General features: G+C 39.5%; 97 protein-coding genes and 1 pseudogene (2 of these 98 cut by a window edge). 49 read left to right on the top strand and 49 right to left on the bottom strand.

The genetic code is table 11. The annotated features are described in order from the left end of the window. Positions 1 to 1,397 (bottom strand): annotated as a pseudogene (locus B5G52_RS04260) (DUF885 family protein); it reaches 425 nt to the left of the window's first position. 146 nt (positions 1,398 to 1,543) lie between these two features. On the opposite strand from B5G52_RS04260, the gene B5G52_RS04265 reads away from it, so the two are divergent. Together B5G52_RS04265 and B5G52_RS04270 are read left to right on the top strand one after the other, a co-directional pair. After that, positions 1,544 to 2,809 carry an amidohydrolase family protein gene (locus tag B5G52_RS04265; protein ID WP_087531465.1) on the top strand — a complete coding sequence of 422 codons (1,266 nt, stop codon included), beginning with the start codon at positions 1,544 to 1,546 and terminating at the stop codon, positions 2,807 to 2,809. 206 nt (positions 2,810 to 3,015) lie between these two features. Further along, on the top strand, positions 3,016 to 5,427 hold the full coding sequence (locus tag B5G52_RS04270) for a TonB-dependent siderophore receptor (RefSeq protein WP_087531466.1): 2,412 nt from the start codon (positions 3,016 to 3,018) through the stop codon (positions 5,425 to 5,427). Positions 5,428 to 5,481: 54 nt separating this feature from the next. Here B5G52_RS04270 and adhP read toward each other — a convergent pair whose 3' ends face one another. Continuing rightward, positions 5,482 to 6,492 carry an alcohol dehydrogenase AdhP gene (adhP, locus tag B5G52_RS04275; protein WP_087531467.1) on the bottom strand — a complete coding sequence of 337 codons (1,011 nt, stop codon included), beginning with the start codon at positions 6,490 to 6,492 and terminating at the stop codon, positions 5,482 to 5,484. A gap of 191 nt (positions 6,493 to 6,683) precedes the next feature. Here adhP and B5G52_RS04280 point away from each other — a divergent pair, with 191 nt between their 5' ends. From B5G52_RS04280 to B5G52_RS04305, 4 genes are all read left to right on the top strand, one after another. Then, on the top strand, positions 6,684 to 7,229 hold the full coding sequence (locus B5G52_RS04280) for a GbsR/MarR family transcriptional regulator (RefSeq protein ID WP_087531468.1): 546 nt from the start codon (positions 6,684 to 6,686) through the stop codon (positions 7,227 to 7,229). A 351-nt stretch (positions 7,230 to 7,580) separates the two neighbouring features. Continuing rightward, on the top strand, positions 7,581 to 8,168 hold the full coding sequence (locus B5G52_RS04285; RefSeq protein WP_087531469.1) for an SEC-C metal-binding domain-containing protein: 588 nt from the start codon (positions 7,581 to 7,583) through the stop codon (positions 8,166 to 8,168). A gap of 835 nt (positions 8,169 to 9,003) precedes the next feature. Next, positions 9,004 to 9,603 carry a DUF998 domain-containing protein gene (locus B5G52_RS04300; protein ID WP_087531471.1) on the top strand — a complete coding sequence of 200 codons (600 nt, stop codon included), beginning with the start codon at positions 9,004 to 9,006 and terminating at the stop codon, positions 9,601 to 9,603. Positions 9,604 to 9,963: 360 nt separating this feature from the next. Next, positions 9,964 to 10,506, top strand: coding sequence for a PIN domain-containing protein (locus B5G52_RS04305; protein WP_087531472.1), 543 nt, complete (start codon positions 9,964 to 9,966; stop codon positions 10,504 to 10,506). A gap of 505 nt (positions 10,507 to 11,011) precedes the next feature. On the opposite strand, the gene B5G52_RS04315 is transcribed toward B5G52_RS04305, so the two are convergent. Both B5G52_RS04315 and B5G52_RS04320 read right to left on the bottom strand, forming a co-directional pair. Then, complete coding sequence (locus B5G52_RS04315; protein ID WP_087531607.1) at positions 11,012 to 12,028, bottom strand: lytic transglycosylase domain-containing protein; 1,017 nt, start codon at positions 12,026 to 12,028, stop codon at positions 11,012 to 11,014. A gap of 4 nt (positions 12,029 to 12,032) precedes the next feature. Further along, positions 12,033 to 12,314, bottom strand: coding sequence for a YcgL domain-containing protein (locus B5G52_RS04320; RefSeq protein ID WP_087531474.1), 282 nt, complete (start codon positions 12,312 to 12,314; stop codon positions 12,033 to 12,035). 169 nt (positions 12,315 to 12,483) lie between these two features. Here B5G52_RS04320 and minC point away from each other — a divergent pair, with 169 nt between their 5' ends. The 3 genes from minC to minE are packed head-to-tail and all read left to right on the top strand — an operon-like array spanning position 12,484 to position 14,268. Then, the gene (minC, locus tag B5G52_RS04325; protein WP_087531475.1) at positions 12,484 to 13,188 is read left to right on the top strand and encodes a septum site-determining protein MinC; all 705 of its coding nucleotides are present in this window, start codon (positions 12,484 to 12,486) and stop codon (positions 13,186 to 13,188) included. A gap of 5 nt (positions 13,189 to 13,193) precedes the next feature. Continuing rightward, complete coding sequence (gene minD / locus B5G52_RS04330) at positions 13,194 to 14,003, top strand: septum site-determining protein MinD (protein ID WP_087531476.1); 810 nt, start codon at positions 13,194 to 13,196, stop codon at positions 14,001 to 14,003. A 1-nt stretch (position 14,004) separates the two neighbouring features. Continuing rightward, complete coding sequence (gene minE / locus B5G52_RS04335; RefSeq protein ID WP_087531477.1) at positions 14,005 to 14,268, top strand: cell division topological specificity factor MinE; 264 nt, start codon at positions 14,005 to 14,007, stop codon at positions 14,266 to 14,268. 97 nt (positions 14,269 to 14,365) lie between these two features. Here the strand turns inward: minE and B5G52_RS04340 are convergent, their stop codons facing one another. Next, the gene (locus B5G52_RS04340; protein ID WP_087531478.1) at positions 14,366 to 15,034 is read right to left on the bottom strand and encodes a DUF1826 domain-containing protein; all 669 of its coding nucleotides are present in this window, start codon (positions 15,032 to 15,034) and stop codon (positions 14,366 to 14,368) included. Next, a complete protein-coding gene (gene zigA, locus B5G52_RS04345; protein ID WP_087531479.1) occupies positions 15,031 to 16,233 on the bottom strand; it encodes a zinc metallochaperone GTPase ZigA in 1,203 nt (400 codons plus the stop codon). The genes B5G52_RS04340 and zigA overlap by 4 nt, the downstream gene beginning before the upstream one ends. A gap of 215 nt (positions 16,234 to 16,448) precedes the next feature. Here zigA and B5G52_RS04350 point away from each other — a divergent pair, with 215 nt between their 5' ends. After that, positions 16,449 to 17,108 (top strand): NADPH-dependent FMN reductase, encoded by a 660-nt coding sequence (locus tag B5G52_RS04350; RefSeq protein WP_087531480.1) that lies wholly within the window; start codon positions 16,449 to 16,451, stop codon positions 17,106 to 17,108. 73 nt (positions 17,109 to 17,181) lie between these two features. Here B5G52_RS04350 and B5G52_RS04355 read toward each other — a convergent pair whose 3' ends face one another. The 3 genes from B5G52_RS04355 to B5G52_RS04365 all read right to left on the bottom strand — a co-directional run bounded on the left by B5G52_RS04355 (position 17,182) and on the right by B5G52_RS04365 (position 24,209). Beyond that, positions 17,182 to 18,180, bottom strand: coding sequence for a N(4)-(beta-N-acetylglucosaminyl)-L-asparaginase (locus B5G52_RS04355; RefSeq protein WP_087531481.1), 999 nt, complete (start codon positions 18,178 to 18,180; stop codon positions 17,182 to 17,184). A 65-nt stretch (positions 18,181 to 18,245) separates the two neighbouring features. Further along, positions 18,246 to 21,095, bottom strand: a complete 2,850-nt coding sequence (locus B5G52_RS04360) for a discoidin domain-containing protein (protein WP_087531482.1) — start codon at positions 21,093 to 21,095, stop codon at positions 18,246 to 18,248. A 126-nt stretch (positions 21,096 to 21,221) separates the two neighbouring features. Beyond that, positions 21,222 to 24,209 carry a TonB-dependent receptor gene (locus tag B5G52_RS04365; RefSeq protein WP_087531483.1) on the bottom strand — a complete coding sequence of 996 codons (2,988 nt, stop codon included), beginning with the start codon at positions 24,207 to 24,209 and terminating at the stop codon, positions 21,222 to 21,224. Positions 24,210 to 24,602: 393 nt separating this feature from the next. Here B5G52_RS04365 and B5G52_RS04370 point away from each other — a divergent pair, with 393 nt between their 5' ends. Then, the gene (locus B5G52_RS04370; protein WP_176372499.1) at positions 24,603 to 25,340 is read left to right on the top strand and encodes a copper homeostasis protein CutC; all 738 of its coding nucleotides are present in this window, start codon (positions 24,603 to 24,605) and stop codon (positions 25,338 to 25,340) included. After that, the gene (locus tag B5G52_RS04375; RefSeq protein WP_087531485.1) at positions 25,333 to 26,208 is read left to right on the top strand and encodes a BadF/BadG/BcrA/BcrD ATPase family protein; all 876 of its coding nucleotides are present in this window, start codon (positions 25,333 to 25,335) and stop codon (positions 26,206 to 26,208) included. Before B5G52_RS04370 ends, B5G52_RS04375 begins: the two co-directional genes overlap by 8 nt. Here B5G52_RS04375 and B5G52_RS04380 read toward each other — a convergent pair. Then, entirely contained in the window at positions 26,205 to 26,930 is a 726-nt protein-coding gene (locus tag B5G52_RS04380; RefSeq protein WP_087531608.1) for an AraC family transcriptional regulator, read from the bottom strand. The two genes, B5G52_RS04375 and B5G52_RS04380, sit on opposite strands and share 4 nt — an antisense overlap. A gap of 161 nt (positions 26,931 to 27,091) precedes the next feature. On the opposite strand from B5G52_RS04380, the gene B5G52_RS04385 reads away from it, so the two are divergent. Genes B5G52_RS04385 through B5G52_RS04415 form a run of 7 tightly spaced genes read left to right on the top strand, consistent with a single transcriptional unit; the run spans position 27,092 to position 34,638 of the window. Continuing rightward, entirely contained in the window at positions 27,092 to 28,252 is a 1,161-nt protein-coding gene (locus tag B5G52_RS04385; RefSeq protein ID WP_087531486.1) for a Gfo/Idh/MocA family protein, read from the top strand. A gap of 6 nt (positions 28,253 to 28,258) precedes the next feature. Continuing rightward, entirely contained in the window at positions 28,259 to 29,314 is a 1,056-nt protein-coding gene (locus tag B5G52_RS04390) for a sugar phosphate isomerase/epimerase (protein WP_087531487.1), read from the top strand. Between the two features lie 15 nt (positions 29,315 to 29,329). Continuing rightward, positions 29,330 to 30,547: a sugar MFS transporter gene (locus B5G52_RS04395; RefSeq protein ID WP_087531488.1), complete on the top strand. Its 1,218-nt coding sequence runs from the start codon at positions 29,330 to 29,332 to the stop codon at positions 30,545 to 30,547. Between the two features lie 38 nt (positions 30,548 to 30,585). Then, entirely contained in the window at positions 30,586 to 31,278 is a 693-nt protein-coding gene (locus tag B5G52_RS04400; protein ID WP_087531609.1) for a DUF1080 domain-containing protein, read from the top strand. Between the two features lie 2 nt (positions 31,279 to 31,280). Then, complete coding sequence (locus B5G52_RS04405; RefSeq protein WP_087531489.1) at positions 31,281 to 32,960, top strand: GMC family oxidoreductase; 1,680 nt, start codon at positions 31,281 to 31,283, stop codon at positions 32,958 to 32,960. Position 32,961: 1 nt separating this feature from the next. Then, positions 32,962 to 33,711 (top strand): gluconate 2-dehydrogenase subunit 3 family protein, encoded by a 750-nt coding sequence (locus B5G52_RS04410; RefSeq protein WP_087531490.1) that lies wholly within the window; start codon positions 32,962 to 32,964, stop codon positions 33,709 to 33,711. A 60-nt stretch (positions 33,712 to 33,771) separates the two neighbouring features. After that, complete coding sequence (locus tag B5G52_RS04415; RefSeq protein ID WP_087531491.1) at positions 33,772 to 34,638, top strand: sugar phosphate isomerase/epimerase; 867 nt, start codon at positions 33,772 to 33,774, stop codon at positions 34,636 to 34,638. 60 nt (positions 34,639 to 34,698) lie between these two features. On the opposite strand, the gene rnd is transcribed toward B5G52_RS04415, so the two are convergent. The 3 genes from rnd to B5G52_RS04430 form a co-directional block, all read right to left on the bottom strand. Beyond that, the gene (rnd, locus tag B5G52_RS04420) at positions 34,699 to 35,829 is read right to left on the bottom strand and encodes a ribonuclease D (protein ID WP_087531492.1); all 1,131 of its coding nucleotides are present in this window, start codon (positions 35,827 to 35,829) and stop codon (positions 34,699 to 34,701) included. A 50-nt stretch (positions 35,830 to 35,879) separates the two neighbouring features. Next, complete coding sequence (gene fadD / locus B5G52_RS04425; RefSeq protein ID WP_087531493.1) at positions 35,880 to 37,532, bottom strand: long-chain-fatty-acid--CoA ligase FadD; 1,653 nt, start codon at positions 37,530 to 37,532, stop codon at positions 35,880 to 35,882. 120 nt (positions 37,533 to 37,652) lie between these two features. Continuing rightward, positions 37,653 to 38,504 carry an alpha/beta fold hydrolase gene (locus B5G52_RS04430; RefSeq protein ID WP_087531494.1) on the bottom strand — a complete coding sequence of 284 codons (852 nt, stop codon included), beginning with the start codon at positions 38,502 to 38,504 and terminating at the stop codon, positions 37,653 to 37,655. Between the two features lie 100 nt (positions 38,505 to 38,604). Between B5G52_RS04430 and B5G52_RS04435 the strand changes: the two genes are divergently transcribed. After that, a complete protein-coding gene (locus B5G52_RS04435) occupies positions 38,605 to 39,891 on the top strand; it encodes an alkaline phosphatase (protein ID WP_087531495.1) in 1,287 nt (428 codons plus the stop codon). Positions 39,892 to 40,079: 188 nt separating this feature from the next. Here B5G52_RS04435 and B5G52_RS04440 read toward each other — a convergent pair whose 3' ends face one another. From B5G52_RS04440 to B5G52_RS04450, 3 genes are all read right to left on the bottom strand, one after another. Further along, positions 40,080 to 40,412, bottom strand: coding sequence for a hypothetical protein (locus B5G52_RS04440; protein WP_087531496.1), 333 nt, complete (start codon positions 40,410 to 40,412; stop codon positions 40,080 to 40,082). Between the two features lie 72 nt (positions 40,413 to 40,484). Further along, entirely contained in the window at positions 40,485 to 41,195 is a 711-nt protein-coding gene (tsaB, locus tag B5G52_RS04445) for a tRNA (adenosine(37)-N6)-threonylcarbamoyltransferase complex dimerization subunit type 1 TsaB (protein ID WP_087531497.1), read from the bottom strand. A gap of 11 nt (positions 41,196 to 41,206) precedes the next feature. Next, on the bottom strand, positions 41,207 to 43,123 hold the full coding sequence (locus tag B5G52_RS04450; protein ID WP_087531498.1) for an ATP-dependent DNA helicase: 1,917 nt from the start codon (positions 43,121 to 43,123) through the stop codon (positions 41,207 to 41,209). A gap of 302 nt (positions 43,124 to 43,425) precedes the next feature. Between B5G52_RS04450 and B5G52_RS04455 the strand changes: the two genes are divergently transcribed. After that, on the top strand, positions 43,426 to 44,706 hold the full coding sequence (locus tag B5G52_RS04455) for a sodium:proton antiporter (RefSeq protein ID WP_087531499.1): 1,281 nt from the start codon (positions 43,426 to 43,428) through the stop codon (positions 44,704 to 44,706). 89 nt (positions 44,707 to 44,795) lie between these two features. Here B5G52_RS04455 and B5G52_RS04460 read toward each other — a convergent pair whose 3' ends face one another. Further along, positions 44,796 to 45,029, bottom strand: coding sequence for a hypothetical protein (locus B5G52_RS04460; protein ID WP_087531500.1), 234 nt, complete (start codon positions 45,027 to 45,029; stop codon positions 44,796 to 44,798). Between the two features lie 357 nt (positions 45,030 to 45,386). On the opposite strand from B5G52_RS04460, the gene hisG reads away from it, so the two are divergent. The 11 genes from hisG to B5G52_RS04515 all read left to right on the top strand — a co-directional run bounded on the left by hisG (position 45,387) and on the right by B5G52_RS04515 (position 54,385). Next, a complete protein-coding gene (gene hisG / locus B5G52_RS04465; protein WP_087531501.1) occupies positions 45,387 to 46,286 on the top strand; it encodes an ATP phosphoribosyltransferase in 900 nt (299 codons plus the stop codon). Between the two features lie 4 nt (positions 46,287 to 46,290). Further along, positions 46,291 to 47,598, top strand: coding sequence for a histidinol dehydrogenase (gene hisD, locus B5G52_RS04470; RefSeq protein WP_087531502.1), 1,308 nt, complete (start codon positions 46,291 to 46,293; stop codon positions 47,596 to 47,598). Further along, complete coding sequence (gene hisC / locus B5G52_RS04475; RefSeq protein WP_087531503.1) at positions 47,595 to 48,680, top strand: histidinol-phosphate transaminase; 1,086 nt, start codon at positions 47,595 to 47,597, stop codon at positions 48,678 to 48,680. Before hisD ends, hisC begins: the two co-directional genes overlap by 4 nt. After that, a complete protein-coding gene (hisB, locus tag B5G52_RS04480) occupies positions 48,677 to 49,738 on the top strand; it encodes a bifunctional histidinol-phosphatase/imidazoleglycerol-phosphate dehydratase HisB (protein ID WP_087531504.1) in 1,062 nt (353 codons plus the stop codon). Before hisC ends, hisB begins: the two co-directional genes overlap by 4 nt. Continuing rightward, a complete protein-coding gene (hisH, locus tag B5G52_RS04485; RefSeq protein ID WP_058559339.1) occupies positions 49,735 to 50,325 on the top strand; it encodes an imidazole glycerol phosphate synthase subunit HisH in 591 nt (196 codons plus the stop codon). The genes hisB and hisH overlap by 4 nt, the downstream gene beginning before the upstream one ends. Before the next feature lie 34 nt (positions 50,326 to 50,359). Beyond that, positions 50,360 to 51,094 carry a 1-(5-phosphoribosyl)-5-[(5-phosphoribosylamino)methylideneamino] imidazole-4-carboxamide isomerase gene (locus tag B5G52_RS04490; RefSeq protein WP_087531505.1) on the top strand — a complete coding sequence of 245 codons (735 nt, stop codon included), beginning with the start codon at positions 50,360 to 50,362 and terminating at the stop codon, positions 51,092 to 51,094. Then, positions 51,076 to 51,855 carry an imidazole glycerol phosphate synthase subunit HisF gene (gene hisF / locus B5G52_RS04495; RefSeq protein WP_087531506.1) on the top strand — a complete coding sequence of 260 codons (780 nt, stop codon included), beginning with the start codon at positions 51,076 to 51,078 and terminating at the stop codon, positions 51,853 to 51,855. Before B5G52_RS04490 ends, hisF begins: the two co-directional genes overlap by 19 nt. Further along, positions 51,846 to 52,460, top strand: a complete 615-nt coding sequence (hisIE, locus tag B5G52_RS04500; RefSeq protein WP_087531507.1) for a bifunctional phosphoribosyl-AMP cyclohydrolase/phosphoribosyl-ATP diphosphatase HisIE — start codon at positions 51,846 to 51,848, stop codon at positions 52,458 to 52,460. The genes hisF and hisIE overlap by 10 nt, the downstream gene beginning before the upstream one ends. A gap of 295 nt (positions 52,461 to 52,755) precedes the next feature. Beyond that, positions 52,756 to 53,493: a hypothetical protein gene (locus tag B5G52_RS04505; protein ID WP_087531508.1), complete on the top strand. Its 738-nt coding sequence runs from the start codon at positions 52,756 to 52,758 to the stop codon at positions 53,491 to 53,493. Positions 53,494 to 53,624: 131 nt separating this feature from the next. Continuing rightward, complete coding sequence (locus tag B5G52_RS04510) at positions 53,625 to 54,137, top strand: hypothetical protein (protein WP_087531509.1); 513 nt, start codon at positions 53,625 to 53,627, stop codon at positions 54,135 to 54,137. Between the two features lie 50 nt (positions 54,138 to 54,187). Beyond that, positions 54,188 to 54,385, top strand: a complete 198-nt coding sequence (locus B5G52_RS04515; RefSeq protein ID WP_087531510.1) for a DUF1289 domain-containing protein — start codon at positions 54,188 to 54,190, stop codon at positions 54,383 to 54,385. Positions 54,386 to 54,430: 45 nt separating this feature from the next. Here the strand turns inward: B5G52_RS04515 and B5G52_RS04520 are convergent, their stop codons facing one another. Then, positions 54,431 to 55,702 (bottom strand): O-acetylhomoserine aminocarboxypropyltransferase/cysteine synthase family protein, encoded by a 1,272-nt coding sequence (locus B5G52_RS04520; protein WP_087531511.1) that lies wholly within the window; start codon positions 55,700 to 55,702, stop codon positions 54,431 to 54,433. A gap of 313 nt (positions 55,703 to 56,015) precedes the next feature. Here B5G52_RS04520 and B5G52_RS04525 point away from each other — a divergent pair, with 313 nt between their 5' ends. From B5G52_RS04525 to B5G52_RS04540, 4 genes are all read left to right on the top strand, one after another. Next, the gene (locus B5G52_RS04525; protein ID WP_087531512.1) at positions 56,016 to 56,837 is read left to right on the top strand and encodes a LuxR C-terminal-related transcriptional regulator; all 822 of its coding nucleotides are present in this window, start codon (positions 56,016 to 56,018) and stop codon (positions 56,835 to 56,837) included. 78 nt (positions 56,838 to 56,915) lie between these two features. Then, on the top strand, positions 56,916 to 58,175 hold the full coding sequence (gene tyrS / locus B5G52_RS04530; protein WP_087531513.1) for a tyrosine--tRNA ligase: 1,260 nt from the start codon (positions 56,916 to 56,918) through the stop codon (positions 58,173 to 58,175). 397 nt (positions 58,176 to 58,572) lie between these two features. Beyond that, positions 58,573 to 59,004, top strand: a complete 432-nt coding sequence (locus tag B5G52_RS21875) for a hypothetical protein (protein ID WP_140394300.1) — start codon at positions 58,573 to 58,575, stop codon at positions 59,002 to 59,004. Positions 59,005 to 59,316: 312 nt separating this feature from the next. Then, positions 59,317 to 60,717: a HEPN domain-containing protein gene (locus B5G52_RS04540; RefSeq protein ID WP_087531515.1), complete on the top strand. Its 1,401-nt coding sequence runs from the start codon at positions 59,317 to 59,319 to the stop codon at positions 60,715 to 60,717. A 359-nt stretch (positions 60,718 to 61,076) separates the two neighbouring features. Here B5G52_RS04540 and B5G52_RS04545 read toward each other — a convergent pair whose 3' ends face one another. Further along, a complete protein-coding gene (locus tag B5G52_RS04545) occupies positions 61,077 to 63,236 on the bottom strand; it encodes a S46 family peptidase (protein WP_087531516.1) in 2,160 nt (719 codons plus the stop codon). A gap of 213 nt (positions 63,237 to 63,449) precedes the next feature. Between B5G52_RS04545 and B5G52_RS04550 the strand changes: the two genes are divergently transcribed. Then, positions 63,450 to 64,247 carry a glycosyltransferase family 25 protein gene (locus B5G52_RS04550; RefSeq protein ID WP_087531517.1) on the top strand — a complete coding sequence of 266 codons (798 nt, stop codon included), beginning with the start codon at positions 63,450 to 63,452 and terminating at the stop codon, positions 64,245 to 64,247. Between the two features lie 21 nt (positions 64,248 to 64,268). Here B5G52_RS04550 and B5G52_RS04555 read toward each other — a convergent pair whose 3' ends face one another. After that, the gene (locus B5G52_RS04555) at positions 64,269 to 66,053 is read right to left on the bottom strand and encodes a M61 family metallopeptidase (RefSeq protein WP_087531518.1); all 1,785 of its coding nucleotides are present in this window, start codon (positions 66,051 to 66,053) and stop codon (positions 64,269 to 64,271) included. A gap of 209 nt (positions 66,054 to 66,262) precedes the next feature. Between B5G52_RS04555 and B5G52_RS04560 the strand changes: the two genes are divergently transcribed. The 6 genes from B5G52_RS04560 to B5G52_RS04585 all read left to right on the top strand — a co-directional run bounded on the left by B5G52_RS04560 (position 66,263) and on the right by B5G52_RS04585 (position 73,340). Next, positions 66,263 to 67,798 carry a GGDEF domain-containing protein gene (locus B5G52_RS04560; RefSeq protein WP_087531519.1) on the top strand — a complete coding sequence of 512 codons (1,536 nt, stop codon included), beginning with the start codon at positions 66,263 to 66,265 and terminating at the stop codon, positions 67,796 to 67,798. 38 nt (positions 67,799 to 67,836) lie between these two features. Continuing rightward, positions 67,837 to 69,180 (top strand): nucleotide 5'-monophosphate nucleosidase PpnN, encoded by a 1,344-nt coding sequence (gene ppnN, locus B5G52_RS04565; protein WP_087531520.1) that lies wholly within the window; start codon positions 67,837 to 67,839, stop codon positions 69,178 to 69,180. Between the two features lie 9 nt (positions 69,181 to 69,189). Continuing rightward, a complete protein-coding gene (xni, locus tag B5G52_RS04570; protein WP_087531521.1) occupies positions 69,190 to 69,972 on the top strand; it encodes a flap endonuclease Xni in 783 nt (260 codons plus the stop codon). Positions 69,973 to 70,071: 99 nt separating this feature from the next. Then, positions 70,072 to 70,458 carry a DUF3192 domain-containing protein gene (locus B5G52_RS04575; RefSeq protein WP_087531522.1) on the top strand — a complete coding sequence of 129 codons (387 nt, stop codon included), beginning with the start codon at positions 70,072 to 70,074 and terminating at the stop codon, positions 70,456 to 70,458. Further along, entirely contained in the window at positions 70,430 to 72,151 is a 1,722-nt protein-coding gene (locus B5G52_RS04580; RefSeq protein ID WP_087531523.1) for a hypothetical protein, read from the top strand. Before B5G52_RS04575 ends, B5G52_RS04580 begins: the two co-directional genes overlap by 29 nt. 181 nt (positions 72,152 to 72,332) lie before the next feature. Further along, positions 72,333 to 73,340 carry an isocitrate dehydrogenase gene (locus B5G52_RS04585; protein WP_087531524.1) on the top strand — a complete coding sequence of 336 codons (1,008 nt, stop codon included), beginning with the start codon at positions 72,333 to 72,335 and terminating at the stop codon, positions 73,338 to 73,340. Between the two features lie 65 nt (positions 73,341 to 73,405). Here the strand turns inward: B5G52_RS04585 and B5G52_RS04590 are convergent, their stop codons facing one another. Then, positions 73,406 to 76,393, bottom strand: coding sequence for an immune inhibitor A domain-containing protein (locus B5G52_RS04590; protein WP_254911138.1), 2,988 nt, complete (start codon positions 76,391 to 76,393; stop codon positions 73,406 to 73,408). A 499-nt stretch (positions 76,394 to 76,892) separates the two neighbouring features. Here B5G52_RS04590 and B5G52_RS04595 point away from each other — a divergent pair, with 499 nt between their 5' ends. Further along, positions 76,893 to 78,617: an acetolactate synthase 3 large subunit gene (locus B5G52_RS04595; protein ID WP_087531525.1), complete on the top strand. Its 1,725-nt coding sequence runs from the start codon at positions 76,893 to 76,895 to the stop codon at positions 78,615 to 78,617. Then, a complete protein-coding gene (gene ilvN / locus B5G52_RS04600) occupies positions 78,617 to 79,114 on the top strand; it encodes an acetolactate synthase small subunit (RefSeq protein WP_087531526.1) in 498 nt (165 codons plus the stop codon). Before B5G52_RS04595 ends, ilvN begins: the two co-directional genes overlap by 1 nt. Before the next feature lie 65 nt (positions 79,115 to 79,179). Here the strand turns inward: ilvN and B5G52_RS04605 are convergent, their stop codons facing one another. The 15 genes from B5G52_RS04605 to B5G52_RS04675 all read right to left on the bottom strand — a co-directional run bounded on the left by B5G52_RS04605 (position 79,180) and on the right by B5G52_RS04675 (position 90,423). Continuing rightward, positions 79,180 to 79,455 carry an HU family DNA-binding protein gene (locus B5G52_RS04605; protein ID WP_087531527.1) on the bottom strand — a complete coding sequence of 92 codons (276 nt, stop codon included), beginning with the start codon at positions 79,453 to 79,455 and terminating at the stop codon, positions 79,180 to 79,182. 207 nt (positions 79,456 to 79,662) lie between these two features. After that, the gene (locus B5G52_RS04610) at positions 79,663 to 80,196 is read right to left on the bottom strand and encodes a DUF3833 domain-containing protein (RefSeq protein WP_087531528.1); all 534 of its coding nucleotides are present in this window, start codon (positions 80,194 to 80,196) and stop codon (positions 79,663 to 79,665) included. Next, a complete protein-coding gene (locus B5G52_RS04615) occupies positions 80,193 to 80,690 on the bottom strand; it encodes a chalcone isomerase family protein (RefSeq protein ID WP_087531529.1) in 498 nt (165 codons plus the stop codon). The genes B5G52_RS04610 and B5G52_RS04615 overlap by 4 nt, the downstream gene beginning before the upstream one ends. 32 nt (positions 80,691 to 80,722) lie before the next feature. Beyond that, on the bottom strand, positions 80,723 to 81,241 hold the full coding sequence (locus tag B5G52_RS04620) for a DUF2878 domain-containing protein (RefSeq protein WP_087531530.1): 519 nt from the start codon (positions 81,239 to 81,241) through the stop codon (positions 80,723 to 80,725). Further along, positions 81,219 to 82,484: a cyclopropane-fatty-acyl-phospholipid synthase family protein gene (locus B5G52_RS04625; protein WP_087531531.1), complete on the bottom strand. Its 1,266-nt coding sequence runs from the start codon at positions 82,482 to 82,484 to the stop codon at positions 81,219 to 81,221. The genes B5G52_RS04620 and B5G52_RS04625 overlap by 23 nt, the downstream gene beginning before the upstream one ends. Positions 82,485 to 82,513: 29 nt before the next feature. Beyond that, positions 82,514 to 83,251: a DUF1365 domain-containing protein gene (locus B5G52_RS04630; protein WP_087531532.1), complete on the bottom strand. Its 738-nt coding sequence runs from the start codon at positions 83,249 to 83,251 to the stop codon at positions 82,514 to 82,516. Further along, positions 83,244 to 84,500 carry an NAD(P)/FAD-dependent oxidoreductase gene (locus tag B5G52_RS04635; RefSeq protein ID WP_087531533.1) on the bottom strand — a complete coding sequence of 419 codons (1,257 nt, stop codon included), beginning with the start codon at positions 84,498 to 84,500 and terminating at the stop codon, positions 83,244 to 83,246. Before B5G52_RS04635 ends, B5G52_RS04630 begins: the two co-directional genes overlap by 8 nt. Continuing rightward, a complete protein-coding gene (locus B5G52_RS04640; protein WP_087531534.1) occupies positions 84,497 to 85,207 on the bottom strand; it encodes an SDR family NAD(P)-dependent oxidoreductase in 711 nt (236 codons plus the stop codon). Before B5G52_RS04640 ends, B5G52_RS04635 begins: the two co-directional genes overlap by 4 nt. After that, positions 85,204 to 85,635, bottom strand: coding sequence for a nuclear transport factor 2 family protein (locus tag B5G52_RS04645; RefSeq protein ID WP_087531535.1), 432 nt, complete (start codon positions 85,633 to 85,635; stop codon positions 85,204 to 85,206). Before B5G52_RS04645 ends, B5G52_RS04640 begins: the two co-directional genes overlap by 4 nt. Before the next feature lie 11 nt (positions 85,636 to 85,646). Continuing rightward, a complete protein-coding gene (phrB, locus tag B5G52_RS04650) occupies positions 85,647 to 87,038 on the bottom strand; it encodes a deoxyribodipyrimidine photo-lyase (protein WP_087531536.1) in 1,392 nt (463 codons plus the stop codon). A 2-nt stretch (positions 87,039 to 87,040) separates the two neighbouring features. Continuing rightward, positions 87,041 to 87,994 carry a DUF523 and DUF1722 domain-containing protein gene (locus B5G52_RS04655; protein ID WP_087531537.1) on the bottom strand — a complete coding sequence of 318 codons (954 nt, stop codon included), beginning with the start codon at positions 87,992 to 87,994 and terminating at the stop codon, positions 87,041 to 87,043. A gap of 8 nt (positions 87,995 to 88,002) precedes the next feature. Next, complete coding sequence (locus tag B5G52_RS04660) at positions 88,003 to 88,665, bottom strand: ChrR family anti-sigma-E factor (protein ID WP_087531538.1); 663 nt, start codon at positions 88,663 to 88,665, stop codon at positions 88,003 to 88,005. Further along, positions 88,658 to 89,281: a sigma-70 family RNA polymerase sigma factor gene (locus B5G52_RS04665; RefSeq protein WP_087531539.1), complete on the bottom strand. Its 624-nt coding sequence runs from the start codon at positions 89,279 to 89,281 to the stop codon at positions 88,658 to 88,660. The genes B5G52_RS04660 and B5G52_RS04665 overlap by 8 nt, the downstream gene beginning before the upstream one ends. Before the next feature lie 61 nt (positions 89,282 to 89,342). Beyond that, on the bottom strand, positions 89,343 to 89,924 hold the full coding sequence (locus B5G52_RS04670) for an LON peptidase substrate-binding domain-containing protein (RefSeq protein WP_087531540.1): 582 nt from the start codon (positions 89,922 to 89,924) through the stop codon (positions 89,343 to 89,345). 205 nt (positions 89,925 to 90,129) lie between these two features. Then, positions 90,130 to 90,423 carry a hypothetical protein gene (locus B5G52_RS04675; protein WP_087531541.1) on the bottom strand — a complete coding sequence of 98 codons (294 nt, stop codon included), beginning with the start codon at positions 90,421 to 90,423 and terminating at the stop codon, positions 90,130 to 90,132. Positions 90,424 to 90,675: 252 nt separating this feature from the next. Here B5G52_RS04675 and B5G52_RS04680 point away from each other — a divergent pair, with 252 nt between their 5' ends. Further along, on the top strand, positions 90,676 to 91,305 hold the full coding sequence (locus tag B5G52_RS04680) for a hemolysin III family protein (RefSeq protein WP_087531542.1): 630 nt from the start codon (positions 90,676 to 90,678) through the stop codon (positions 91,303 to 91,305). Positions 91,306 to 91,307: 2 nt separating this feature from the next. Here B5G52_RS04680 and B5G52_RS04685 read toward each other — a convergent pair whose 3' ends face one another. After that, positions 91,308 to 91,622 (bottom strand): MGMT family protein, encoded by a 315-nt coding sequence (locus tag B5G52_RS04685; RefSeq protein ID WP_087531543.1) that lies wholly within the window; start codon positions 91,620 to 91,622, stop codon positions 91,308 to 91,310. Continuing rightward, complete coding sequence (locus B5G52_RS04690; protein WP_087531544.1) at positions 91,615 to 92,508, bottom strand: LysR family transcriptional regulator; 894 nt, start codon at positions 92,506 to 92,508, stop codon at positions 91,615 to 91,617. Before B5G52_RS04690 ends, B5G52_RS04685 begins: the two co-directional genes overlap by 8 nt. A 124-nt stretch (positions 92,509 to 92,632) precedes the next feature. Between B5G52_RS04690 and B5G52_RS04695 the strand changes: the two genes are divergently transcribed. Further along, a complete protein-coding gene (locus B5G52_RS04695; protein ID WP_087531545.1) occupies positions 92,633 to 93,715 on the top strand; it encodes an efflux RND transporter periplasmic adaptor subunit in 1,083 nt (360 codons plus the stop codon). Position 93,716: 1 nt separating this feature from the next. Continuing rightward, positions 93,717 to 96,779, top strand: coding sequence for an efflux RND transporter permease subunit (locus B5G52_RS04700; protein WP_087531546.1), 3,063 nt, complete (start codon positions 93,717 to 93,719; stop codon positions 96,777 to 96,779). Positions 96,780 to 96,846: 67 nt separating this feature from the next. Here the strand turns inward: B5G52_RS04700 and rluF are convergent, their stop codons facing one another. The 11 genes from rluF to B5G52_RS04755 form a co-directional block, all read right to left on the bottom strand. Further along, positions 96,847 to 97,734, bottom strand: a complete 888-nt coding sequence (gene rluF / locus B5G52_RS04705) for a 23S rRNA pseudouridine(2604) synthase RluF (RefSeq protein ID WP_087531547.1) — start codon at positions 97,732 to 97,734, stop codon at positions 96,847 to 96,849. A 61-nt stretch (positions 97,735 to 97,795) separates the two neighbouring features. Continuing rightward, positions 97,796 to 98,869, bottom strand: a complete 1,074-nt coding sequence (locus tag B5G52_RS04710) for an ABC transporter substrate-binding protein (protein ID WP_087531548.1) — start codon at positions 98,867 to 98,869, stop codon at positions 97,796 to 97,798. Positions 98,870 to 98,915: 46 nt separating this feature from the next. Then, positions 98,916 to 99,995 (bottom strand): DUF418 domain-containing protein, encoded by a 1,080-nt coding sequence (locus B5G52_RS04715; RefSeq protein WP_087531549.1) that lies wholly within the window; start codon positions 99,993 to 99,995, stop codon positions 98,916 to 98,918. Positions 99,996 to 100,005: 10 nt separating this feature from the next. Next, entirely contained in the window at positions 100,006 to 101,217 is a 1,212-nt protein-coding gene (locus B5G52_RS04720; RefSeq protein ID WP_087531550.1) for an EAL and HDOD domain-containing protein, read from the bottom strand. A 130-nt stretch (positions 101,218 to 101,347) separates the two neighbouring features. Next, positions 101,348 to 102,886: a glycogen synthase gene (locus tag B5G52_RS04725; RefSeq protein WP_087531551.1), complete on the bottom strand. Its 1,539-nt coding sequence runs from the start codon at positions 102,884 to 102,886 to the stop codon at positions 101,348 to 101,350. Between the two features lie 21 nt (positions 102,887 to 102,907). Then, positions 102,908 to 104,209, bottom strand: coding sequence for a glucose-1-phosphate adenylyltransferase (gene glgC / locus B5G52_RS04730; protein WP_087531552.1), 1,302 nt, complete (start codon positions 104,207 to 104,209; stop codon positions 102,908 to 102,910). 14 nt (positions 104,210 to 104,223) lie between these two features. Beyond that, positions 104,224 to 106,734 carry a glycogen/starch/alpha-glucan phosphorylase gene (locus B5G52_RS04735; protein ID WP_087531553.1) on the bottom strand — a complete coding sequence of 837 codons (2,511 nt, stop codon included), beginning with the start codon at positions 106,732 to 106,734 and terminating at the stop codon, positions 104,224 to 104,226. A 12-nt stretch (positions 106,735 to 106,746) separates the two neighbouring features. Beyond that, positions 106,747 to 108,780: a glycogen debranching protein GlgX gene (gene glgX / locus B5G52_RS04740; RefSeq protein WP_087531554.1), complete on the bottom strand. Its 2,034-nt coding sequence runs from the start codon at positions 108,778 to 108,780 to the stop codon at positions 106,747 to 106,749. Further along, positions 108,764 to 110,986, bottom strand: coding sequence for a 1,4-alpha-glucan branching protein GlgB (gene glgB, locus B5G52_RS04745; RefSeq protein WP_087531555.1), 2,223 nt, complete (start codon positions 110,984 to 110,986; stop codon positions 108,764 to 108,766). The genes glgX and glgB overlap by 17 nt, the downstream gene beginning before the upstream one ends. Beyond that, positions 110,986 to 112,968, bottom strand: coding sequence for a 4-alpha-glucanotransferase (gene malQ, locus B5G52_RS04750; RefSeq protein WP_087531556.1), 1,983 nt, complete (start codon positions 112,966 to 112,968; stop codon positions 110,986 to 110,988). Before malQ ends, glgB begins: the two co-directional genes overlap by 1 nt. Positions 112,969 to 112,977: 9 nt before the next feature. Then, positions 112,978 to 113,277, bottom strand: a complete 300-nt coding sequence (locus B5G52_RS04755; RefSeq protein WP_087531557.1) for an isoamylase early set domain-containing protein — start codon at positions 113,275 to 113,277, stop codon at positions 112,978 to 112,980. 475 nt (positions 113,278 to 113,752) lie between these two features. Here B5G52_RS04755 and B5G52_RS04760 point away from each other — a divergent pair, with 475 nt between their 5' ends. Beyond that, on the top strand, positions 113,753 to 115,343 hold the 5' portion of the coding sequence (locus B5G52_RS04760) for a bifunctional diguanylate cyclase/phosphodiesterase (protein ID WP_087531558.1). Its footprint extends 338 nt past the window's final position; the window shows 1,591 of its 1,929 coding nt (coding positions 1-1,591); the start codon lies at positions 113,753 to 113,755; its stop codon lies beyond the right edge, outside the window.

Here is a 115,343-nt window from a genome sequence, read left to right on the forward strand (position 1 = left end):
ACACGGTGTAGCCCCCAAATTTACGAAAATCAGGTAATGACTGCACTTCTTGCTGTAATGCAATTTGAAAATGGTGTCCCGGTGCCGCTTCATGGATAGACAAAGTCTCAAGTAAAAACTTAGGCTGGGCTTTTAGGTTAAATGTATTAATGTAAAAAATGCCTGGTCGTGAACCATCCGGTGCAGGCGATTGATACGACGCCCCTGCCGCAGACTCAGCTCGAAAATCTTCTACCGCCTTAACGATATAATCAGCTTTAGGAGCAATATTAAATAATTTAGGTACTTGCGCATCAATTTTTAACTTAACGGCTTCATAAGCTGCAATTAATTGCTCAGGAGTGTCAAAATAAAATTCATCCGAATCTCGTAAGTGAGTAAAAAACTCGGCCAGACTCCCTTTAAAGCCAACCGTTTCTTTTACTGCTTTCATTTCATTAAGAATACGTGAGACTTCTTTTAAACCAATTTCATGGATTTCATCAGCTGATAAACTTAAGGTTGTATTTTTCTTAATTTGATATTCATACCAGGCTTTACCATTTGGTAAATCACTGTAACCGACCGTCTCACGGCTATTTGGAATATACGTATCAGCTAAAAAGTTACTCATCTTTGTATAAGCCGGCACTAATTCATTCATTATCAGTGCGCTGTATTGAGCCGTGAGTTGTTGCTTTTGAGCTGTAGTAAAATGTTCTGGTAGTTGTTTAATCGGACTGTAAAATAATGACTGCTCTGCGCCAGAAACTATATGGGCTTGAAATTGTGGCAATAATTTTTCAGCTAATGGTTTTGGTAATACAACCCCGGCACTGATCCCCTGCTCCATCGCAGATTGTACACTGCTTAACCATGTTACAAAACCTTGTGCACGCGCAATAAAATTTTCATAATCTTGATAAGTAACAAATGGCTGCGCACTTTGCCCAGAGCCAAATCCTGCGAAGGTATTATGCGCACCAGACATTTGGTTTATTGGTAATAAATAACTTGGAAAATTAAAGCCCTCAATCGTTAACGCTAAATCCCGTGCTAATATTTCATAGCTCAATAAAGCTTGGCCGGTTAACTGGCTATCATCAATTATAGCTAAACGCTGCTGGAAATCTTTATAAAATGCCAGTTTTTTTACCACGGCTTTGCTCAGTACTCGGTGCTGTAAATTGATTATTATATTGGCTATAACCGATGTAAGTAGCACTTAGTGGGCTAAATTGTAATGAGTCTACAAAATACTCTGCTACGAGTATATTTAATTGTTGTTCGGCAATGTTGACCGTACCTTTTGCTGATACAGATTGCTTGTTTTGTAAATTATTATTCTCAATATTGGCGCACGCCGTTAAAGCACTAAGCACACTAGCTACAAGCAATGTTAACTTAAAATTTTTCATAATTATCCCTGAGTGTAAGTATTAACGACAATTATGCGTCGTATGTTTAACTAAATAAAGAAAATAAGATACTTAACGCGTTTTGTTTACAGCTTAAAAACTGCTTGCTACATTGCTATATAAAATAATCTAAAATTAGAAAATAAATGAATAAATTATCTCTTGCCATTTCACTGAGCTTGTTGTGTGTTAGCGCATTTAATACTCAAGCAACCACTTATATTAGTGCCAAAGCAATGCTTGATGTTAATAATGGTAAATTAATCAAAGCCCCATTGATCCAAATTGATGATGGGATCATTACAAAAATCACGACCGAACAAGCTCCTAAGCTACAACAAGGTGATGAGCATATTGAGCTGCCTGAATTAACAATTCTGCCAGGGTTGATGGATATGCACGTTCATTTAACCAGTGATCCAACCGTGCCAAGAAGTGAGCGTATTGGTCAATCAGTACCACGCCAAGCGATTAAAGCGGCCTACTTTGCTAAAAAAACATTAAAAGCAGGCTTCACCACGCTACGTAATGTTGGCGCAGGTGGCTACAGCGTTATTGCTGTAAGAGATGGCATTAATGCAGGGGATATAGCCGGCCCCCGTATTTGGGCGGCAGGCCCATCACTGGGTGTGACAGGCGGACACTGTGATAACAACCGACTACCACCAGAAATGAAGTATACCGCTGAAGGAGTGGCTGATGGCCCATGGGCCGCGCGTACAAAAGTGCGCGAAAACATAAAGTACGGTGCCAACGTAATTAAATTTTGCGCCACAGGAGGCGTATTCTCTAAAGGCACTAAAGTGGGCATTCAGCAATATAGTCAAGATGAAATGAATGCCATTGTTGCTGAAGCCCATATGCGCGGTGTGACCGTTGCAGCTCACGCTCATGGGACTAGTGGTATTAAAGCCGCCATAGTTGCCGGTGTAGACAGTGTAGAACATGTGAGTTACGTTGATGATGAAGCAATAAAACTGGCAAAAAAACATGGCACTTGGTTTTCTATGGATATTTATAACACGGAATATACCCTAACCTATGGCGAGGAAAATGGTGTTGCTGAAGAAAACTTGGCAAAAGAGCGTCTGGTTTCAAAAAGACAGCGGGAAAGTTTTTCTCGTGCGGTAAAAGCCGGTGTCAAAATGGTGTTTGGTACTGATGCAGCCATTTACCCACATGGCGATAACGCTAAACAATTTTCACGTATGGTTGAATTTGGTATGACACCGTTACAAGCCATTCAGTCAGCTACAATTAATAGCGCAAAATTATTAAAGGTTGATACCCAACTTGGTCAGCTAAAGCCTGGGTTTGCAGCAGATATTATAGCAGTAAAAGGCAACCCTCTTAGTGATATCAGTAAGCTTGAAAATGTTAAATTTGTAATGAAAGCAGGTAAAGCATACTAGCAAATAAATAATGCGGGGCTAAATGTTAGCCCTGTGATCAATTTTTACCCACCACTGATTTTTTTCTTCCAAGCCTATGTTAACCCGATAAATAAACAAAGTTACAATTTTGTTTACACGCTAAATAATTACCGATTCCATATATTAATACTTGTAATACAAATACAACACATTATCATTGCGTAAAATTTCAATGGTAGCTATTTATGACAACACATAAACTTTCTTTAATTACCCTCGCTTGTTTGACATCTTTTAACGCAATATCTGCTGAACAGACAGATCTTGAACACATAACAGTTTACCAAAAGCAAAACCAAGTCGTACTTAACTCAGGACTGGCGACTAAATCTGATATGTCACTAATGGAAACCCCTGCCCCTATCGTAGTTGTAGATCAAGAATTAATAAATTCACAGGGTGTCGATAACCTGCAAGATTTAGCACGTAATATCAGCGGTGTAACTCAAGCAGGTAATAACTATGGTATTGGTGATAACCTAATTATTCGTGGCTTAGGGGCTAATTACACCTATGATGGTATGTACGGTGGTGCAGGTTTAGGTAACACCTTTAACCCAACTCGCTCGCTGACTAATGTTGAAGCAGTTGAGGTACTAAAAGGCCCTGCAACAGGTTTATACGGCATGGGAAGTGCTGGTGGTGTGATAAACCTAATTGAAAAGAAACCGCAGTTTGAAGCGCAGCACACAGTGCAAGCAGAAGTAGGCCAATGGAACACTTATTCACTATCGTTTGATAGCACAGATGCAATCACAGATAACCTTGCATACAGAGTAAATGCCAAAACAGCACGCAGTGATGGCTACCGTGACTTAAAAGATGATAGAGATGAAATTTACACTGCATTAAAATATGTATTCGATGACAAGCAAGATATTATGATATCTGCGGCCTATATCAAAGATTCCATAGCCGTTGACTCTATCGGCCACCCTATCCGTATTTATAATGCAGAGTCGGTTAATGGCAAAACAGCAGGCGAAGTCACTGGCGATGATTTAGTCAATGACCCTACAATGGCTGGTTTACAATTGACCGATGCACAACGTGATCAACTTGCCAACTCACTATCTGCTTCTGATGGTTTAACACCTTATTCGTTTGGTCATAACGGTATCATTTCACCCATGGCCAAAGACAATGAAGGTGAAGAATTACGCTTTAAATTAACGCATAACTATTACCTAACTGATGATTTGTTTTTAAACCAACAATTACAATACCGTAATTACGAATCAAGCTTTGCCCGTCAAACTGGCGCCTATAACTATGTTTATTGGAACCGTAAAGGTGTCATTAATGCAGACCCACGTGCACCACTCGTTGTAGATGACGTACTGTATCCATTTGCCGCACGCAGACAAGAGTTTCGCCAAGTGCAAGCCGATGAAAAGTCATGGCAATACTTTGCAGATTTACGTTATGACTTTAGTTTAGGTGATATTGATAACGAGTTATTAGTAAATGCCAATTACGAAGACCGTGATGTACGTTTCACACAATATTCGATTTGGGATAAAGACTATATTCTCAAAGATAAAAATGGCGATGTAACTTATCAGGGCTCATTACCATATATTTTAGATATACGCACACCAAACTGGGGCGAAGGTCAGTTTAGTGATTACGACCCACTGAAAACCAGTAACTACAATAAAAAAGTACAAGCGTGGGGCGTTGGCATACAACATGTAGCCTATATTCATGACACATTTACCACCCGTGTAGGTTTAGCCTATAACGAAATTACACAAAAATATGAACACTTTGGTGTAGACGCCCGTTATCGTGCAAGTGCAGCAGCCGCCACACCAGAGGCCAGCACCTCGGATAATGGTTTAACCTATAACTTAGGTGCAACTTATAAACCAAGCGATGATATATCAGTATTCATAAATCACTCAAAAGGCCGTACAGCGTACAGTGTTTTAGGCTCTGTTTCAGGTAATGAAGCTGACCGTGAAGACGCTGAGTCCCTTAGTACTGATTTGGGTATCAGAATGAAGGCCTTTGACGACCAATTACTGGCCTCATTAGTGGTGTTTGATACCGCACGTACTAACTTGGAATATGACAACCCAGCATTTGATGATATGAACCCAGATCCCTCAGTTCCTGAGAGCTTCTTCGATGGCGAAGAGAAAACCCGTGGTGTTGAATTTGACTTAAATGCATATTTAAATGAGCAGTGGAAAGTGAATATCAATGGTGTTTATCAAGATGCCCGTGATAAGAAAAACCCCAACTCAAGTACTTTTGATACCCGCCAAAAAGGCGTGCCTTATGTTACGGCCAGCACATGGTTAACCTATAGCGCACAGTGGTTTGAACTTTCACAGCCATTAAAAATAAGTGCCGGTGTTAAATATGTAGATGACCGCAGTACAAACTCAACATCATTCGGTATTCCCGATGGATATGTAGCAAGTTATACAATCTACGATGCAGCACTAAGTTATAACGCAGATAAATGGGGCGTACAGCTAAACTTAAATAATTTATTTAATAAAGTGTATTACTCAAAAGCGATGTTTTTGGGCGGTATGCCAGGTGAAGAGCGCAACGCTAAATTGACCTTGAGCTATAAACTGTAAGCTACTATGAGGCTAGTTTTTAGAGCGCACATTTTGTGCGCTCTACATACTTTTTTATATAGTAACGACTATCCGCCCGTTAATTTCACCCTTTAACATATCGTCAAAAATGTCATTAATATCATCAAGGCGTTTTTCTTCAATAATGGCTTTAACCTTACCCTCTGCTGCAAACTCTAAACATTCTTGTAAATCTTTACGCGTGCCAACAATTGAGCCAACCACTGAAACCCCGTTTAACACAGTATCAAAAATCGGCAGTGGCATTTCCTCTGGCGGCAGGCCAACTAGTACACATTTACCACCGCGTCGTACACTTTTATAGGCTTGCTCAAAACCAGGCTTTGAAACCGCTGTACATACAACTGCATGCGCGCCCCCTACTTTTTCAAAAATAGCTTCACTAGGTACGCACTGTTTAAAATCAAGTGTTATGTCTGCACCAAGCTCAGTAGCTAAATCAAGCTTCTCTTTTCCTGTATCAACCGCAATAACATTTAAGCCCATGGCCTTTGCATACTGCACTGCAAGGTGCCCCAATCCTCCAACACCAACAATAGCAACCCACTGCCCAGGTTTTGCTTCTGATACTTTTAATGCTTTATAAGTGGTCACACCCGCGCAAAATAGTGGGGCTGCTTCGGCAAAGCCTAAACCGTCAGGAATTTTAACCACATAATCACCATGGGCTAAACAATACTCAGCATAACCGCCATCAATTGAATACCCTGTATTATGCTGTGACAAACACAGTGTTTCTTTACCATCTAAACAAAATTCGCAGTGCCCACACGCACTGTAAAGCCAAGGCACACCGACCCTATCACCCACTTTTAAATGATGGATATTACTGCCCAACTGTTCAATAACCCCCACTCCCTCATGCCCCGGCACTAACGGCATTTTAGGTTTAACAGGCCAATCACCATGACAGGCATGTAAATCGGTATGGCAAACACCACATGCGGCAATTTTAACTAACACATCATTTGCACCCACAGTAGGGATTGGCAAATCAGTAATTTCTAAACGTCCTTTATACTCATTATTTACAGCAGCTTTCATAATTTAGTTCCTTGTGAGAGATGTTATTATTTGGTACAGCTTACCTCACTGTATAACAATTTACTTTAATCTAAATCAAACTTTAGTCGAACAAAAAACCAACAAAAACATCACGCATTTACCAGTAAATCTTGCTATCAAGCTTCAGCGTGCTAGCATAGTTTTCATTATTTATTGAAACTTAAAAAGCTATGACATTATCTGAAAAAAACTATGCATTTGTAATGCATTGTGGCGAAATGGGCAGCCGTTGGGGATTTAACCGTACTATTGGTCAAATGTGTGGGTTACTTATTATTACCAAAGAGCCTATGACAGCCAATGAAATCGCGGATGGCTTAAGTATTTCTCGCGGTAATGTCAGTATGGGTATTAAAGAGCTGCAATCATGGCGCTTAATTAAAGTGCAGCATATTCCCGGCGACCGTAAAGAGTATTATGCCCCAGCCGGCACAATTTGGGATATGGCCAACCGCGTATTTGAAGAACGCAAAAAACGCGAGATAGACCCAACACTCAGTTTATTACGTGACAATATCATCGAAGAAGCCCACAACGATGATGAGCGCTTTGCTCAGCAACAAATGCAAGAAATTCACGACTTGCTCGAAACAGTCACCAAATGGTCAGCCGAGTTACAGCGCCTAAGCCCAGAGCAACTGCAAAGCCTAATGAAACTCGGCTCAGGCATAGGTAAAGTACTCGACTTTAAAGATAAGATATTGAAGAAACCGTAGCAGCGATTTTATATCGCGTTATATTTTTAGGTTCTAGGGAATTTTACCACCGAGCACACAGAGTTCACCGAGAAGAGAATAGTTTATTTTCTCTGTGCAGCGCGAAGCGCCTTTGTGTTCTCTGTGGTGAACAGAAGGATAAGTTGTGCAAGGTAGAGCGAAGTAAAATGCTGTGCTCAAACCCATACATATCTATGTTATTTAGCTTTCTTTAAAGATAATAGAAAACTTCGTGATAGTAATATCTTAGTTAATTTGTTAAAACTACATTCGAATACGCATAAGTGTGGTCGGAGCAGAAATATCTACCATTCGTAAACTATAAAATTGTTAGCTTTTAAGGAGAGTCCGATGCCAATTTTACCAGCTTTTTGTGACCAATGCGGAAGTATTTATAGTTCTGGGTTCTCTTTTGAAAATTGCCATGACGTTACTATGAGTAATGTTTCTTGTGGCTCTTGTCCAAAAAAATGCAATGGCACTCTAAGAGTGCCTGATGGTGTTTATGACATTACAGGAAATGTCATAAAATTAGTTAAAGGAACTCTGAAAACTGTTCATCAATTTAAGCAATTAGCAAGCATACTTTCTAAGGCTCAGCGCTTAAACCAATCTAAAGAACAGGTTGATGAAGCTATTAATAAAGAAGTTCCAGAATTAAATTCTTTAGCTTCAGTATTACCTAAAACAAGAATAGAGTTATATGCATTCATCACCGTAATTTTAATGGCTCTTACTTTTATTATTACCAATATGGAGTTGGAGGAAGAATCAGAAATTGATGTTGAAAAACTTATAGAACAATCAATTGAGAGAGCTATTTCTGCCCCTACAGAACAATCGCTTCCAAGTTCAACTGAAAAGAAACAAGGCAGAAATGAAATTTGTAATTGTGGCAGTGGTAAAAAATATAAAAAGTGCTGTTTGCAATTTATTTAAAAGCTAACCTGGTAGTTGGAGATCACCAACCTCCAGCCCCCACACCACCCATCATGCGCTTTTTATTAATAGGAAGTGCAATGGGCGGTTCATCTCCCGTAATGAATATTGATCCAAATATCTCTCAATGACACTAAACCTTGTGAAGCTAAGTAGTTATTGCCTAGCGCAATGTTAATTCCTTTTGTTTTTGAGCTTCTACAAGGGCCTTTACTAGTGATACCACAGGCTATGGCGAGTCGTTCGCTAACACCCAATTTCATTAAACTGCGTACTTTTGTGCGGGCTATTCCTTAATAGAGAGCGCCATTGTCGCCAGTAGCACTCTTATCCTACGGCGGATCCAATGATCTAAATCCACCGTTAGCTATAAAAAATCAAAGTTAAAGTAGACAGCCCAATGGGGCGACGACAGCTTTTTACTTAAGGAATGGTAAACGACTAGGCTGTATAAAGCCTGCTTTCCTTTAAATAAACAGCGGAATATTACAGTCAATAAAGGCATGAATAAATTGACCTTACGCGGTCAAACGAAAGTGAATGCATTCAATTCATTCTGCGGCAACTATATTGCTTAGTTCATAATATAGAAAAGCTGCAAAACAGGCTGCATTAAAAAAGGGAAGCCCTTTTAAGCCAAAATATAGCGACTCAAAGACCTGTCATCCCTTCCAAAACGCCCATTAAAGCAACACCAAATCCTCTTTTTATATTTTATGTAAAACCAAAGTAACCGATTGAATCAAAATAGGAACTCGGCTATGGTTAATGCATCAATAAAAATAAATTAAAAACGAGTAATTCTACAGCCCCATTAGCCGAAAAAGGAAGTACGGTGAAAAATCTAAACTACTGGTTACTGAAACAAGCTCATATCATTTGGATCGCTTCAATAGTGAATATAGGGCTTGGAGTTGTCATTCCTGATTTTGATTTCGTTGCAAAAAGTATTAGTTATGTTGCATTAGAAGATCCAATTTATGCTTATACCCACCGTATAGCTGACATTATCATTGGGTTATCTATGTGTGGTTTCGCATTTGCAATGCAATCACTCTCGCTAAATCGATTTTCTACCGCAATGTTAGCAACATCCTTATTTGGTATAAGCATGATTAGTGCGGGAATTTGGACACTAGAAACTCCGCTTCATCTTCTGTATAACTTATCAATATTCATGATTATTACTCCTATGGCTTTTGCTCTTGAGTTTAAAAATGTAATTAAATCTAGTTTATTTGAAAGTTTATCTGTTGCTGTTACTGTGTTGCATGTTTTTATGTTTTGGCTTATTTACGCAGGGTTTATTCCTCAAGAAATTAATGGTTTAATCCAAAGGTTGTGGGCAATTCCTACAATGGGCTGGTTTGGTATTGCAGCGTATAAACTTGCATGTTGCCAATTTTCGGCAAATCGGGTAGCCGGAGATCTCTAACCTCCCTCCCCCACACCACCCATCATGCGCTTTTTATTAACATGAAGTGTAATGGGCGGTTCACCTCCCGTAATGAATATTGATCCTAAGTTATCTAAATGATGCTAAACCTTGTAAAGCTAAGTAGTCATTGCCTATAGCGCAATGTTAATTCCTTTTTTGAGCCTTACACTGCTCAAATAAGCTTCTAAAAAATCTGTAACAGATTGAAAAATGACAAAACTATCAGTAAATCCTCTATTCATATTTCACATAAAACTCAGTTATGATTGAATCAAAATAACAACTCGGCTATGGTTAATGCACCAATAAAAACAAATTAAGCTACAGGTTCATAAGCATTCAAGGAGCATTAATCACATGAAGTGGGCATTTATAGATTACGAAAATATTGGTTGCCTAAGCAAAGTCAATTTATCCATCTACGAAAAAGTCATTGTTTTTGTTGGTGCTAAGCAGCCAAAACTTGATTTTGGTGATAAAAAATACGAGTCACCGGTCAATATTGTTCTTATTCAAATTAAAGCCATACAATCTAATAACTTAGATTTTCACTTGTCTTATTATTTAGGTAAATATACACAAGAAGCAGCACCTAACGTTAGCTTTGAAGTTATAACCAATGACAATGGTTTTACCCCATTAATTTCTCATATTAATTCGAACGGTCGCTGTTGTAAGCAAATTAAAATGGTTAATACTTCAAGTGAATTAACTAAGTTAGTCCATAGCCTTAAATCCAAACCTAAAGAAAAACGGCCGCAGAAAGTGTCTAGTTTAAAAAATCATATAGCATCTCATATGCGTGTTAAAGGTAACGAAGTGGCAATTCAAAACCATATAAATCATCTTGTTAAGATGAATATACTCCTAATATCTGAAACTGGGGTGCAATACAAATGACAAGGTTAAAAACTTTTATGGGGAAGCTTGGTTTAATATTATTAGTATTAGTAACTGCATTTTACCTTACAGTTATTGTTATATCTAAAAGCCAATTTCCATTAGCTTTATTTTGGTTTTTAATCTTTTTGGGTATTATTTGTTTAGTGATGCTTGGCAACTTTTATTTTTATAATTCAAAGCAAATAAATCACCGTGAATAAATTAAAGCCAAAAAGAGCAATGAAAGACTTGTTAATACAGAGCCGAGATGCAGACTGATAGGGTCTTTTTTCGTTGGGTTTCGTTGCCCTCTACCCAACCTACGTAGCCAACTTGAACAACAAACTGAACACTGAAAGCTTTGCTGTCTTCTCTTAAGCGCAGCGTCCCATAACCTCTTTGTGAATAATTCACTTAAAGCTCTTTCACACTATTGTTTAACAAACAAAAGCGCGAGATATACTCGCGCTTTCTAAAAACACCCTAGCACCTAGTTACCTAGACCCTAGCATCTAATTATTTATTAAATCGCTGGATAACCAATGCGGTCTGATAAGTAACCTACGCTGGTGGCGAAGTAGTATGAACGGTTCCAATGCATAAGTGCTTTGTAGTTGTCATACGCAAGATACATACGCCCGCCCATGTCGTCAGGCATAACTAAAGCGGCAGTTACATCAACATTAGGTAAATCGGTGCCGTCCATTTTGCGCACGCCTAATGCTTGCCAATCAGCTAATGAACGCTCTGACTTAGACCAGTATTCGAGCCATTGTTTGCGGGTTTTGGTGCCACGTTTAAGTACATAGTTTTTATCAAAGCCCTCTGGTAATTTAACTTGGCGACCCCATGTTAAATCATCATTCCAACCTGCTTGTTTTAAATAATTTGCAATTGAGGCGAAAGCATCAGCTTGGGTGGTCCAGATGTCTTTACGGCCGTCTTTATCGTAATCAACGGCGTAGGCATTAAATGAGGTTGGCATAAATTGCGTTTGCCCCATAGCCCCTGCCCAAGAGCCTTTGAATTTATCTAAGGTGATGTGCCCTGCTTTTAAAATATCGAGCGCGGCCCAAAGCTGGTTTTTGTACATAGTTTCACGGCGGCCGTCAAAGGCAAGAGTCACCACTGATGAAATTACGTTATGACCGCCTTGAATTTTGCCAAAGTTACTTTCAAGTCCCCATAGGGCAACAATAAAGCGTGCCTGTACACCAAACTCTTTAGCCACTTGCTCTAAAACGTCTTTATTCTCAGCGTATAATTTACGTGCGCGGTCTATTTTCCATTGTGGAACGCGTTTTGGTAAATACGTTTCAAGCGTTTCGACAACTTCTGGTTGGCTTTTGTCTGCTGAAATGACTTTTTTCTTAAACTTAGCAGTGGCAAATGCATCTTCAATCAACTGACTATCATAACCTTTTTGCGCCGCTTCTTGTTTAAGGTTGGCAACGTATTCATCGAATTTTTCTTGGGTATTGGCTAGTGCCGATGTACTAATACATACACTGCAAATAATAGCAGCCAATTTTGTTGTTATCTTTTTAGTCACTTTCAACTCCATTTTGTTTTTTGAACTCAGCAAGTAAGTTTTCCTTTGGTGGAGGAAGTTGCAAGTAAAAACCATCATCTGTTAACGCTTGCTTAACTGTATTTAAATCGGCTCCACCTAAGTGCTCACGCTTTGCTAAGTTAATAATCATTACATATTGAGGTTGACCAAACATGGTCATTAAAGGTTCCGGTACCTTACTGAAATCATCTCTTTTTTCTACAAAAAGAAAGGTATCCGCTTTTTTCTTACTTTTATATACCGCAGTGAGCATTATGACCCTATAAATTCTTGCGTAACAGTGCCGCACACTATAACATGAGAGTAATAATAAGTTAGAAAAATTAGATTAGAAATTTCACCTTATCCATATAAATTAAGGCCTTATTCAGCCTGTATTTATTTTAATTTTGTTTCTAGTCAAAAAATACAATTGAGTGTATATGTCGGACCAAATTTTTGAACTAAAGGGAAATCTTTTTACGTTATCAGTTTTACACTTGTACAGTACTGATATTAACCTTTTAGCAGAACAACTTTATATAAAAATATCACAAGCTCCTCGGTTCTTTGAAGGCGCACCCATTGTTGTTAATTTAGTTGAAGTTAAAAACGATGAAATAGATTTTGTTCATTTAAAGTCGTTGATTGAGCGCCTGAGCTTCAACCCTGTCGGTGTATGTAATGGTTCGGATGAGCAGCATAAACTTGCCAAGTCGGCAGGTCTTTCTGTATTAAACTATTCACAAGACGTTAAGAGTGAACCTGTTAAACAAGAGCCCAATACATCAATTGTAGAAAAGACAGTTCACTTACCTGCGCAAGTTATAAATGGCACGGTACGTTCTGGCCAGCAAGTTTATGCAAAAGATAGAGATCTTATAGTGCTCGGTGCAGTTAGTCACGGTGCTGAAGTTATTGCTGATGGTAATGTACATATATATGGCACTTTACGTGGGCGAGCTATTGCTGGCGCACAAGGTTTAAAAGAAGCGCATATTTTTTGCCAGAAATTAGAAGCAGAGCTTGTTTCAATTGATGGTAATTACTGGATCAGTGACTCATTACAGGGTGAACACTGGGGACAGGCCGCGCAAATACAACAAAAAAATGAATCATTAGAAATTTCAGCTTTGGTTAAAGGATAAATCTTATGGCAAAAGTAATTGTCGTTACATCTGGTAAAGGTGGTGTAGGTAAAACTACGTCAAGTGCTGCAATTGGCACAGGTTTAGCTCTTAAAGGCTATAAAACAGTTATTATCGATTTTGATATTGGCTTACGTAACCTTGATTTAATCATGGGCTGTGAGCGTCGTGTAGTTTATGACTTTGTTAATGTTATTAACGGCGAAGCAAACCTTAATCAAGCACTTATTAAAGATAAACGCGTTGAGAAGTTATTTTTACTACCGGCATCGCAAACTCGCGATAAAGATGCACTCACCCGTGATGGTGTAGAGCGCGTGTTAAATGAGTTGAAAAAAGATTTTGATTATATTGTTTGTGATTCACCTGCAGGTATTGAAGCAGGTGCAATGATGGCAATGTACTTTGCAGATGAAGCAATTGTGACGACGAACCCTGAAGTTTCATCTGTACGAGATTCAGACCGTATTTTAGGTATTCTGCACAGTAAATCTAAGCGTGCAGAAGAAGGCCTTGAGAATATTAAAGAGCATCTTCTCCTCACGCGCTACAACGCAGAGCGTGTAGAAAAAGGTGAGATGCTCTCTGTTGAAGATGTTAAAGATATTTTATCAATTCCACTATTGGGTGTTATTCCAGAGTCTCAAGCCGTACTAAGTGCATCAAATTCAGGCCAACCGGTTATTCTTGATTCTGAATCTGATGCAGGGCTTGCTTATGCTGACGCAATTGAGCGTTTGTTAGGCGAGACAGTCGATTTTCGCTTCTTAGATGTAGAGAAGAAAGGTTTATTCAAACGGATATTTGGAGGTTAATGTGTCTTTACTTGACTACTTCCGCTCAGAAAAGAAAAACACCGCATCACTGGCAAAAGAGCGATTGCAGATCATTGTTGCGCACGAGCGCTCACAACGTGGTACACCAGATTATTTACCACAGTTAAAACAAGACATACTTGATGTGATACGTAAGTATGTAAATGTGAATACTGATGCAGTGCAAGTACAGTTTGATCAAAATGAAGATGATTTAGCCGTGCTTGAACTCAACGTTACATTACCTGATGAAGAAAAGAAGTAATTGGTAGCCACGTTATATAAAGTACTACTTTCTAATGTGGTTATAATTTACTCTAAAGGGCGCTTGATGCGCCCTTTTACTGTTCTTGCAACTTGAACTAGATAAAATCCAACGTCAATAATACTCGCTGACTATTTTGTGTGACAAGCGGGGAGCGGTGTACCAAGCCTGCACCTTGCGTATCTTGCCAGTTTTCTCCTTTTAATAATGCAACATCGCCTTGATTTAGGCTCTGTATACTTTTTGGGTTTTTAAATAAACCTGAGTCTTCATCTGCTTTGCCGTTATTGCCTGCACCTAACTTACTGCGGTCCACATGTTCATGCTTGAGCCACTGTGTTGCAACTCCTTGATAAGTTGATACTAAGCGGCAAGGTATTTTATCAACATGAAAACGTGGGCACATAGGTTTATCGAGCATCGTTAAACGCAAGCCTGCTCGCTTTAAACCAAACAAACAACAAAACATATCTACAATTAAAGCTATGTCTTCGCTCAATATTGATGCAGCCTCTGAGCTACCTAAAATGTTAGTGAGCTCTGCAAATGTCTTTTCTGGTGCAACGGCTAATTCAAGCGATTTTAGTTGATTAGTATTTATAAGCTCACGTACCGCTTCAGAAAGCGTGTCAGCAAGCTTTCGCTGCCATATAACTATATTGACATCGGGTTGATAAATATCAGTAAATATATTTGGGCTAGTGTCTATTGCGGCACGTCGCATGAGTAACTCTTGGGCTATGCTAGGTGTTGCGAGTAAAGTCATACACCTTCCTCCCAAATTGGAAATGGATCGTGCAAAGATGACCAGTGCTCTTTACCTTTAAGCAAAATATCATCACTGAGTAAACACGCATCAAGTGCACCTTTGATTGCATCTTGATTTAAAGATTGCCCAATAAAAACCAACTCTTGACGCATATCACCATACGGTTCTTGCCACTTATTATTGATTTCTTCCAATGACTCATCATCAGTCGGCCATTCACTTTTAGGCAAGGCTTTATAAAACATTCCTGCAAAACCATAATCGGCAATGCCACCTGCTTGATTCCACTGCCCACAAAAATCAGGCCGTGTGGCTAACCAAAAATAACCTTTTGAACGAAGCATTTTTCCATACTGTTCAGTAGTGTGTAGAAATTGATAAAACTTATTAGGGTCAAAAGGACGATGAGCAACATAATTAAAGCTGCTTATTCCATACTCTTGTGTTTCTGGGATTTGCTCACCTCGCATTTCTTTTAACCAGCCAGGTGCTTGCTGTGCCTTATCGAAATCAAATAAATTGGTATTAAGGATTTCATTTATTGCCACATTACCTGATGTGATAGGTATAATTTTGGCTTCAGTATTTAGCGTATGTAAAATTGCGGTGAGCTGAGATATTTGCTCTTTAGTAACTAGGTCTGTTTTGCTGATCAAAATAACATCAGCAAATTCCACTTGGTCAACCAGCAATTCAGTTATACTGCGCTCGTCATCTTCACCTAATGATTCACCAACATCATGCAAAAATTCAGCTTGTTCGTAATCATTTAAAAAATTAACGCCATCAACAACCGTCACCATTGTATCTAACCTTGCAACATCAGATAATGAACGACTGTTTTCATCGGCAAACGTGAATGTTTCAGCAACTGGCAGAGGCTCTGAAATACCCGTAGATTCAATAACTAAATAGTCAAACCTCCCTTCTTTGGCAAGTTTTGTTACTTCTATTAAAAGGTCTTCTCGTAACGTACAACAAATACAACCGTTACTCATCTCTACAAGTTTTTCATTGCTGTGGTTTAGTGACACTTCATTTTTAATAACAGCAGCGTCGATATTAAGATCACTCATATCATTTACGATGACAGCCACTTTTAAATTTTGCCGATTATTTAAAATATGGCTAAGAACGGTGGTTTTACCAGCACCGAGAAAGCCAGATAAAACTGTGACGGGCAGTTTTTTATTCATTTTTGAGCTCTTTAGTTAAATAATTTAGAGATGTTATATTATATCAATGAAATTTGCTAGTTCACTTATTTTTCAAAGCATAAATTAGTTTAAAACGAAAGCAGCTAAAATGTTTATCCTGTATGAGGTAATTTACCGAATAAACGTTTAGACTGATTATTACTAAGCACTGAAAGCGCTTTAGAGTTTTAAAACAACGAATAGGAGTATAAAGGATGAAATTTCTTATTTTTTTGGGTACTGTTCGCGACAGCACTCCGCCAAGACCTGCAAGATTAGGTTTGCGCGTTGCGAAATCTATTCTTAGTTATTTGCAAAACACTTATTCAGATCATCAATTTGAATTAATTGATCCATTAGATTATCCATTAGAGCCTGTGTTCAAACCGCAATTCGCCTATGCCAAAGGTAAAGCTCCCGAGCCACTGAACACCCTTGCAGAAAAAATAGCCACAGCAGATGGCTATGTCATGGTAAGCCCCGAATACAACCACTCTATGAGCCCTGCTCTTGCTAACTTACTGAATCATTTTGCCAGCTCATCATTTGCATACAAACCAAGCGCTATTGTTACCTATTCAGCAGGGCAATGGGGCGGAATGCGAGCAGCAGTTGGTATGCGTACGTTTTTAGCTGAACTTGGTTGTTTATCTGTCTCTGCAATGATCCATATCCCTAAAGCTCAGGAAGTATTTAACGAAGATGGTTCAGTGCAAGCAACTGAAGACGAAAATGCATGGATGAACTACTACAGTCGTACTTTTAATCAATTAATGTGGTGGGCGTCAGCAACTAATCACTATAAAGATGAAGTAAACCCACGTGAAATAGTGGGTGACTTTAAAACATCACCAACCCAACGAAATGCACCTTAGGCGATATATTCATACACAGTACCTGATTTAAAAGCCGCTCTGCAGCTCACTTTTCAATACTGATTTTAGTGGGCTAAATCAGGCTATTGGCATTGATTAATTTACTTTCATGTTCTGATTTAACTGCATAGTCAAAGCCAGGTTGAATACAATAAGAGCCATATTCACCGGCTTTATTTAGTGCTAAAAACCCGACCTGAAATTGCTTATAATCACCCAATTTACTTGCAATACGTTCAACAGCGGCCTTGCATGCGTCGGTAGGTGACATACCTTGGCGCATCATTTCAACTACAAGGTGGCAGCCTACAGTTTTCATCATTAACTCCCCCATACCTGTTGCAGTTGCAGCACCAATTTCATTGTCTACGTATAAGCCAGCGCCAATAATAGGAGAGTCGCCTACCCGCCCAGCCATTTTAAAAGCGGCACCACTGGTGGTACACGCACCAGATAAATTACCATCATAATCTAATGCTAGCATTCCTATTGTGTCGTGATTTTCAATATTGATCACAGGTGCGTATTTTGATTCCACCAGCCAATCTTGCCAGGCTTTCTCGGCTTTTGCTGTGAGTAAGTTTTCTTCTTCAAAACCATTTGCTTTAGCAAATTGTAGCGCGCCTTCACCAACCAACATAACATGCGGTGTTTTATCCATGACTAATCGGGCAACAGAAATTGGGTGTTTAATATTTTGCAAATAAGCCACTGAGCCACAATTTTGATTCTCATCCATAATGCATGCATCAAGGGTGACGTGACCTTCTCTATCTGGGTAGCCACCGTATCCAACCGTCATTACATTAGGATCAGCTTCAGGTATGCGCACACCCGCCTCTACAGCATCAATCGCTTTCCCTTTTGCATTGAGTATTCGCCAAGCTTCTTGATTTGCAGCAACACCATGTTGCCATGTAGAAACAACAACCGGCTTAGTGCGTATTTTTGATTTACTTAATTTCGTTGAAAGTTGCTGAGGGTCTGCAATACTTTTGCTCGCTAAGGTTGAAGCACCCAGTGCAAGTAAAGTAGTTATGGATTGCTTTAAAAAAGTTCGTTTAGTATTCATTGGTTAACCTAGATTGGCATTAATAAAAAAGGTCAGAAATCATTCTGACCTTTGCTCTGTTAAACCTATTTATTTAGTCCAAGTAACTCAATTTCTGCTATTTGTACAAGGCCATCATTGTTTGCATTTTTACTAATATTTAAACGATAGCTCGAATAGCCAAAGCCATTAGTAAAATCAAAACTGCGGCGTTCAAAGCGTGTATCCCAGCTTTCACCGACCCATGCGGCAACTTCAATCCATGTTTCACCACCATCATTAGAGCCAAGTAGAGTGAAGTTTTCAGGGTCACGCTCTGGTGCATCATTTGCGCTCGTAATAGCAAGGCCACTAACAACTTGTTGTTGAGTAAAATCGACCTGAATCCATGCTGGATCTTCCGCTGTAGGGGCGCCTTGCCAATCATTATGGTCAAGCCATTTTGTATTAGTATCACCATCAAATGCTTTATCAGGACTTTCGCCATCACCAATACTATAACGGGCACTATAAACGGTGCCAGGTAAACGACTTAAATCTATAAACACGTAATCAGGGCCTATAGTTGCGATTTCAGCTATTTGTACCAAACCATCATTATTCGCATTTTTACTGACTGAAAGACGATAGTAGCTATAAGCTAAGGTATTACTAAACGATAGGTTTTTTTGTTCAAAACGTTCTTCAAATGTTTCACCTACCCATGATGCTAAGTTAGTCCAATCCTCTGCGTTATTAGACCCCAGGATGCTGAATGATTCAGGATCACGTTCTGGTGCGTCGCCTGCGCTTGTTATTGACAATGTATTAACGGCTTTTGCCTCTGGTAACTGAACTTGGATCCAAGCAGGGTCGTCAGCGGTTGGCGCCCCTTGCCAGTCATTATGATCAAGCCATTTAGTGTTAATGTCATTATCAAATGCCTGCGCAGCACTTTCACTATCACTTATACTAAAACGTGCACTATAACTAACTCCATCGGCTTTACTATGATCTAATCCTGGTTGCTCTGGACCAATTAAGTCTATGTTAGCGATTTGCAACAAGCCGTCATTATTCTTGTTTTTACTAATTTCTAATCGGTAGCTTGAAAAAGCCAATTGATTTTGTAATGAAAATGCTCTTGTTTGTCCTCGCTCCTCAAAGGTCTCTCCTACCCAACTTGCAAGCTTTTGCCATGTTGTTCCACCATCATTTGATGCGAGTAAAGAAAAGTTTTCAGGATCACGTTCAGGTGCATCATTTGCACTTGTTATAGCTAATGTGTCGACCGCAACAGCAGTGTCAAAGTCCATTTGGATCCAAGATGGTTCAGCTTCTGTCGGAGCTCCGAGCCAATCGTTATGATCGAGCCATTTTGTTGATGGGTCGTTATCAAATGCTTTATCTTGGTTTTCTGCATCACCAATACTATTTCTAGCTGTTGCTACACCGTTGACTATATTTGTATGATCAACACTGTTAAACACCGGTCCAACCATCTGAATATCAGTTAACTGAACCAAGCCATCATTATTTTTGTTTTTTGTAATATTAATACGATAACTTTTATATTTTTGACCGTTACTAAAGCTAAACTCTTGGCGCATAAGCCGCTCGTCAAATGATACACCGACAAAGCTTGCAAGGCTTGCCCATGTTTCTCCGCCATCATTTGAGCCTAAGATTGTGAAGTTTTCCGGATCTCGCTCAGGTGCATCATTAGCACTGGTAATAAAAAGACTATTCACTGCATGAGCATTAGTAAAATCAACCTGTATCCATGAAGGCGACTCTTGTGAAGGTGCCCCCAACCAATCGTTATGGTCTAGCCACTTTGTTTCTATGTTAGAATCAAATGCTTTTGCGGCATCCTCTGCATCACTTATAGCATTTCTTGCTGTATATACAGCACCAACTAAATTCTCCTGTGTTGTTACTTCTTGTAATGGGCCTGTCGATACAGGTGCATCAAATAAAGATAGTTTTAAGTCGACAATAGTATCAGCACTCAACCCTAGCTCTTCAGTTAAAGGGTGCATGGTGATTGCATCAAATGTTACTTGGCGTACAGCTTCCAGAGCAACGGTGTCTTCTAAAAGTGACGCGGTAATGTTCTGCTGCGCATCTTCCATCACCGATTGAAGGGTTTGAGTTTCACTAAACTGGGCAAATGCTGCGTTCAATAATGATAATTTAATTGTCATTTCATCAACATATTGGGTTGCACAAACTTGCTCACCTGACTCATCCTCTTCGCAGGTTTCACCTTGGATAAAGTTTTCAAGTTTATCAGCACCAACCACTGGTGTTGTAAATACATTACTGTTAGTTACCTGCATACCCAGTACCCGAAGTAATAAATCAGATACTTGGCTTTGTGCTAACTCCATTAACTCTGTGGTTGATACATTTTTCCCTTCTATAATTTGTTGCTCTAATAATTGCGTTGCCAATGTTGTCAGTGCATTTGCCTGTAAAGTAACATCTTCAACCCCATTGTTAGCATTGCCATAATCAACAGCTAATTGGCCCAAAGTGGTAAATGTATTACCTGCTAAGGCACCTGCCTGCGTTAACTGGGCAAAGTCTGTATCACCACATTGCAAGGCATCGCAAAGCATTGTTGAATCATCGTTTGTAACAACATTTATTTTTAGCGTTGTATTTATACCAAATCCGGGGGCGGAAGCTAATTCAATAAAAAATTTACCTTCATTATCTGTAAACTGAGCACCACTAATCGTAAGCTCAGTGCCATTTAATGTACTCACCGTAATGTCAGCATTAGCTATAGCACCTTTTATTACTGAGCCAGCGATTTCAGCATAGGTAACATCCGGTGTTACCGGTACATTTTCTTTTTGAGGATCATTACTGCCTCCTCCGCAACCACTTAATACTCCTACAGTAAGCATCCCAGTGCCTACAAGCTTTAATAATTTTAATTTATTCATGATAGTGCCTTAAATGTTCAGGTGTCGATTACACACTAGCCCGCCCAGTCATTATTTTATTTATCAGGGGTAAGTTATTTATTTACTTAATATTAGTGTGTTAAAACGTACTTATTAATATGGATATTAAAAACGATAAGTCATGCCAGCGTAGTATCTTCGCCCGCTATAACTACTACTTCGAAGGCGATTTTCACTATCGTCACCATAATATGTCCGTGACTCTTCTTTTGTTAAGTTAATAACTGAAACAGAAAGAACAAGGTTTTCCATAAGGTTATATGACGCATTTAAATCAACTTGTTGGTAAGGTTCTTGTGAGACAGTTAAGCCATCAGCTAGCCCTAACGCCATCTTTCCTCGACGGTTATAAGAAGCTCGAATACTGTAATCATGATTTTCAAAGTAGGCAGAGAAATTAAATTGATCATCAGCACTTCCAACTAAAGCAGACTCGCCAACTTTTTCTCCGTCGACACTTACATCCGCCTGATTTGTATCATTTAGCGTGTAATTCGCATTGATCCCGAATCCATTTTCAAATGAATGTTGTGCGAAGATTTCAACGCCCTGAGAAGTAGCATTAGTGCCATTAGCCGTAGTCGTAAACGGAGTTACTGTAATATTGCCAGCAGGCACAATTTCTTCATCTGTGAATGGGTTTGTAAAACCTTCGAATGGTCGTTCTGAGGTAATTATCAACGGTACTATAAAGTTATCTACATCCTTTTTAAATAAGGCAACCCCAACCGCTGAGCCAATACCATAGTAATATTCAGCTGATAAATCTAATTGCACAGACTCAAATGGTTCAAGTGCTTTGTTACCACCCGACCCACTCCAGCCTTGGTCAACAGGGTTGCCCCTGAACTCAAGGCGGTCATCAGCCCATTCTTGTGAGATAAATGTTAGTTGCTCAGGTGCACCTAAATCATTAAAAGGAGCACGTGACATTGTTTTGGCAGCCGCAGCTCTAACTACCAATGAGTCGCTTGCTTCCCAAACTAAGTTTAAACTCGGTAAGAATCGGTCATCTTTTACGGTTCGTAATGTCGTTGTTTCAACATCGACCAAACGTTCATCACCTAAAATATCTTCACCAGTAACATCATCAATATCATCTAAGAAGTAATTTATTTTATCTGATGACATAATTTGGGTTTCTGTCTCAACGTACCTCACACCAAAATTACCGCGAAAGTCGCCAAAAGAAAAATCGGCTTGTAGGTATGCTGCAGTGATTTCTTCTTCTATATCAAATACAAAATCAGGCTCACGTCGTGTGTATTTGACATATTCGTTAGTAACAATGTCGCGATATTGCTGCCAGTTAATACTCGGCATGGTATTAACTTCAAAACCTCCGGCAATATTTTTTTCTGACTCCTGATTTAATACATCTTCTAAATTTGGCATACCGCCTATCCATTGATAGGCCACTTCATCAATTGCACCTTGACTAAATGGATCTAAATCACCACTGGCTATACGGTCAGCTCCATCTTGTGTAATGAAGAATGTATTATTTGTTTCACGATGAAGTGTGGCTTTGCGATGCTTAACACCCACTCGAATTGTATCGAGAATGCCATACGCAATATGGTAGTCTAAATCTAATTGACCATAATCTTCTTTTAAATCACTGACAATAAAGCTTGAACCTGTAGAGCCTGGATCTGGATCTCCGGCAATACCTGCATGTAAATTACTCAATAAAGCAGGATCTGCATATAATGAAACACGATCCCCTAAACGCCAACCGGCAAACGAGGCTGCATTTTCATTTACCCCTGAGTCACTTCTACTTGCTGGCTGACCACTTTTGTAAGCTGCGCTAAACGACTCTGACGGCCCACCACTGGCCTCTGTACGCCCAAACTTTCCTCTTAAGTCAAACACATCTCCTGCATATTCAAACGCAAAATCATACGTATCAGAGGTGTCTTTTTCTTTTGTATAACTGCCAATAATCCACGGGAATTCTAAGTTTCCTTCACTACCGCTTGCACCACTGGTAAAATCCATACCCGTGACAATTGTGCCAGTTTCATCAAGTATTACGTCTGTTAAATAATCCGGGCTGTATTTCCACTCAGGTATCATTAATTGTGAAGTCGTTCTGTCTTGCCCTAATTCAAAATGGAAATGATTAAAAGTAAGTTCTAAATTATCTGTAGGACGCCATTGTATCGTTGCTTGGACTCCCACACGTTCACGTTTTTCTTCTGTGATCCCAACACCCGCGACTTGTGGAGCCCACACACCATCATAGCTATTTCCGTAAGCATCTTCTAATGCACTAAAGCGTCTTGTACTGTCAGTAATTTCATTGCCATTAGTATCAGTTGCAGGCAAGTCACTACTTGTAGCCCAACGCCAGCCACCACCTGTTGACATATCACCACTTAATGTTCTATTTGTTCGCTCTTGATTTGTATAACCCAACAGAAAACCAAAGTCTTCATCTTCATTCTTCCAAGAATAAACACCACTAAAATTAGGTTCGTATTCTTTTGTCACATCTGCGTAGGTATACTCAACATTGAATGCGCCTGAATTTGCCTCCATGTCTAATGGGGTTCTACTATTAAGGATGACAGTACCACCCACTCCACCTTCATCTAGACGCGCTTCTGAAGATTTAAAAACTTCAACGGATTTAACCATTGTTGATGGCAGTAAAGAGTAGCTGAACGAACGTGAAGGTGAACCAGGTGACGATGCTATAAAATTACCATTAAGCTGAGTGAGGGTTAAATCTGATGAAAGTCCACGAATACTAACATTTTCACCTTCTCCACCACTACGAGATATCACGACACCAGGCACACGCTGTAATGAGTCAGCAACATTTTTATCTGGAAACTTACCAATATCCTCAGCTGTTATGGCATCTACAATAGAGTTTGATAACCGCTTAATCGCTAAATTTTCTGCCATAGATGAACGAATACCGCGTACTTCTATCACTTCAAATTCATCACTTTGTTCTTTTTCTTGTTCTTCTTGTGCGATAACAATATTAGAGCTTGCAAGTATAGCTAGTAGCAAAGTTGATTTTTTAAATCGCCGTGAGAGACTCGTTAACTGTCGAGTTTCAGTATTATTGCTCATGTCTATCTCCAGTAAATTGTGTGTTCTTATGTTGTGTGAGTTGTAATCTAATTAACTTTTATACATAGCAGTATGGTTAAGGTGTGCTTTAAGTTAATTTGTTGTTAAACAACATACCCAGAATAGGGTTCTACAAAAAAAAGTGCTAATAAAAATTCGGTCACCAATAGGACAAAATCGGCGTTCACTTTATAAAAGGGTCCAATTAAATAAATATTAGTTTATAGTTTTGAGGCTAAAAAATAACTTTTAGCAGTACAAAACAATAAAAAAATCAATGTTCATTTATTTGAAAATACTTAAAATACAGATCGTTAAGTATATATTATTAAATAAGTGATTGTTCTCGATATTTTATTATTAAATTAACGATAGGTTTAGCAAAAAATGGCTATGGGTAAAAAACTAGAAATTTGTTTAAACTCTGATAATGAAACTCATTTGACTGATAATGTAAAAAATGCATTTATTGCAGGAGCAAGTAGGATCGAATTATGTAGCTCCATGCATCAAGATGGACTAACACCGTCAGACTCTGCAATTAGTAACTGTGCAAAAATAATTCCGAACAATGGTGAGTTATTAATAATGATAAGACCAATCGCAAATGATTTTAGTGTTGATGCACCCTTACTCAAGAAAATGCTGAACCAAATAGAAAAAGCAGCTGAATTAGGCGCTAACGGAGTTGTGTTTGGTGCCATAAAAGAGGCTGAGATCGATGTTGCAGCAACGAGGATCCTTGCCTCAACAGCACAAAAAAATAATTTAAAAACCACATTCCATCGTGCGTTTGACTGTATAGCTGAGCCATTAAATGCAATACCAACCCTAATCGATTTGGGGATAGATCGTGTTTTAACAAATGGTGCCCACTACAATGATGAGCAAAACATTTTACATGGTATTGAGTCATTACGACGTATTATAAAACGTGCTAACAATCAAATTGAGGTGGTTATTGGTGGTGGTGTTAACCCGCAAAATGCTGCAGAGTTATGGCCTATCTGTGAAGGAAAGTTAAGCTCACTTCATGCTTACTCTGCTGTTTTAAATGATCAAGGTAGAGTTATGCCACAGTACATAAGCCAACTTTTAAACCCATCTTTTGAGCAACTTACATATGACTAAACTTATCTCTTCACTGTATTTAGGTATCGACGGCGGTGGTACTAAATGTCGAGTGCGCCTTGAAGATGCCCAAGGAAAACTATTAGCAGAGGCTGTGAGTGGAGCCGCAAATATTGCCACGTCGGTAAATGTGGCTCAGCAATCAATTATTGATGCAGCCCAACAAGCATTAGCAGCTGCAAATTTACCACCTAGTTTGATGGCACATATACATGCCTATGCAGGGCTCGCAGGTGCAGGAATTGAAAGTTCAAAAAACGAAATGTCACAGTGGCAACACCCTTTTGCTTCATTTAATTTCTCTACTGATTTACACATAGCGTGCCACGGCGCACATGATGGTAACAATGGCGCTATTATTATTTTAGGCACCGGATTTTGTGCTGGTGCAATTGACAATACTTCTGTTATTGAGCTGGGCGGCCATGGTTTAATGTTAAGTGACGGAGCAAGTGGTAGTTGGATGGGCCTTACGCTTTTTCGCTATGCACTAGAGATTTTAGATGGCTTATCACCACCCACTGAACTAATAACCTTACTCTTAGCCGAATTAAATTGTGAAACCAGCAGCCAGTTAACCCAACTTGCGATTAATGAAAAGCCCGTTTTTTTCGCACGATTTGCACCATTGGTATTCCAGATGCAGTCTGATCCACTCGCAATTTCTATATTAAATCAGGCTACCTCCTTCACCTATCGATATATTAAGCATCTAGTGAATTTAGGCTTTAACAATATTTGTTTAATGGGCGGGATAGCAGATAAAATTAGTGCAAGGCTCCCTCATGATGCCAGGCAATATCTGTGCTCTGCGAAATATCCCCCTGAGCAAGCAGCGGTTGAACTTGCTAAACGATACACTAGTTAGTTATCAATGTTGTCGCGCATATGTGAAGGTATTTCACCAAATAAACGCCTAAATTGTTTACTAAAATAACTTGGCTCAGCAAAGCCACATTGATACGCTATTTGTGAAATAGGTAAGCTTGTTTCAACTAACAACCTACGTGCGTTTTCTAATCGAATTTCGTTGATAAATTGGTTGGGTGTTTTAGCTAAATGCTTCTTAAAGCGGCGCTCTAAAGCACTCACCGATAAATGTGCCATTTCGGCCAGCTCTTCGATGCTGATGTTACGATGGTAATGTTCTCGAATAAAATTAACCGGCTCTTCAATGGCTCTTACGTTTGATAAAGCTTTCGATGTTTTTTGTAAATGGCGTGTAACTCCATACGTCCCCAGTATTTCACCCTGATCTGAAAAAATCGCTTTTTTTGAGGTGGAAAACCAGGCTAATTCACCATTTGATGTTTTATTAAGCTCTAATCTGTCGGTAACAACATAGCCATTCATAACACGCTTATCATCATTTACATATTGAAAAGCTAAGTGTTTTGGCGAGAAGTCAAAATCAGTTTTGAGGGCTATTTGGTCAAATGACTTATATCCTTTATGTTCAATAAAATGTTGATTTGCATATAAAATACGACTTTCATCATCTTTAACCCAAAACAAAATATCATGTAATAAGTCAAATGCAGAGATTAATTGATTTACACCTGCTTTATCTATAATTTGATGTATATCCACAATAATATATTCCAAAACATACGCTAACATGAAATACATAAAACGCCGAATTTGTTGCATTGTCAACCGAATTTTTATTACCCCTACTGGTATTCATTGATTATTATCAATAACAAGATATTAACCAAATTCAATAGACGACTATTGAGATGGAGCGTGTGATGAATAACACAAAAGTCCGTATGGGAATGGTCGGTGGTGCTGAGGGTGCATTTATTGGTGCAATTCACCGAATTGCTGCACGTTTAGATGGCCTCATTGATTTAGTTGCAGGTTCATTCAGTTCAGACCCTATTCGTAGCAGAGCGACTGCAGATATGTTGGGAATTAACCCTTCAAGAAACTATGATAGTTACCAACAAATGTTTATTGAAGAGGCAAAACTTCCTGAAGATAAACGTATCGATTTTGTTGTTATAGTTACACCCAATCATTTGCATTTTTCTATCGCGAAACTCGCTATAGAGTCTGGTTTCCACGTCCTTTCAGACAAACCTGCAACACTCAATTTGCAAGAAGCACTGATTTTAGAGCAAACATTAAACCAAACTGAATGTTTATATGGCTTGACTCATACTTACACCGGCTACCCTATGATAAAGGAGGCTCGGCACAGAATTGCCCAAGGTGAGCTTGGCAACATTCGTAAAGTAGTTGTTGAATATAGTCAAGGTTGGCTTGCCAGCAATGAAGATGAACAAGGAAAACAGGCTAAATGGCGTTTAGATCCTGCAAAAGCAGGTATCAGCTGCTGTATCGCAGATATTGGTGTGCATGCAGCAAACTTAGCAGAATACGTAAGCGGCTTAGAAATATCCGCATTATGTGCTGATTTAAATCATGTCGTGCCAGGCAGAACTCTCGATGATGATGGCACCGTGTTACTACGATTTGATAACCAAGCTAAAGGTGTATTACTTGCCAGCCAAATAGCTCTTGGTGAGGAGAATAATTTAAACCTTCGCATTTATGGTGATAAAGCAAGCATCGAATGGAATCAAATGGAGCCCAATAGCTTATGGCTTAAAAGCCACAGTGCCCCGACCGTATTACTACGCTCTGGTATAGCACTAAAAAGCACAGCGGCAAAAAATGCGCTTAGGGCCCCAGCAGGTCATCCAGAAGGTTACCTAGAAGCTTTCGCCAATATATATGTTAATTTTGCAAAACAGATTAAAGCAAAAAAACTAGCCGAAATAGCGACTAATGAACAATTTGATGTACCTGGTATTAAGCAAGCGATTAGAGGCATGGCATTTATCGAAAATGCAGTAGAAGCATCAAATAAAGACAGTAAATGGCACACATTTAAAATTGGATAATCATCGATGAAACAAATAAAAGGCCCAGCAATATTTTTAGCGCAATTCATAAGTGATGAAGCGCCATTTAACAAATTGGTAGACATTTGCCAATGGGCGTCAAACTTAGGCTACAAGGCAATTCAAATGCCTACGTCTAACCCTGAGATATTCGACTTAGAAAAAGCAGCTCAAAGCCAAGATTACTGCGATGAAGTAACTAGCATAATTGCACAAGCTGGGCTTACAATTTCAGAGCTTTCTACACACTTACAAGGTCAGCTCGTTGCCGTACACCCAGCATATGATGAAATGTTTGATAACTTTGCGCCAGAGCACCTTCGCGGCGACCCAACTAACCGCACGCAGTGGGCTAATGATCAGTTAATGCTCGCTGCTAAAGCAAGTCGTAACCTTGGCCTTAAAACACACGTTACATTTTCAGGTGCGTTGTTATGGCACACCTTTTACCCTTGGCCGCAGCGCCCTCAAGGCTTAGTTGAAGACGGGTTCAAGGAGCTTGCAGCACGTTGGCTGCCTATTCTCGATTATTTTGATGAGATGGGGGTTGATGTGTGCTACGAGCTTCATCCTGGTGAAGATTTACATGACGGCGTGACTTTTGAACGGTTTTTAGCTGCTACTAATAATCACCCACGGGTAAATATTCTCTACGATCCAAGTCACTTTGTGTTACAGCAACTGGATTATCTTGCGTTTATTGATCTTTACCACTCGCGAATTAAAGCATTTCACGTTAAAGATGCTGAATTCAACGCAAACGGTAAAAGCGGTATTTATGGTGGCTATCAAAGCTGGCAGGACCGCCCTGGCCGCTTTCGTTCATTAGGTGATGGCCAAGTCGATTTCAACGGTATATTTAGTAAATTAACTCAGTATGGCTTTGATGGTTGGGCCGTCTTGGAATGGGAGTGTTGTATCAAAGATTCTAGGCAAGGTGCTAAAGAAGGCGCGCCATTTATACAACAACACTTAATAACCCCGACAGCTAAAGCATTTGATGATTTTAGTGCAATGGCGACCGATACCCAGCGAAATAAGCGGATATTAGGTATTAACTAAACAGGATCACACACAATGAATAACAATAAGAATCACAGCCTCATTTTTCGTTTATGTTGTATCGCGTTAATAGTCACATCAATGACATTTGCGATTCGCGCCGGTATTTTAGGCCAATTAGGCGAACAGTTTGGCTTAACTGCTACCCAGCTTGGTTGGGTCAACGCAATGGCATTTTTAGGCTTTCCGATTGCAACTATGCTCGGAGGCATCATTTATAATGCCATCGGTGCTAAAAAATTAGTCGCTCTGGCATTTTTCTGCCATCTAGCGGGGCTTTTATTAACTATCTCTGCTGAAGGTTTTTGGGCCTTACTTATATCTACATTTTTAATTGGGTTTGCTAATGGCTCTGTTGAAGCTGGCTGTAATCCTTTAATTGCACAAATGTACCCTAAAAACACCACCACCATGTTAAATCGATTCCATGTTTGGTTTCCTGGCGGTATTGTTATTGGCGCTTTAGCTTCAAATGCGATGACATCAGCTAGCTTTAATTGGCAATGGCAAGTGGCGATAATTTTAATACCTACGGCTATATATGGCGCAATGATGCTAACAGCTCAATTTCCTAAGTTTGATGCGCAGCAAAACTCCACCAGCAGTAACTTGAAAAACCTTCTGTCACCTTTGTATTTATTCTTGATCATTTGCATGACTTTAACAGCTGTAACAGAATTTGGCACTCAGCAATGGATTGAACAAATTCTTGGGTCATCAGGTGCATCACCTATGGTTATTTTAGCGCTTATTACTGGCCTAATGGCGTTAGGGCGTTTTTTTGCAGGGCCTATAGTTCATCGCGTTAGTCCTTCCGGTGTATTGCTTGGGTCAGCAATATTTTCAACGATTGGAATATATATGATGAGCCAAGCACAAGGCAGCGCTATTTACTTTGCAGCTGCAATGTTTGCAATCGGAGTTACCTATTTTTGGCCAACCATGATCGGGTGTGTTGCTGAATACACGCCTAAAACGGGCGCCTTGGGTATGTCATTAATCGGTGGTGCGGGCATGTTTGCCATGAGTTTATGGAATCCTGTAATTGGTAATTGGATTGATAGCGCAAAAACGCAAGCTCAAACGCAAAACATTACGCCAGAGCAAGTAGAAGTTGTTGCTGGGCAAGCTGTTTTACAAAACCTATTACTCTTCCCGGTTGTACTTATCGTCGTATTTATCGGTCTTCATTTATTTATAAGAAAAAATAAAAGCGTAGAACAGTACGTTTAATGCAACTAACACGTAGCACACAAAATAAGGGGTATTTTATGCTTAAAACAATTTCGGTTTTATCAATTGCACTGGCCTTTACCGGTACCGCATTTGCTAAAAGCATCGATAATCAACTTTCTCAAGAAGAAGAAAAAGCCGGATGGCAGTTACTATTTAACGGTCAAGATATGTCGCAATGGCGTAACTTTAAAAGTGATTCAATCAGCTCAAAATGGGTTATCGATGATGGGGCAATGCTCCTAACAAAAGGTGGTGGTGATATTTTAACTAAAAAATCATACCAAAATTTTGATTTAAAAATTGATTGGAAGATTAGTGAAGTCGGCAATAGTGGTATTTTTGTGCTTGCTGATGAATTAGGGAGCATGATTTATTCCCATGCACCTGAAATACAGATCATTGATAACGAACGCCACTCAGATACTGAAATTGACTCACATTTATCAGGCTCAATTTATGATTTATTAACTGCACCGAGTGCTGCACATAAACCTGCGATGCAATGGAATACTGTACGTATCAAAATGCTGAATAATCATTTACAGGTTTGGCAAAATGGCGTCAGTACCGTCAGCATGGTTGTGGGTAGCAGTTCGTGGAATACCCTAGTTAAAAACAGCAAATTTGCAACCTGGTCTAACTTTGCAACCTCTGAGCAAGGCCATATTGGCTTGCAAGATCATGGTGACAAAGTCTGGTTCAAAAATATAAAAATTAAGGAGCTATAACTATGTCTACTTTTGATCATAAAGTACTTGTTGTTGGGTCAGGTGCTGGCGGTGCAATGGCTGCATATACCTTAACAAAATTAGGGCACAAAGTACTTCTGCTTGAAGCAGGCCGCGTTTACGACCCGAAAAAAGAAAGCCCGATGTTTCGCCGTAACAGTGAAGCCCCATTAATGGGAGCTGGGAATAAAGATAAAAACTTTGGCTTTTACGATGCAACCGTTGATGGTGGTTGGCAAGTTCCTGACGAACCTTATACTAACGCAAAAGGAACCAATTTTTATTGGTGGCGAGCTCGTATGCTTGGTGGACGTACTAACCATTGGGGTCGTTACTCACTTAGGTTTAGTGAACATGATTTTAAAGGTAAAAGCCAAGACGGAAACGGAGCAGATTGGCCATTCGTCTATGAAGATATTGCGCCATGGTATGACATCACTGAAGAATTAGTAGGGATTTGTGGCACAAATACAGGGCTTGACGATATGCCTCCTTCAGCGCCAGGTGTGTTGCAACCACCTCCAACACCAAGAGTCCCCGAGCTACTTATTGCTGCAAGTGCAAAAAAGCTTGGTATTTCTGCCGTGCCAATGCACAGAGCCGTTTTAACACGTAATAAAGATGACAGAATGGCATGCTTTTATGCAACGCCATGTGGCCATGGTTGTTCTATTGGTGCAGCGTTTCAAACAACCACCTCGCTATTACCAATGGCAAAAGCAACAGGTAACCTAGAAATAATAACCGATGCAATGGTTAAATCTGTTGCCGTTGACGACAATGGTAAAGTTACTGGTGTGACGTATGTTGATAAAAAGACAGTTTCTGAACAGTCATTGTCAGCTGATATTGTTATCCTTGCAGCAAGTGCATGCGAGTCAGCGCGTATTCTTCTTAACTCTAAACATAAGAAACACCCTAAGGGATTAGCTAATTCAAGTGGTCAGGTGGGTCGTAATCTTATGGACTCTACCGGTGCTTGGCTTGGTGCTCAAATACCAGCATTAAAAGGTCGACCTCGTTATAACGAAGATGGTCATACCGGAAATCACCTATTTATCCCTTGGTGGGGACATAAAGCCCATGCTAAAGGTGAGCTGGACTTCCCACGTGGCTATCACTTTGAAATAAGCAGTGGCTTTAATCAACCAGGCTCTGGTGTATCGGGTGATAAAAAAGGCTACGGGGCTGAGTTAAAACAACAAGTACGCGATGCCTATGGCTCCTATGTAGGCTTTGCTCTGCGTGGTGAGATGCTTCCAAATGATGACACTTATATGGAAATTGATGAAAATACAAAAGATAAATGGGGTATTCCAGTTTCTAAGTTTCATTTTAAATGGTCTGATCGAGAACTTAAACAAATTGAACACGGTTTAAAAACAGCGAAGCAAATTTTAGAAAACATGGGTGCTAAGGTAGGTAAATTACCTCCAGCAGAGAAAGCAATTTCCAAAGGTGGTGAGATCATTCACGAAGTTGGTACAACGCGAATGGGCAGCGATCCTAAGGATTCTGTTACCAACCAATGGGGGCAAACATGGGATTGCAATAATTTATTTGTTATGGATGCGGGCGTATTCGCGTCTAACCCCCATAAGAACTGCACGCTCACAATAATGACTTTAGCAATGCGCAACTCAACCTGGATTTCAGAACAAATTGAACAAGGAGTGCTTTAACATGCATAACGAAGATCGTGTTGATTCATATAAATACATTTCTGGGATGACTCGACGAGAGTCACTTAAATGGCTCGGTTTACTTGCAGCAGGTTCAGCAGTATCACTTTCTGCAGGTTGCAGCAAAGCACTGGAAGAAAAAATAAGTGATAAAGGCCATTGGCCCGAGTTAGATCTAAAGCCAATTACAGCCAAGGGCTATGGCACTGATCCTAACATGGTTATGCCTCCAGAATCTCCATGGCCGCTCACCTTAACTCAGCATCAATTAAACCTAGTTGCTGTTTTAGCTGATTACATTGTGCCAAAAGAAGGTAATAACCCTAGCGCTACTGATGTCAACGTGCCCAGCGTCATTGATGAATGGGTAAGCTCTCCTTATAACGGACAACAAAAGGATCGGGTCACTATTCTTCATGGCCTTGCTTGGATTGATGACGAGTCTAATTTGCGTTTCAAAAAGCAATTTATCGCATTAAACAGCGATCAACAAACTGCTATTTTAAATGATATTGCCTATTTTGATGATACTACACCGGCTCAATTCCAACGAATTGGTAATGCCTTTTTAAGATTTAAAAATTTAGTATTAGGTGCTTATTTTTGTACTCCCCAAGGCTGTAAAGATATTGGTTATTTAGGCAATGTGCCAATTGCCGGAGATTACCCAGGCCCTACTAGTGAAGCAAAAGCACATCTTGATAGCGTGTTAGCTGAGCTTGGATTAACTGAGTATGCATACCAAGATTAATTTTTAGTTAGCCCAGACCAAAGCAGGGAGCAATCCCTGCTTCTTTATAGGTGTTTTATAATGATTAATAACAAGATTTCGTTTTTTTATTACTGCAAAGCTTTATTGATTATAAGCCTTTTACTGTCGATGCCGTTACAGGCTAAAAAGTCATCGCTACCCATCAGCGTTCAGCTTTGGTCAGTGAAAAATGAATTAAAACAAGATTTTGATGGTACTTTAAACGCACTTGCAAATATGGGGTTTAACGGCGTTGAGTTTGCTGGAGAATTTGGTAATTACAAGGAAAACCCAAGTGCACTTAGAACTCGATTAAGCAATTTAGGGCTTGTTGCAAGTAGCGCACACATTGGGTTTGACTCACTAACAAAAGATAAGTTAGAAAGTACACTATTGTTCTATAAAACACTTGGTGTGAGTCTCCTTTTTGTACCTTGGGATGAACGCGCATGGGATCCAAAAGGAATTAAAGCGTTAAATAAGCAACTAAGTGAAGTGAATGAGTTAGCGCAGAAATATGCTATGTCAATTGGCTTTCATAACCATAACAGGGAATTTGAGCAATTTAAAAATGCGACATATTGGGACAACATAGCCACCAACACCCCTAAAACAATGCCCTTACAGCTTGATATTGGCTGGGTACATTTCGCTAATAAAGACCCTATTTATTACATAAAAAAATACCCAGGCAGAACCTTAGCTACACATTTGAAAGTACGGACTCACAAAGGAGATAATTTAAGCCCAATATTTGGTGAAAATGATTATCCTTGGCAAAAAATAATCAAGTCTTTGCTGATTGATGGAGGGGTTGAGTGGCTCGTGATTGAACAAGAAGAGTACCCTCAAGGACTTACACCTTTGCAAAGTGTTGCAAAATCAAAAGCTAATTTAGATACTATTCTTGCTACTATGAATCAATAAAAAGCTAAGAACTCGCTTTAAACAAGCGAGTTCAAACTAATTAACCTGAACTCTGGTTAATTACACATCCCACTCTTGCAATACTTCTTTTACGTAGTCATACCGCCAAGAATTAAGTAAATCAGGCTTTATGTGTGTTGTGCGTTGCTCAGGTGTCAATTTCCAATTCCAGCTAATGAGTTGATTTATTTGTTTTTTAGATGCAAGAACATCTTCAGGGATCCCCTGCTCTTTGGCCACTTTAGTAATTTTTTGTTTAATTTCTTTAGCTACTTTTTTATAAGCAGGAAAATCAATTAATCGCTTAAGTTGTTCAGGGTACTGAGACACCTCTATTACTTTTGCTTGTTCTATACACTTCAATATTTCTACACCAGAGCGATTCACTTCAATATTTTCAACGTCTGGAATATTACGTAATGCATTTAAACTTGTTGGTTTACGCTTTGCTATCTCAACAAGGTTATGCTCTTTTACGACAAAATTAAGCGCTAAATTTTTACGTATTGCTTTATTTCTTCGCCAAGCAGCGAGTTCTTTTAAAATCACTAACTCTGATGGCTTTAATTGCCATGCATTTTTTATATCTTTATATAATAAATCATCTGGCACTTGATAAGCGCGCTTTTGCGCTACTAAATTAGTTTCATTGATAACTAACTGAAAATAGTCTGCTTCATTAATTTGCTCGATAATGATCTTAAAGCAAGGTAGTAAGTGATATACATCCGCTGCAGCATAATCGAGCTGCTTCTGGGTTAGTGGACGCTGTAACCAATTGGTTCTGGACTCACTTTTATCGATATCAATGTCAAGTAAAGCTTTAACCATGTGTGCAAAGCCCATGCAATTGCCACGGCCAAGTAACTGCAAAGCAAACTGGGTATCAAATAACGGTGTAGGAACAAATCCTGCGTACTTTTGAAATACCTCAATGTCTTCTGACGGTGAATGCAGCACTTTTAATACATTTTCATCACGTAATATCTCCCAGAACTCAAACAATGATAGTTCAGCTAAGGGGTCTATCAGCGCAAGATGCTCTCCATCATATACCTGAACTAACGCAACTTCCGGGTAAAGTGTTCTTCGACGCATGAACTCAGTATCAATTGCCAATAAAGGTTTATTACGAATTTGTTCTACAAACTCATTAAGTTGATTTTGGGTTTGGATCAATTGGTATTGCACTTTTGCTCCTACAATAAAAAAACCGGCAATTGCCGGTTTTTTTATAGTTGCTAATCTTTCAAAGCTCTTCTGAGTATTTTACCAACATTGGTTTTTGGTAACTCATCCCTAAACTCAACGAGTTTAGGCACTTTGTAATTAGTTAAATTATCACGACAGTGTTTTATTATATCTTTTTCAGTTAAAGATGGGTCTTTTTTAACAATAAAAACTTTAACTTGCTCACCACTTACATCGTGAGGAATACCGATAGCCGCACATTCAAGTACACCGTCATGCATTGCAACCACTTCTTCAATCTCATTTGGGAACACATTAAAGCCAGATACAATGATCATGTCTTTTTTACGATCCACAATATAAAAGAAGCCTTCATCATCGTAAGTGGCAATATCACCCGTTGCAAACCAGCCGTCTTTTAAACATTCAGCGGTTGCATCTGGGCGGTTATAATAGCCAAGCATTACTTGAGGACCTTTAACCCACAACTCACCTGGCTCACCCTTTGCGGCCTCTTCGCCATTATCAAGCATAAGCTTAAGTTCTGTACTTGGAGCAGGTAGACCAATTGAACCGTTATATGCTTCTAAATCATACGGACTAATAGTAACAAGTGGTGCACACTCAGTTAAGCCGTAGCCTTCCATTAATTTAGTGTTAGTTACTGACTGCCATTTTTCAGCAACAGGGCGCTGAACAGCCATACCACCACCTAATGACATTTTAAGATGGCTAAAATCAAGCTCAGCAAATCCAGGGGTATTTAATAACCCATTGAACAGCGTATTTACCCCAGTAATAGCAGTAAATTTATGCTGGCCTAGCTCTTTTACAAACCCAGGCATATCACGCGGATTAGTGATTAATAGGTTAAGTCCACCGTACTTCATAAATGCAAGGCAGTTAGCCGTTAAAGCAAATATATGATAAAGCGGTAATGCGGTAACAACAACTTCTTTACCGCGTTCAAGCACTTTATCTAAACAACCAGATACTTGCTCAAGATTACCAACCATATTGCCATGGCTTAACATTGCACCTTTTGATACACCGGTTGTGCCACCTGTGTATTGTAAAAAAGCAAGGTCGTTTAAAGTAATTTCTGGCTTTACGTATCGATTTTCGTCACCGCCAAGTGCCTGCGAAAACTTAATTGGGTTTGGTAAATTATATGTAGGCACCATTTTTTTAATGTGTTTAACGACAAAGTTTACGATGTGTTTTTTAACACCACCTACCATATCGCCAACTTGTGTCACTACAATGTGTTTTACATTCGTTTTAGCCAATGCTTTTTCTAATGTGTCAGCAAAGTTAGCTAAGATAAAGATAGCCTCTGACTCAGAATCATTAAGTTGGTGCTCGAGCTCACGCACTGTATAAAGTGGGTTTACATTAACGACTACACAACCAGCACGTAGAATACCTAAAATTGTCACTGGTGTTTGCAACAGGTTTGGCATCATGACCGCAACCTTTGTACCCTTTTTTAGTCCTAAGTCATTTTGGATATAAGACGCAACACGTTTAGTTGCACTGTCCATCTCATTATAACTTAAGGTTTTGCCCATATTAGTAAAGGCTGGTAAATCTTTGTAATCAGCGAAGCTCTTCTCAAACACTTCTAATAATGAATTATAGTGTTCAGGGTCGATAGTTTCAGGCATACCTTCTGGGTAGCGCTTAAGCCAGATCTTTTCCACTCTTAGCTCCTGTTCTGTTTATAATTTATTTTTATTAAACCTTAAACTATGTAAGGCACTTTAACAATCGAGCAAATACTCTAATCGACAAATAATCCCACATTTGGGGCAATTATACAATTAACATGCACCAGTTTGCAGCATAAATGCATGAACTTGCAATAGGCATTGCTCATTACTTTGCATATGACAATGGTGCCCACCATCCACTTCAACTACATTTAAATCTTTGAAATAACAACTATATTTAGCTAAATTATCTACTACAAACGGATACCCTTCAGAACCTAATATCAGCTGACATGGCACATTTATTTCATTTATAATTGCTATACATTGTGGTTCATCAAATCTAAATCCTGAATGATTTTTGAGCTTAGGGTCTGTTGTCAACTGTATTCCTTGCTCTGTCGACACAAGATTTCTGTCCATTAATAGAGCAATTAATTCCATCGATAAATCGGTGGATAGCGCCCGCGCCTTGTAAACTTGCTCTTTCGAGTCATAAAATCGCGGTTTTCTATTGCGTATTTGGTGACGTTTTAGTATCGCTAAACGTAATTGTTTTACCACCTCATCACTAGGTGTAGTCATCACACCAAAACCTTCAATCATAGTGACAGAGAGAACCTTTTGGGGAAAACAACTGGCGAAAAGACCTGCGGCCATTGCCCCCATAGAATGGCCTACGAGGTGTACTTTATCTACTCCTAGTTCAAGTATTAAGTTATAAACATCATCAATATAATCAGCAAAGTAATAATGTGCATCGGCGCTGCGCCAATCTGACTTGCCATGTCCTGGAAAGTCAATACAGTACCAAGTCGCATAAAGTTGAGCACCATCAAGCATCGGAATAAAACTATGACAGTTATCTAACCAACCATGTAACGCAATCACGACTTCTTTGCCTGAGCCAAAGGTTAGGCCATGAAGTGTTAATTCGCCACTTTGAATTGAAAATGATTGCACCTAGTTACTCCTCTATATTTTAGGGCTGTTCAACGAAAAATACATTTATTTATAATACATTGCATATACAATAACACCATACAATACACAGGGTACAAAAATGAAAAAACAATTAAGCCTATTGGCACTGCTATGTTCAAGCAGTCTCTATGCAGAGCAAGCACCAAAAAACATTATTTACATGATTGGCGATGGTATGGGCCCTGCGTATACCACTGCTTATCGTTATTATAAAGATGACGCTAAAACTAAGCAGATTGAAAATACCGTATTCGATACAATTTTAATGGGCATGGCACATACTTATCCTGACGATCATACTTATGTCACTGATAGCGCAGCCAGCGCAACAGCACTGAGCTCTGGCCATAAAAGTTATAATGGTGCAATTGCCGTTGATACCGATAAAAAGCCAGTTAAAACAATGCTTGAAATTGCCAAAGAAAAAGGCATGATCACTGCTTTAGTTGCTACATCGCAAATCAATCATGCAACACCCGCCAGTTTTGCCTCTCACAATGAATCTCGCCGTAACTATGACGAAATTGCCAATGATTATATAGATAACAAAATTGCGGGAAAACTGCCTGTTGATCTCATGTTAGGCGGTGGTACTAAGTACTTTATTCGCGAAGATCGTAATCTCGTCGAAGAATTTAAAGACGCGGGTTACCATTACAGCGATGAGTTTAGTTCATTAAGCGATATAAAACAGTTACCAGCACTAGGACTTTATGCCCCTGTGGGTATGCCATATGCGTTAGATGAAAATCCAACGCGATTAGCTAAAATGACTAATAAAGCCCTTACTCTACTCGATAAAAACAAAAAAGATGGCTTTTTTGTAATGATTGAAGGCAGCCAGATTGATTGGTGCGGGCATGCTAACGATATTGCATGTGCGATGGCTGAGATGGACGACTTTGCAAAATCTATTGAGCTTGCTAAAGCTTATATAGATCAAAACCCAGACACACTGCTAGTCGTCACGGCCGATCACTCAACTGGTGGTTTATCTATTGGTGCCCATGGCCAGTATAAATGGGAAACTGATGTCATTAAAGGCGTAAAAGCAACCGCTACAACCCTTACTGCACTGCTGCTTCAGAGCAGTGATATAAAAACAGTATGGCAAGAAAATACAAATATTGAATTTAGCCCGCAAAATAAAGTGAAATTAGAGCAAGCTAAAAAACTGGGTGAAAAAGCACTCAATTTAGTTGTTAAGGATATCATTAATAAAGCAAGCTTTACCGGATGGACAACGGGCGGTCACACAGCGGTAGACGTACAAGTTTTTGCCTACGGTACTGGTGCATCTGAGTTTACAGGTTCGATAGATAATGTTGAAATTGCAGATAAATTAATAAACTTTATAAATAATTAAGCTTTATTTTTTAACAGGTTCAACACCACGTTAAACGCTAATGCTTTATTATATAAAAAGCCCTGTATTGAATGTATTTGGGCTTTTTTTACTACTGATTCATGCAATTCATTTCTACCCTTTGAGCAACATTTGCGTTGCATTTACCAGCTAATCTAATTAGTGCTAGCGTCATTGTGAGGATTAATTTAAGCGTAAATATCCACACCAATTAAATTTTGTACTTCAGCCCGACGCTCAAGGTTGGCAAATTCAGTATAAGTGGAAATAGCTTTGCTTACTTTGGCTGAGGGTTGATCATAGATAGTTTGTTGATATTGTGTATTTGTTTTATTGCTGTTTAATTGAAGTTTCTGAGCAAGATCAAAGCCTTCTTGACTCGATTTAACATATTCGGGCTTTTTTTCATGGCCATTAGATTGCTCTAATAAACGTTGCGGTTTATTAGCTACATTCTGTTTAGAGGTAATCTTACCGGGAATATCACCCGTGTAAAAACCTGAGCCAATGGGTAAAGTCACATGCAGTTCTCATCAAAAAGGTCAATTGAATTATGTGCCATAATCAGTGAACTTGCAAGTTTGTGATTTATTCTATTCGCGACCAGGAAGTTTTTTCCAGGTTACGGTGTCACGTACATATTTAGGCTGTGCTTGAGCCGCTTCTACAGTTTGGTTATGGGTAAAGCCTTTAATAACTGATGCCGACATATACAAAGCATTTGGCAGCGTAATGTCATTATTAAGCGTCAAACCGGCAATACCTTGTAATGCTTCTGGGTAAGTTTGCCAGCCGGTGCCAACAGCCATCCCCTGCTTATTATTTAAATCAAGATTATCTGGCTTAAGTACTTGTTCTTCAGCCACTAATTCCATGGTGCTATCTGCTGCAAGCGTATATTGAGCGTAATAAATTTCCCCCATACGGGCATCAATGGCACTAAATACCTCTGTTGCACCGGTTTCTTGATATGCTTGCTGCGCCATCATTTGTAGTGTGGATACACCAACTAACGGTAAATTACAGGCATAAGCAAGACCCTGAGCTATGGCAACACTAATTCTTACACCAGTAAAACTACCCGGACCTTGTCCAAAGCCAATTACGTCTAAATCTTGCAAACGGCAATTTGCTTTTTCTAAAAGAGCATCAACTAAAGGAAGAATTTTTTGACTGTGTTGCTGAGGGCACTCTTCAAAATGCGAATATGTCTGACCATTTATAGTTAACACCAAAGAAAGTGCTTCTGTTGATGCATCAAGTGCTAAAAAATTTACGGCATGATTAGTTGCTGTATTACTCATGTTTGGTTTCTCTAATTTATCTGTTCTAAAAATTCACTCGCCACTTCAATGCTTCTGGTACGGCGCATTGGCGGTAAACTTTTCAAAAAAACTTGGCCATATTGGCGGGTAACTAAGCGATTGTCACAAATGACTAATACACCTTTATCTTTATTATCACGTATTAATCGCCCCACTCCTTGTTTTAATGCGATGACCGCTTGAGGCAATTGAATATAGGCAAATGGGTCGTGACCTTGCATTTGTGCATCTTGCATTTTAGCTTGTAGTAACGGGTCATCGGGGGCTGCAAATGGTAACTTATCTATAATAACACAACTTAACGTACTGCCTCTGACATCAACCCCTTCCCAGAACGAAGCTGTGCCTAATAATACAGCATTGCCGTGGCGGGTAAACTTTTCTAGAATGATGCGTTTAGACATTTGGCCTTGCATATAAATAGGATAGTCTATTTGTGTACTCAACCCTTCGGCAACTAAATGCATCATGCGATAGCTAGTAAATAAGACAAAACAGCGTCCCTTTGCAGCCTTTATCAATGCCAAAGTATGCTTAATAATCGCATGTGGCATATTAGCGGCATGTGTTTCAGGCAGATAGCGAGGTAAACATAACAATGCTTGCTCATAATAATCAAACGGACTATCTACCATCATGCTTTTTGCAGGCTTAAGACCCAGGCTTGCATTAAAATGTTCAAGGCCATTATCAACCGATAAAGTAGCCGAGGTAAATACAAAACCGGCGCCAGTCTCTTGCATCATTTGTGCAAACTTAACGGATACGTTCAATGGTGTAACATGTACGGTTAAGTAGCGACGTGTCGTTTCATACCAGTAACTGTAACCCGTTTGGCTAATATCAAATACTCGTTCTAATTGCCCTTTGAATGCAAGGGTTCGCTCAAAAGGGTGCTCTATTTTATCGCTTCTATCTAAACAATGCTTCAGCACTTGATATAGGAAATCTAAATCACTAATCACTCGGTGCAAGGCTGCACATACATCTTTATTGGCAAGTTTTTCTCGCCAATCCCCGCGGCTACTGTCTAATCCAAACTGTAAACGTAAATCAGCTACACTGGTCTCTAACTTATTAAGTGTTTTACCTAATTGCAGCATATCTGGAATTTCAGCACGATAAATAGCACGTAAATCATTAATTAAATCAATTAACTTTTTGCTACTAACACTCTCTCCAAAATAATCACTAGCAATTTCGCTAAGTTGATGAGCTTCATCAAAAATATACGCATCTGCAGTTGGGATAAGTTCAGCAAAACCTGTATCTTTCACAGCCATATCGGCAAAAAACAAATGATGATTGACGACTACAACGTCGGCTTCCATGGCAGTTAAGCGTGCTTTTCGGATATAACATTCTTGAAAATCAGGACATTCTTTGCCTAAGCAATTATCAGCCGTAGAGCTAACATAAGGAAGCACTTTGGCGTCTTCTTCAATGCCAATACAATCGGCTAAATCACCAGTATGAGTTTCACTGGCAAATTTAGCCACCATTGCGAGTTGATGCATAACATCAGAGTCATCTGTTGGCACATGAGCAACATGCTGATTCAATCGGTATGTACATAAGTAGTTGCTGCGCCCTTTTAATAAGGCCGTTTTTTTACTGGCACTAAGCGCTTTGACTAATTGCGGTAGATCACGGTGATAAAGCTGCTCTTGAAGAGCTTTTGTACCCGTAGAAATGATTGTTTTACCTTTAGATTTAAGCGCAGGCGCTAAATAAGCATAGGTTTTCCCCGTCCCGGTACCCGCCTCAACCACAAGTTGAGAACGGTTTTTCAGTGCTTCGCTTACCGCAACAGCCATATCAATTTGTGGTTGCCTAGGTGTGTATCCATCAAGGGAAAGCGCTAATGGGCCTGTTGCACTGAATAGCTGTTTGATAATAACGATCACTTTACTAAATATAATAGCGTGATTTTACGTAAGGTATCCCCCTAGAGCAAGTGAATGCAACATTCTAAAACTTTTTAGAGGTTAAGTTTCAAAAGTATATAAGAATAAACGGAATCGTATTATAAAAAATGTGTATTCACTGTGACTTATGAAAAGACAGGAGTACCATAGAGTTATGGTGAATCTCACCAGCTATAGTAAAAGCCGAATAACATCGCTTAAAACTGACAAATACGTTACAACACATAACTATTTTAATGGACTATGTGTAAGTACCGGTTCACATTATTGAAGGTTAATCTATGAATGCTTGGTATCTGATCTGTTTTTTATCTGCAATTGCAATTTTTATTGCTTTTGCCAACCAATATATACTGAAAATGCAAACCACCATTGCCATAACGACAGGCTCAGTTGTGATTTCATTATTGTTAATTTTAGCAGTAAAACTACAAGGCGATTCTACTGCACTTGAGATCACCCAAGTTGTTTCAAGTATTAATTTTAACCAATTATTACTCAAAGGGATGTTAGGGTTTCTACTATTTGCTGGTGCGTTAGAAATCAACCTAGCGGCGTTAAAAAAGCAACGCTGGGAAATCACTGCTTTGGTGCTATTTTCAACTTTAGCTTCAACATTCATCATTGGTTATTTAAGCTTTTACGCATTTGAGCTACTCGGTTGGCCTGTGCCCTTTATTTACTGTTTATTGTTTGGTGCACTGATCAGCCCAACCGACCCTATCGCTGTACTTGCTATTATCAAACAAATGCGTGCTCCAGAAGGAATATCTGTACAGGTTGAAGGCGAGTCACTGTTTAACGATGGTATTGGTTTAGTGATCTTCACCACCATTTTTGCAGTGGCGTTTTATGGCACTGAAGCAACGGTAGTTGATGTAGGCGAGTTATTCTTAGTTGATGCCATTGGTGGTATTGCGTTTGGTTTAGTTATTGCGCTAGTGGGACATTTTTTAATAATTAACAGCCGCGATGTCAACATTCGTTTATTACTTACTTTAACTATCCCAACAGCAGGATTTGCCGCTGCCAATATTTGGGAAATATCAGGTGCATTGGCCATGGTCACCAGCGGAATATTGCTTGGTAATATCACCCGTAGCAAGGCCACTGAGCGCACAGGGCCTGAAGACACTCGATACGTAAAAGATTTTTGGCACGCCACTGATAGTTTTCTAAATGCATTATTGTTTTTGATTATTGGTATGCTAATTGTCACTATGCCCATCAGCTTAGCTGAAATTGGCTTGGGTTTACTTATGGTACCCATGGTACTTTTTGCCCGTTTTATCAGTGTTGGCGCACCGTTTATCTTCTTTAAGAAATTTCGACACTATGACAAACACACAGTGAAAATTTTAACTTGGGGTGGCTTGCGTGGTGGTTTGGCACTGGCAATGGCCGCGGCAATCCCACGTGATGAGGTGTTTATTGGGCAATCAGATTTACACAACCTTATTGTTATAATCACTTATGTGGTCGTGATATTCTCTATTATTGTTCAGGGTCTAACTATTTCTCCTCTCATTCAAAGTAGTATCAGTGCCAACAAAGAAAAGTAAAATTGAACAGTCCTCGCCGCGATAAGCTTATCGCGGCTAAGTTAAAACTAATTAATTATCCTCTTGGGGTGAATAAACTACCACACCTTTTACGCCCATGTATCTAAGTGCTTGTCTTCTTCGCTGTTGTTTTCTTGCTGTTTTTTTCTTTCTTGCACAGTTTTTTCTGCCATTTTAGTTTGTCGAGACAACTCCCTTTTTTGCCGCTTTTCCCGTTCAATTCGCTGCGCGTTCGAGTCTTTTAGACCCGCAATATGAAAAGCACCTTTAGACTCAACCTGCAATCGAGTTATTTGCCCTATGTAAGGGATCATAATATCCATACGTTCCTCCTTTGGTCACTCTTATCATCGGCCGTTATAGCTTATTCTTTAATTTATGCAAAAAAAACTTGCCATCTGTAACAAAAATATGTTTTTCTATATGTGAAATTTACTTAAACAGATTAAACTCTTTTGTTTCGACACTGTAATACAAAACAAAAGTTATTTAGGAAATATTATAATGCGCTTGAACCTGACAACAGTACATCATCACCACCATTCACCGGAATAACCTGTCAGGTCTTTCGCTGAGAGGTTATTCCTAAAAGGAACCTCTGGCGAATCAACATACTAGATTCATTTTCGCCCTGAGGTTCCCTCGGGGTTTTTAGTTTTTAAATTAAAGGAAAATGAATAATGAGTAACAGCAACCGTCTACGTATCGCCATTCAAAAAGGTGGCCGCCTTTCTAAAGATTGCCAAGACTTACTTAAACAATTAGGTGTTAAACTTAATTTACGTGAGCAGCGCTTAATTGCACACTCTACCAATATGCCAATTGACGTACTGCGCGTACGCGATGACGATATCCCGGGCCTTGTGATGGACGGCGTGTGTGACTTAGGCATCGTAGGCGAAAATGTACTTGTAGAAGTACAAGCAGAACGCGAACGTCAAGGTGTGCCAAGTGAGATAAATAAACTAGCAAAACTTGATTTTGGCTTTTGCCGCCTAGCGCTTGCATGGCCACAAGAGCTTGGTTCACAAGATAAAAGCTGGTTTGAAGGTAAGCGTATTGCCACCACTTACCCTGAAATTCTAACGCAATACTTAAAACGTGAAGGTATTAACGCCAGCACCGTTATGCTTACAGGCTCTGTTGAAGTAGCGCCTCGTGCTGGTCTTGCTGATGCCATTTGTGACTTAGTATCTACCGGTGCAACACTTGAAGCAAACGGCTTAATGCAAGGCGATACTATTTTAGAATCAAACGCCTGTTTAATTCAAAATAAAGACTTACAAGATGCTGATAAGCTAGCTCTAATCAATAAGCTAATGCCACGCTTACGTGGTGTTAAACAAGCTAAAGAAAGCAAGTACATCATGCTACACGCACCAAAAGATAAGCTTGATGAGATTTGTGACCTACTCCCTGGCACTGGCCAACCTACACTTCTTGCTTTAGCTGGCTCTGATGATTATGTTGCACTACACATGGTGAGCAGCGAAACACTATTTTGGGAAACGATGGAGCAACTTAAAGCGCTGGGCGCGAACTCTATCTTAGTTATGCCAATTGAAAAAATGATGGAGTAACTAGATGCTGCGCTGGAATGAGGTATCCGCAGACGCACAAGCAGCGGCGCTAATGCGCCCTGCTGTCAGTGCGAGTGCAAAGGTAGAAGAGATTTGTCAAAGCATTATGACAAATGTAAAAGAGCAAGGTGATGATGCCCTACTCGCCATGGCAAAAGAATTTGATAATCGCCCAACACCACGATTATTAGTGCCTATTGAAGAAATAAATAATGCAGTACAACAGCTAAGCCCTGAGCTTAAATATGCTATTGATACAGCATATGCAAATGTTAAACGCTTTCATCAAGCCCAATTGCCAAAAGATATTCAATTAATCACCCAACCGGGTGTGTTATGTGAATTAAAATATCAAGCAATTGAAGCAGTAGGTATCTATGTACCTGGTGGCAGCGCGCCATTGCCTTCTTCTGTGATCATGCAAGGTGTACTAGCCCAGTTAAGCGGCGCTAAGACTGTCGTTCTAGCAACACCAGTGCAAGGGGATGCGCAAATCAATCCAGCAATTTTATATGCAGCTAAATTATGCGGAATAAATACAATCGTAGAAAGTGGCGGCGCAGGTGCAATCGCCGCCATGGCTTATGGTACTGGCTCAGTACCAAAAGTGAATAAAATTTTCGGCCCAGGTAATAGCTTTGTCACTATGGCTAAGCAACTAGTAGCACAAACAATACCCGGTATGGCGATTGATATGCCAGCAGGTCCTTCAGAGGTTTTAGTTATTGCTGATGAACGTGCTAACCCTGAGTTTATTGCCGCTGATTTGTTATCTCAGGCTGAACACGGTGCTGATTCTCAAGTTATTCTACTCAGTAATAGTGAATTAATCATTGCGCGCACTCAGCAAGCAATAGAGCGCCAACTTGCTAAACTATCGCGTCAAGATATCGCCGCGCAAGCGCTGGCCAATTCATCATTAATATTGGTTGATTCAATTGACCAAGCATTTGATGTGTCTGCGCAATATGGCCCTGAACATTTAATCTTGCAATTAGCCGATGCTAACCCTTATTTAGCAAAAGTTAAAAATGCGGGCTCTGTGTTTGTTGGTGATTATACCCCTGAGTCAGCGGGTGATTATGCCTCTGGTACTAATCACGTATTGCCTACTTACGGATACAGTGCAACCTATTCAAGCTTAAATTTGCTCGACTTTTTTCGCACATATACAGTACAAACAATTACCGAAAATGGCTTAAAAACCTTATCAAAAGCAATTTTACCGCTGGCTGATGCTGAAGGACTCGACGCCCACGCAAATGCAGTAAAAGTACGTTTAGAAGCTATTAATAAAGGGACTGAATTATGAGTAATAATACTTTATTACCCGCTAATATTGATGCGTTAGCAGCGTACAGCTCAGCTAAAAGTGAAAAACTCACAGGCACCACCTGGCTTAATGCTAACGAAAGTCCGTATGTAAAAAACATTGATATTAATATTAGTGATTTAAATCGCTACCCTGATCCGCAACCGGCTAGCGTGATTAATCGCTATGCAGAGTATGCGCAGTTAAGCACCGAGCAAGTATTAATGACTCGTGGTGCAGATGAAGGCATCGAGCTACTTGTACGCACATACTGCGCACCAGCCAAAGACAGCATCGCGTTATTTTTACCCACTTACGGTATGTATAAAGTCATCGCTGATACCCATAATGTTGCTATTAACGGCTTAAACCAAACCCTGCTACTAGAAGGATCAGTGGATGATATCGTCAGCGCTGTGGGGAATTCTAAGTTAGTGTTTATTTGTAACCCAAATAACCCAACTGGCAGCCTAACCTCGCTTGATAAAATCAAAGCGATTGCAACGGCCCTTGAAGGTAAAGCACTGGTGATTGTTGATGAAGCCTATATTGAATTTTGCCCAGAGCAAAGCGCCAGTAGCCTTATTAATGAATTTGCTAACATAGTTGTACTGCGCACGCTTTCAAAAGCCTTTGCGCTGGCTGGTCTACGTACAGGCTTTACTCTGGCACAAGAGTCAGTTCTTGCGCCAATTCGTAAAGTGATTGCGCCGTATCCAGTATCAACCGTCGTCGCAAGCATTGCTGCTAATGCTCTAAGCCCTGATGCAATTACCTCAATGCGCCGCCAAGTCAGTATTTTAAATGCTTTAAAAGAAAAACTAAAACAGTGGCTTCAAACCTCACCTGCGGTATTAAACGTGCTAAGCGGTGAAGGTAACTTTGTTACCTTAAAACTAGCTAATAAAAACAGCTTTAATATTGCCCTTAAACAAGGCTTAGTGATGCGAGCATTTACCTTGTATGGTGAAAACGATTGGCTGCGTATTTCTATCGGCAGCGAGCAAGAATTAGAACAAGTAAAAGTCTGGTTAGATGGCCTAAGCCAATCAACCGCACAAAAAGAGCAGGAAGTATCATGAGTAACCCCTATTTATTTATCGACCGTGACGGCACTATCATTTCAGAGCCTGTTACCGACAAACAAGTCGATAGCCTTGAAAAACTAGAATTCTTACCGAATGTGATCCCTGCCCTGCTGCAATTGCAAGCTGCGGGCTACCGTTTGGTTATGGTGTCAAACCAAGATGGTCTGGGAACTGACAGTTTTCCTACGGCTGATTTTGATATCGCACAAGATAAAATGATGGATATTTTATCTAGCCAAGGTATTAAATTTGACGACGTATTAATTTGCCCACACTTTGATGAGCAAAACTGCGATTGCCGCAAGCCTAAAACAGGTTTGCTGACCGAGCTTATGCGCTCTGGTAAAGTAGATTTAGGTCGTTCATTCGTTATTGGTGACCGCCAAACTGATATTGGCCTGGCGCAAAACTTATGCTGCGAAGGTATTTTATACGACGGTGATTGGAACGCGATTGTTACCAAACTCACTACAGCCGACCGCAAAGGCCGTGTTACTCGCAACACCAAAGAAACACAAATTGATGTCAAACTCAATTTAGATCAAAGCAAAAATGGTGAGATAAGCACCGGCCTTGGTTTTTTTGATCACATGCTGGATCAAATTCGCACTCACGCTAACATCGGTCTCGACGTTCAAGCTAAAGGTGATTTACACATCGACGAGCACCACTTGGTTGAAGACATTGGTATTGCCCTTGGTCTTGCATTAAAAGAAGCGCTAGGCACAAAATCGCAAATTGCCCGCTATGGTTTTGCGCTGCCAATGGATGAATGCAAAGCAGAAGCACAAATTGACTTATCAGGGCGTGCATCATTTGTATTAAATGCCAACTTTAGCCGTGAAAAAGCGGGGGATTTAGACGTACAAATGGTTGAGCACTTCTTTAAAAGCTTAAGTGATAACGCTGCGATTAGCTTAATCTTATCGGTAAGCGATGGTAATTGCCATCACCAAGTTGAAGGCTTATTTAAAGCATTCTCACGTGCATTACGTATGGCCATTGCCGCTGATGCTAGCCAACAAACAGCCAGTTCGAAGGGGTGTTTATGATTGCCATAATTAATACTGGTTGTGCCAATATAAACTCTGTACGTTTTGCCTTTGAACGCCTTGGCGAAACGCCAGAAGTTATCACCTCACCTGAGCAGCTTAAAAACTTTGAACGCGCTATTTTACCCGGTGTTGGTCATGCATCCGTTGCTATGAAGCGCTTAGTTGAAGGTGGTTGGCAACAAGCGATAAATGAATACCAACGCCCGCTTATGGGTATTTGTTTAGGTATGCAGCTTTTATGCGACAGCACTGAAGAAGGTAACGTTCAGTGTTTAGGTAAAATTCCTGGTCAAGTTAAAGCGCTGGACGTTGGCAATTTAACATCGCCCCATATGGGTTGGAACAACTTAACCCTTAACCGTGAACACGCACTGACCAAAGGCCTTGATGTAAACGACCAAGTGTATTTTGTGCACAGTTTTGCCCACACCGTTAACGATGCAACACTAGTTAGCGGCGAATACGGGCAAACATTTTCAGCCATTGTAGCCAACGACAATTACGCGGGCATGCAATTTCACCCTGAGCGAAGCGCAAAAGTCGGCACGCGGTTATTACAAAACTTTTTAGACTGGCAGCTTTAAGCTGCTGGCAAACAAAATTAAAAGAGAATTTAACGTGATTATTCCAGCATTAGATGTATTACAAAATCAAATCGTGCGTTTATATCAAGGTAAATACGATACTGCACAATTTTACCCGTTTGAGCTTGGCGCACGATTACAAGAGTATGCACAAAGCGGCGCAGGTAAATTGCATTTGGTTGATTTAGAAGGCGCACGGGATCCAAGTAAAAAGCAATGGCAGCACATTCAAGCCGCTACCAAAGCACTGAACGTACCGTACCAAGTAGGCGGCGGTATTCGCACTGAGCAAGATGTTAAAGATTGGCTAAACGCTGGTGCAAATCAGGTTGTTATTGGTTCAATGGCAGTTGAAAAGCGTGATGAAGTGAAAAGCTGGATTGAAAAATTTGGTGCTAAACACTTTGTAATTGCCCTTGATGTCAATAAAACTGACAGCGGCTGGGCACCAGCGACGCACGGCTGGTTAAGTGAATCAGAATTTGGCTTGTTTGAACTAGTCGATTTTTATGTTGCATTGGGTGTAATTGACTTTCTATGTACGGACATCAGTAAGGATGGCACCATGACCGGCCCTTCATTTTCACTGTACCAAGATTTAGCTAACCACAACAGCGACATTAAAGTGCAAGCGTCTGGTGGTGTAAGCTCACTTGATGACATTAAAAAGCTCAAAGAGCTGGGTGTGGGCGGCGTTATTTTAGGCAAGTCACTACTTGATGGTGCGTTTAATGTTGAGGAGGCGTTAGCATGTTATCAAAACGCATAATCCCATGCTTAGACGTAAAAGATGGCCAAGTAGTCAAAGGTGTTAAATTTAAAGGCCACGAAATTGTTGGCGATATTCTCACTCTTGCCCAAGCTTACAGTGAAGCAGGCGCTGACGAACTAGTGTTTTATGAAATTAGCGCAAGCGTTGAAAAACGTCTACTCGATGTAAATTGGGTTGAAAGCATTGCCCGCCACATTGATATTCCATTTTGTGTAGCCGGCGGTATTAAATCTGTCGCTGATGCAGCGCGTGTACTTGAACGTGGCGCCGATAAAATCAGTATCAACAGCCCGGCTATAGCCCGCCCAGAGCTTATTAAAGAGTTACATGATGAATTTGGTAAGCAATGCGTTGTCGTTGGCATTGATAGTTTTTATGATGAAGCAACGGACGAATACCTCGTTTATCAATTAACTGGCGATCCTAATGCATCAAGCCGCACACGCTACAAAACTGAGGAATGGGTTAAACGCGTACAAGACTTAGGCGCAGGTGAAATTGTACTAAATTGCATGAACCAAGACGGTGTACGTAACGGCTACGATAACCAACAGTTATCTAAAATGCGCGCTTTATGTGATATACCACTGATTGCTTCAGGTGGCGCAGGCACCATGCAAGATTTTGTTGATGTATTTCAACAAAGCCAAGTTGATGGCGCATTAGCAGCTAGTGTTTTTCACAAAAACGTGATCAACATCGGCGAATTGAAACAATATTTAACAGATAACCAAGTGGCGGCGCGACTATGCAACTAACCAAACAAAACCTTACCCAAGTCGATTTTGCTAAAAGCGAATTGATCCCTGCTATCGTGCAAGATGCCCGTACTGGGGTTATTTTGATGCAAGGTTTTATGAACCAAGAATCCCTTGAAGTCACCTTTGATAAGCAAAAAGTGACGTTCTATTCGCGTTCAAAAAATCGTTTATGGACCAAAGGTGAAACCTCTGAAAATTACTTAGAAGTGGTATCGGTGTATACAGATTGCGATTACGATTCAATCTTAGTACTTGCAAACCCACTGGGTCCAACCTGTCACTTAGGCACGCAAAGCTGTTTTGGTGATGATGCAAAGCCAGGCCTCAGCTTTTTAGCCCAGCTAGAACAAGTAATTGTTGAGCGTAAAAACGATGATCCAGAAAAAAGCTACACCGCCTCACTTTTTGCTAAAGACTTAAGCCGTAGCTGCCAAAAAGTCGGCGAAGAAGGCGTTGAAGTGGCCCTTGCCGCAATGAAGCACGATAACGACGAGTTAACTAACGAATCAGCCGATTTGTTGTATCACTTAATCGTGTTACTACAACGCCAAGGCCTTGAGCTGAAAGATGTGGTTGCGTGCCTACAGGGTCGCCATAAGTAATTATCTACACGCGCTGGGCTTTGCTCAGCGCCTTGTTTGAAAGATCCTCGACTATATTAAAATTCACAAATAGACTAAGAGACGCTACTTTTCGATTACACTTTTTGCTTTACCTCATTTATTCCCATTCTCCTCTCGTTGTGCAAACGATATTTAAGTCAATTACTTACAAATAGGCTAAGCGCTTTAGATGCGCGCACATAAGAGGAAATTAAAAAATAGCCCTCTCCTTTAAACCTTTTTATTGCTTTATGCGACTAAACTAAAAACACGACATAAATGAAAGGGAATAATAATGACTAACACATTCAAACGCCTCACACTGCTAAGTGCAATTTTGCTATCAACTCAAGCGTTAGCGTGGAATAACGAATTAACATTACAAGAAACCAAACAACTTACGTTAGATAGCCAATCACTTTCAACATTAACTGTTGAAGCGGGCTCTGGCTTTTTGAACATAGTGGGCAGTAATACAAATTCTGTAACAGTAAAGGCTGAAATATACCAAGATCAACCACATAACAATTATTGCTTATCACTAAAACAACGTGCTAAAAGTGCCGAACTAATAGCTAATAGCTGTAATAACCATGATGAAGACTCTACACGCATTGACCTTACTGTGTCTATTCCTGCCAAATTTAAGTTAAACATTAACGATGGCTCTGGTTCACTGTCAATTGACAATGCAGGGGCAACAACTATTCATGACGGCTCAGGTAAAATTATCATTAACAATATTACTGGTTCTCTTAATATTGATGATGGTTCTGGCTCAATTAATGCTCGCGACATTGAGGGGAAAGTAGTGATCAACGACGGCTCTGGCAGCATTAAACTTGCCAACAGTCTAAGTGATGTAAAAATTCACGATGGATCAGGGACTATTAATGTTCAAAATACATCGGGGGGAGTTACAGTCAACGATGGTTCTGGTGGTATTTATATCGATACAGCTCAAAGCTTTACTTTACTCACTGATGGCTCAGGAAGTGTAAAAATAGAAAATGTAGAGAACGTTAAACAATAGTCCCACACATCTCCAATGACTTAAGGGCGTTTGTTATTTTATTTTTGTCGCTTTAATAGCATTTTTTCAAGCCCTTAGGTATCCTTCAAGTAATTATCAAGGAACTGCTATTATAAAAAGGATAGCGCACTATGAAAAAGTCTTTAACCGTATTACTTGGCGGCCTTATTTTATCTGGCTGTACAAGCCTCACGCCTGAGCAAAAAGCTACGATTGATAATCTTACACCATGTGAAAAAATCAACGGTTTACTAGCTGCCTACGACACTCGTTTTGAAAAACTAAAAGGCACTCGCGTAACAACCAAATACGCCGAAACTTGGACTGCAAAATATGATCTTGTTGGTGATAAATGTCAAATTAGTGCCTTGGATACTGATACTGTGACATACCAGTGTCAAGAGAATTACCAAGAGCAAACTCAGGCGGTAGCCATGCACCAAAAAGCAGTTGAGTTCACTCGAGCTTGCTTAGTCCAAAATAACTGGCATCAAGAGCAAAAAGAGTCGGCTGAATCATTGCGCACTACCTTTGTACTTGACGAGTCTACACCGGTTATTTCAATTCATACAGGTAAGACAATGTCTCGTTCAAAACCATGGTCGACTTCCTTAGAAATCGGTAAACCCATTGCCTCTAAATAACTCAATATTTAGCCTTAAGCCAATAAATCTGATTTTAGAGCTATAAGATTATGAAGCCATCTAAAAGTAACAGTGCAATAGCATATAAAACAGACTGTATTGGGCAGTGCCACCGTTTGAAAGGCTATTGCACTGGATGTGGCCGTACCAGCGAAGAAATTTTCGATTGGATTATATTATCTGAAGCTGAAAAGCAGGCAATACTTCATACTCCTAGGCATGACTCAAACATACAAGCAGATAAATAATTTAAAGACTGGGCACAATTTATTTGCGCCCAGCTCTTAGTGATTTTAGGCTTTATCTAATGCTTGGCTTACATCGGCAATAATATCGTCGATGCTCTCGATACCAACAGAAAGACGAATCAAATCACGGCTTACACCTGCTTTTTCAAGCTCTTGATCATTTAATTGACGGTGCGTTGTTGATGCAGGGTGACACGCTAGCGATTTAGCATCACCTATATTAACTAAGCGCAGCACCATATTAAGTGCATCAATAAAACGAGTTCCCGCCTCTAAACCACCAGCAATGCCAAAGCTTAAAATACCTGATGCTTTGCCACCTGTTATTTTTTTGCTCATAGCATTATAAGGGCTAGATTCAAGCCCTGCATAATTAACCCAAAGCACCTTAGGGTGATTTACAAGATACTCAGCAAGCTGTTGCGCGTTTTCACAATGGCGCTCCATACGTAGGCCTAGTGTTTCAAGCCCAATCATAATATCCGCAGCATTCTTAGGAGCAAGGGCAGCCCCTGTATTTCTCAGCGGCACAACGCGACAACGACCGATAAATGCCGCTTCTGCAAACGCCTCTGTATAAACCACGTTATGGTATGACGGATCAGGTTCATTCATCATTGCAAACCGAGTTGCATTAGCTTTCCAATCGAATTTGCCTGAATCGACTATCATCCCGCCAATTGCAGTACCATGACCATTAATGTATTTAGTTAATGAATGCACTACGATATCTGCCCCCAACTCAAAAGGTCGGCACAAATAAGGCGTTGCTACCGTGTTATCTACAATCAGCGGGACACCTTTACTGTGAGCAATTTTCGCTATCCGTTCAATATCAACAATGTTCCCAGCAGGGTTACCGATTGACTCACAAAATACTGCGCGGGTATTTTCATCAATGGCCTGTTCAAATGCCGCGAAGTCATCAGCTTTAATCATGCGTGCTTCAATGCCTTGGCGCGGCAAACTATGGGCAAATAAGTTGTAGGTTCCGCCATATACCTGACTGGTACTAACGATATTAGTACCTACTTCGCATAAACATTGAATCGCATAAGTGATCGCTGCCATACCAGATGACACAGCTAACGCACCAATTCCACCTTCCATTGCAGCAATACGTTGCTCAAGAACCGCGTTAGTCGGGTTCATGATACGGGTATAAATGTTACCCGGTACTTTTAAATCAAATAAATCAGCACCGTGCTGTGTATTATCAAACGTATACGATGAGGTATTATAAATCGGCACCGCTGCTGATTTAGTGGTAGGCTCTGATTCATACCCGTGGTGTAATGCTAAGGATTCAAGTTTCATAATTTATCCCTTCAATTAATTTGCTACTAAACTAGCATTTATTGGCTACAAAGTGCACTTGAAATATATTAAAGGATGTTGAAATAATTAGATTTAAGTTAACGTCAGCGAAGAGCGATATACAGATGCTCGATCAACCCTATTTTTGGACAATTTTGGGTTATGTACATTCTAAATTAACATTTAACAGATTGTTTTAGATATTAGAAAGCTTTTAACCGACAGACCAAACTCTGTCATACACAACATATAACTTTGGGATAGCAGCTTGTTGCGTTATTCTTATCCCAACCTTTATCGACTCTCGAATCACATGCATAATGACGAATTAAACATACATCTTGCAGATACGATTTCTGCTCTTAACTCACCAAACTTTACACCCAAACTCATGCATGTGATCAGCGTATTATTGAATTTTGATTGTTCTGTGATCTTAGGTTATCGAGAAGGTAAACGCCCTATCTATCTGTATGATTCAATTGAAAATAAACGCGATCTTCTGTTCCAACGTTATCTTACCACATCTTTCCAAAGTGACCCGTTTTATCAAAAGCTTAACGCTAACAAAGAACAAGGTATCTTTACGCTTAAAGATATTGTGGACAAAGACGTCGCACGTAACGACCTCGATTACCAAGCCTACTGTGAGCACTTCTACCATCAAACCGGCTGGAAAGATGAACTCAGCATGCTGATTGAAATCGAACCGACGCGTTGGGTTATACTGTACTTCGGTTTTATGGAAAACGACAAACGCTTCACCAAGCCTCAATTAGCTAAGCTAAAATCTTACTTCACCATTATCCAGTCTTTGTGCCAGCAGCATTGGAAACAGACAGAGTTTACACTCGCCGAGGCAGTTTTCAGCCCTGCAGCCTATTCGGGGCAACTACGTGCAGCGATTGAATCTGCACTGGCGTCCTTTGGGCAATCAGTCCTTACCAAGCGAGAGCAAGAAATAGCAGCACTGATCGCGCAAGGTAATGACAGCAAAGAGATTTCAAAGCAGTTAGGTGTTGCCGAAGGCACAATAAAGAACCACCGTAAGCGTATCTATGCACAGTTGAATGTTGCGTCGCTAAGTGAATTATTTCAGTTATTTCTCAATCATTTGATCACTCAATCAAGATAACAAAATGTCCCTTTAGGGATATACCTCGATCCCATCTGGTCTTTTAATCTGAGTATAACCAAACCAGATAAAGAGAAGATGATGACACTAATTAAAGATTTACAAGCTCGCGGCTTGATTGCCCAAGCTAGCGATTTAGATCAAGTTCAACAACTGCTATCTGAGCCACAAACCTTGTACTGTGGTTTTGATCCAACTGCAGGTAGTTTGCACATTGGCCACCTAGTACCCTTGATTATGCTCAAGCGTTTTCAAGATGCAGGACACCGAGCTATCGCTCTGATTGGTGGTGCTACGGGTATGATTGGCGATCCGAGTTTTAAAGCGACAGAGCGAAGCTTAAACTCAGAAGAAACCGTAACGGGTTGGATACAAGAGCTATCGAACCAGATCCAACAACTGATGAATAAGCAAGTCAGTAATCCAATGGTCATGGTCAACAATGCAGATTGGGTTAAGCAAATTAACGTAATCGATTTCTTCCGTGACGTAGGTAAACACTTCTCTGTAAACACCATGATTAGTCGCGAATCGGTAAAGCAACGCTTACAACGCCCAGATCAAGGTATCTCATTTACCGAATTCAGTTATACACTGCTGCAATCTTACGACTTCGCCGAGCTAAACCGTCAGTACGGCTGTCGTCTGCAAATCGGTGGCAATGACCAATGGGGTAACATTGTTAGTGGGATTGACCTTACTCGTCGTCAAAATGATGAGCAAGTATTTGGTTTAACCTTACCGTTGATCACCAAATCCGATGGTACTAAGTTTGGCAAAACTGAAGGTGCTGCTGTGTGGCTGGATCCAAGTAAAACTTCACCCTACACCTTCTACCAATTCTGGTTATCGGTGGAAGATACAGATGTTTACGACTTCCTACGTTACTACACCTTCTTGAGCTGCGATGAAATCGCAGCGATTGAAACTCAAGACAAAGATAGTAAAGGCAAACCGCAAGCACAGCGTATTTTAGCGGAGCAAATGACACGCTTTGTCCACGGTGAAGAAGGTTTAGCAAGCGCAGAGCGAATCACTCAAGCGTTATTTAGCAACAACGTGCAGCAATTGAGCTTGAGCGAGCTGAAACAGTTGGAACTCGATGGCTTACCCAGCATGCAAAGTGCTGAGCAAGACTTAGTAGAGCTTCTGGTTGAATCAGGCTTAGCCAAATCAAAGCGCATTGCCCGAGAGCTAATTGACAGCCAAGCCATCAGAGTGAACGGCGAGAAAGTTGATGTAGAAAATTCTAGCTTGAACTTCCCGCTGTTCGACCGGTACTGGTTGCTTCAACGCGGTAAAAAGAATTTCTACTTGGTGAAACGTATAGTGGGTTAATTCATACCTTATCTAGGGTCAACCCCTACCTCAAGGCATGATTTGCTATTAATCATTGCTAGGACATCAAAATGTGACGCCGATAACTTAGCGGTATTGACAAGTCCTAGCTTGAATCACTTCACGGCAATAAAAAGTGGTGTTTGATTTCAACAAGCACCAGTATTACTTCATTTTGGAAAAAAGTAATAACTGATATTGACTTTTATAACAAGGCTAACACCGAATGGGATACCTCTGGATGTCTGCTTATGACTTTTTTGTGAAGTTCAGCTGTGAGCGATAACCGGTCATTTAAGACACATCGAGTAGGTAGCGCCTCAGCCCAACAAGCGATTATGCAACACAAACAGCGTATCGCATAACTACTAAAATGTTAACGAGATTGGAGTATTACGTGAATCTTACATCATGGAAGTCACTATTGGGTGGGGTATTTATAGCTCCATTAATAACAATCCCAATTACGTTTATATGCTCCGTTATATATATACCATTTTCTCAAGGGTCTTCTTTTGATTTTGAAGGGGTTTTACTTCTTGCTATTTTCGGAATGGTAATCTTTTCATACCCTGCGACATTAATTTTAGGCTTAAGTATTTATTTTTGCTCTAAGAATAAATTAATTGGATCGAGCCCTTGGATATATATAACTCCAGCTTTTATACTCACAGCAGCAATAGCCGATATTGAACTTTTAGATAAAAAAGGTCATTTAGGATTAACATATTTAAGCTCTGCAATTGGCTGTTCATGGTTATTTTGGTTTATTTCAATTCATTGGCCAAATCGTGTTAATCAGAAAATTAAATCGGGTGAAGATCACTAAAAACGCTTCGCTCACAAGTATAGCCAAGCATTTTAACCATTTATTTTAGTGTTGCCATGTCCGCTCATGGTACTTTACGACGTTCGCTGAGAGCGATAAGAAAACGGTCAATAAACACGTTTTTGGACAATTGTGAGTTACACCCCACAGAGCATTCTGATTCTTTGGATTAGTTCTATTTTTGGTGACTATTCAACTAGACAACACATACTTGGCCAAATTCGTTATTGCTGCTACACGTTTTGCCTTATAGTATAGTGCATGTAAGTGTTATCTTATGTACATACATTGCTACTTTAAGGGATAAGGAAATTGTTTGATAGAGATGAAATTTTAGAGCTAGGTAAGCCTTATACTTTTGATGTTTCAGTTCGAGATGAAAATAAACTTTTTGCGGGGAAATTAACTCTATCTCCTAGTAAATGCATATTGAGGGTTATGGGTGAAAGACGACCATCGCTCGATTTTAGTCAGTCTGAAAAGATTGAGTGTAGTTCTTTCCACATGAGCTTTCTTTTGTATGACCTTACTATCCATTATCATAGTAGCCAGTGTTTGCGAGCTGCTATTGATGACGATGTAGGTTTTTTCGAATATGAATTTGAGGTTGGATATGTTGTCTGTGCCGAAGGACACTTGCATTCATTTGATAGAATCATATCGCTAAGTATTGATTCTTGCATGACGAAAAAATGGGTAGGGTATACTAACCTCCAACAAGAGTTAGTAGAGAAATTTCATACTCGTACCTTAAACACTGTGGGTATTGATACCGTGGAGTTTTCTCAGGATCTTGATGACTACGGTCAGTTACTCTTATTTTATAATTTCGAAGCTCACAGCGATGTCCATGCGTTCACTTCAGGTATGAAGTTCCCACCCGTGCTGAATATTAATCTCAAGTCCCCTATTAGTATTGATGACTCATATTGTGAGTATCAGAAATTATATGACTTGATGACACTGCTCATTGGTTCTGATTTTAATGTTAACTCTATAAAACTAGTAGAAAATAGGGAAACTCGGTCTTCTAAGGTTAGTTTGTATTTCCCTACCACTAATCGAACATATGAGAAGGATTATCCAGTATTCCCTTTAAGTCGCAATTTGAGGTTCCATGACTTACCTATACCCGAGTTTCCTCTATGTTCATTTGAGAGGTACTATCTTTTACCAGAAGATGAGCGAATCACATTTACTAGGTATTTGAGATATCGAAGAATGAAATCAGATGAAGAGAGGTTTCTTGGTTACTTTAGACTTCTTGAAAGTTTAACTTATAAGTCAAAGTCTTATGTAGATCAGGATGCCTTAGATGTTCTCCTAAATGATTCTGAATCATATATAATTAAAAAACTCAAAGGAAATGGTAAGGATATTAAAAAGCTCATAGCTCGCATTGGTAAATTGAATCAATCTAAGTACAACACGTCCAAATGTCTGATTGATTTCTACGCAACTTTACCTTCAGTTCTCAAGGAAGCGATTGATTTTAATAATCAAGGGATTGAAAAAATATGTCGGTTAAGGAATGACATTACCCATGCAAATCCTTATTCAGTAGATGAAAATACGCTTAATAGTTATATTTCATTCATTAACATGCTTCTGTACGTCGCACTTCTTGAGAAAATTGGAATTAAGCCAGAATTAAGTTCTATGGTAGTAAACCGTTTAGATGGGTTTCATCATATCCAGAATCACAGTTTCTAGATACCAAACTCAAGCTTATCAATAATGGGCTTGAGTGTTTTTATATTGTAGTCCTTGCTGTAACGGCCAAAGGTCATAGTTTTGCCCAAGTCCCCTAAGATGTTAGCATTAGAAAATGTTTTTAAATATCATCATGCCTGTTTAGTGAAGCGTAAATCACCTAAATTGTAATGGGGCATAAACGAGTTAGTAGCACTATTCGCTTAATAACACTTTGCAGTCAATCGATAATGCAAAACACCAAGATTAACTGAAGCTGCTTTTTTGTTGGGTTTCGCTACACTCAACCCAACCTGCGTAAGAACCAAAAAAGGCGCTTCCTGTTAAGGTAAGCGCCCTCTGACTATTTTAGCTTTTACTTATTTTACGATTTTCATTTCGTCTAACAAGTTTTGTGCGTTATCTACTTTATCCATCACCCATAGCATATAGCGAGAATCAACGTGGATTGAACGGTTAAGTGCAGGGTTGTAATCCCAATCACCAATGATACTTTCGTATACACCGTCAAACAGTAAACCTACCAGCTCCGCTTTGCCATTAAGCGTTGGTGAACCTGAGTTACCACCGGTAGTATCAACATTTGATAAAAAGTTAACCGGCACTGTGTTCATGCCGCCGGTGTAGTCACCATATAATTTAGCTTTGATCTGCTTTTGCAGATTTTCAGGGGCATTAAACGGCTCAACATTGGTGTTTTTAGCAAGTAAACCTTCAAGTGAGGTAAACGGTGTTGCTACTAAACCATCCTGCGGAGAATAGCCACCCACCGTCCCGTAAGTTACACGGAGTGTGCTGTTTGCATCTGCGTACACAGGTTTGTTTTGTGCTTTATTATAAGCAATAATGGCAGCCATCAGTTGCGGGCGCGCAGCTTGTAGTTTACCAGCGAGTGCTTTGTCTTTATCTTCTTGTGCTTTCATAACAGCAAAAATGGCATCAGCATATTGAATAAACGGATCATTACTTGTCTTAATTTGCGAAAATGATTGCTGAGCCAATTTTAAACGTGTGTCTTCATTATTAAGTGATGATTTAGCATACATCTTATCTAGTAATGCACTGTGCTTTGCTTTATCAAAACCATTTTGTAAGTTAAATGCTTTATCAACCTGGGCGAAGCGTTCTTGTTTTGGTAGTGCGGCATAAAGCTCTAAAAAGTGCAGTAAGATTGCTTTATCAACATTTTCGTCAAAGCGGCGCGTCATACGTTTTAAGCCTGCTTCAAGTCTTGGCATATCACGCTCTTGAAAACCAGACTCACGCTCACTATTTGGTTTTTGCTTTTCATACGCTAAACGGTATAAACGACGAGCCGTACTGATCATTTGTGAGCGATGTACATAGCCTAACATGCGATCGCGTTCGTTATGCTCTTGTGACTGCTCAACTAATGATGAAAGTTCAGCTAATACGCTGCCGTATTGCTTCTTCAGTTTACGATCGTTATTGATCCAGTTTGTTAAGTCTTGTTCAAACTGTTTTTTACGCTCATACATAGTGCCTTTATTAAAACTTTCGATCATTGAGCCGTAGTTTTTAATGTAATTGTTATACCCTGCAATAGTGCTTTCATAAGCAATGCGGGCTTTACTGCCATCTTCAGAGTTTTCTTCGATTAACGATACATATTTACTATTGTGAGTACGCGCTTTTGGGTAACTAGTATTAAATACGTAATCAACCTCTGCGGCAATGCGATAACGGTTTGTACGTCCTGGGTAACCCGTAACCATAACAAAGTCGCCTTCTTGAACACCTTTAGCACTCACACTCAAATAAGAGTCTGGTACGTAAGGTACGTTATCTTCGCTGTACTCAGCCGGTTTACCATCTTTACCAACATAGGCACGGTAAAAGGCAAAATCACCCGTGTGGCGTGGCCACATCCAGTTATCTATATCACCACCGTATTTACCTACGCCCATCGCTGGTGTATAGGCTAAACGAACATCTTTAATTTCGAGCGATTTTATTAAGTAAAACTCCAAACCACCATGAAATGAATACACATTACAACGGTAGTTATCATCCGCTTCACACTCTGCTACAAGTTGTTTTTCATTTTTTTCAAGAGCGTCGTAACGTGCTTTTGCACTGAGCTTTTCAGTGCCTTTAATCACTTTGTCAGTCACGTTTGTTACGGTTTCTGTTACATAAACACGAGAGCCAGGGGCTGCAGGTAAATCGTCTGATGCTTTTTTAGCTAAAAAGCCATTTTCTAGTATATTATTCTCTGGTGTTGAGTTGTATTGAATCGAACCATACGCACAGTGGTGATTAGTTACCACTAGCCCTTTTGGTGATACAAACGATGCTGTACAGCCACCAAGGCTGATAACAGCGTTCATTGGGAACTCCGTTAACTTAGAGATTGATTTTGCATCTATCTCTAGGCCTTTTGCTTTAAGTATAGATTCAAGCTCTGGTAGTTGATGTGGCTGCCACATACCCTCATCAGCAAATGAAGTACCTGTAAATGCCAAAGCACACAGTGCAATAAGAGGTTTTAAACGCATGAAATTTCATCCTTTTTGTTATTTATAAATTAGGTTACGCGTGAATAGTTAGGAGGGTCAATATTTCTGCGACCAAAGGCGGTGTTATAATGTAACAAAATGTATAAACACTTTGCACATGCTGAACTTTTAACTTAACAGCAAATGCTGCAATCAAATTGTCATCATTAATAGCTAAAATTTTAATAATTATTAAGAAAAAAGCAGCCAACGATGCCTACTATTTTTGTGATCAACCTTGAACGTTCACCTGAGCGATTAGCAAACAGCCAGCGACAATTAGCCGCACATGGGCTAAGTTTTGAGTGTATAGATGCAATTGATGGGGCAACACTTACGCCAGCACAAAGAGAAATTAATTACAGTCCTAGCCTCAATAAGCAAAAATATCACTACCCGCTCAGTGCTGGACAAATCGGCTGTTATTTAAGTCATCGTAAAGCGTGGCAAACTATTGTTGATAGGCAGCTTGATTACGCTATTGTGCTTGAAGATGATTTTATCTTAAAAAATGATCTTACCCATACAATCAAAAATATTGAACAAGCACCAATAGGTTGGCAGATGATAAAATTATCTGCTTATCAAAACAGAAGCCGCTCTATTGCCTTCCAAGTTCCTTTACAGCATAAGCAACACTTAGTGATCCATAAAAAGTTGATGACAGGCTGTTGCGCTACTGCAATAAGTTTTGGCGGAGCCAAACAATTGCTAGCAGCGACTGAAAAATTTGGCCGCCCTGTTGATTGTGACTTACAACATATATGGGAAACTAAAGTAGCAGGCTATTCGTTAATGCCTTATCCGTTTGCTCAAAACTGTGAACAAGTTAGTGATATTAAAGCACGTAGTGCGGCCAGTGTTAAAAAATCATTTTTCGCACGCAAAAATCAACAATTAACCAGTGCTATAAACAATCACTTTGCTACGGCTGCATTTATTAAAAAGACGAAACGCACTTTTCACACCCCTAAAAGTAAAAAAGGAGCCGCAGCTCCTTTTTACTCATAACCTAGAGTCACTAAATAGTATTTATTTCTTAGCGAGTTTTGGGTGTTCAACACCCATCCATGCTTTAAATAATGCCATTTGCTGCTCATTGGCATTTTTAAGCGCCACTACCTTTTTAGCTTTATCAAAGTCTTCACTGAGCACTAATGTCGTACTTTGTAGTTCATCACGGCGAATGTAATCAATCGTTACTTTGTCACCGGCTTTGAATGTCTCTAACGATGCTTTTAAGTCTTTTCCAACATGCTTTTTATTGATAGCAACGATTTTATCATCGGTAGTTAAACCAGCCTGCCATGCTGCGCCACCACGACGAACATGAGTAAGGGTAATTAACTCACCGGTATTTTTAGCAAAGCTGTCAATACTGGCCACAGACTTTGCACCTTTAGGACGAGCAAGTTCTAACCCTACTTTTGCTAAAAGCGCATCAAAATCTATCGCTGCTGGGCTATCGACATTCGTAGCCCACCAATCACTATAGTCCCGCCCCGTTAAGTCTTTTAAAATAGTTTTAACATTCTCAGCAGTAAAACCATGTGGCATTTTGTGATCTTTATACAGCGCACGGTGAACATCGCGGTAACTTTGCTGACCGTTACTTTTATCGAGTAAGTCTATATCAAGCGCCATTGAAATTAACGCGCCTTCTAAATAAATATTAGTGCTGTAATTACGGGCATGATCGCCACCTTGATTAATCCACTTATCAAAGCTCGTTTCAGTGGCACTTTGTACTTCACGTCCAGGGGTTTGTAAATGACGGTTAACGGTTTTTGTTAAGGTTTTAAGAAACTCATCGGTAGTTGAAATACCCGCACGTACCATCAAATGATCTTCAAAATAGCTAGTAGAGCCTTCAGCAATCCAGAGTAATTTATCAAAGTTCATATTTGTGTAATCATAAGGTACAAGCCCTTCTGGGCGATAGGCTTTTACATTCCAGGTATGAATAAACTCATGAGCTGCTGTTGAAATAAATGCAAGGTAATCTTCGCGTGAGGCAAAACGATTACGCGGGCGTTGAATAATCGTCGAGTTTAAATGTTCAGTGGCTCCCCCTGCTCCAGATGTTGCATGCACCATAAATACATATCGCTCATACGGGTAATTATCCCAAATAACATTGCCTGTTGTTACCAGCTTTTTTAAGTCCTTAAGCATTAGATCAACATCGTAATTACCTTCGCCCCAAATGACTAACTCGTAATCTCGGCCATCAACCACAAATTTATGTAATTGGTTTATACCTGTTTCGATTGGCGAATCTACCAGTACATCGTAATCAGCCGCTTTAAAACTATGCTTTGATCCATTGTTTGCCATACCTGACACCGAGCGCCAATCTTTTGGAACATCAACCTTGACGGTAACTGGCTCTTGGCGAAATGATTCGCTGAACATAAAAAAGCCTGATGCATCAATAAACGCATGGCTATCATCAATATGACGAGCTCGTTTACCTAACTCATTGGCATAGATTTGGTAATCGATATTTACTTCGGTTGGTTCATTAAGGTGTACGCGCCATGTACTGGCGTTTACTTTTTCCCATTTAAGTGCTTTGCCATCATCATCTTTCGCTGAGAAATAGCGTACTCCATTAGCTAAATTTAAAATTTCATAACGACCTGTGCGCCATGCTGGTAACTTTACGTCTAAATGTGCTTGTGCCGTTTGCGGGAACTCCACACTGACATTACCTAAGTGGTGCGCCGGCTCAGTGATTGACAATGAATAATTAACATCGGCCATGGCCGAATGTGACAGCGCAGCGGCAATTGATAAAGCTAAAAACTTTTTCATAAAAACTCTTAATATTTATAATTTATTACCGAGGAGCCTAACAACGATAGAAAAAAATGTGAATTAAAAGCGACAAAATCCAGGTCTATTAAGGTCGATGAATAAAAATCAACATCAAATCCTAAGTTTTTGACTTGGTAACTACATTTGTGCCAATTTTGTTGTAAACTTAATGCTATAGACAATTTAATCAATGGCGGTAACCCTTAGTGTCAGAAAAGCTCGATGTTTTAAATAAAAAGCTAAAACAAGCCATTGATACACGTATGGTACTCGAAAATGCGCGTAAGTATCAGGTGGATACATTATCAAACCTAACAGCTAAACTTTCTCTGAGTTGTAAAGGGTTGGATATTGAACTTGATAACCGTTTAGCTAAGTTCAGAAGTGCACTTTCAAAAGGTGTCGACTTTGAAAATTTCGCTCCACTGATTGATGAAATTTTAGCTTTATTGAAAACCCAAGAAGCGCAACAAACAGCCAAGCAGCGAGAATTATATAATAGCGTATTAGATGCAGGTAAATTATTACAAAAAACCAAAGGTTTACCTGACGCGACCCGTAGAACTTTACGCCATCTTTTAGACCACGAGCTGAATAACGTACAAGCAACCAACGATTTCATCCCAATTTTGAATCAATTAGTGGCTATCTACCACCAAGCATTGAATGTAAAGCTCACGCTTTGCCAAGAAGAAGCGGGTACTAGCCAGCCAGGCTTAGCAAAAGAGTTACTCACGCTTGCAAATGATTTGGTGTTTGAAGATGAAGCCGCTGATCAAGTAAAAGCTATTAAAAATAGAATTTCTGAAACAGACACGGTTGATGACTTACTCAATGCAGCCATTGAGATTATTCGCATTATTGCGAGTAACATCTGTAAAGAGCGTCAATCAGCACAAAGTTTTTTAGTTTCATTAAATCAAACCCTTGAAGAATTACATCATTCAATTGTTGCAACGAGTAAGCACTCTGAGTCTATGGGGGCAGAATTTGATGCGCTTAATAAGCGCATTGAGAGCAAAATTAATAACCTGACAACTCAAACGCAAGATGCTACCTCTATTTCATCTTTAAAAGCCTTAGTCGATAATGAATTAAAATCACTCAGCAAAGATTTAATTGAAAAAGAGCGCCTTGAACAAGAAGACAGGCAAGCGCTGATAAAAAGCTTTAAAGATATTAACCAGCGCGTAGGTAACTTAGAAGGCAAATTATCTAAATATAAGAAGCGCTTACATGAACAACGCTTTAAAAGTTTGCTTGATGGCTTAACAAAGCTGCCTAATCGAGCCGCATTTGATGAACGATTTAACCATGAGTTTCATTTATTTGCAGTGCAAGAGTTTGATGTTACTTTGGTTGTTATCGATGTTGATCACTTTAAATCAATAAATGATCGATATGGCCATAGCGCTGGAGATAAAACACTGCAAGTGATTGCAAAAGCATTACAAATGTCGATTCGTAAATCAGATTTTATAGCGCGTTACGGTGGTGAAGAATTTGTATTACTTATGCCTGGAATGTCACTAGAGCATGCGAGCGCGCCGCTTGAAAAACTACGCAAAGCAGTAAAAGGCATTCCCTTTAAATTTAGAAGTAAAAATGTTGAAATAACAATTTCAATCGGTGCAACCCAGTTTAAAAAAGGCGACACCCCTTTAGAGGCTTTTGACCGTGCCGATGATGCACTCTATAAAGCAAAAAATACAGGTCGTGATAGGTTATGTATTAATAAATAACAACGACTAACCAAGCAGTTACAGCAAGGAATTTGCCTATGTTAATACAGTTAAACCCGACAGGTGTGTTAGATTTACTGTCGCAATTAGAAGTTGATTTATTAGAGCAGTCCTCTACCAGTGAACGCTATAAGCTATTTAGAAATTGCGCTCTGGCCGTCTTAAACGTTGGCAGTCATACCGATTCAAGCCTAGAAATTTATAACAAATACGAAAACTTTGATATTCGTTTATTAAGCCGTGAACGCGGCATTAAAATTGAATTAGAAAACCCACCAACAACGGCATTTGTTGATGGCGAAATTATTACGGGTATTCATGAACACATTTTTTCTGTTATTCGCGATATTCTCTTCATCTGTCAAAAATATGAAAAAGATCTAACCGAACAAAAAGCTATAACTCATATGGTCTTTGATATGCTTCGTAATGCGGGAGCATTAAAGGTCGATAGCGATCCGAGTATGATTGTGTGCTGGGGTGGCCACTCGATTAGTGAAATAGAATACAAATACACCAAGCAAGTCGGTTACGAATTAGGGCTACGTGGTTTAAATATTTGTACCGGCTGTGGTCCTGGTGCAATGAAAGGGCCAATGAAAGGGGCAACCATTGGCCACGCCAAACAACGTAATACCGATAATCGTTATCTAGGTTTAACTGAGCCAAGTATTATTGCCGCAGAGCCACCCAATCCTATTGTTAATGAATTAGTGATACTGCCTGATATTGAAAAGCGATTAGAAGCATTCGTTCGTACAGCACATGCAATTATTATTTTCCCGGGCGGCGCTGGCACAGCAGAAGAGTTGCTTTATCTATTAGGTATTTTATTACATCCAGATAATCAAAAGCAGTCGTTGCCAGTTATTCTTACTGGACCTAAAGAAAGTGAAAGTTATTTTATTGAATTGTGTAAATTTATAGAGCTGACATTAGGCCATGAAGCCTTAACTAAATTTGAAGTAATCATCGACGATCCGCAATTAGTGGCTGTAAAGCTCAAGTCAGCTATGGCCAATGTCCGCGATTATCGTAAAAGCCAAGGTGATGCTTATTACTTTAATTGGACTTTAAAAATAGATAACGACTTTCAACAGCCTTTTGCTCCAACCCACGAAAACATGGCGGGGTTAGATTTGCATTTAAATCAGCCTAAGCAAATTTTAGCGGCTAATTTACGTCGCGCATTTTCTGGCATAGTGGCAGGCAATGTAAAAGATGAAGGCATTCAAGCAATCAAGAAACACGGCCGATTTGTACTCAGTGGCGAACCTGCAATAATGAAAAATATGGATAAATTGTTACAGGCATTTGTCGCGCAAGGGCGAATGAAATTACCTGGGACAAAATATATCCCTTGTTATGAAATAAAAGCTTAAAGGTTACATGTGTCTGGACAATTACTTTTAATAGATGCGCTAAACTTGATAAGGCGCATCTATGCCGTTGATAGTAACCAAAACAAAGGTAGCGAAGAGCAAATGATTATGACCTGCTGTCAACGCGTTGCACATGCTTGTCAAAAACTCATTCGTTCATCACAAGCAACCCACGCAATTGCGGTATTCGATGGCGATAGAAGTTGGCGTTATCACTATTATCCACAGTATAAAAATAGCCGCTCCCCGATGCCTCAAACACTCAAAGATAACTTAGCTAAATTTAGTAAAGCAATTGAGGAGACAGGGATTGTTGTATTCACCCCAGAAAATGATGAAGCCGATGATATAATTGCAACACTTGCTTTTAAAGCCGCGAGGCACCATGTATCAAGCACTATTGTGTCAACTGATAAGGGGTTTTTTCCCGCTTTGAGTAGCACAATCCATGTTTATGACTATTTTAAAAAAAGCTACATAGAGCAACAAAGTATCCTAGATAGATTTAATGTAGAGCAACACAGATTGCTCGACTTTTGGGCGCTTGCAGGCGATAAAACCAATGATATTCCTGGTGTAAAAGGCATTGGCAGCAAAAGTGCGCAGGAGATTATTAGAAAACATCAGGATATTACCCAAGCACTAGATGATGACACACTCTCAGTAGCTATTCGTAACAAGCTAAGTACTGGAATGGAAATGTTTATCATATCAAAACAACTTGTTAGCCTACGAACTGATATCCATTTAGGCTTTAGTTTAAAGCAATTAAGACTCAACTTATCGCATTAACATAGCTGTTAGCTGCAGCTATGCGTATACTTGATAACAGAGCTTATCTTCATATGATCAATGTAGTGGCGCAGATGCGTCCGACTTTAAGAGAGTACAATGTTTAAAAAGGTTTTTCGTTACATCATACTAGGCCTAGGTGTTTATGCACTTATCGCTACTTTAGTAATTACCTTTTATAAAGATGATCCTCAGGCGATGATTTGGCAAGACAGAGAAGCGTTTAATAAACGCTTTATTGCAAAGCTAAGTATTGAACAACCGACAAATTTAAATCATGTATTGGATGATTTAGGCAGTCCTGACTTAACATATGCAAAACGCGTTGAAGAAAACGTATGGCAGATTATTTTTTACCGTACTCAACACGTTAAATCTGACGGCATTACCACAATGGATGAATGTACCGGATTACTGTTTAAAAATGGTGAGCTCATTTTATGGGGCCCAAGTGCTTATGAAACCTATATGCGCCGGGCTGACTAAGTTAATGCAAAATTCACCTTCTGAGCCGCTCATTTCCTTATATGAAAAAACACATCAATTATTGCGCCTATATAATGATAAAGAGCAATGGCCTCACACTTACCCACTATTGAATCAGCTTGCTGAGCAATTTTATCTGCTATATAAAACAAATCCAAATGCCCTACAAGCTCAACTGAGTTTGTATGTTGAAAGTTATGGTTACACTACAAATTTAGTTGTTACACAATGCACTCTTATCGCAGTTTTTTGTAAGAGCCTTAGTTATAACACGCAGGTATCACAGCTATTGCTCGCCGTTTGCCTCACTAATTACTTATGTGTTCAAGTACAGACGAATAAATTAGCTAAACAACACACTCTCAATCCGCAAGAGAAAAAACAATGGCAAGCGCGCCATCAATTGGCAATAAAGTTATTACAGTCGGCAAAAGTAGCCACGCCAAACATAGCTCGGATATTGGCTCCACTGAACAAATATAAGCAAGCTTTATTGAGCACGCCAAAAATCATGATTTATGACGGTGCAACAACACTGGTCGCTCTGGCCAACATTATTGCCATGAACATTACATACCGTGCTGCAAACGACCATGTAAGCTTATACAAAGCCGTTGCAGATATTTACGTACGTACCCCAAATAGCTTTGCCCAGCACGCATTAAAATCACTGATTAGTGAGATTGGACCCTACCTACCAGGTAGCATAGCTATCTTCTCTGATCAGCAATTGATCTACGTTGGCAAAACCAGTAAGAATAAGATACTCATAGTTAACTTAAATGATGGGAAACGAGTTCGCTGGCACGCGATATCTGGTAAAATTAGTTGTCAAGACAAGCAACGCCCAACCAAAGACAAACGTTTGATCTACGGTATTTGGTTTAATGAACACCTCGCAGCCCCTATTAACACTTCAGTGCATACTCAACAGCAGATTATTTTATTAATTAGTCAACTGAAAATTCAACACGAGTATTCATATCGCGCAATTGAAAAACTGTTAAAGAATCAAACTAATACCATAAACAATTTACGAGAAGCCGTTAAACCCTATAATAAAGAGCATTTAGCAGGTAAAGATCTACGCCATTGCTTATCTATGGTGGGAATAGATAACGCACCAGCAATTATACAACGGGTTCTTTTTCAGCAGCTTGTACAAACCCATCACCACCCTTTACAAGAACATATTAGAATTAGAACGGACGCGATTATTAAAATATTAGCATTACTAGTGAGTAAAGATACTAGCTTGCAATTTGAACAACTTACATTACCCATTTATGCATATGTAGCCTATTTATTTGACTACTGTAGTAATGCGCTAAGTCGTAAAATATTAAGCGATGATGAAGCCAAAAGTAATATTAGTCGCCCTCTGGCATGGCTATTTGGTGTAGAAAATCACGATAGCGAGCAATTATCGATTTCATTACTGAATCTAGTTGGTGATAACCCTTGGACCCAGCCTTTACTTGATGCAGAACAAAATAAAAAACAAAAGCTCAGTGTTGAATCCCAGTTATGGGTCTGCGTTAAACTTTTAATACTCAATGTGTTTCGGCCTGAAATACCACTTAGTAGTTGGCAAAATCAGACTATAAATAGCGTGCTTAAGAATTTAGGTTGGCAAAGCAGTCAGCATTTTTATGCGTATTTGCCAGACTTAAATTTGTCATCTAGCGTCTGATACCATCATTTTATTAGACATATTGCCTAATTTAACGGGTTTTAGTGGAAATTTACTGAATAAATTGCTATAAAAGCCGCTTAAATTTTCATATTCATTCACGTAAATAAATCTAACATGCGATCGCAGATTGTTTTTGCGAACTATTTATGTGCATTTCTAACTTTAATAGGAAAACTTCATGGCTAAACAAACCATCACAGTGATCAAAGGCGACGGCATAGGCCCAAGTATTATTGATTCAGCTCTTGAGATATTACAAGCCGCAGGATGCGATTTTGATTATGAATTCGTTGATGCAGGTCTAGCCGCGTTAGAAAAAACGGGTGAGTTATTACCGCAAGAGACTATTGAAACTATTGCACGTAATAAAATCACACTTAAAGGCCCGTTAACAACGCCTGTTGGTGAAGGTTTTACTTCAATTAACGTAACACTGCGCAAGCAGTTTGGTCTATACGCTAACGTACGCCCTGTTAAATCATTTGTTGGTACTAAAGCACGTTACGAAGACATTGATATCATAACAGTACGTGAAAACACCCAAGGTATGTACTCAGGCTTAGGTCAGGTGGTATCTGAAGACGGTAATGAAGCCCAAGCTATGTCGATGATCACACGTGACGGCGCAGAAAAGATCTTAACATTTGCTTATGAGCTTGCAGTACGTGAAGGCCGTAAAAAAGTAACAGCGGTACATAAAGCAAATATCTTAAAATCAACTTCAGGCTTATTCTTAAAAGTTGCCCGTGAAGTTGCTGAGCGCTATCCAGAGATAGAATCAACTGAAATGATTGTTGATGCAACGTGTATGAAACTTGTTATGAGCCCTGAAGAATTTGATGTAATCGTTACAACAAACCTATTTGGTGATATCTTATCTGACTTATGTGCGGGTCTTGTAGGCGGTTTAGGAATGGCTCCTGGTGCTAACATTGGTGAAGATGCCGCTATCTTTGAAGCTGTACACGGCAGTGCTCCAGATATCGCAGGTAAAAACCTTGCTAACCCAACATCAGTTATTTTAGCATCTATCCAAATGCTTGAGCATTTAGAAATGGCTGATACAGCTGAACGTATTCGTAGCGCAGTTGCTGACGTTATTAAAACGGGTGACCGTACTACTCGCGATTTAGGTGGCAGCCACGGCACCACTGATTTCACTCAAGCTGTGATTGATCGTCTATAGTTTAAAACATCGTTTTGAATATAAAAAAGCCAGTTTTCACTGGCTTTTTTCTTACTAATTTCATGTTATTTTCTTCTAAAGCACACGCCTAACAAACCGAGTAATACCCAGCCGAATGAGCCACCACTTGAACCAGAACTTGTAACCTGCTTTTGTACTGTGACCAACAAAGTAAATTCAGTTGTTTGCGCGGTTTTATCATCAGTAACTGTTAAAGTAACCGTATAGCTACCAGCTTGCTGATAAGTATGGGTTGAGTCTGCTGTGTTGGCTGTTTCGCTGTCACCAAAATCCCATAAATAGCTATAACTTCCGTAACCACCTTGTGTATCACTTTTAAATGCAACGGTTAAATCACTTGCAGAGTACTCACCTTGCGAATTTAATGGCACTTCAACTACTAGATTTTTATTTAAAGTAACGACTTCACCCTTGCTATCAGTCACAATAAGAGATAGAGCGTAATTACCGCTCAAATCATAGTTATGTGACACTGATTTAGTAGTTGCTGTATTTCCATCGCCGTAACTCCAAACATAGGTGTATGGCGCTTGACCACCAGTTACAACTGCCGTTGCAGTTAGTAGGCCTTGATCGATCTCACTGTTAATACTTGCGATTTCTAATGGTGCTGTCAGTGTAATTGTATATTGCTCTTGAGTCGTCTCACCTGATTCGGTTGTTCTTAAAAAACGAACCTCATAACTTCCATACTCTGAAAAAGTCACTGTTGGTCTGAGTTCATCACTTTGCTCATCATTACCAAACTGCCAGTTGAAACTGTCTGTGGGGGTTAACTCCATTCCGTTAATTTCAAACGTCACTGTTAAGTCATTCGCTGTATAAGCAATACCAGTTTGGGCACTGTAATTTAGATCAACTTCAACGTAAGAGCTATCAGATGCTTGATCAACAATGGAAAAACTAAAACCAAATGGGTTAAGTGCTACACCTGACTCTCGCTGTGCCGAAAAGTTATAATCAGCTGTATCAGTAAATTCACTGATAGCTGTTAAATGTTCATCGCCCAAACCTTGATGCTGTGAATACACACTAAATGCAGCATCGCGGATTTGAATATCTGTACTTGCAGGGGATTGGCTTGTTCCTTTCGCGATTGCATTTTGATCAGCATCTACAACTAAAATTAAGCCCTCCCCCGGATGCGCTGAGGTATTATTATTCTCATAGCCTAAATTTGCTAACCAAAGCAATAAGCCTGGAGAGTATTGTTCACTTTGCAAACCACTATCAATGCCTTCGTAGCTACGTAGTTGCAAATAATAGTGCTGTGGGGTGTCATAAATATACTCGCCAATTCGGCTAAAACCATTTGACGTAAACGCACTTTTAAACTCTGCGTTATCTTGCCAGATTACATTACCATCTTGACTTATTTTCATATCATCGACGACAAAACCATAGTATTCAACAAGGTTGTCTGTTACATACTTTATTGCAAGATCCACGTTTTGCCCGGCAAATTTAGAAAGATCAAAAGTATGTTCTAGGTAATTATTTGGCTGTTGTGCATTAGGGTGAAATAATGAATCCCCTGTAATAAAATGCTTCACATTTGGGTAATAAGCATTTGTTTGTGACGTGTATTGAGAAGCTATTGCTTGACCATTAACAGTAATTTGCACGTAATCATATTCGTTTTCAATACTATAATGCGCTTTTAGAGTTAATAGGGTCTGTTTATCTGTTGCAGGAATTGTAATGTCCTGCGCCATAGTATTATTTAGGTTATTACCCCTACCTGAGTAATATTGAAATTTACCTTCTACAGGTTGTTTAAATCTTTTTAATGTAGCAGGTAACTCAACTTTAATTTGGTTCAACAATTTATCAGTCGCACTGGCATGACTAATAACGGGGTTATTTATTTCGTTAACTCCACTTAAATCTAACGTGAGCTGATTTAGCCAGTTCCCACTGTAGCGATTTTGTAAATACTCCAGTGCATAAGGGCTAAACATAACTGGCTCTGAACCTTGTGGCGAACCAGCCCAACTGCCGCTTGACATTACAGACCAAGAAGCAACAGGCTCACCAATATTAGTGCTAACTAAATCGTACTCATCTGGCAAGCCTAAATCGTGACCAAACTCATGTACAACCACGCCAATACCCGCATCGATTGGATTAATAGTATACCCGAATAAATCAACCGAGCTGTTCGGTAGCTCTGTTGGCTGAAATTGGTCATTATAAACATAGAATCTATGGGACCATATGGCATCAGTTCCTAATACACCTCCACCGACTTCTTCGCCAACACTCGAGTGGAAAATCATAACATGATCGATAATTCCATTAGGTTCATTAGTGATTCCATCACCATCAATATCGTCCAAATCAGTTAAATCATACTCGCTTAAATCTATACTAAATTGATTTGCGGCTTTTTCTACTGCTTCTTTAACTAGACTTGGCGCATCTATATCTTTGTTATCCCCTTGCCGCTCACCATAAGCTTTAGCGTTTTTATCCGCCTGCACCCAGCCATACACTTGCCCTGTAAAGTTAAAACTATTGCCTGATGCTTGTTGGTAGTATTGATACACACTATTTAAGGTTTGTCCGCTAGGCCCTTCATAACCCGATGTTGAAAACAGCATTTGTTGATAATGTTGCACATCATAGTCAGTATAATACATTGCTGTATCTGTGATTTCTAAACCATTATCGTTATAAGGTAAATCGGGGAAATCGACTAAAATAGCCAATACTTTAACGGTTGTTTTTGTATCTGTAGGTGAAAGTGTTGAGCTATGAGCTTGATGTTTAAACTTAGTTTGTGTAACTAGCCCAGCATGTTTTTTAACATAGTCAGCAGCATGAATAGGGGTAGGTTTACCGATGAACTCATTAACAGCAATATTTTTATCTGAAGATTCTTTCAATTCGTTTCGTTTTTCAAGCCAATAGAGAATTCGTTCTTTATTAACAACACCAATATCAGTTGGGCTCGATGAGTATGCTTTGGCATTAACTAAACCTGTAAACAATGACAAAACAAGTGTGGCGCTTAACTTTATATATTTCACTATGAAGCCTGATTCATGCTTTTAATAATTTTTATAATAACAAAAAAAGACCGTACACATAACAGTAACATCAGCTGCGACACTCAAAAACACAAAACGCATAACTTCTGCTTTTTTTGCGTAATTTGAAATGCATTTCATTAAAAATAAAATGAAAAATAGAGAAAAAAGAAATATTAATGCAGGTTAATCAATTTAAGTATTGACATTAGGTGTTAAAAGACTTAAAAATAAACTATTAAAATAAGTTATGATTTAGTTAAGTGTTATGCACATGCTTCGCTAATCTATATAAATTAAAAGACACTTATAATGAAATATCAAATTCGCCTTTTTAACGTGCTCGTACTGGTCTTAGTCTTAAGCCCAGTGGGGATGTATTGAAAAGTGAATTCGCTTTTTAAAAACCCCCGCCACAAACGGGGGTTTTTTTATGCTTTTAAATAAAATACCTTAGCTACTTTTAAAGTAAGGGTCGATGGCACGCAGAGGAATGAGGATGAGTACACAACAATATAATGGTTCTGAACTAGTTGTTCAGTCATTAAAAAAATTAAAGGTAAAGTATATCTTTGGCTACCCTGGTGGGTCTGTTCTTGATTTATACGATGCTCTATTTCAACAAGATGAAGTAGAGCATATTTTAGTCCGTCACGAACAAGCTGCAACACACATGGCCGATGGTTATGCCCGTGCTACTGGCGAAGTAGGCGTCGTTTTGGCAACCTCAGGCCCAGGTGCAACAAATTGCATCACAGGCATCGCTACCGCCTATATGGATTCAATCCCAATGGTTGTCTTATCCGGTCAAGTACCGACAAGCTTAATTGGTGATGACGCCTTCCAAGAAACAGATATTGTTGGGTGCTCTCGCCCGATCGTTAAACATAGCTTCAATTGTCGTAGTGCAGAAGAAATACCAGCAATAATGGCAAAAGCGTTTTATATCGCAAGTACAGGCCGTCCTGGCCCTGTGGTAGTTGAGCTACCTAAAGACATGCTTAACCCTGCGCTTAAATATGATTTTCAATTCCCTGCAACGTCACAGCTACGTACCTATAGTCCTAATACAAAAGGTCATTCAAAACAAATTCGTAAAGCTGTAGCTGCTATTTTAGAGGCTAAAAAGTTAGTTATCTATTCTGGAGGCGGTATTGTTATATCGAATACCTCAGAGCAGCTTACTCACCTAGTTGAATCATTAAATGCGCCTATCACTAACACATTGATGGGATTAGGCGGCATTTCAGGTGTCCATCCTAACTTTATTGGTATGCTTGGGATGCACGGTAGTTTAGAAGCAAACAAAGCGATGGCCAATGCCGATGTAATTCTAGCACTGGGTGCACGTTTTGATGATCGTGTGACGAATAACGTCAAAAAGTTTTGTCCGAACGCAACTATTGTTCATGTTGATGTTGATCCTACATCTATTTCTAAAACCATTAAAGCCCATATACCTGTTGTAGGTTGCTTAGCGACTGTACTTGAACAATTACAAACAGCCATAGATAAAAGCCCTATCAATATCGATCGCAGCGCGCAAGAGGATTGGTGGCGACAAATTATCAGCTGGCGTGAACAAAAATGCCTAAGTTACAGTACTGATGGAGACAAAATTAAACCTCAAGCGGTTATTGAAGCCATATATAAAGCAACAAATGGTGATGCCTATGTAAGCTCTGATGTCGGTCAGCACCAGATGTTTGCGGCGCAGTATTACCCATTTAAAAACCCACGCCAATGGATCAACTCTGGTGGTTTAGGCACTATGGGCTTTGGTCTACCCGCGGCGATGGGTGTTAAACTGGCATTTCCTGATAAAGAGTCAATTTGTGTTACGGGTGATGGCTCAATTCAAATGAATATTCAAGAGCTCTCAACCTGCTTACAATATAACCTAGCGGTAAAAGTTGTATCGCTGAACAATCGTTCACTGGGCATGGTTCGTCAATGGCAAGATATGATGTATAACGGCAGACACTCGTCTTCTTACATGGAATCATTACCCGACTTTGTCAAACTGGCCGAAAGCTATGGGCATGTAGGTATTCGTGTCGATACGCTCGAAGAGTTACAACCTGCGATAGATAAAGCAATGTCTATCAATGACAAGTTAGTGTTTTTAGATATCTGTGTTGACGAAAAAGAGCATGTATACCCAATGCAAATTAAGCTCGGTGCTATAGATGAAATGTGGTTACGTAAAGGAGTAAAAGCATAATGCGTCGTATATTATCAATCTTACTAGAAAACGAGCCTGGCTCACTATCACGCATTGTCGGCCTTTTCTCGCAACGTGCCTATAATATAGATAGCTTAACAGTTGGCACAACTGACGATCATTCATTATCCCGTATAACAATTACGACTATGGGTGATGATAGAATTGTCGAGCAGATCACCAAGCAAGTGAATAAGCTAGTCGATGTGCTCAAGATAATCGACTTAACAGAAATGGCGCATATTGAACGTGAACTACTTTTAGTGAAAGTATTTGCGCAAGATGAAACAAAGCGCGCAGCGGTAACGCGTGTAGTGGATGTGTTTCAAGGTGCAATATTAGATATGGGCCGTAATAGTTATACATTACAGCTTGTTAGTAGTATTGATAAAATCGAATCATTTTTAGATACCTTGCGTCATGAGACTGATATTATCGAAGTGGTGCGCTCTGGTGCTGTAGGCATCGGCCGAGGAGATAAAGCCTTAAAAGCTTAGTATTTATAAGCTTACAAAAAAAGGGCTAATTAGCCCTTTTTTTATTAATAAGATAAAAGTGCTTATTAAGGATTAACTTGATCTTTAAGACCTTTACCCGCTTTAAAGCTTGGGATAGTTGCCGCTGAAATTTGGATTTCCGCACCAGTTTGTGGGTTACGGCCAGTACGTGCTGCACGCTCTTTTACAGAGAAAGTACCAAAACCAACTAGTGCAACTGAATTACCTTCTTTTAAAGAATTCGTTACTGCGCCAGTGAATGCGTCAAGTGCGCGAGTTGCTGCTGCTTTAGAGATTTCTGCATCAGTAGCGATTTTTTCAACTAATTGAGCTTTATTCATTTGTTAAATTCCTATTCGTTATTATTTTGCCTTCGCAAAACCTATCTTTATGCATTTTTAAAGTATTGGCAACAGCAAATTGCCATTTTTGCTTAAATTCTTAAAAAATGGGTAAAATTTAAATAAATTGCCGATAAAAGTATGATTTTTCAATAATCAATACTGAATAAAGAGGCTTGAAAGCCGTTCAGTTTAGCAATTTCTGTATCATTCAACTTTTTCGATAACTAAGGTCACTTCCCCAACCTCAACGCCAAACTTATCAATAGCTGTGCGGTTAATCAAGCGAGATTGTGTTACCAAGTACATCCAATCATCAAAATCCACTTCTATTTCGCTATCATCCACTTCTAAAACTAGAGAATAAGTCCAATGAAACACACTGCCACTGCTTTTCCCTTGCGCTATACCCAATACATCACTGGCTGTACCCGTTAAGGTATTATCATCGTTTAGTGTAATGTGCCATACACGGCGCTGAGTTTCACCATCATCATAAACAAAGTCTTCTTCAATGGTGCCCTTATTCCCTTCCCAGTATGCATTCATCTCTACAACGAGCTTACGGGTTAACTCACCTTTAAAATCTTGTACAACGCCATACGCTTTGAGCTTGCCATTAAAAAACTGCTTAAAGTTAAATTCTGGACCTGTATCTTGGTAATGTTGCACATCGGGTGCGGCACAGCTTACCAAAAGTGTGCAAGCGAATAATAAACTAACAGCGATAAATCGTTTCATTTTTGTGCTCCAATGAGTTGTTTTCGCATCTGCGGTTCTGATGTATTCTCAGATAGCCAAATAGCTAAAAAACTGTCTGTAAAATCAGTGTCATCAATACCACCAAGCTTTTGCTCATTATGGTAAAAAACACCCTGCCCCTGTTTATCAGTAACATAAGTGAGGCTTTCGCCTTCTTTAATATCAGGCCACAGTGCCAGTAATTGTTGGTCATATTTTCCAACCAGCGAACTTTTGCCTAAATGCTGCCATTGCTCATTAGTCGCTTTGATAATATCTTTGGCAGCAAAGTCCCTTAAGTAAGTTAAAGTTAACCTAGTGGGGTGCTGACCAAACTCATAGTTACCTGATGGAGTGGCAAGCTTAGCATCATAAACATCCCAAAAATAATACTCAAAACGACTCTCGCCTACCGGTTTAAACTCAGCTGCAAAACAACAAAACGATAAAACCAGCAAAGGACTGTAAAGCAGAATAAACAGTGAATTACGCATAATCTATCCTCTTACATTACGGTGATAGTTGATTAAATATTCTGACTAGGTTGGGACTGAACGTACAGGGCCGCCTTTTTGTTGACAAAAATAACTACGTTAAACATTAGCGCCCAAGCAAAACCATAACTAAGCCAAAAAAACCAAAGTGGATTTACTATGCTAATGACTTCAAATCTGGCTCCAGCCCAGTAACTTGCAGGTGCAAAAATGGTGCACACGGCCACTGAGAGATACCACGGCAAGCGAGTTAAAAACTCCATGGAAGTATTAATAGTAAGTAGTAACGCACTCCACAGCAGTACAAACCAAACAGGGTAAGGAGCGGCTTTAAACTCAAGTAAGCCAAGTTGCACCACCATAAATTCAAAGCTAAGCGCTATGATCAAACCAATAATTAAAATTATTACATCTAATTTTCGCTGCTTAGATAAGTAAAGCATGAGCGCAATAATGCAAACTATGGCAGGTATTGCTTGGCCTTCAAGGAGCAGGGCCATAAACCATACCCCTTGAAACAGCAAAAAATTAATAACCGAGTGCAATGTCATCACTTGAATGGCTAAATCTAGGCTTACGTGCGACTAAGTGAACAGTGCTCGTCACACGAGTCCTAAAAGCCCCTTCACAGTAAGCTAAGTAAAATAGCCATAATCGATAAAAACGCTGGTCAAATTTTACTTTATCTATTTCAGGCCAGCTTGCGATAAATCGTGCACGCCAATCAGCTAAGGTCCGCGCATAATGAACACCAATGTCTTTCACACTGTGCACCACCATGTCAGACTGTTGCATAATTTGTTTGTTCATTTCGTCAATACATGGCAGGCAGCCACCAGGAAAAATATATTGCTGAATAAAATCAGAGTTTTTTAAGTAATGTTGATATCGTTGATCTGCAATAGTGATTGCTTGGATCAACATAGCACCTGTGTCTTTAAGTAGCTCATTACATTTTTTGAAAAAACTTGGTAAAAACTCGTGACCAACAGCCTCAATCATTTCAATTGATACAAGCTTGTCAAAGCGCCCTTCAAGCAAACGGTAATCTTGTTTTAACAACGTAATTTTTTCAGTTAAACCCAGCTGAATTATTTTCGCTTCAACATAAGCATGTTGTTCATCAGAAATAGTAGTAGTTGTTACATGGCAGCCATAGTGAGTCGCTGCATAAATTGCAAAAGCGCCCCACCCAGTACCGATTTCAATCACTGAATCACCTTGTTGTAAATCGACCTGCTGGCAAATTAACGCTAACTTATGATTTTGCGCTTGCTCCAATGTTGCATCTTTTGAAGGGTATACAGCACTTGAGTACAACATTTCTGTACTTAAAAAAGAGGAATATAACTCATTGCCTAAATCATAATGAGCAACAATATTTTTTTTCGATCCTTGCTCAGAATTTTTGTTTTTTAAATGATTTAACCTAAAGTGAATGTTACTGAGGAAGGCAAATTTTTTCTCAAAAGCATCAAGTTGCGCCTGGTTAATGGCAAAAATTTCGATTAGCTTGGTCAAGTCATCGCAATCCCAGTGACCTAAAATGTAAGATTCACCAGCCCCAACACTACCCGACAATGCAAATGCTTTGTACATAGCTGCATCGTTAACTGTCAGCTTAACTGCGCGCTGTTTATCTGCTTTGTTACCAAAGTGGATCACATCATTAGAGTCAATTAACGTGATCTGCCCCTCTTCAATACTATTAAACGCGCCAAATACCAGCTTTTTATATATTTTTAGAAGCCAGTTACTACTTTGGCTATTTGATAAACTGGATACTTTTTCCATTACATCACCTAACTAGTTATGGAGGAGGCTTAAGTGCCGCTTCCTGAGTGACCTATAAACGGCACTCGCTTTATAAACAACTTAAAGGCATGAATATAAATACCTTTAAAAATACTCCAAGTCATCGCTGGAAACTGCTTTAAAACAGCGCTTACATGCTGTTTATTTAACGACTGGCGTTTAAGTCTTAGTGTTGCATCAAACAACAGCTCACTTTCTTTTTTGTTTTCGATATGAATAAGTGCATGATCTTTACTAAATCGCGTAGACCAGTGGTAGTTCATATCTAAATCCATAAAAGGTGATACGGAAAAAACCTTTTTAAAGTTCACTTTCTTTTCAAGTTCAACTAAATAATAGTGACGTTCATTCCACGGGGTATTGCTTACCTCAGCAACCATGTGCGTAAAATCGCCTTTATCTGTTTGGTACACAAAAAAGTTAACAGGGCTAAAATAAATACCAAAACAACGTAGCTGCCCCAACATATAAACTCCACTGAAAGAGTCAGCTACACCAAGCTCAGCTATTTTAGTGAGTGCTCGGGTATAAATAGAATCATCGCTTAAGCTTGCGGACTTTAGATAATCTGATTGCTCAAATTTTAATGCTTTAAAACCTTTTGTACCAAGTTGAGGGTGTATATTATTTAGCAGTTCAGGGGCTGATAAATCAACCCACATCATATACAAAGGGTATTTAAATTGATGGGATTTCACCGCAAATCGACGATGCCTAACATCCCCTGTATAGATAGCGCTATTCAAATTCGACACCTAATTGGCGAGCTACATCAACAGCACTCTTAACGCCATCTTCATGAAAACCGTTATACCAATACGCCCCACAAAAATAGCTATTATTGTTACCATCTATTTGGTGTTTTTGCTGCTGAGCAGCAATAGATGCTTTGTTAAACACTGGGTGATGATAGGTAAATTCACGAAGAATTTTATCTTTATCAATGCCCTCTTTGTGGTTTAAGGTAACGCAAAACTGAGTGTCACTTTTAATACCCTGCAAAATATTCATTTGGTAAGTCACCACCGCCGCTTTATCGGTATTGTCATTCAGTAAGTAGTTCCAACTTGCCCACGCCGCTTTGCGTTTTGGTAAAATACTCGTATCAGTATGCAATATCACAGAGTTTTCAGAGTATGGTATGGCCCCTAAAATGGTCTTTTCATCATCTGATGGCGCCTGTAATAGCTTAAGGGCTTGATCGGAATGACAGGCAAAAATCACTTTATCAAACTGTTCAGATTGACCACCTTTAAAATGAATTGTAACTTTGTCATCAGCCCTTGATACCGTTTCAATATTGCTGTTTAAGCGAATTTTATCTGAAAAGCCATCAATTAAAGGGGTTATATATTCGCGCGAGCCACCAGGGATCACATACCACTGTGGTCTGTTTGTGATGTCTAATAGACCATGGTTGTAAAAAAACTTAACAAAAAACTCAACACCAACACTGCTCATCTCTTTTATGCTGGTTGACCAAATTGCAGCCCCCATAGGTAAAATATAATGATACCGAAAAAAATCATTGAAACTGTGTATATCTAATAACTGCCCAAGGGTTTGCTCTTGCTTGTAACTGTTTTCACTGTGTAACGCTTTACATAACTTATTAAAACGAACAATATCATTGAGTAACTTATAAAAACGAGGTCGTAATATATTGCGTTTTTGAGCAAAGAGACTAGCAAAAGTATGACCATTATATTCAAAACCCGTTTGTTCATTATGCACACTGAAGCTCATCTCAGTGGGTTTTCGTTCAATTCCAATGCGCTTTAATAGTTTTTCAAAATAAGGATAAGTTCGGTCATTAAATACAATAAACCCAGTATCAATGGCATAATCAATACCCTCTACATTCACATCAACCGTGGCAGTGTGCCCGCCAATATAATTGTTCTTCTCAAAAACAGTAACGTCATGGTACTTATGAAGTAAGTGAGCACAACTTAAACCCGATATGCCAGAGCCTATTATTGCTATTTTTTTCAACGGGATAATCCTTTTGCAAGTTTAAGCCAAAGCGGCAAAGGTAAAATACGTAAACATTTTAAAATAAGGGTAAAACGGTATGGAAAATGAACTTCTTTACGGCGCTTTTGTACCCCGGAGATAATGTATTCAGCGGCTTTTTGTGCGCTAACAGCCATAGGCATTGGGAAATCATTTTTATCAGTTAAAGGTGTTTTGACAAAACCAGGGTGGACCAGTGTAACGTCAACATCATTAAGGTCTACCGCTAAGCTTTTAGCTAAGTAGCTCACACCTGCTTTTGACGCGCCATAAGCCTCTGAACGAGGCAGTGGTAGATAGGTAGCACTTGAACTGACTAGAACCAATTGCCCACCGGGTTTAATTTTAGGTAGTAATGCATCTAAACAGTAACCCATTGACAGTAAATTAGTCGTGACAACGCGAGTAAATAAGCTACTGTCAAAGTTTCTTGCATCATCAACGTATTCGCAGTTTCCCGCATTGAGGATAACTCTATCAAAGTGAGGATAAGCAATTGTTGCGCTTTTTATAGCCTGTAAGTCTGTCGCATCAAATCCGCAAGCTTGGATATTGTTATGCTTTGCAAGCTCCATTAGCTTTTGTGTGTTTCGCCCACAAGCAATAACGGTATCACCTAAATCTGCGTACTTCGTAGCTAACTGTTCGCCTATACCTGAAGTGGCACCTGTAATTAAAGTAATCATACGCCAGTTGCTCGCTTATCTATAAGTTTAATGACAGATCCAACGACGGGAATGTGCCGGTAAAGTAACTCTCCTACATCAAAATAATCTTGATGAGTGATTATTTTATCGCCGTTAAAAATAAGGTGACTGTGGCCATTAACGTCAATTTTCTTATGCGATGCCAGCTTAGGATGACGATAACTCATAACCCAATACACAAATGCATTATCACCACTGCAATGAGACGATTTGATGTCAAACTGACACTCGGTAACATTACTGTATAAGTCAGCAAAGTATTCATGCAATTGACTTAGCCCAGAAACCTTATGAAGTGGATCTGAAAAAACAATATCATGATGATAAATATCAGCTAACAAATGCAAAGTGTGTTTATTTAACTGCTGGTAAATATTGACGAACGTTTCAACTTTGGCAGTGCTCATCTTAATCCTTGTTATACCTTAAATGCATCGAGTGCTCTTTCTCGTGCTGCTTTGTGATCAACAATTGCTGGCCAATACACAGCATCGCACCCAATACTTGCTAAATATTTATGCGGAAAATGTATCTGTTTGTCAGGTACATTTTTTAGCTCTGGTATATACTTACGGATAAATTCCCCATTTGGATCAAAGCGCTCACTTTGAGTGATAGGGTTAAAAATTCTAAAATATGGCTGCGCATCACAACCTGTGCTTGCCGCCCATTGCCAACCCCCATTATTGGAAGCTAAATCACCATCTATTAAGTGCTCCATAAAAAAGCGTTCACCTTTTCGCCAATCAATTAGTAGGTGTTTAGTTAAAAAGCTAGCGACAACCATGCGTAAGCGATTATGCATCCAGCCGGTTTCTTTTAATTGGCGCATTGCAGCATCCACCAGCGGATAACCTGTCTTTCCTTCACACCACGCATTAAACTCAGGCTCATTTTCACGCCATTGCACGCTGTCGTATTTTTGATTAAAGTTTTGGTATTTATTTAATTGAGGAAAAGCAACTAACAAGTGACGATAAAATTCTCGCCATACCAGTTCATTAACCCAAGTAAACAGGTTACTTTTAGCACTGGTTAACACATCAACATGTTGTTGCTGCACCATGGCTACCAGTTGGTACGTGCTGACAATACCCAACGCTAAATAAGGGCTTAATCCTGACGTTCCCTTTATAGCTGGGAAATCTCGTGACTCTTTATAACTGATTAATTTGTCGTCAATAAAACGTTGAATAACATGGCTTAGAGACTCATCATCAATGGGCCATTTATGCGAGCTATTATCAGTTTTGAGTAGTTCAGGTTCAATCCATTCAATTTCAGAAAAGGTGTCTGGCATTGCTTTAAAATGAAAATGACTATCTTGATGTTGCTTTAACCACTCGTTTTTAAACGGGGTAAATACTTTATACATTTCACCTGATTTTGTCGTAACAGTACCAGGAGGAGCAATAAGATCACCATCGTATAAATAAACTGAACAACCTTGTTTATCCGCCATTAATAAAAATTGCGTATCGCGTTGCTGTTCGTTTATTTCATACTCTTTATTAGCAAATATTTTTTTTACCTGATTAGCAGCACAGAACTCTATCAATTGCTCTACACAGCTTTGGTAGTCACCGCTTTGCAAAACATGCAATTTGATGCCATGTTTTGCAAGTAAATTACCTAAATAAACGAGACGGCGCTTGAGTAAATCAATTTGTAGAGCAGCCACGCCATGCTTTTGCCACTGCACTGGCGTAATATAAAACACAGCGTGTTTAGCGCCTTGCTCAATTGCATCATATAAAGCAAAGTTGTTAAAAAGGCGCAAATCGCGCCTAAACCAAAAAATTGTATCCATTATTAAATGCCGTACCGTAATTTAAGCTCATTGGGATATGGGTTAAAAAACACCTGCTTATCAAGATACTCATTCGGGTGTACTTTTAGATGGTGCTTAACTAATGTGAGTGGTACATATAATGGCACCAGCCCTTCTCTGTACTCATCAATCGCATCGCGAAGTTCTTGTTTTTCAACCTTAGAAAGCACTTTTTTAAAGTACCCCTGTAAGTGCATTAATGTATTACTATTATTTTTTCGTGATGCAGGCTTTTTAAGCGCTGTCATCAAACCTAAAATGTAGTCGTCAGCCAGTTGATCAAAGTCATCGCCCTCATACGTCCCCAATAAGTTACCGAGATCTTTATAGGCTTGATAGTTATGTGCCATCAAAAGATACTTATATTGCGCATGAAATTGCGTTAAGCGGTGAACACTAATTGGTTGCTCTCGAAGTTGCTGCCAATTTTTGTATGCGTAAACCCGCATAACAAAATTCTCACGCAGATGCATGTCGTTTAAACGGCCGTTTTCTTCACACGGTAAGAGTGGATTATGTGCCATTATTTGCTCTGCAAAAAAACCAACTCCCTCAGAGGTATTACCCGTTCCCGCCTCATTGTAGATTTTTATGCGTTCCATGCCACAGCTTGGGCTTTTAGCACAAAACACAAAACCACTCAGCTCTGAGGATTGTTCAGTAGCAACTTTTTTACCATACTCGGTTAACTGCGGCCCAACATCACCACTGCCATCAGGGCGACAAACTTTAATGGTATCACCTACTCTCACTTGTCTAATGGTAGGCCTTGGTATAGGCAGACCAACGGCAACTTCTGGGCAAAAACGTTTGTATTCAACATGCTTACCTAATTCATCCATACAGAAGTTTGATTTTTTATGTCCACTATCAAAGCGTACCTTTTCACCAGCAAGGCAAGCACTAATGCCAATTTTTATTGTAGATTGCTGCATAAACACTCCTAGTAGATAAAGTTACCAATTGGGTTTAATAGTTTACTCAACCCTTTATTAAAGTGTAGTGCACTACTTACAACTGTGTAGCATAAACAACCATTTTTCGTAATTGGAGTGTGATCATGACGACCATCTAACCACATGAAATCACCAGCGACATAGTCGCCCGTCTCATCACTGAACTCACCGTCCAATAGCAAAGTTAGTTCAAAACCTGTATGCGTATGTTCTGGGATCTCGCCACCTGCAGCAATATGAAATAGGCTTGATCTTAATGGACCATCTTCGAGTGCTATACGCGAACGAGATAATTTACCCATTTGCATAAATTTGCTATGAGCGATACGTGAAAGTGCCCGAGGTAACTGATAATTTTGCTTATTAATAGTTACTTGCTTTGGTTTCACGTCGTACACATCGTCAACACTTTCATCCATCATGATGGCTTCGAGCATTAGTGAGCTATTTTCAATTTCATCATCTTGTTCAAAATGAGTATCAGGTTGAGTGAAAATTGCCTTAGCATTTTTTGCTTCAATTGCGGCGACTTTCGCTTTACAGCATGGGCACATATCAACGTGTATTGCCACAGCAACATTTAAACTGGCAGGTAATGCTGCACTTGCATATTGTGCAAGTAAAGCGTCTGACGGATGGTGTTTAATCATGGCTGTCTCCCATCTCATTGCGGAGTTTTTGAAGTGCTAAACGTAATCTTGATTTTACAGTGCCAACGGGAATACCGAGTTGATCTGCAAGCTGCTCTTGCGACATATCTTGAAAATACACACCACGTACCACATCTCTTTGCGCCTGTGGCAGATTTTCTAGGTATTGTTTAATTTGTTTGTCTTCTAAGTGGTCGCTGAATTCATAGTTTTCGCTTTCATTTTGCTCAATTAAAGGCCAAATATCTTCACTGATACACTCTTCTTTGGTACTTTTCATTTTTCTGAGCATATCAAAAGATGCATTACGCATTACTGTATAGATCCAAGTAGTGGCAGCGCCTTTGTCATTGTTGTATAAGTGAGCCTTGCGCCATACTGATGTTAGAGTTTCTTGTACAAGCTCCATAGCTTGAGCTTCAGAATTAAATTGCTTAATACCGAAGCGTTTAATTTTTGGCGAAAAATATGAGAACAAGTAAGCAAACGCTTTTTTGTCTCTGTGTGTTGCAACTGCAAATAGAGCTTCTGCTAGCTCTTTACTTGGTGTTTGTGCCATGGCAGTGAAGTTACCTGTGTCAGGTGTACAACGTGTTGAGTGTTGTTGACTTACCATTGTTAGTTCCCCTTTGTATTCACTACAAAACAATACGCAGCAAAAAACCTAAGGGATCACTTTATTCAGTAAGTTCGTTATTAATGACAGTATGGAGGAAATTTTGGATATTGGCAAAGCTAGAGCTAAATGCAAGCTGTTGTTTTTTATCGTGTGAGATAGGTAGAAGTTCAAGCCAACGTGCAGTCACCCAAGATAAATTATCAAAATCAGTTTTCTTGTATAAGCCAGAAATATCAGTATCCTGATTAAAAACATGCTCAAGAGATGCCTTCAGGTAATCATCTTTTGCAGATACCTGCTGTGGTTGATATAGCCATTGTGGAAGCTTTACAGTATTGGCCTCACCATAACGTAATTGATTTTTGTCTTGCATGACATTGGTAAGTTTAACTAAAGATTGAGCAACAATATCAATCAATAATTGTCCGCTTTCGTCTTTATCAAAATCAACTATTTTCACTAAACAACCATGCTCTGGTACATTTAAATAGGCGTCTTGATCATAATGGCAAAGTACAAAGCTTGAATCTGTTTTAAAAGAGTCTTTAACCATATCAAGGTAGCGCGTCTCAAAAATTCTCAAACGCGTATAGCCCTGCGGTAAAATGAACACCGGTAATGGAAAGATTGCACGTATCATATTGCCCTACTTCTTTAATAAACTATGCATTACGTTACGTGCACCGCAGTGTATAAGATCAACATCAAAACATGTTTTAGTCAATTAGCCTATATTCAACCATTGCCCAACATTACGCAATAGTTCAAAAGATGCATACGCACTTAATAAACTTAATACAGGCGCAATCATTAAAACAAATAATCCTAGCTCACTGCTCATCGTCTTATTCCTCATTACTTGCTGTGTTAGCAACTACAAATTGATTATCATCCTCAGTTACAGAATCTGCTGTAAACTGCTCAGTTTGCTGTTGTAATAATTCATTGAGTGTATTTTGTGAATCAGTGAATAAAGACTGTTTTAGTTTTACTTTTAATTCGTTACTTGAACTTTCAATGTAACTTGCAATGCTATTAGAAAGTGTTTGTGTTAGGTCAAACTGACCGTCATTTGCACTTACTTGTGTAGAGCCAACAACCAAAAGCGCTGCAACCGATAATTTGATAAAGCTTTTCATAATGGTATTCCTTATTGATTTATTAAGTTAGTCGCTATTACTTAATCAAAGGTTGTGCCAAGTGAAAAATAAAAATTAACTCATTGAAAATTAAGGCTTATAATTTATTAACTTTAAGCAAACGTTCATCGCGTGGTTATTTTAACCAGTGTGTTTGGTTAAAATAACTAAAAAGTAGTCACGCTTATTGCATTGATAATTTCAGCGTACACTTGTACACTGAAAACACTTTATTTAGTTTATGAGTTTTTTATGAGCGCTGTACCGGCATATTCTCAAAAAGAAGAAATGTTAAATGCCCTTTCACATGGAGCTGGAGTCATTTTTTCAATTTATGTTTTGTGGGATTTATTAACAAAATCACAAAGCTCAGCACATATTACCAGTGCTTTAATTTATGGAGCTAGCTTATTTTTATTGTTTTTGGCATCCACACTTTACCACAGTAGTGTAAGTACACGGGCACGATCTTTTTACAAAAAATGTGACCACTGTGCAATATATATACTCATAGCAGGTACCTATACTCCCTTTCTAATTCTCTCACTGAGCGGCATGTGGTCGGTGCTAACATTATTATTCATATGGTCATTAGCCATAGGCGGGCTATGCTATAAGCTCTTAGTTAAAAATCAAAATAAGCGCGTATCGTTAGCCACGTATTTATTAATGGGTTGGTTTGCTGTGGCGATTGTTTACCCACTTTATTTAAATGTCGATGTAAATGCGCTGTGGTGGTTATTAAGTGGTGGTCTGTTTTATAGTTTAGGTACTATTTTTTACAGTGCGAAAGAACGTCAATTTAGCCATGCTATCTGGCATGTTTTTGTAATTTTGGGGTGTGTTTGCCACTATGTTTCCATTACTAACTATATATTTTAATCTTACTCCCACCGGTAAATACGCATATTCACTTTACCGTTTTTAAAAACTACTCCCTCACTTTGTAATAACTGAAATTGGTTGATGTATTGGAGCGAACCAGGTGCAAAAGAGATTTTCCCTTGGCTATTAATAACACGATGCCAAGGGATACTTGAGTCTTTAGGCATTAGCTTTAATAGTCTTCCCACTAATCGAGCATTGCTTGGAAGGCCTGCCATTGCTGCGACTTGACCATAACTTGCCACACAACCTAGGGGGATATTGGCCATCACCGTGTAAATTTTATCTTCTTTAGATACTTCATTTTCAGTCATTTAAAAATTGCTCACTTGCTTGCTTAAAACCCTGCCAAATGGCACGAGCCACCGGGCCATGATGAATCGAGTGTTGTCTAAATACTCTAATTTGTGCACTAAACGTATGCTCTCTATCAAATACTTCTACCTGATGTAACAAGCCTGATTCTATCTCAGCTTGGCAATGCGCTAGACTTATCATCGCCCACCCTGCACCTGATACTAAAAATGACTTCAAGGTTGCAATATCGTCTATTTTCATGATTGCTGAGCCTTTAGAGTATGATAACCGATCCGAATCAAAACTCATTTCACTCTCAAACATCGCCAAACACGGATAATGTTGCAGCTGCTCATAGTTAACCTGTTTCGGCACTAAATTGCTGGCGCATACAATACCAATATCGAGCTTACCAATAGGCAAACTTTCTAAGTCACCTGTTGCGTGAAATAAATCAAACCATGGACCAATCCCTAAATCAGCTTGCGCTTTATTGACTTGCTCCAAGGATGCAAAGCGTTTGCCGCTACTTACGCTAAACTCTGTACTTTGATAACGCATAAAAGCATCACAAATAATATCGTTATAATACGGTGCATGACATAACTGCTCGTAACAAATCTTAAAATTAGCTTCGTTCCCTAAAGCCAATTCATTGGCCAACTGAGTTAAATGAGATTGTGCACTGAGTAACTGTGCTGCTTCTCGATGAAATAACTTCCCTTTTTCAGTGAGTGTTAACCGGTACTGGTTACGATCTAGCAATTGGAAACCGAGTTCCGCCTCTAGCTTTTTTATTGCTAGTGTTAGAGCTGGCTGTGACTTATGCAGTTCACTTGCCGCCTTTGATAAACTTTGGGTACGCGAGATAGCATCAAGCATTTTTAATTGAACAAGGTTCATAGAACACCAAATTTAAATTTCATAACTTTTATTTATGATCTTTTTAAAATTTAATAATTTTTATTTTATATGTTTGCGGCGTATGCTGCACCTAATTTATGTTTTCATAGCCACGGAGAAGACCATGAAACTCTCGCCAGTTTTAATAATATCGGCATTTTTGCTGAGTTTAGTCGCTTGTAAAGAATCAAATACCGATACCCCTGTCGAACAACCCGTTCGCCCAGTTAAGTTATTTAAAATTGACGCTAATTCAGACGAAACTATTCGCAGTTTTCCTGCTGAGGTTGTGGCAAATCAGGGCTCGTACTTAGCGTTTAGAGTCAATGGTGAGTTACTTGAATTTCCAGCACTTGCTGGTCAACATGTTGAAAAAGGTGATCTACTTGCCAAGCTAGATCCTGAAGACTTTGAGTTACAATATGATGAACGAAAAGCACGCTTTGAGCTGGCGCAATCACAGTTAGAGCGGGTTGAAAAATTATTCAAAAAATCGATTACCAGTCAATCTGAACTAGACCAAGCGTTGGCTAATAAACAAGTGGCTGAGTCTGCGTTAAAAATTGCAAAAACTAATTTAGATAACAGTGAACTACGGGCTCCTTTTAGTGGCACTGTGGCAAAAGTATTTGTTAAAAACTATGAAAACATTCAAGCAAAACAAAATATTTTACGCCTTGAAACCCGTGACTTAATGGATGTAATAATCCAAGTACCAGAAAAACTTATCGCCCGTATCGATAAAGACGCAGAATATCAACCAACTGTTGTTTTTGATGGTTACCCAGATAAGTCATACACACTCACAATTAAAGAATTTGATACCCAGGCAGATCCTGCCACGCTCACATACAAAGTGGTTTTTTCATTACCCGTACCTGAAGACTTTAATCTACTGGCTGGTATGACGGGCCGTGTAGATATTGATTTGAGCAAAATCACCCATTCTCAATCGCGTTATACTCTATTACCTGTGGAAGCGGTTTTCTCTGAGCCTACAGAATCTGCCAATAGCAGCTACGTTTGGCTCTATGACAAAGCCACAGGTAAGGTAACCAAACAAGCCGTTAAAGTTGGACAACTGCATCGCAGTGGCATTGAAGTGCTTACAGGCATTGAAAAAGGTCAAACAGTCGTAGCTGCCGGCGTACATTACCTTGAAGAAGGAATGCAAGTTCGTCCTTGGCAAAAAGAGCGAGGCTTATAAAATGAGTTTTGCTGAAGTTGCTATAAAACACAAAGTAGTTAGTTGGATGTTTGCATTGCTACTACTTATTGGTGGTGCGGTGTCGTATTTAGGGCTTGGCCAGCTTGAAGACCCCGAATTTACCTTAAAAAAAGCCATGGTGATCACTCTCTACCCTGGCGCTTCACCACAACAAGTTGAAGAAGAAGTCACTTTTCCAATTGAAAACGCTATTCAACAACTACCCTATGTAGATTATGTAACCAGCATTTCATCACCTGGCAAATCACAAATATCTGTGGAGATGAAAAGCACTTATCGCAAACAAGACTTACGTCAAATTTGGGATGAGCTCAGACGCAAAATAAATGATAACGCATCATCACTGCCAACTGGTGTCTACCCAAGCACAGTTTTAGATGATTTTGGTGATGTGTATGGTGTCATGTATGCAGTCACTGGTGATGGCTATTCTTATGATGAATTAAAAGACTATGTAGATTTTTTAAAGCGTGAACTAGTACTCGTTAAAGGCGTAAGTAAAGTGACCGTTAGCGGTGAACAGCAAGCGCAAGTAATGGTAGAAATATCAACACGAAAACTTGCTCAGCTTGGTATTGCTCCCAATAGAATTTATCAATTATTACAGTCACAAAATACCGTATCAAACGCAGGTAAAGTGCGCGTGGGTGATGAGTCTATCCGCTTGCACCCCACTGGCGAATTTAACGATGTGACAGAGCTTGAAAATTTACTTATTTCAAAACCAGGCGCAAACGAATTAATCTACTTAGGCGATGTGGCAACGGTATACCGTGAATACGCTGAAGTACCACGTAATGTCATGCGTTTTAATCAGCAACAAGCCTTATTAGTTGGTGTTTCCTTTAGTACCGGTGTCAACGTGGTGGATGTAGGCGATAACATTAAAGCGCATTTAGCATCACTAGAATACCAGCGCCCCCATGGTATGGAAATTAACACGGTTTATAACCAGCCTGTTGAAGTAGAAAAATCTGTAAGCGGGTTCATTATCAGTTTATTAGAAGCTGTTGCAATTGTAATCATTGTGTTGCTGGTATTTATGGGCTTTAAAAGTGGTGTCTTGATTGGAATAATCTTATTATTGACCGTACTCGGCACCTTTATTTTTATGAAGCTGTTCGCTATTGATTTACAGCGTATTTCACTTGGCGCCTTGATCATCGCATTAGGGATGCTGGTCGATAACGCTATCGTTGTCACCGAAGGTATATTAATTAACTTAAAGCGCGGACAAACCAAAGTTAAAGCTGCGGCTAATATTGTGCAGCAAACAAAATGGCCTTTACTCGGCGCAACAGTTATTGCTATCACCGCTTTTGCACCTATAGGCTTAAGCTCTGATGCCAGTGGTGAATTTGCTGGCAGCTTATTTTGGGTATTACTCATTTCATTGCTGTTAAGCTGGATCACAGCAATCACACTGACCCCATTCTTTGCTGATTTAATGTTTAAACAATCTGAGGTTAAAGAACAAAGCCATGATGAAGACCCTTACCAAGGCTTCATTTTTAATATTTATAAAAGCCTTTTAGGCAATGCTATGCGCTTTCGTAAAACGACCTTGCTATTGATGGTGGTGTTGCTTGTAAGCTCAGTATTTGGTTTTAAATTTATTAAACAAGCATTCTTTCCGGCATCAAACACCCCTATGTTCTATGTAGATTACTGGCATACACAAGGTGCAGATATTCATGCTACGATGGATGGTGTAGCAAAACTTGAAGCCTTTTTACAAAAAGATGAGCTAGTAGAAGAAGTCACCTCAACAATAGGCCAAGGCGCGCCACGCTTTATGCTGACTTACGCACCAGAAAAATCATACCCAGCCTACGGTCAATTGATTATACGGGTTAAAGACCGTGAAGCCGTCGCCACCATGATTGCCAAAGTTCGTGACTATGAGTACAGCCATGTTTTTGATGCCAAGCTTAAAATAAAACGGATGGAAATTGGCCCATCGACCGACGCTAAAATAGAGGCCCGTTTTTCTGGTGCTGATCCTGTGGTACTGCGAAAGCTCGCAAAAGAAGCCAAAGAAGTACTCAGCCAAGATGCCGGTGCGTTTAATATTCGTGATGATTGGCGCGAGCGTTCAAAATTAATTCGCCCTCAGTTAAACGAGCAAAAAGCACGCCGTTTAGGGATTGCTAAAACAGACTTAGATCAACTGTTGTTAACAAGTTTGTCAGGCAAAAAAGTCGGCGTTTATAAAGACGGTACTCAGCAATTACCGATCATTGCCCGCTCCCCAGCAGAAGAACGTTTGAACGTTGAAAGCCTGCGTGACTTACAAATATACAGCCCTGTACTTGGCGTATTTGTGCCCGTCACCCAAGTGGTTGATGAGTTTGTGGTCGAGTGGGAAGACAGCCTAATAATGCGTCGCGACCGAAAACGCACCATCACAGTCATGGCCGACCACGATGTCATTGGCGATGAAACGCCTGCTAAACTGTTTGCTCGTGTGAGGGGGGGTATTGAAGCAATAAAACTCCCTCATGGCTATGAGCTTCAATGGGGCGGCGAGTATGAATCCTCAACTAAAGCACAAAAAGCCATATTTGGTTCACTACCTCTGGGTTACCTTGCCATGTTTGCAGTGACCGTGTTGCTATTTAACTCTGTTAAAAAGCCACTAGTGATTTGGGCCACCGTACCACTTGCCATAATTGGTGTAAGCGCAGGTTTATTATTGATGAATGCAGCATTTAGTTTTATGGCCTTGCTTGGCTTACTGAGCTTAAGCGGCATGCTGATCAAAAACGGCATTGTGTTAGTCGATCAAATAAACCTTGAACTCAGCGAAGGGAAAGCCCCCTACCAAGCCGTATTTGATTCCGGAGTAAGCCGTGTCCGCCCTGTGGCAATGGCTGCTATCACCACAATTCTAGGTATGATCCCACTGTTATTTGATGTGTTCTTCCAGTCAATGGCGGTCACCATCATGTTTGGCTTAGGTTTTGCTACCATACTAACTCTAATAGTAGTGCCGGTGCTTTATACCATGGTGTTTAGAATTGAAGTGCCTAAGAACAGCTAACAAAAAAAGGCCAAGTAATTTACATTACTTGGCCTTGTTCAAAGCTTAACTACCTGGTGAGTTCTAGCTACTTTTTTAAACTCAGTGTGCCTGTTCTGCGTTTTGCTGTTAAACGAGGTTTATTAAAAGACTTATTGGCTTTAGCTGGTTGTTGTGATTTTGCTTTTTCAACATGCTTTTGAAAGTCGCGTTTTTTAACTTCGGCTGTGCCCTGTTTGTTTTCATCAATAGAGCGTTCTTCTGTTTTACCAGAACCTGCAATTGAGTCATTAATTAACGCCATTTCATGTTCAGTTAAATGGCGCCATTGGCCTACTTTTAATCCTTTTAGGGTCACGTTCATAATACGCGTGCGCTTTAGTGTGACCACTTCATAGCCTAGGTATTCACACATTCTACGTATTTGTCGGTTTAAGCCTTGGGTCAAAATAATAGTGAACTCTTTAGCGCCTGTTTGAGTCACTTTACATTTTTTTGTGACTGTATCAAGAATTGGGATGCCACCACCCATCTTATTAACAAACTGACGATTTAATGGCTTATCGACAGTGACAACGTATTCTTTTTCATGATTATTACCAGCACGAAGGATTTTATTAACGATATCGCCTTCGTTGGTTAAAAAGATAAGCCCTTCGGATGGACGGTCAAGTCGACCAATAGGGAAAATACGATCAGGGTAATTAACCGCTTTGACAATATTACTTTGAATTTTACGCTCGGTAGTACAGGTAATACCCACCGGTTTGTTGTAGGCAATGTACGCGCGCTTAGGCACTTTTTTAAGTGGTTTACCGTCAACTAACACATCGTCAGTGGCCGCAACTTTTACACCCATTTCAGGGCGTTTACCATTGACAGTTACACGACCATCTTCAATATACTTATCAGCTTCACGTCGAGAACAAAAACCAGTGTCACTTATATATTTATTTAATCGTTTTAAATCTGTCATGGCCAATTCGTCTTAATTTTAAAGGCCCATATTGTAAACCAGCGCTAAAGTTTTTGCGCGGTTAATTTACGTTTTGTAAGGTATCTTTACTTAATTGGGTAACATTAAATCGATACTCGCTTTGTTTAGTTTCTAAGAGTGACAGTTGCTTGAAGTCTAAAAATGACCAATCAGTAATATCAATTAAATAATCATACTGATTAATGTTATCTTGCGTGATGACTGCTAAATCTATTTCTATTTTAGTATTATTTTGCCAAAACGAATGCCCGTTATGGTGATCCACCAAGGTAGTTAGCGCCCAGCCGCCCATTAAATAATGCCCACCAACACTGGCCGTCAGTTTTTTTTGTTTGATCAGCAACAAATTATCCCTTAACCAATCAAATCCACCAATTAAAAAAGGCTGCGTTTTGTCTTTAATTGCAGTAAAAGCGCCTAAGGCCATCAAATCAGACGCTGTCCAAATAACATTCATGGTGGGATATCTTTGGATTAATTTTTCAGTTTTGGTCATGGCTTCTAACTTTGACCAACTCGCGTAAACTGTTTGATTTAATTCTAAATTATGCTGAGTTAAATATTCGATTAGCCCTGCACTACGGCGATCTGACTCTGAGCCATAATGACCATTGATAGCCACTACTTGAGGTGTTAAATTTTGCTCTTTCGCTTTTAGTATTAGCGCTTCGGCTAATAGCTTACCCGCGTTAAAATTATCGTGATAAATTTCACCTAACCAATTTTTATAAATTTGTTGTGGCTGACCTATCGCTTCTCTTTCTTGTGCAACAATTGTTTGCTCTAAAGTGATAAATTTAACGCCAAAGCCTTCAAGTAGTTTCATAGATTGCTCAGCGCCACCGGGGTAGTTTAGCAGCACAACATAGTCAGGTGTTGCTCGGTATTTTAAATATTTTTTAAGCTCTGCCAATTGGATGTAACGATTCCCTTCGCCATAAATAACATCAAGGTTTACATGTTGCTGCGCTGCTGAAACCTCCATGATTTTTTGTACTTTTGTCCAAAAAGGTTCCCCTTCAACAGACGGGTTCACAAATAAAACAGATATGGCCCCAACTGCACCAGTATTAAAGCTAAAAAACAACACCAAAATAACAAATAATTGTTTCATTATATGACCTAAAAAATATGCTTAGTCTTAGCATAGCCGAGAAAGGTTAACTTGACAGTTTTCGCCATAATATTTCAAGCGGCCCATGTTTAAAAAAGTGGCTATACAGCTGACAAAGCAAAAATTGTAAAATTGCTATAAAGGTTACAAGTAAAAAGTAATCGATACGATTAAATATTAAAATCCAACTTGGGTAGAGCACTTTGAACAAGATTAGGAGAACAAGGGTTTGCATAATATAAACTGAGAGTGCTAAACGTCCAATACATTGAAAGCTTGAATAGAATAAACTTCCCTCAGACCATTTTTTAACGACTACATGGATAAATAATAAAGCAACAAATAGCGCAGCAAACAAATTAATGGGTTCCTTTAATGCGACAGCGAGATGAGATGATTGATATTCTAAAATAACCCTTAGTGCTGTAAAAAATAATGCTGCAACAATAGTATGTTTAACATATGGCTTGGGTATTCCTTTTACAAACAACGATTTTTTGTAAGCAAAAATACCAACAAGCATTAAACTCGCGCTCATCCACATAGTAATAAGTGGTACTGCAATAATCATTATAAAAAATGCTATACCATTGGCGCTCATTAACGCCCCCATGCTCGCATAAGTGTTCTGATAGCTTTGCATAAACTCAATATCAGCTCGCGTCACAATATAGCTAGGTTCGATTAGTAACAATAAAAATGAGACTGCAGCCCCAATAACGAGAAACTGCATCGCTCTTTTTACAATCACTCTATCTTTTTGATCGAGGTATTTACATGTCAACCAGCCAGCACATGCATAAATAAATAAGATATCCCCTGCCCATAATATAAAACCATGAAACAAGCCAAAATAAGCTAAGATTTTAAGGCGTTTTTGCAGTACCTGTAAATTTTGATAACGCTGCCATTGTATATATAAAGCTGCGCCAAACAATAAAGAAAATAAGCTACGGAACCGGCCATCTATAAAGATGAGACTAACAATCTGTAAAATATGATCCGAGACTGGTGGGAGCTCAGTTGACACATAACCGTATTCAAAAAGCCCAAAAAAGTAGGCATTCATGTACATTAAGCCAAGTACAGCTACGCCACGAATGACATCCATGTTGTTATTTCGCATTATCTTGTCATTAATCGTATTTATGAGTATTTGACCAGTCTAGCGCATTTTCGTATAGCTTAGGTAACCCATCACTTGAAATGTTAAGAAAAACAACTGCTTTTTCAAGCGCCCACCAACTCCCCGTTTCATAGGCTTTAACAGTTGCTAAAATATAATAAAGCATGTTTTTTTCTGCCATTAAAGCCAGTTTAATTGGTTCGGGAAACGGTAGTTTTTCTAGCAGCTGCTCCATTGGCCTGTCTAGAATTGCATCCAGTAATGAAAATAACCCGGTAAGAAAAGCACTATTAGACTGACTCGGCGCAACCTTTTGTGCTAGCAACTCACAAAATCGCGCCCTAATAATACACATTTTAACCAGCTCTGTTGGCTTTGATTGCGGCACATGAGCAGTAATAATAAGGCTAACAAACTTACGAATATGATCTTGCCCCAAGTAAACTAATGCCTGCTTAATCGATTCTATTTCTTTTTGTACTGGGAAAACACCACTGTTAATTAATCTTAGTAATTTAAATGCCAAGGCTGTATCGAGCTGAAACAGCGCTGCTAAAGTATTGATATTTGGATGCTCTTTCATTGCTTGAGCGTAAATAGATAAAGCCAGCGCATAGTTCATATCAATGTCTTTTTGCTCTACTACCACGGGTTTTGCAAAAAAATAGCCTTGAAAATAGTCAAACCCCATGAAATGAGCGAGTGCAAACTCTTCACCGGTCTCTATTTTTTCGGCTAATAATCGAATATTTTTATATTTTTTTAAATGCTTGATGACACAGCTAATTTCTTCGAGCGGGGTAATACGAATATCAAACTTGATTAATTTTACAAATTTGAGGAAACGGTCCCATCTCGGTTCATAAATAAAATCATCAAGTGCTAAGGTATATTTTTTATGGAACAACGCACGGCATAATTGATAGTTTTCTTCTGTGGGTTCTATGGTTTCAAGTAGCTCTAAAACAACATCACTGCTTGGTAAAAACGAACAGAGATCCATTTTTAATGAGTCTGGCCCAATGTTGATTAGGGCCTTTTTACCTGACGTGATATGGCGAGTGCCAAAATTAAGTTGATTCTCCATAATCAGCTTTGCAGTAGCGACACTCTCATCGATATTAGGAAAGAAGTTATCGGTACTATTACGAAACAACAACTCATACGCAACTACATGTTGGCGGCGATTGAATATTGCTTGACGCGCAACAAATACTTGCACTAGCGTGGCCCTTATATACGACTTTTTGATATATAAGTAATAACTCAAAAATAGCAAAAAGTCATTACCCAACTAATTAATAGCAAAACATTATAACTAGTTATGTTTAAAAAAATAGTACTTTTATTTATTATTGGTACAAGTTGCTAATATATTTTTTTGCAGCACTATGCCAAGTAAAGCGCGACTCAAGGGCATTTTTCACTATTTTCTGCCATAATTGAGGATTATGTCGATGGGTTTCAAGCGTCTCGTTAAAGCAGTTTACCAGCTGACGGCTTTGAGTTTGCAGGTTATCAGCAGTAAAGCAAAAACCATTTTCTAAATGTTTTACAGTATCCTTTAGACCACCCACTTGATGTACTAAACAGGGTTGACCATCACGCATAGCTAACATCTGGCTTATTCCACACGGCTCAAACGAGCTTGGCATTAAGAATAAATCACCGAGCTGATAAAGTAACTCGCCTATTTTTTGCCCATACCCTTTCAAGTACAATAAATTACTATTGCGCGCCATAGCCTGTGTAAACGTTTGTTCAAGTAACTCATCACCTGAACCCAGAATAATCATTCGCCCTTGATAAGAAGCAAGTTGTGAGCATAGTTTATCAATCACCATGTCACCCTGAAATGCTTGACACAAGAGTAAAACTTTTTGTTCTGTTAAACGTCCTACGCTGGTGATCAACGGGCCATGATTTTCATTGTGTATAAACTGTAATAAACGTTGGTGAGCTATGTAATAACCAGACTCTAGTTGTTGATTTTTAGCCATCCACTTAAATAGCTCAACTTCGATCTCATTGTACAAATCAACTAAAGCGGTTTCATTACTGTGATTATTAGCAGTGTAATCACAACCATTTAAAATACCCACCAGCTTATTCGCTGCTTCGGCATTTTGTAAATCTAGCTCTAATCCTTCACCACCAAAAAAGCCATTTTGGGGATCGCTTGAGCAAAGTACTTCATTTGCATAAGTGGGGGATACTAAATGTACTTTATCGGCAAGATTAATCGCACTGCGCATTGGGTTAAAACAATGTGGGTAACGTGGATCACATAAAGCTTGACCATCATAACCAAGCCAGGGATACCAAGCTTCTAAGCTAGATTCATCATCTTTAAAAGGTCGTATTCCTTGCAGTGCCAAATTATGTACGGTGTAGACAAGCTTTGTATTTGCATATTGCCCAAAACGACTATCAAATTTGAGCAGCACAGCTACACATGCACTGTGCCAGTCATGTAGATGAATCACATCAGGAGCAGGTAATATACCTTCTAATAGCCCCTCACACACTGCGGCACTAAACAAGGCAAACTTAATTGCATCTGTGGCAAAAGGACGCCCTGGTGCATCATTACAATATACTTGCCCATTGTGTTGACTAAAATAATGATGAGACAACACTATTTGCCGAGCAGCTTCATCTATTTTAATTTGCCATGCATCGACATGATGGATTTGGCCTGCAAAAGGAACACTTAGCTGCCCCAAATGAATACGATCTAACGTGTCAAAACCATAATCAGGTATCACTACGTCAACCTTTAGCCCTGCTTTACAAAGCGCCTTTGGGCAATCACGTATTACATCTGCAACACCGCCAACCTTGGCATTTGGGAGTGTGTCATTTTCGGCCGCAACCATCAGTACATGCATTATTATTTTACTTCCTACTACTTAAGCTAATTGTTTATTTTCGCGTTCTTGGCGGTCAATTTTTTTTGCCTGTTCAGTTAACATGTCTCGTGTTACTAAAACAATGCCCTTCTTAGAGACTCTAAACCCATTTTCTTCATCGGCCTTTTTATCAAAGCCAATCTCTACCCCTGCTGGAATTTCACAGCCTCGATCAATTATGGCACGACGAATTCGACAGTTTCGCTGAATAATCGCGCCCGGCAAAATAACCGACTCCTCAATTTCACAGTATGAGCGTATATGTACATTAGAAAATAGCAATGACTTACGCACAACAGAGCCTGAGATAATACACCCACCCGATACAGTTGAATCTACTGCCATGCCACGCCTATCGTCATTATCAAAAATGAATTTAGCAGGTGGTAATTGCTCTTGATAAGTCCAAATTGGCCAAGTGGGATCATATAAATCTAGCTGCGGCTCTGGCATAACCAGTTCCATATTCGCTTCCCAAAATGAGTCAAGTGTACCCACGTCTCGCCAATAAGGCTGACCTTCATGGCCTGGATCTCTAAATGGGAAAGCAAATACATTATGCTCTTCGATAATGGCTGGAATGATATCATGGCCAAAGTCACGCCCGGACCCTTCGTTCTCAGCATCTTTTTTAAGTTGTTCAAACAAAAAATCGGTATTAAAAACATAGTTACCCATAGAGGCTAAACAGGTGCCAGACTTTCCTGGAATTGAGCTTGGTTCAGATGGTTTTTCATCAAAGCGTTTTACTCGCTTTTGCTCATCAACGGTCATAACACCAAACGTATCAGCGGCTTCTTCACAGTCAACTTCAATACAACACACGGTCATATCGGCACCTGTTTCAACATGCTTTGCAAGTAAAGCACCATAATCCATTCGATACACATGATCCCCTGACAAAATCATCACATATTTAGGTAGCTCATGACGAATAATATCCATATTTTGAAACACAGCATCTGCTGTACCACAGTACCATTCATCGCCGTATCGTTGTGATGCAGGTAAAATTTCTACCGATTCACCCAATTCTTTTTTAAAGTGACCCCACGCACGATTAACATGACGTATCAAAGAGTGAGACTTATATTGTGTGGCAATACCAACTCGACGAATACCAGAGTTAATACAATTTGACAGTGGAAAATCGATAATTCGATGTTTCCCCCCAAAATACACCGCAGGCTTCGCTCGCCAGTTTGTTAACTCATGCAACCGAGAGCCACGCCCTCCAGCCAGAATTAACGCGTAGGTTTCTCTCGTTAAACTACTTATGTAGCGATTTGCATAACTTGGCATAATTTATCTCCGTATTAATCTGTGCTGTTGGTTGTCGTGTTTGGTTTAAGCGGTGTTAAATGCCAAATATCTTCACTGTATTGGCTTATCGTTCTATCACTTGAAAACACACCACTGGCGGCCGTATTTAAAATACTCATTTGCGTCCAATGCTGTTGATTAAGGTAGGCACTTTCAACATCCCTTTGCGCACTGACAAAGCTTTCAAAATCATGTGCGACTAACCAAGGATCATATGGACTTTTAATGGCCCCAATGATGTCGTCGAATAATCCTGGTTCAAATAAGTTGAAGTGTCCGCTTTCAAGTAATTGCATCACATTGAATAAATCAGGCGTTGAATGAATGATATGTAAAGGGTTATAACTTTGTTTAATTGATTCTATTTGTTCTGCTTTGGCGCCAAACAAGAAGAAGTTATCTGCACCAACAGCATCACGAATTTCGATATTTGCGCCATCTAACGTCCCTATCGTCAATGCCCCATTCATCATAAACTTCATGTTGCCAGTACCAGATGCTTCTTTACCTGCAGTTGATATTTGCTCTGATAAGTCTGTGGCCGGGCATATCGTTTCCATTGCCGTTACGTTGTAGTTAGGTAAAAAAGCAACACGTAAATAGGGTTTTGCAAGCGGGTCTTTATTAATGACCTGAGCAATATTGTTTATAAGCTTAATGATGCGTTTTGCCATGTAATAACCAGGCGCGGCTTTGCCACCTAGCAGCACACAACGTGGGACTAAGTTTTCAGTATCGCCGCGACGAATACGGTCATACAGATGAATTACATGTAATACATTAAGCAACTGGCGCTTATATTCGTGAATGCGTTTTACTTGCACATCAAACAACATACTTGTATCAAATTGCACATCACAACGTTGCTTCACTAAATCAACTAACCGTTGTTTGTTTTCAAGTTTGACTGCTTGCCACTGTTGATGAAACGTCGCATCATCAAAATAGCGACGTAGCTGGCTTATCCGCGAAAATTCCCCCACCCAGCTCTCGCCAATTTTGTTACTGATCAATTGGGTCAATTTAGGGTTACAGTGAGCCAACCAGCGTCTTGGTGTTACACCATTAGTTTTATTATTAAATTTCTCAGGCCATAATTCATAAAACGTTTTGAATAAACCTTCCTTGAGTAGCTCAGTATGAAGCGCTGCAACACCATTGACTGAAAAGCTGCCTACAATGGCTAAATAAGCCATCCTTACTTGCGGATCTGGGCCTTCTTCAATCAGTGACAATGCTTGTTGTTTTGCTACATCTCCAGGCCACGCTTGTGCAACCTGGGCAAGAAAACGCGCATTAATTTCATAGATAATCTCAAGAATACGTGGCAATAAACGTGCAAATAACGACACTGACCATTTTTCAAGTGCTTCTGGCAGTAACGTATGATTGGTGTAAGCCATCGTTTTGGTGGTAATTTGCCACGCTTCATCCCAATCAAGTTCATGCTCGTCAATTAATAACCGCATTAACTCTGCAACAGCAATACTTGGGTGTGTATCGTTTAATTGAAACACATGGTAATCTGCAAAATCACTAAACGATTCACCATGTTGTGATACCCAAGTTGCAATTGTATCTTGCAAGCTGGCAGAAGAGAGAAAGTATTGTTGACGAAGTCGCAGCTCTTTACCATTTTCACTACTGTCATTAGGATATAGCACCATGGTTATTTGTTCTGCCAAGTTTTTATGCGCGACTGCTTCGGTGTAACTACCGGCATTAAATTCACTTAAATCAAACTCATCGGTGGCTTCTGACTTCCAAAGTCTTAATGTATTTACAATGTCATTTTTATAGCCTGGCACTGGTACATCGTAAGGCACTGCTAATACATCATGACTATTTAACCACTGCCTGTGCTCTCGCCCGTGTTTATCAATATAACTTTCAACATGACCAAAAAATTTCACGCGTTGAGATTGCTCAGGGGCACTAAGCTCCCATGGGTGGCCCTCACGTAGCCAATTATCTGGTTGTTCTATTTGATGACCATTTTCAATTGCTTGATTAAACATGCCGTATTCATAGCGAATACCATAACCGATAACTGGTAATGCTAAACTTGCACAGCTATCTAAAAAACACGCGGCTAAGCGACCTAGGCCACCATTGCCCAATCCCGCATCATGCTCTGCTTGCGCGACATCTTCAATATTGGTGCAATATTGCTGAAGCGCTTGACTAACTTGTGAGTCTAAATCGAGGTTCAAAATCGCATTACCCATAGCCCTACCCATCAAAAACTCTAATGAAATGTAGGCTGTTTTACGTTTTTTCTCGTTGTGCATTTGTTGTTTAGTTGCTCTGCACCGTGCCACTAAACGATCACGTATGGTAAAGGCTAATGCGTTATATAAGTAAAGTTGTGATTTACCGACTTTGTCACGCCCAAGGGTATAATAAAAATGCCGAGATAAATCATCTTCCAACGTACTTTCATCAATCAAAGGAGCATCTTGCCATCCTTTTGCAATACACACTTGTTCACCATTATTAGCCATGACATTCGCCTTCTAAATTAGCTGAAAAACCCAACTGCTCTGGGCAGCAACGTTAAATTGTTTAGTACTTTTATCCGTATTTTTATCGACACTTGACACTTCTAGGTGCCAATTCCCTCGCTCTACCTTTGGTAGTGAACATTCAACGATTACATCACTGGCATTTAAAATAATTAGCAACGCAGTCTCAAGCTGTCTATCATGCAAGCTATACATCAAAAACTGCTTACTGCCATCGTGCCAATCACTTTCTTGCATAGCTTCACCATGCTCAGTAAACCAATTCACCGCAAAGCGCTTATCTGAATCATGTAAAAATACGCTGTGTTTAAATACACAATGCTTTTTACGTAACGTAAGTACATCATCAATAAACCGGGTTAATGGATGACGCCGTTGCGAATCTTTCCACGCCAACCAGCTTGTTCTGTTATTCTGACAATACGCATTATTATTGCCTCCTTGTGAATGCGCCATTTCACTACCCGATGCAAGCATTGGCACACCTTTAGATAACAATAGCGTGAGCAACATATTTTTTTGTTGTTGCAATCGCAATGCAGTAACGTGCGGATCATCGCTAAAACCTTCAGCGCCGCAGTTAAACGAATAGTTTGCACTGTGCCCGTCACGATTATGCTCACCGTTCGCTTCATTATGCTTTTCTTTATAGCTAACCGAATCAGCAAGCGTAAACCCGTCATGGCTAGTAATAAAATTAATACTGTTAAGCGGCCCACGTAAGTTGTGCTCAAACAAATCAAACGAGCCATGCAAACGTTTAGCAAGCTCAGGTAACATATTATGTTCACCACACCAAAAGCGCCTTACAACATCTCTATATTTATCATTCCACTCTCGCCACGGCGCTGGGAAAGCACCTAGTTGATATCCACCAGGCCCTATATCCCATGGCTCAGCAATCAATTTTACCTGACTTAAAACGGGGTCCTGATTAATGGCTTGAATAAAGCTATGAGCTTGAGTAAAGCCGTGTGCTGTGCGCCCTAAAATAGTGGCTAAGTCAAACCTAAAGCCATCAACACCCATGACTTCAACCCAGTATCGCAAACTATCAAGCACCATCTTTAAACTGTACGGGTCATCAATATTCAGCGTATTACCGCAACCGGTATCATTTATGTACACTTGAGGGTTATCGTGTAATGAGCGGTAATAACCTGGGTTGTTTAAACCCCGCCAAGATAGTAAAGGCCCATCAGTGCCCGCCTCAGCAGTGTGGTTATAAACAACATCTAAGATAACTTCGATCTCAGCATTGTGTAATTGTGAAACCATTTCTTGAAACTCAGCAATTTCGTCATTGACTAAGTAATCTTTGTGCGGGGTAAAAAAGTTTAAGGTGTTATAGCCCCAATAGTTTTGTAGGCCTTTACCTGTTAAAAACTGTTCACTAATGAAGCTATGTACAGGTAAAAGCTCTAATGTAGTAACCCCTAAATCACGTAAATGTTCGATAAATACAGCATGACTCAAGCCCAAATATTTACCTTGTAAATGCGCTGGAATATCGGGATGACGTGCTGTTGCACCTTTTACGTGACATTCATAAATGATTGTTTTACCCCAACTGTGTAGTGGTTTAGCCCCCGTATAAGGCTGCAGTTCGCTGACTCTAGACTTTGGCATATCAATCGCATTATTTACCGAGCTGAGTGTACCAATAGGCATTTGGCTATAATGTCGTTCACTCCAGGTAAACTCACCAAATAAGTCTTTTGCATAAGGGTCTATCAACAGTTTTTGACTATTGAAATACAGCCCTTTTTTTGGTTGATACTCTCCCTCAGCACGATACCCGTACAGGGTTCCTGCTGGTAAAGGGGTGATAAATAAGCTCCAAATGCCCCCTTCATTATTGTTCATTGCAAGTTTAAGCACCTCTGTGTGACCACTCGAATCAAATAAGCACACATATAATTGCTTTGCTAAAGGGGCATAAACCGCAAAGTTAATGCCATTGCTGTTTATTGATGCACCTAAAGGCGACGTTTTCCCTTGGTTTAATTCAATTGATAGACTCATTTGAGACCTTTTTAAGGTAGACAGTAGCAAGGGGGGGTAATGACAATAAAATGCTGTGGTTATGACCATGGCAAGGGTGTGCTTGTGTGCACAATAATGAATTATTTACCTCAAACCCTGAACCAAAATAGCGTGGTTCATCGGTGTTTAAAATCACCTCAAAATCGCCGTCTGACGGCACCCCAATTCGATACTGTTGATAGGCATTTGGCGTTAAATTACAGATCACAATGACATAATCACTGGCTTTTTTAGCATAACGAACAAAGCTGAAAATACTTTGCTGCGCATTTTGGCTATCAATCCAGCTAAAACCTATTGGGTCATTATCAAGTTCATATAATGCAGGAGTTGATGTGTAAATCTCATTCAGCGTTTGCACCACTTTTTGCATCCCTTCATGGCTAAGATGCTCAAGTAAATACCAATCAAGGGATGTATCATGACTCCACTCGCTACGTTGAGCAAACTCCCCCCCCATGAAAAGTAACTTTTTGCCGGGATGCGCCCACATAAATGCATAATAAGCGCGTAAATTCGCAAATTTTTGCCAATCATCACCAGGCATTTTCTCAATGAGAGAACCCTTACCATGGACAACTTCGTCATGACTTAACGGTAAAATATAGTTTTCACTGTAGGCGTAAACCATTGAAAAGGTCATTTCATGATGATGATGCTGACGATATAAGGGATCACGATGCATATAATGCAGGCTGTCATTCATCCAACCCATGTTCCACTTATAGCCAAAGCCTAAGCCATCATGGTCAACTTGACGGGTCACACCTGGCCAAGCCGTGGACTCTTCAGCAACCATCATAATGCCAGGGTTATTCGCATAACTACGCAGGTTCACCTGCTTTAAACATTCAATTGCGCCCAAATTTTCACGGCCACCATAGCAATTAGGCACCCACTGCCCTTCTTCACGGCTGTAATCTAGATAAAGCATCGATGCAACAGCATCAACACGTAACCCATCAATTGCAAACTCTTCGAGCCAAAACATTGCATTAGCAACTAAAAAGCTACGTACTTCAGGTCTATCATAATTATAGATATAGGTATTCCAATCAGGATGAAAGCCTTGCCTAGCATCTGCATGCTCATATAAATGGGTACCATCAAAGCAATGCAGCCCATGAGGATCACTTGGAAAGTGCCCTGGAACCCAATCAATTAATAGTCCAATGTTTGCTTTATGGCACTGCTCGACAAAATACCTAAAGTCTTCTACCCCACCAAAACGACTCGTTGGAGCAAATAAACCAACAGGCTGATAACCCCAAGAACCATCAAACGGATATTCACTGATCGGCATAAGCTGTATATGAGTAAACCCGAGTTGCAATACATAACTGATTAACTTGTCTGCTAACTCATGATAGTTAAGGTAATTATTTTTGTTTTTTCGCTGCCATGAACCTAGATGAACCTCATAAATGCTAATAGGTGCATCAATTGCGTTACGCTCTGCTCGTTGCTTGAGCATGGTTTCTGTTAACTTTAGAGCGCTATTTCTGTGCTGAAGTACCGAGGCAGTGCCAGGTGCTTGCTGCATTTTAAAAGCAAATGGATCTGCTTTTTCAACAACATTGCCACTTGTTGTGGTAATTGCATATTTATAGCATTGCCCTTCTTTTAATTCAGGAATAAATATATCCCATACGCCGCAACTTGGATTAAAACGCATAAAATGCTGATTTTTCTGCCAATGGTTAAACTCACCAATGACAGAGACACTACTGGCATTCGGGGCCCAAACACTAAAGCGCACACCCGCCACATTAGCTAACGTTATAAAGTGTGCACCTAAATGACGATACGCGTGCTCAAGAGTGCCCTCGTTAAATAAATACATAGCATCGTGATCCAGTGAACTTGGAAAACGATAGCTATCATGCACCTCTATTTGACAATCAGGGTAATCCACTACAAAAGTGTAGCCGTCTTCAGCTTTGGCAGATACTTGGGCGATAAATAAATCAGAATCGTCATAACGTACACATTTAATAAGCCGTTCATTGAGCTTAATTGCTACCTTGCTAGCACCTGGCAAATATCCCCGAATTTCAAGCTTTCCTATTCCAGCACTATGAGGACCTAAAAAGCTAAACGGGTCTTTAAAGCAGCCTTTTTTTAGTGCGATTACCTGTTCATCATACTGGTTAGTTATTAAATTCGTTTGAACAGAACTGTTCATTAACACGTCCTTATTAGATTAATTTCATTCAGCAAAGCAGCATGTTGAGTAAGAATATCGGCAGATGAATGGCTAAGTACACGACGCCAATTCGGATACTCTTTATCAGTGCCAGGAATGTTAACTGGCAAAATTTGCTCATCAAGGTCATCTAATTGAATTGCAAAAAGTTGCGCGGGAGAATGCGCTAAACTAAGAGTTAGCGCCGTGTATACTTCTTTTGCGCTACTATCGAGTGAATACCCTGTATGCCCGCTTTGTTCTAAAAACCTTAACATTCGCTGCTTTTCAATATCTCTTTGCGTGCAACTTGTATTGTATTGTTTGTCATCAATTAACTTGTACTCACGTTTTAAGCACAAGTCTTGTGCTTGCCACCAACCAAAAAAAGGTGGGACATCGTGATTAGCAATCATAAGTAAGCAGTGCCTAGAAAAAGCCTGCGCGGGTAGAAATTCGTTATGTTGATCTTTTTCAAAATAAAATAAACTATTAGAAAAGATAGCTTTATCTGCCAAGGCAGTTTTTACTTCTGATGGCACCACACCTAAATCTTCGCCTATAACGATGCATTCATTTAGGTGCGATTCAATCGTTAAAATAGACAATAAGTATTCAAACGGATAGTAGACATAACAGCCATCCTGTTGGCCTTGGTTTTCAAAGCACCACCAAAGCCGCCTAATAGCCATAACATGATCAATACGCAAGCCACCTACATCTTCCATATTTGCTCGTATTAAGGCACGATAAAAAGCAAATTTATTCTGTTCCATTTTAACTGGGTTTAAAGCTGGTAACCCCCAATTCTGGCCTTGCTCTGCCCAAGGGTCTGGCGGTGCGCCAACATAAGCCGACTCAGTAAATAGCTGCTGTTGTGTCATATGCTCAGTGCCATCGTTAGCACAGCCGACAGCCAAATCATTGATAAGACCGATAGACATACCATTTTTTCTCGCACTTTGCTGACATTGCTTTAATTGTAGGTGCGCCTGCCATTGTAGATAACATGCAAATTCATAGTTTTCGTTTTTTAAAGTAGCTAAAGTTGTTTTGTGTTGTGTGCAAAAGTGCTCAAACTGCGCTAAGCGCTCATCGGTTGCGCTGGTGATAAACTGCTGAAAAAGAAAGTTGTAAAGGGTATATTTGAATTCACTCACCTGAGCATAATCTATGTACTGTGATGCCGACTCTGGCGGTTTATGCTCATTTATATAGCTAATTAAAGCGGCGTTACTCTGGCTGTCTTCACATAGGCCAATCGAAATATACAGCGGATTTAATAAAGCTCGATTATTAGGACTATAAGGACTCGCTCGTTCTGGTTCATCTGCAAATAATAAATGCAGTGGATTTAGCAAAATATAATCGAGTTTCAATTTTGCGGCTTGAGTTACCAAATCAAGTAAGTCCGCAAAATCGCCAACACCAAAGCCTGTACTATTTTTTAAACTATATAGCTGGATAGATAGACCGGTACGCTTTGCGTCTGATACCTGAAAACTCTGCCTAGGCGTGACCCAAAGCTCAGTAGTTGCTTGCTGTGAAGCCACTTGAACAGTTGCGTCATGGTAACCAATAGGTAACCTTGGTAGAGCAACTTCAAATTCTAGATAGGTAATATCGTTAAAGACGTAGTCACCAGTGCAAGGTAACTCATTGAACCCTGCTTCAATCGAAGGTACATCAATCGATTTAAATTCAATTAGGCATGTTTGGTCTTGTAAACGTTGATCAATTCTAATTTTTAATGATGGCCGTTCAGCATCCACAATACTGCAACTAGGCACAAGCTGTAGCCATTTAGCCGCATCTAACGCTACATTTAAATGTGCAATCTGGCTACTATCAGCGGGGTCTACACCACACGCCCTTAATGCAGCACAGCGAGTATCCTGCCCAAAAACTATATGCTCACCAGTGTATTTAGTGTACTCATAGCCAATACCGTGCAGATAAAACAACTGCGAAAGTGAATCCATTACACCACCTTACGCACGTTGCGTATTAACGATACTATTCTCTGTGCCGTAATTATTCGCTATGTAACCATCAGCTTGGTGATCATTGTCCCAAATACTGCCGTTGACCAAATACCTAAAGTGAAATTGTTTATCATTTGGTAAACGTTGCTTAAGCTTGAAACATTGTTGTTTTTTATTAAACTTCATGGCAACAGGTTGCCAATCAGTAAATTCAGCGACAAGTTGTACATCTTCTGCCTCTGGGTGGCTGAATTCAAACGTTACTTCTGTTTCATCTTTGGTTTTAAAAAATCGTTTACTTAACATAGCGGGCTCCAACTAAACTCAAGGTTTATTTATCTGTGCACCGTGCTTTGTTCAACTGCTCAACATCTGCCGGGGTGTATAGTATTAGTTAACCAGATTAATATTTATGCATTATGACAGTGCAATAAAAATAATTGCGCACTAAGACTGTGCAAAAAAATAGTAAATAGGCTTTCTTTCACGATGAATGAAATAAGATTTGCAAGAACTAAACCAGTGTTTAGTTATTAAACAAACCTGAGTTTACAAAGTAGATAAAACTTTGCCATTGGTAAAGTGAAATAAACTAATGCGAAAAGATATAAAATATCAATCAACACAGTAGATTATCTACTCGAATTTATATTTGTACCTTTTTAATTCATGAAACTACCGAAACATTTGTCTCTTTTACTCTCACGCTATATACTGAAAAAAAGTACCACCCCCATAAGTAAGTATTAATAATAAATTGGGGTCACAATGGCTTAATGGAATGACTAAAATTTTTCGTACTCTCAGTATTGCCGTAATAATCCTCATTGTTTTTTGTTATGGGTTAAATATTTTATTAACAAAACAGATTAATAATATTAATCCACAACAATCGAGCATTGCTTTGCGAACATTTGCAGTTACCGATACCCAGCTTACTTTGCCTCCTTGGTACAATCCGATTTTAAGTGGGCATCAGGTAATTTCCAGCAACGATGGCGACTTTCTTTTAGTTAAAATAACAGATACTGAATTTGTTACCGCTAAATCTTCCGCTTTACTAACAGCCACCTTACTTTCCCCTGCCAATATCATCATTTTAATCTTAATGGGACTCTGGATTGCCTGGTATTTAGGGAACTTAAAACGACTTAAACAGCAGAATGCGAACATCGAGCAACTAAACTTACAAACAGATAAATTATTATCGTCTTTCAATATTCAGCTTTCATCGCTTGAAGTAACTAATTCTGTTGCTCGTTTAAACCAAGCTCTAGCGGCATTAAACACACATATCTCAACCTATGCTAGAGAAACACAAACAAGTATTAGCCAAGATAAACTTACCCAACTTATAGATCGCCATGCGTATATTGAGCATTTAGATAGACAACTAAATAATGCTGAGATTGAAAAAATACATTGCGCCCTGTTATTTATTGATTTAGATGGTTTTAAACAAGTAAATGACTCATTTGGTCATAGCTTTGGCGATGAAGTACTGATTCAAGTGGCCGAGCGTTTGGCTAATGTTTTGCGTAACCATAACCTTAACGACGTGAACCCTACGAGCATGTTGGAGCAAAACCTTGCACGTTTGGGTGGTGATGAATTTTCTATATTTATAAATAATATTGATTCTGACACTAAAACTTTGGATGTAGCACAAAGCGTATTAAACGAAATTGAACGAGATTTTGTATTAGGTAATAAGCTTATAAAAATTAGTGCTAGTGTTGGTATCGCAGTTTACCCAGAAAGCGCGTCAAGCCCTCATGCTTTGTTGCAAATGGCTGACGTTGCTATGTACCGTGCAAAAACAGACGGCCGGGGTATCTTCAAAGTATATTCCCCTGAAATGGGTAATAAAATGCGCCGCTATCATTACTTACTTGAAGAGTTGCGTTTAGCCATTGCATGTCAAAACTTCCACCTTTCGTTTCAGCCGATTGTTCATGTTGAGGACTGTGCCATTGATTACTTTGAAGCCCTCGTTCGCTGGGATCACCCCGTTGAAGGGCTTATTTCTCCGGTCGAATTTATTCCAATTGCTGAAGAGTCCAATTTAATTTTAGAGCTCGGTGATTGGATTATGCTTGAATCTTGCCGACAAATGTCTGCGTGGCACAATGCAGGTATGCGTAAAGTAAAGATTTCTGTCAATGTATCAGGTATTCAACTAAAACACCGTCCAATCTTTGACTGGGTTATGGGAAAGCTTACCAAAACGGGGCTTCCTGCTACAGCTTTGATGCTTGAGATAACTGAGTCAACACTTATTACTGCCAGCGAAAGTATTATTAATGAACTTGAAAAGCTACGTAAAGAAGGGGTAACAATTGCCATTGATGATTTTGGTACTGGTTTCAGTT

Source organism: Pseudoalteromonas sp. A601 (genome assembly GCF_002165575.1).
Lineage (GTDB): Bacteria > Pseudomonadota > Gammaproteobacteria > Enterobacterales > Alteromonadaceae > Pseudoalteromonas.

Bases quoted from the DNA above. Each gene is read 5' to 3' on its own strand.
- B5G52_RS04585 (WP_087531524.1), top strand. From the start codon at position 72,333: ATGGCTAAACAAACCATCACAGTGATCAAAGGCGACGGCATAGGCCCA.
- minD (WP_087531476.1), top strand. From the start codon at position 13,194: ATGGCAAAAGTAATTGTCGTTACATCTGGTAAAGGTGGTGTAGGTAAA.
- rluF (WP_087531547.1), bottom strand. From the start codon at position 97,734: ATGACAGATTTAAAACGATTAAATAAATATATAAGTGACACTGGTTTT.
- B5G52_RS04285 (WP_087531469.1), top strand. From the start codon at position 7,581: ATGCCAATTTTACCAGCTTTTTGTGACCAATGCGGAAGTATTTATAGT.
- B5G52_RS04400 (WP_087531609.1), top strand. From the start codon at position 30,586: ATGCTTAAAACAATTTCGGTTTTATCAATTGCACTGGCCTTTACCGGT.
- B5G52_RS04690 (WP_087531544.1), bottom strand. From the start codon at position 92,508: ATGAACCTTGTTCAATTAAAAATGCTTGATGCTATCTCGCGTACCCAA.
- hisD (WP_087531502.1), top strand. From the start codon at position 46,291: ATGCTGCGCTGGAATGAGGTATCCGCAGACGCACAAGCAGCGGCGCTA.
- B5G52_RS04385 (WP_087531486.1), top strand. From the start codon at position 27,092: ATGAATAACACAAAAGTCCGTATGGGAATGGTCGGTGGTGCTGAGGGT.
- B5G52_RS04620 (WP_087531530.1), bottom strand. From the start codon at position 81,241: ATGACATTGCACTCGGTTATTAATTTTTTGCTGTTTCAAGGGGTATGG.
- tyrS (WP_087531513.1), top strand. From the start codon at position 56,916: ATGATGACACTAATTAAAGATTTACAAGCTCGCGGCTTGATTGCCCAA.
- adhP (WP_087531467.1), bottom strand. From the start codon at position 6,492: ATGAAAGCTGCTGTAAATAATGAGTATAAAGGACGTTTAGAAATTACT.
- hisF (WP_087531506.1), top strand. From the start codon at position 51,076: ATGTTATCAAAACGCATAATCCCATGCTTAGACGTAAAAGATGGCCAA.
- B5G52_RS04370 (WP_176372499.1), top strand. From the start codon at position 24,603: ATGGGTAAAAAACTAGAAATTTGTTTAAACTCTGATAATGAAACTCAT.
- malQ (WP_087531556.1), bottom strand. From the start codon at position 112,968: ATGGATTCACTTTCGCAGTTGTTTTATCTGCACGGTATTGGCTATGAG.
- B5G52_RS04575 (WP_087531522.1), top strand. From the start codon at position 70,072: ATGTTTAAAAAGGTTTTTCGTTACATCATACTAGGCCTAGGTGTTTAT.
- B5G52_RS04390 (WP_087531487.1), top strand. From the start codon at position 28,259: ATGAAACAAATAAAAGGCCCAGCAATATTTTTAGCGCAATTCATAAGT.
- B5G52_RS04360 (WP_087531482.1), bottom strand. From the start codon at position 21,095: ATGAATAAATTAAAATTATTAAAGCTTGTAGGCACTGGGATGCTTACT.
- ilvN (WP_087531526.1), top strand. From the start codon at position 78,617: ATGCGTCGTATATTATCAATCTTACTAGAAAACGAGCCTGGCTCACTA.
- glgB (WP_087531555.1), bottom strand. From the start codon at position 110,986: ATGAACAGTTCTGTTCAAACGAATTTAATAACTAACCAGTATGATGAA.
- B5G52_RS04595 (WP_087531525.1), top strand. From the start codon at position 76,893: ATGAGTACACAACAATATAATGGTTCTGAACTAGTTGTTCAGTCATTA.
- minC (WP_087531475.1), top strand. From the start codon at position 12,484: ATGTCGGACCAAATTTTTGAACTAAAGGGAAATCTTTTTACGTTATCA.
- B5G52_RS04525 (WP_087531512.1), top strand. From the start codon at position 56,016: ATGCATAATGACGAATTAAACATACATCTTGCAGATACGATTTCTGCT.
- B5G52_RS04685 (WP_087531543.1), bottom strand. From the start codon at position 91,622: ATGACTGAAAATGAAGTATCTAAAGAAGATAAAATTTACACGGTGATG.
- B5G52_RS04415 (WP_087531491.1), top strand. From the start codon at position 33,772: ATGATTAATAACAAGATTTCGTTTTTTTATTACTGCAAAGCTTTATTG.
- B5G52_RS04405 (WP_087531489.1), top strand. From the start codon at position 31,281: ATGTCTACTTTTGATCATAAAGTACTTGTTGTTGGGTCAGGTGCTGGC.
- hisH (WP_058559339.1), top strand. From the start codon at position 49,735: ATGATTGCCATAATTAATACTGGTTGTGCCAATATAAACTCTGTACGT.
- B5G52_RS04320 (WP_087531474.1), bottom strand. From the start codon at position 12,314: ATGCTCACTGCGGTATATAAAAGTAAGAAAAAAGCGGATACCTTTCTT.
- B5G52_RS04305 (WP_087531472.1), top strand. From the start codon at position 9,964: ATGAAGTGGGCATTTATAGATTACGAAAATATTGGTTGCCTAAGCAAA.
- B5G52_RS04580 (WP_087531523.1), top strand. From the start codon at position 70,430: ATGAAACCTATATGCGCCGGGCTGACTAAGTTAATGCAAAATTCACCT.
- hisG (WP_087531501.1), top strand. From the start codon at position 45,387: ATGAGTAACAGCAACCGTCTACGTATCGCCATTCAAAAAGGTGGCCGC.
- B5G52_RS04665 (WP_087531539.1), bottom strand. From the start codon at position 89,281: ATGGTAAGTCAACAACACTCAACACGTTGTACACCTGACACAGGTAAC.
- B5G52_RS04355 (WP_087531481.1), bottom strand. From the start codon at position 18,180: ATGAATACTAAACGAACTTTTTTAAAGCAATCCATAACTACTTTACTT.
- ppnN (WP_087531520.1), top strand. From the start codon at position 67,837: ATGTTAATACAGTTAAACCCGACAGGTGTGTTAGATTTACTGTCGCAA.
- B5G52_RS04515 (WP_087531510.1), top strand. From the start codon at position 54,188: ATGAAGCCATCTAAAAGTAACAGTGCAATAGCATATAAAACAGACTGT.
- B5G52_RS04645 (WP_087531535.1), bottom strand. From the start codon at position 85,635: ATGAGCACTGCCAAAGTTGAAACGTTCGTCAATATTTACCAGCAGTTA.
- B5G52_RS04505 (WP_087531508.1), top strand. From the start codon at position 52,756: ATGACTAACACATTCAAACGCCTCACACTGCTAAGTGCAATTTTGCTA.
- glgX (WP_087531554.1), bottom strand. From the start codon at position 108,780: ATGAGTCTATCAATTGAATTAAACCAAGGGAAAACGTCGCCTTTAGGT.
- B5G52_RS04455 (WP_087531499.1), top strand. From the start codon at position 43,426: ATGAATGCTTGGTATCTGATCTGTTTTTTATCTGCAATTGCAATTTTT.
- B5G52_RS04700 (WP_087531546.1), top strand. From the start codon at position 93,717: ATGAGTTTTGCTGAAGTTGCTATAAAACACAAAGTAGTTAGTTGGATG.
- B5G52_RS04375 (WP_087531485.1), top strand. From the start codon at position 25,333: ATGACTAAACTTATCTCTTCACTGTATTTAGGTATCGACGGCGGTGGT.
- B5G52_RS04550 (WP_087531517.1), top strand. From the start codon at position 63,450: ATGCCTACTATTTTTGTGATCAACCTTGAACGTTCACCTGAGCGATTA.
- B5G52_RS04270 (WP_087531466.1), top strand. From the start codon at position 3,016: ATGACAACACATAAACTTTCTTTAATTACCCTCGCTTGTTTGACATCT.
- B5G52_RS04675 (WP_087531541.1), bottom strand. From the start codon at position 90,423: ATGAAAAGCTTTATCAAATTATCGGTTGCAGCGCTTTTGGTTGTTGGC.
- B5G52_RS04640 (WP_087531534.1), bottom strand. From the start codon at position 85,207: ATGATTACTTTAATTACAGGTGCCACTTCAGGTATAGGCGAACAGTTA.
- B5G52_RS04610 (WP_087531528.1), bottom strand. From the start codon at position 80,196: ATGAAACGATTTATCGCTGTTAGTTTATTATTCGCTTGCACACTTTTG.
- B5G52_RS04395 (WP_087531488.1), top strand. From the start codon at position 29,330: ATGAATAACAATAAGAATCACAGCCTCATTTTTCGTTTATGTTGTATC.
- glgC (WP_087531552.1), bottom strand. From the start codon at position 104,209: ATGCCAAGTTATGCAAATCGCTACATAAGTAGTTTAACGAGAGAAACC.
- B5G52_RS04265 (WP_087531465.1), top strand. From the start codon at position 1,544: ATGAATAAATTATCTCTTGCCATTTCACTGAGCTTGTTGTGTGTTAGC.
- B5G52_RS04735 (WP_087531553.1), bottom strand. From the start codon at position 106,734: ATGGCTAATAATGGTGAACAAGTGTGTATTGCAAAAGGATGGCAAGAT.
- B5G52_RS04340 (WP_087531478.1), bottom strand. From the start codon at position 15,034: ATGACTTTACTCGCAACACCTAGCATAGCCCAAGAGTTACTCATGCGA.
- B5G52_RS04615 (WP_087531529.1), bottom strand. From the start codon at position 80,690: ATGCGTAATTCACTGTTTATTCTGCTTTACAGTCCTTTGCTGGTTTTA.
- B5G52_RS04695 (WP_087531545.1), top strand. From the start codon at position 92,633: ATGAAACTCTCGCCAGTTTTAATAATATCGGCATTTTTGCTGAGTTTA.
- B5G52_RS04680 (WP_087531542.1), top strand. From the start codon at position 90,676: ATGAGCGCTGTACCGGCATATTCTCAAAAAGAAGAAATGTTAAATGCC.
- B5G52_RS04605 (WP_087531527.1), bottom strand. From the start codon at position 79,455: ATGAATAAAGCTCAATTAGTTGAAAAAATCGCTACTGATGCAGAAATC.
- B5G52_RS04655 (WP_087531537.1), bottom strand. From the start codon at position 87,994: ATGCAGCAATCTACAATAAAAATTGGCATTAGTGCTTGCCTTGCTGGT.
- B5G52_RS04435 (WP_087531495.1), top strand. From the start codon at position 38,605: ATGAAAAAACAATTAAGCCTATTGGCACTGCTATGTTCAAGCAGTCTC.
- B5G52_RS04715 (WP_087531549.1), bottom strand. From the start codon at position 99,995: ATGCGAAATAACAACATGGATGTCATTCGTGGCGTAGCTGTACTTGGC.
- hisC (WP_087531503.1), top strand. From the start codon at position 47,595: ATGAGTAATAATACTTTATTACCCGCTAATATTGATGCGTTAGCAGCG.
- B5G52_RS04555 (WP_087531518.1), bottom strand. From the start codon at position 66,053: ATGAAAAAGTTTTTAGCTTTATCAATTGCCGCTGCGCTGTCACATTCG.
- B5G52_RS04725 (WP_087531551.1), bottom strand. From the start codon at position 102,886: ATGCATGTACTGATGGTTGCGGCCGAAAATGACACACTCCCAAATGCC.
- B5G52_RS04670 (WP_087531540.1), bottom strand. From the start codon at position 89,924: ATGATACGTGCAATCTTTCCATTACCGGTGTTCATTTTACCGCAGGGC.
- hisIE (WP_087531507.1), top strand. From the start codon at position 51,846: ATGCAACTAACCAAACAAAACCTTACCCAAGTCGATTTTGCTAAAAGC.
- B5G52_RS04365 (WP_087531483.1), bottom strand. From the start codon at position 24,209: ATGAGCAATAATACTGAAACTCGACAGTTAACGAGTCTCTCACGGCGA.
- B5G52_RS04520 (WP_087531511.1), bottom strand. From the start codon at position 55,702: ATGAAACTTGAATCCTTAGCATTACACCACGGGTATGAATCAGAGCCT.
- B5G52_RS04510 (WP_087531509.1), top strand. From the start codon at position 53,625: ATGAAAAAGTCTTTAACCGTATTACTTGGCGGCCTTATTTTATCTGGC.
- tsaB (WP_087531497.1), bottom strand. From the start codon at position 41,195: ATGAGTAATACAGCAACTAATCATGCCGTAAATTTTTTAGCACTTGAT.
- B5G52_RS04350 (WP_087531480.1), top strand. From the start codon at position 16,449: ATGAAATTTCTTATTTTTTTGGGTACTGTTCGCGACAGCACTCCGCCA.
- B5G52_RS04460 (WP_087531500.1), bottom strand. From the start codon at position 45,029: ATGGATATTATGATCCCTTACATAGGGCAAATAACTCGATTGCAGGTT.
- hisB (WP_087531504.1), top strand. From the start codon at position 48,677: ATGAGTAACCCCTATTTATTTATCGACCGTGACGGCACTATCATTTCA.
- B5G52_RS04755 (WP_087531557.1), bottom strand. From the start codon at position 113,277: ATGTTAAGTAAACGATTTTTTAAAACCAAAGATGAAACAGAAGTAACG.
- B5G52_RS04545 (WP_087531516.1), bottom strand. From the start codon at position 63,236: ATGCGTTTAAAACCTCTTATTGCACTGTGTGCTTTGGCATTTACAGGT.
- B5G52_RS04625 (WP_087531531.1), bottom strand. From the start codon at position 82,484: ATGGAAAAAGTATCCAGTTTATCAAATAGCCAAAGTAGTAACTGGCTT.
- phrB (WP_087531536.1), bottom strand. From the start codon at position 87,038: ATGGATACAATTTTTTGGTTTAGGCGCGATTTGCGCCTTTTTAACAAC.
- B5G52_RS04410 (WP_087531490.1), top strand. From the start codon at position 32,962: ATGCATAACGAAGATCGTGTTGATTCATATAAATACATTTCTGGGATG.
- B5G52_RS04660 (WP_087531538.1), bottom strand. From the start codon at position 88,665: ATGATTAAACACCATCCGTCAGACGCTTTACTTGCACAATATGCAAGT.
- B5G52_RS04710 (WP_087531548.1), bottom strand. From the start codon at position 98,869: ATGAAACAATTATTTGTTATTTTGGTGTTGTTTTTTAGCTTTAATACT.
- B5G52_RS04280 (WP_087531468.1), top strand. From the start codon at position 6,684: ATGACATTATCTGAAAAAAACTATGCATTTGTAATGCATTGTGGCGAA.
- zigA (WP_087531479.1), bottom strand. From the start codon at position 16,233: ATGAATAAAAAACTGCCCGTCACAGTTTTATCTGGCTTTCTCGGTGCT.